The organism is Thalassospira sp. CH_XMU1448-2 (assembly GCF_037027285.1).
Classification (GTDB): domain Bacteria; phylum Pseudomonadota; class Alphaproteobacteria; order Rhodospirillales; family Thalassospiraceae; genus Thalassospira; species Thalassospira profundimaris_C.
The window spans coordinates 170,885-286,227 of the sequence record NZ_JAYMEA010000003.1 but is presented as its reverse complement, the minus strand read 5'-3'; the positions used below and the strand labels follow the sequence as shown (position 1 = coordinate 286,227).

The window sequence follows — 115,343 nt, the reverse complement described above, 5'->3', positions numbered from 1 at the left end:
TCTGTTCTGGATAAGGGTCTAATCGCGCAGAATTTCTCTCTTCGCGCGACCAATGGGGCACTCAACGCCGATTAGCGCAAGATTACTTTTCGTGCTCAGCACAAATTTTTTCAGCGTCCTTGTCTGACAACGGCACGTTCAAAAGCCCGCAACGATGTGACGCGCCAGCGTGTTCGGGGTTGTCCGTCCGCAGGAAAAAGCGGCAGCTTGCACAAATTCCAAAGCTTTTCGCATTGTTACGAAGGATTGCCTCATTCAGAACGTGTGAAAGGGCCTCTTGCAGGGACAAGCCGTTCCGGGTTGCTTCGATGCAGGAAGCGAGTTTTTGCCGCGGGTCATTTGTCAGGTGCTGTTGTCCCAGTGGGGTAAGGGCAATATCCACCGAGCGTTTGTCGCGAGCACTGGGCGTGCGCTTGATGCACTCTTTTTTCTCCAGTGAAATCAATGTTTGGGACACCGTCCCGCGCGTTGAGCCGAGATATTCTGCAAGTGCGGCTGGCGTTCTTGAAAAGCGGTTGGCTTTGGCAAGATAGCGTAATGCTTCCCATTGTGCCGGGTTTAGCTGGCCTTTTTGTTCTTCGGCCTGCATCAGGCGGGCGATCCGTTCGATCAGATCTGCCGCCTTATGTGCGTCGGTATTCATTTTGATAGCTACTCGATACTAAACAATTGACCTTCTCGCGGTCTGCGAATATAGATAATAGCGACTCGATACTATTATTACAAGGATCGCAAAATGACTGCACGTATTCTCCCCTTGGCTGGCGCCATCCTGATTTCAGGATTGATTGAAAGCTCAGCATATGCACACCAGATTGAAGCTCCCCTGACTGCGGATTACCCTGCATTTGATATTCATCATGCAGATATCGTTCGCAAAGATACAAGCCTTGAATTCACCATGTATTTCAAGGGGCGTCCAGGAACCAAAACACCAGATGCACACGGACAATTGGCAGGCGCCCCGGTGTGGTCATATGTGTGGCCAACCTCGATTGACACCTCTGTAATCGGTTTTGATGCAGATGCTGGTATTCTGTCGTTTGCGGTAACGTCCCATCCAGACTTTGATGACACGCCTCTTTTTGATGAAGACGGTGATGGAGATCCGGAAAATGACGGCCGCCGCTGGCATTCGCATTGGGTGGTTCTTGTGCCGGATGACGCCTGTGGGCCGAACGGGTTGAAGGTTCGCGATATTCCCGAGGGCGCAACACCCAACCTACCCAAAACCTGGCCGGGCCTTCCTATTCTGATCGACAGTCCCGGTTGGCATCCGCGCTTTACCCAGGACAGTCTGGTCGTGACGGTCCCATTTGATGCACAAGCTGATCTTGAAGGGGCCAATTTTGATGCGGTGACGGCTGCCTTGCAGGTGAATGCCAGCGTTCATGATCCACTTTTGTGTGTGACCGATGTCTTTGAAGCTGCCGGTGGTTTGAAAATGCCCGGCACGATAAACTAAGGGAGCCGCCGATGGGGAAAACAGCAATCGCCATTCGTCATGTCGGGTTTGAGAGCCTTGGTGCTTTTGCCCCGGCGATAAGGGCAGCGGGATATGAAATTCTCTATCATGATGTCGGTATCGATGACCGGGAACGATTGGCAACACTGGACCCCGATCTATTGATCGTCCTTGGGGGCCCCATCGGCGCGCATGATGAACGCAACTATCCCTTTCTTACGGATTATATCCGTTTTATTGCCAAGCGACTGGAACGTGGCTGGCCGATGATGGGAATCTGCCTTGGCGCACAACTGATTGCGCGGGCAGCCGGAAGCCGTGTGTATCCCGGGACAGTGAAGGAAATCGGTTTTTCTCCGATCACACTCACCGAAGCCGGGCAGAAATCATGTTTGGCGGTTTTTCAGGAAAGCCCGACAACTTTGCACTGGCACGGAGATACTTTTGATTTGCCACGAGGTGCGCAGCTTCTGGCAAGCAGTCAGCTATATGAAAACCAGGCCTTTTCCCTGGGTGAGAACATTATTGCGTTCCAATTCCATCCAGAGGCAACATCAACTGGTTTTGAGCAATGGCTGATTGGTCACACAGCAGAACTGGCGGGTGCTGGTATAAATATCCCCCGGCTTCGCGCTGATGCGAAGATGCTTGGGGAGTCACTGGACAAAAAGGCCAGCATTGTCTGCAGGTCCTGGCTCAATCAAATTCAGGTTTGATTGGCGAGCCATCTGCGTTGCTATTGCCAGGTTCAATGCCATAGCCGCGCAGAAACATATCGACCGCGGCGATGACATGGGCATGCAAATCTTTGGCCTGAGGTTCCCATCCCACATAGGTCATTTGCCGGAAGTCATAGTCGGCCTTAAGCAGGCTGGTGAAAAAGACAGCGGCCTGTTTCGGATCGTTCTTTGGAAACTTGCCTTCTTCCATCTGGCGTTCGAAATAGGATGTAATGATACGGCGACCGGTCATAAGGCCGCTTTCATAAAACACCTTCCCAAGGTGCGGGAAGCGGGGCACTTCGGCCAGAAACAGCCGCATATAGCGAATGGTGTCTGGCGTGGTCAAAAGCGTCATCAAGGTTTCGCCAAAATGAATAAGCGCCTGCCGCAACGGCAATTGCGACAGTTCAAGATCGGCCATGATTGATGTGATCCGGCCGGTGCAATCGCGAATGACCGCCTCGAAGACACCATCCTTGTTGCCAAACAGCTCATAGATCGTTCGGCGTGATCCGCCAGCCTCGGCCGTGATCATTTCCAGTGTCGTGCCCGCAAGTCCATGTTCGCAAAACAGTTCTCGCGCCGCCTCGATCATGGCTTCGCGGCGTTTCAGCGTTCTGGGGTCGATCTTTTTTGCGTCAGACAAATGATTTGTTCCAATTCGGTACTTGACGGTTGGTACTGATTGGTACCATAAATGCGTAAATGGTACTGATCAATACCAAAAGGATTTAGCAGGACAATGAGTGTGAAGAAAATCATCCTGCCCCTGATCGCTGTGGCGGTTATCGGTGGCGGTGGATATTACGGGTTCTACTGGGTGACCGAGGGTCAGTACTTTGAAAGTACCGACAATGCCTATTTGCAGGCAGACGAGGTTGCCATCTCACCCAAGGTATCTGGCTATGTTGGCGAGCTTGCAGTTGAAGAAAACCAGTCGGTTCGCAAGGGGGATCTTCTGATGTCGATCAAGGATGAGGATTATCGTCTTGAAGTCGCGCAGGCGACCGCAACCCTTGAAGCGCGCCAGTCTGCTGTGACTACCATGGACGAACAGATCACCTTGCAGGAAGCCGCAATCGAGCAGGCTGGTGCTAATGTTCGTATTGCCAGGGTCGAACTGGATCGTACGACCGAGGATTTCCAGCGCTATCAGGATCTGGTCAAAAAGGGTGCGGCAAGCCGTCAGAAATTCGACTATGCCAAGGCCGACCGTCAGAAAGCGCAGGCACAGGTTGCTGCGGCCAATGCGACGCTGGCTGTTGAAAAGGGCCGTCTGGGTGTTTTGCGCGCCCAGAAGATCGAAGCCGAGCGTGCCGTAAGTCAGGCTCAGGCAGCCCGCAACCTGGCGATGCAGGCACTTGATGACACCAAAATCTATGCCCCGTTTGATGGCGTGGTCGGGAACCGTTCGGTTCAGACCGGCGCGCTGGTCCAGCCGGGCGAGCAGCTTCTGGTTCTGGTGCCGTTGTCGGGCGTTTATGTTGTGGCCAATTTCAAGGAAACCCAGATCGAACACATGGCCCATGGCCAGAAGGTCCGGATTGAAATAGATGCATTCCCGAATGCAGATATCACTGGTCAGGTCGAAAGCTTTGCCCCGGCAACCGGCGCACAATTCAGCCTGTTGCCGCCGGAGAATGCGACCGGCAATTTCACCAAAATCACCCAGCGTGTGCCGATCCGTATCTCGCTTGACGATAGTAAGTGGGCGGCTGCCTTGCGTCCGGGACTTTCGGTTGTGGTTGATGTCGATACCCGCGATGCTGACGGATCCCGGCATATTGCAGGATCGGGACTTGCCGAAAATATCATTCCGTCCACGGAAGTCTCGGAGCTTAACTGATGAGCGGTTCGGCAACCAGCGCAGGCCCGTCCGCACCGCAAGCCATTCCCGATGCAGGCCAGCACGTGGACAATGCCCAGTTCATTGGCTGGGTGGCGATGGTTGTGGGGATGTTTCTGGCGATCCTTGATATTCAGATCGTGGCGAGCTCGCTTGAAAACATTCAGGCAGGCCTGTCTGCCAGCCCCGATGAAATCGGCTGGGTTCAGACCAGTTACCTGATTGCCGAGGTCGTGATGATCCCGCTTTCGGGGTTCCTGTCGCGGCTGTTTTCTACACGCTGGCTGTTTGTGATGTCGGCAATCGGTTTCACCGTCATGTCGATTGCATCGGCCTTTGCCTGGTCGATTGAAAGCATGATCTGGTTCCGTGCGGCCCAGGGGTTCCTTGGCGGGGCGATGATCCCGACCGTCTTTGCCACGACCTATATCATTTTCCCGCCCGAAAAGCGCAATGGCGCATCGGTGATGATCGGCCTGATTGCGACCATGGCACCGACCATTGGACCGACGCTGGGCGGATTCCTGACGCAATCGCTGTCCTGGCACTGGCTGTTTCTGATCAATGTTGTGCCGGGTCTTTTGATCGCAGCTGTGGTTGCCCTGACGCTCAGGATCGACAAGGGTGACAGATCGCTTCTCAAGGGGTTTGACCTTACCGGTCTTCTGGCGATGGCAGTGTTTCTTGGCAGCCTGGAATATGTTCTGGACGAAGGGCCCAAGGATGACTGGTTTGATGAAACCGCAATTATCTATGGCACGATTACCTGTGTGATTGCGGGCGTCTTTTTCTTTTGGCGCATGTTCAGTTACGACAAGCCGATAGTTGATCTGAAGTCCTTTTCCGATCGCAATTTTACCATGGGCTGCATTTTCAGCTTTACGCTTGGCATCGGGCTTTATGGCAGTGTCTATATCATGCCGCTGATGCTTAGCCGCGTGCGAGGCTATGACAGTCTTGAGATCGGTATGATCATGGCCGTCACCGGTGTTGCCCAGTTCCTTTCAGCCCCGATTGCCGGTCGGTTGACCGCGAAATTCCCGCCGCGTGTGGTGCTGGGGATCGGGCTTGTGCTTTTTGCAACCGGTCTTGCCATGCACGGCTTTAATACCAGCGAAGTTTCGTTTAACGAGCTGATTTTCCCGCAGATCGTGCGCGGTGCCGCCTTGATGTTTTGTATGCTGCCGATCACCAACCTTGCGCTCGGCACCTTGCCGCCCGAAAAGATCAAGAATGCCAGCGGGCTTTATAACCTGATGCGCAACCTTGGCGGCGCGATCGGCATGGCGGCAATCAACACGCTTCTCGATAAGCGCATTGACTATCATTTCTCGCTTCTGTCCGAGCATATCAATCCGGCAAGCAACGCCTTCAAGGAATATCTGGCAACCGTGATCGCACGCTATTCCGAGATGGGCATTGCCGATCCGCATGCCGCGGCTATGAAGTTCATTGTCAATCTGGTCAATCGCGAGGCATCGATCATTTCGTTTAATGATGTCTATCTTGCGATGGCCGTAACCTTCTTTATCGCCTTCTTGTTGCTACCATTTGCCAAACCACCGCGCGCGCAGGCCGCTGGTGGCGGTGGCGGACATTAACAAACAGGAATACGCATCAGAAACGGGCCGCACATTTATTCCCCGACCCCGCGAGCTTTTCCCGCTCGAGTGCGGCCTGGCCGGCCCCCGTTTTACGGGGGTCGGCATTTTTTTATTTGTTGCGGATTTGTGTATTAGTTGGGTTTTTGGATTATCTTATTCAATTTCAGGTGGTTGTGCGGTATCATGGACGAAATATAAGAAAAGCCCCACAGGATACGGATACAACTCGGAGGCATCTGTTCCGTTGGCGACACATCGTCTTGGTCCCGCATCTACCAAAACCTGAACGTGATGGTCGTTCCTGTCCTGAAGGAAACACGTTGCCGCTCTCAATACCACCGACTGGTATGGATGCGGTCATTTGTGTGCACATCACACATGCCCTGTTTCAAGGAGCAGACGATGAAGCGATTTCTATTTACAGCAATGCTGACATGTTCGGTTATCGGAACGACAAGTGTCGTATCCGCGCAAGATAACTCGGGACAGAACAAACCCAATATCCTTGTGATCTGGGGCGATGATATCGGCTGGCAGAACGTGTCCGCCTATGGTCTTGGTACCATGGGCTACACGACACCCAATATTGACCGTGTTGCCAATGAAGGTATCAAGTTTACCGACCATTATGCACAGCCCAGCTGTACTGCTGGGCGCGCTGCCTTTATCACCGGTCAATATCCGATCCGTTCGGGCATGACAACGGTTGGGCAGCCCGGTGCAACACTTGGTCTGCAAAAAGAATCTCCGACGCTTGCCGAACTTCTCAAGGAAGAAGGCTATCGCACCGGTCAGTTCGGCAAGAACCATCTTGGTGATCGCAATGAACATTTGCCGACGGTTCACGGATTTGACGAATTCTTTGGCAATCTTTATCACCTGAACACGCAGGAAGAGTCCGAACAGCGTGACTACCAGCGTTTCGCCAAGGACTTTGCAGGTTCGGTCGAAGAATATGACAAGCGTTTTGGCACGCGCGGCGTTCTTCACAGCTTTGCCACCGACCAAGATAACAGCACCGTTGATCCACGTTTTGGCCGTGTCGGCAAACAGATGATTCAGGATACCGGCCCGCTGACACAGGAACGCATGAAGGAATTTGACAGCGCCGAGGTGATCCCGGCTGCCCTGAGCTTCATGACCGCTGCGAAGGACGCCAATGAACCGTTCTTTGTCTGGCTTAATACCAGCCGCATGCATCTATACACCCGCCTTGATGACAAGTGGCGTTATGCCGCCGAGGAATACACGTCCGAGGCCGATTATCACGGCAGTGGCATGCTTCAGCATGACCACGATATCGGCACTGTACTGGACTGGCTGGAACAGCAGGGTCTGGCTGACAATACCATCATCTGGTATTCGACCGATAACGGTCCGGAACATGCATCATGGCCCCACGGGGCAACCACGCCGTTCCGCGGTGAAAAAATGACGACCTACGAAGGCGGTGTGCGCGTTCCTTCCATGATCCGCTGGCCGGGTAATCTGCAACCGGGCCGGACCCTGAATGGTATTCAGGGCCATCAGGACATGTTCACATCCCTTGCCGCGGCGGCAGGCATCGACGATGCAGCCAAAAAGGTGATGGATGAACAGAGCCAGTATATCGATGGTGTGAACAACCTGCCGTACTGGCAAGGTGAAACGGACAAATCAGCCCGTGATCACATCTTCTATTACTTTGAAAGTCAGCTGACGGCTGTGCGCATGGGGCCATGGAAATGGCACTTTGCCACCAAGGAAGACTATTACGACAACATGACACCGCGTAACTTCCCCATGGTGTTCAACCTTCGGATGGATCCGTTCGAAAGTTATGACAGCATCGATTCCTATGGGCATCTCGCCCAAAAGGTATCCTGGCAGGTCCAGCCGATGAATGTCCTGATTGCCGATCACCTGCAAACATTGGCGAAATATCCGCCGGTACAGGGCGGGGCCACATTTGACATGTCGCGTCTTGTGGAAGATTTCCTTGCCAAAGGACGACAGTAACGTGGGAATGCGTTTGATACCTGATCAGCCCGGCCGTTTGGGCCGGGCTGTCCCGATCTTGCTGGCAGTGCTTTTTTCTTCTGCTGGCGCACTGGCCGAAGAAAAGCCGATGCCCGAATTTGTCGAAATCAAAGGCGGGACTTTCATGATGGGGGATACCCGTCATTACCGCGAGGAAACGCCGGTGCATCGGGTGACTGTTTCATCCTTTGCCATCAGTCGAACTGAAATTACCAATGCCCAGTTTGCCGCCTTTGTTGCGGAAACCGGATATGTGACCTCGGTCGAACGGCCGCTCGACCCGGCTAAATATCCGGGCGTTCCAGACGAACTCCTTAAGGCGGGGTCCATGGTTTTTGCCCAGCCGACCGATGATGTGGATATGGGCGATCTGCGCAACTGGTGGCGCTATATCGCCGGGGCAGACTGGCGTCATCCGGCCGGACCGGGAAGCACGATCGAAGGACTGGAAGATCATCCGGTGGTGCAGGTCTCCGTCGAAGATGCCCGTGCCTATGCCAAGTGGGCTGGCGGGCGGCTTCCGACCGAGGCCGAATGGGAATTCGCCGCGCGCGGTGGTCTTGATGGTATGGATTACAGCTGGGGTGACAGCTATAGCCCGCTTGAAGGATGGAAAGCAAACAGCTGGCAGGGAACCTTTCCGAAAACCGATCTGGCAGATGACGGACATCACGGCACGGCCCCGGTCGGCAGTTTTGACCCGAACGGGTACGGGCTTTCGGATATGGCGGGCAATGTCTGGGAACATGTGTCGGACTGGTGGGTGCCCGGGCATCCCCAAACCGATCAAACCGATCCCGATGGCCCACCTTTAAAGCTTGCGGCGCGCTTTGCCAGTCCTGCGGTCGGTCCGATGACCGTGGTCAAGGGCGGATCGTGGCTTTGTGCACCGAATTTTTGTCTGCGCTATCGTCCGGCTGCCCGACAGCCCGCCGAAAGCCATATCGGGTCAAACCATATCGGATTCCGGATTGCACGTGATGTGAATTGAAACAGGGATCGAAGAGGTTTCTGCCGCTTGTGAAGAACGAAGGAGACAGTGATGTCCAATCTGTTGAGAAGACTGTCGATCACTTTTTTGGGCGCATTGACCTGTGTTTGCGGGTTCTCGTCCCTGACATTGGCGCAGGAAGGCGATGCCGATCTTGCCAAGAAACTGTCAAATCCGGTGGCCAATCTGATCAGTTTGCCATTTCAGGCCAACTATGATCATGGCTATGGTTCCGAAGACGGCAGCAAGTTCTATGTCAATGTGCAGCCGGTCATGCCTGTCAGTCTTAATGAAGACTGGAACCTGATTTCGCGGACGATTTTGCCGGTCGTTTATCAGAATGACATCAATGGCAATAGCGGTACGGATACCGGCATCGGCGATACGGTACAAAGTTTGTTTTTATCGCCAACTGAACCGGGCCCCGGCGGGCTGGTTTGGGGTGCCGGGCCTGTTTTCCTGTTGCCCACTGCGTCGGAAAGCAGCCTTGGTCTTGATCAATGGGGTGCAGGACCGACGGCAGTCGGATTGTTCATGAAGGATGCCTGGACCGTTGGTGTTCTGAGTAATCATATCTGGGGCACCGATGACGGATCAGCTGCATCGGCAACCAATGCCACATTCCTGCAGCCTTTCATCAATTACACGACGCCCGATGCATGGACCTTCGCACTTAATACCGAAAGTACCTATGACTGGAACGCCGAAAAATGGTCGGTTCCGGTTAACGGTATTGTGTCGAAACTGGTCGATGTTGGCGGGCAGAAAGTCAGTCTGGGTGCTGGCGTTCGCTATTGGGTCGATGGCCCGGATGCTGGTCCTGACGGATGGGGGGCACGGTTCATCCTGACGTTCCTGTTCCCGAAATAGCTGCCATTCAGGGGGCAGGAAGCGGCCGAACGGGGCTTGGTCGATGAACCCTGAACGAACAGAAACTCGTTCGGGGTTCTGATTGTCACTGTAAATTGTCTGCATGCAGATGCTTTTCCTGACGCAAATTTGCGCTAGACTGAACAATAAAAGAACCGGGTGGTTGGGGTTGGTTAAAAGTAGACGGCGTTCCGTTATCGGGGCGTGAGAAGGATTGCGATCAAAATAGTGCCATGGTGAGAAGCCGGTAAATGGCCATTGCAATCAAAGCGGGGAGCTGGGCGTGCGGCGATCAAAAGTGTATCAGTATGCGATGTGCGGGGTGGGCGCATTGCTGGTAAGTGCATCAATGTCCGCGGCGCGCGCAGCCAGTTGCTCGGCCGAAGGCGGGTTGATTTTCCTTGGCAAGACCTCGGATAAGGCAAATTCCTTGTGGTTGTCAGGCACAAGTTCAGGCGCTTTTCGTCTTGATGCCGCCGGGACAACCAAGGATACCTGGAGCCAGACACGTGGCGGATTGCATCTGACGCTTTCGGACGTTGTTTCGCCGGGAAATGGTGGTGTTCATCACCTTTATGACAATAGTGGTTCGGGCTGTTTGCTTGACAGTCAGAACCAGCGTGGCGGATTTAACCTGCCGCCGATCGGCAAGCTGTTTCCCGATTTCCTGACACCCGAAATTCCCGTGGCGACCAAACCGCCAATCTGGATCGTACCGCCGGTCGGGATTACCCCGGAAATTCCGGTCCTGAGACCGCCGGGGATCGGTATCACGCCTGAAATCCCGATTATCGTCGCGCCACCGGTTGATGTCCTTCCGCCAATCGGTGTATTGCCCCCGACAGGGATTACCCCGGAAATTCCGGTGATCACACCGCCGCCGGTTGGTATTACGCCGGAAGTGCCGATTGCAACCAGACCACCGATTGGGGTGTTACCCCCGACAGGGATCACGCCGGAAATTCCGGTGATCACCCCGCCACCGGTCGGTATTACGCCGGAAGTGCCGGTGATTACATCCCCGGACCCCGAAATACCAACGGTTCCGCCGACGATCAGTGTTCCCGAAACCGTTGCGAATGCCGAACTTTCAAAGCGGCCGGAGGACTTCCTTTCCGGTGATACCTGCGCCATTCTTGAAGGTGGCGGGCAGCTTTATCGCAACGAAGAGGGTCTTGTTTTTACCGCCCCCTGTACGCTTGTCCGGCAGGGCGGATATCAGGGAATTACGGTTGCCTCCTTGCTTGAGCAATCAGATGTGCCTTTGACATCCGGGCGGCAGTTCGTGGCCGAACCCCTTTGGAATTTCTGGACAGAAACGCGCGGCGTCTATGCCCGGGACCGTCGTCACAATCTGGATATCGAAGGGTATAGCGGATCAGTTATTGCGGGATTTGATCGCAATTTTGATAACGAAACGGTTGTTGGCGTTTCCGGATCGTTTGAAAGCAGTGGCTCTGACGGTTATGACGGTGGGCTTGTCAACGAGGCCTATGGCATTTCCGTCGGGCCCTATTTTGCCCATCGTCTGTCACGGGAATGGGCGGTTCAGGGATCGCTTGGCTATATGCTGCGCCATAACGATCTTGATGTTGTGGTGCTTGAGGGCGACTATTTTTCCCATCAGCTGTCGGCTGCCACCGCCCTTCACGGGCAGTATAATTATAAGGACTGGACGCTGCGTCCGCGCGTCGGCCTTTCCTATGCCGAGACCTTTACCGAGGCCTATGATCTCAGTGGTACTGTGTCCAATACCCCGGTCAAGGTCGATATCGGTTCGGATCATTTCAGCTTTGGCGAGGCCGAAATTGCCGGTGAGGCCAGCACCTATGTCGAGCTTGAGGGCAATCTTCTGGGCATACCCTATGGCGAGCTCGGCCTGCGTTATGCCTTTGACCGGCCCAATGACGGCAAGATCCTTTCGGGGAACCTGACGCTTGAGGAAACATCAGACGTGACCGGTACACTGCGTGGCGGGATGCGGTTTATTTATGATGACCGGATCTATTTTGATGTCGGGGCGGGCTATCTCAGTCTCGGGCAGAACGGCCTTGATATCTGGGAAGCCAAGGCACGTGTTTCATTTGCCTTCTGATCGCTTGCCCGGACAGTTGCACGCCAAAAAAAACGCCCGGGTGGGGGCCCGGGCGTTTTGACCTTTCGGGGGAGACTCCGAAAGGGGCAAGATGCAATGGGAACATAACGACCGGGGAAGTCGTACGGTATCTCCTTGGGACAAGGGGATACGCATCTTGCAGGGATCGACATTACGCCGGTTACTGGTCGAATACCGGGACGGGGTCAAAGGCGCCCGGTAGTCCAATCAGGTGGCCTTGCCCGGTGTCGGGGCAGGTGCCGCGATTTTTGCCAGTGCCTTGAGTTTCGCAGCATGGCGGTGTTTCGATACTGTTATCTGAATAATCCCGATCATCACCAAAAGGGAAGAGATCCAGAACACACTGTCATGGGTCGGTGGTGGCGTGAGGTCGAACCGCGATGCCAGCATCTCAAGAGCCAGAAGGACAAAGGGCAGGATCGTGGTCGACAGGATGTATTTCTCGATCCCTGCGACCTTGACAGAACGAAGTGACAAAACCATCGCAGGCCCGCGAAACAGAACCCCGATCAAAAGCCCTGCCAACAATGTTTCGGTGCCAAACAATCCGGCGGTGGAAATGTACGGGATCGGAACCGGACTGATCAGTTCGATAAAGGACGGCACGATTAGGAAAACTGACGCGGTAATCAGCAACAGGACGCCGGTGAAGCGCAGATGTGCCCATGTATCCTTGATCTGGTTATCAGGATGAAGTTCGGCCAGAACAGTTGATGCAATGGCGGTGACTTCGGATGCCAGCATCAGCAACACGGCCGGGTTGGAAAAGCCATCCGGTAAATGCCATGCCATCCACACCGCCCCCGAAATCAGGATCGCATGGCCCAGCCATTCCGACCGTCCCGGCGTGCGCCCAAGGATAAAGGTCGCGGCAAGGGCGGCCATCGGCATGCCGGTCTGCGACAGAATGCCGCTTTCCGGGGCGCTGATGTAAAGAAGCGACGCTGTCCAGGTTACGCCGGTCAGAACCCGCAAAACCCCATAGGCCCAGTTGATCGGAAGCGTGAATTGCCGCCAGGGGATCCTGCGACCGGGTGCAAGAAGCACCAGCGACACCCCGCCAAACACCAGTTGCCAGCATGTCATGGCATAAGGATCAATATCAAAGCTGGTCAATGCAATCCGGTTGCTCACCAAAAGCAGCGACCAGATCAGTGTGGTGCCAAACAGCAGGATTAATACAGGCATATGAAGAAATCACAAAAGTTATGACGGTTTGATATGTTGCGTCATATCCCTCTGTTTGGCGACCAGAATATGTGCGTAAACAACTGAATTTAATTCATGAAAAGGACAACCCCGCCACGTAGAAACTGTGGCGAGGTGCGGAAGATCTGATTGTTTGGTGATTAACGAATACCAGCGCGCAGGAAGGCCTGAATGAATTGGCGCTGGAAAATCAGGAAGGCCACCAGAAGCGGGGCCACGGTCATAATGGTTGCGGCACTGATGACCGAAATATCCACCCCGGTTTCCGGTGCTCCGAACAGCGACAAGCCAACGGTTAGCGGGCGGGTGTCGGGCGAGTTGGTGACAATCAGCGGCCACAGGAAATTGTTCCAGTGGGTCGCAATCGACACCAGCGCATAGGCCAGATAGACCGGCTTGGCCGCGGGCACATAGACCTTCCACAAAACCCCCATCCAGCTGCATCCCTCAATCCGGGCGGCTTCTTCAAGTTCGACCGGCACCGATTTGAAAGCCTGACGCAACAGGAAAATGCCAAAGGCACTGGCCATATAGGGAAGCCCGATGCCAAGCGCGGTGTCAAACAGGCCAAGCTTGGAAACGATGGCATAGTTTTCGACAATCAGAACTTCGGGCAGAATGAAGAGCTGCAGCAGAACAAGGATAAAGATCGTATCGCGGCCCCTGAATTCAAACCGGGCAAAGGCAAATCCCGCCAGTGTGCAAAGAACCAGCTGACCGGCAAGGATCAGGGTGACAAGAACCACCGTATTGGCAAAATAACCCGCCCATGGCACCGCGTTCCAGACATAGACAAAATTCTCGATTGTCAGCGGGCTTGAAAAATCAAGACCAAGGGCGGTGCCCGATGGCTGTAATGCAGCCCATGTCGCAAACAGAAGCGGCGAGATCCAGACAATCGCCAGAACCCATGCGCCGATGGCATCAAGGATCTTGTCGAAATCAGGCAGGGTGCGTTTGGCCGGATGCGAGGCAAATGCAGTATTCATCTGTAATGGGTCCGTTTTTCAACCAGTCGGAACTGAATGACCGCAACAAGGCCAAGCGTCAGAAGAACAAGAATGGTCATGGCCGCCGCATGCGGGCTGTCGAAATAGGAAAATGCCATTTCCCAAATCCAGTACAGGATCAGCTTTGACGCGTTATTCGGCCCGCCCTTGGTCAGGATGAACAGATGGTCGATCAGTTTGACCGAATTGATCATCGCATTCACAAAGACAAAGATCGTGGTTGGCATCAAAAGCGGCAGCAATACCCGGCGCGTATAGGTCCATCGACCTGCCCCCTCGATGCGGGCGGCTTCGCGCAAATCAGGCGGAATTGTCTGAAGGGCAGCAAGGTAGAAGATCATGAAAAATCCGGCTTCTTTCCAGATTGTCACCATGATGACGGATGCCAGTGCCGTTTCAGGCTGTCCCAGCCAGTTGGTGGGTGACGCGCCAAAGAACCCGGTAATCTGGTCAATCACGCCAAGGTCGGGTGTATAGAAAAACAGCCACAAATTGGCCGCAGCAATCATCGGCAGGATCGTCGGCGTGAAATAGGCGCTGCGCACGAATGACCGTGCCGGAATATGGGCATTGGCCCAAAGCGCCATGATCAGGGCAAAGATGATCGAAACCGGAATGGTGATCCCGGCATAAATGATGTTGTTCCAGGCCACGGTCCAGAATGTCGGGTCGGCAAACAGGTCGCCGTAATTGTCAAATCCGGCAAAGACCGACGGGCGGCGCGTGGTGCCGCGGGTAAACAGGCTGTGCCACAAAGTTGCAATGGCCGGGTAAAAGGCAAACAGGCTCATCAGCGCCAAAGCCGGTGCCACAAGCATCCAGCCATAAAGTGCCAGCCTTTGTTTCTGAAGTCGGGCCATGTCATTCATGGTCGGCACGTCCGTATAAGATAATGAATTAAACAAGTCACAAACAAGGGTGCCGAAGCGGGCGTGAAACCCGCTTCGGCGTGCAGATCGGGTTAGTGGAACGCCCGAAGAAGACGGGTTGCTTCGGCCTGTGCACCTTCAAGGGCTTCTTTCGGTGACTTTTCACCGGTCAGAGCAGCCTGAATGGCGTTGTTCAGACCTTCGCGGACACGCGCGGTGTCATAGGTGGAGAATTCCGGGATCGCGACTTCAAGCTGATCACGGGCAACAACCGCCTGCGGGAATTCAGCCGCATAGGATTTCAGCGCGTCGGTTTCATAGGCTTCTGGCGTGACGCCAACATAACCGGTCGCAATCGACCATTCAGCAGCGCGTTCCGGTGCGGTCATGTATTTGATCAGCGCAAGCGATGCTGCTTTCTGTTCGTCGCTGGAGTTTTTGAACAGATAGAAGTTCCCGCCACCGGTCGGTGAGCCCGGCTTTTTATGTTTCGGCAGCATGGCGACGCCGAAATCAAACTTGGCTTCGCGTTTGACAGCCGACAGGTTGCCAGTCGAATGCCACATCATGGCCGTCTGACCCTGAACGAAGGCCTGACGAAGCGTGCCCCATTCAATCGTGCCTTCGGGCATGATCTTTTCGTCGGTGGCAAGGCCACGCCAGAATTCAAGCGCCTCGACAACAGCCGGATCATCGAAATAGGTTTCGGTACCATCCTTGCTCATCAGTTCCTTGCCATTCTGGATGGCAAAGCACTGGAACATCCAGTACGGGTAACCGGTCGACGGAACCATCAGGCCCCATTTGCCGTCCTTGGCAAGGACCTTGCCCGCCGAAACCAGTTCTTCCCAGGTGGCCGGTGCGTGTTCCGGATCAAGACCGGCTTCGCGGAACATGTCCTTGTTATAGTACATGACAATGGTTGAACGCTGGAACGGGATGCCCCAGGTTTTGCCATCGACTTCGCCATTGGCCATCAGCGCCGGATAGAAGCCCTTGAGCCATTCCTTGTCTTCTGCGGTTTTGACGACATCGTCAAACGGAACAATCAGGTCCTGTTCGATCAGGTCATAAACATCGATAGAGAACATGACAGACAGCTGTGCCGGATCGCCGCTTTTAAGCGCGGATACGGCACGCAGACGGGTATCGTCATAATTGCCAGCATAGATGGCATTGACTTTGACATCGGGGTGTTCGGCTTCAAAACCTTCGATCATGCCGTCAATCACGTTGGTCAGCGGGCCGCCAACAGCAATCGGATAATACATGGTCAGCTCGGTCGCAGCAAAAGCAGGTGATGCTGCCGTTGCCATCAGTCCGGCCGCAAAGGCGGCACTGGTTACGATGTTCCGCATGGATTTGTTTTCCCTGTTACAAACTCGGAATTGCAGTGTCAGTTTCGATGGAGGTATTTGGTTCCTGCGCTGTTTGACGGGGCATCGCCGGTTCAAGACGATGGCCGTCCTCGCCATCAAACCAGTGGGCCGCAGCGCCAGCCCAACTGAGCGAAACTTTTGTCCCCGGCGCGATATGGACCTGACCGGGCAGGCGGGCTGTTGCGCCCTCTGTTCCCGGGATCGCAACGGAAACAAAGGTTTCCGCGCCAAGGAACTCACTTCCGGTGACCGTGGCGGCAATGCTCCATGCCGATTGATCTGCACTGGTGGTCAAAACCAGATCTTCGGGGCGAATGCCAAAGGTCAGTTTGGTCATATCCAAACCAGCCGGGATCACGTCACCCGGCAAGGCCGATGCCGGCATCAGTGCCATGGGCGGGCTTCCGACAAATCCGGCAGCAAAGGATGTCGCGGGTTTGAGATAAAGATCGGCCGGGTTGCCCGCCTGCTCGATGCGGCCATCCTTCATCAGGATGACGATATCGGCCATGCTCATGGCTTCGGTCTGATCATGGGTGACATAGACAACCGTGATACCAAGGCGCTGTTGCAGGTCGCGGATATCGCGGCGGACGGAATGGCGCAATTTGGCATCAAGGTTCGAGAGCGGCTCGTCCATCAGACACAGCGGATGACCGGCGACAATGGCACGCGCAAGGGCAACGCGCTGACGCTGACCGCCTGAAAGTTCGGCAGGTTTGCGATCTTCATATCCGGCAAGACCGGTGACACTAAGCGCATCATCAAGGCGGGTTCTGATTTCTTCCTTGCCGGTTTTGCGGACCTTAAGGCCAAAGATGATGTTTTCGGCAACGCTGAGATGAGGGAACAGGGCATAGGACTGAAACACCATCGACAGGCCGCGTCTGGAGGGCGGCATATTGGTCACATCCTTGCCATCAATGGCAATTGTGCCCTGATCGGCGGTTTCAAGACCGGCAATCAGTCGAAGGGTTGTTGACTTGCCACAGCCCGATGGTCCCAAAAGGACGACAAAGCTTCCGCGTGGAATGTCGATGGACAGATCATGCACGCCATTGCCGCCGTTAAAGACGCGCGATACCGATTTGATCTGGATGAAAGGCGATTGGGCACTCATTTGGAATTTTCGCTTTTTGCAATTTGCAGACGTGCGCGGACGTCCTGACGATTAAACAGCGGGGCGAACGGTCCGCCGGGCACGCCATCCACCACAATCAGGTCAGGGTCCGTGATATGACCGCCCTTGGCCGGGGCCGGGCGGCCGAATTTCGATTGATCGGCCACAAGGATCGAATTGCGGCAATTGGCGGCAATCGCCTGACGCAATGACACTTCACGATGATCAAAGTCGGTAAGCGTGCCGTCGGGCTCGATCCCGCCAACCCCGAACAGGCCGTAATCAACCTTGTAATTGTTAAACATCGCCTCGGCATCGGGGCTGATGACATCGCGATCAGGCAGGCGCAAGGTGCCACCGGGAATGACGATCCGGTTGCTGGTATTGTTGCCAAGGGCCATGGCGGCATTGAGATTGTTGGTCACCACCGTCAGATGCCGGTGTTCGACAAGGTTCAGCGCAATCAGTTCCAGCGTGCTGCCGATCCCGATCAGGATTGATGCCCCGTCCGGGATCAGGTTTGCGACATGCAATGAAATGGCGTGCTTGGCGGCAATATTGGTGACCTGCCGACTTTCATAGGACAGGTTCATGCCCGGTTCGCCAGCATATTCAACGCCGCCGTGACGCCGACGCACAAGATTGGCGTCGCTTAGCATATTGACGTCGCGCCGCACGGTTTGCGGGGTAACGTCAAAATGTTCGGCCAGTTTGTCAATCGAGGCAAAGCTGTCGCGGCGCAGAATGTCGATGATGTCGCGTTGTCGTGTCGAAATATTCATTTGATCGTTCAATTTGTTGCTTTGAACATGAAACGATCATACGCGGCTTCGTTGTCACTAAGATTTCAGAAGCATGACATTCATATGAATATTCAGGCGGTTATAAGAGCCGCGGAAAACCTTGGTTTCGTGGAAATGATCAAATGAAAGTCCGGTGATCAGAGATTGCGGGCGGTCACATTGTGACAAAAACGCCGCCCGAAAAATCGGGCGGCGTTCGGGCCATCAGACAAGATGACAATGTCAATTTTGATCGATTAATACAGACAAATCATAAGGTTGTCTGTTTCGCAGCGCGATCAGAAAAGCTTTTCGCGCGGGTCGAATTTCGGTGCCGGTTCTGCCGCAAGCTGTTCGAATACTTCTTCAAGCGTATCGGCAACCGTATAGAGGTTCTTGTGGCTTTCGCGTGCAAAGCCTTCCTCGATGATACCGTCGATCATGTCAAAGCACTTGTCCCAATAACCAAGCGCATTGAGGAACACCATCGGCTTGTCATGAATGCCCAGCTGACGCAGTGTCATGGCTTCAAAGGCTTCATCCAGACTGCCAAGGCCACCGGCAAGGGTAACGAAGGCGTCGGACCGCTTGAACATCTCGACCTTGCGCTGATGCATGGATTTGCAGACGATCAGCTCGGAAAGGCCTTTATGGCCAACTTCGATATCATGCAGGTGTTCGGGGATAATTCCGATAACCTCGCCGCCATTCTGCATGACGCCATCCGCGACCGCGCCCATCAGGCCAATGCGACCCCCGCCATAAACCAGTGCGATGCCCCGTTCGGCCATCATTTTGCCAAACGCGACGGCATTTTCCATATGCTGTGGATTTTTGCCATTCGAAGCGCCGCAGAATACACAGATTGATTTTACTTTTGTCATGGCGACCTGCCTTTTGTTTCTTGTTTCGCAGGTAGCGGGGCAACATTTTTCAATGATGCCCCGTACTCGAAACGAACATAGCCGATCAAATCAGCGATGGGGCAGGAATTTGTGCATGGCAGCAGTTTAAATTTAAATGACGTGTTTGCGCCGCATTTTCGTTGCTTTTATTTGCCAGAACGGTGATGCCCACGGACAGTCACCGCAAAGGGCTCCTGTTCTGATTAATCCGTGCTGCTGTGGCGCAGGGTTAACAAGTTATGAACCTGATTGTGGGATGGGTAATGCTGCGCACGGATTTGTGTCAGGCATAAAGAAGTACATCGCGAAGCAACGAAAAGATGGCAGGACCGCCCAACGTGTTTGTCGACAATCCCTTTATACTCGCCCTTCTGGTATCGGGCATCATCGCTGCGGTTTTGATGCTGGCGCTTTGGCTGGGACTTGAACGTGCCCTGGCCCGGCGTCTGGTGCTGGCAGCGATCATTCCCGCTGTGGCCGTTGCGGTTCCGGCAGCCATCGGCTTGCCTGATACGGCGCGCGGTGGTGTTGGTGCTGCATTATTGATGCTGGTGCTGGGCGGTGTTTGCGGGGCGATCCTTGATTTTGCAAGGCTGTCTGAACGTGTTTGCCTGATAGTCTCGGGCGTTCTTTTGTTGCTTGGCGGCTGGCTTGTTCTGGCGGCACCGGTCAACGGATTGTCCTATCATCCGGGCGGGATCAAGTTTCTGGCCTGGCTGGCATTTCTGGTGATTGGCGGCTGTTTCCTGTGGGTGACGCGTCCCGACTTTACCGAGGATGACGCACCTGATGGCAAAGCAGCCAAAGGCAAAAAGACCAAGATCGCCAAAACCAGATCGTCTAAATCGACGGCCACTGAAAGTGGGGGCGATGTGGCAAATGCGGCAAAGCCCGGCCCGGTTGCCGTTCTGATGACACTGGCACTGGGGCAGGGGATCATTGCCCATCAGTTCGCCCTTGATCAGCATGTTGTCTTTCAGGCTGCACTTTGGATCGCGCTGATGGTGGCGCTGGTCTCGGAAAAGGCAGCCCCGCAATATCGTGCGGCAGTATGGCTGGGTGTGGTCGGGGCCCTGATGGCAAGTGCAGCGGTGATGATGATTGCCATACCCGCATCGGCCGTTTCATTTGCGGTATTGCTTCTGGTGGTGTCTTCGGGGCGTGGGGCGGCAAAGCTTGGCGCGCTTGTCCCCGAAGCCAATCCGGCACAGGCGGTTGTGATTGGCAGCGTGATCCGGTTCGGAGTTTTGGCACTACCATTGATCATGGCGGCATTGGTCGCCTATGTCGGTGCTCAGATGGCAGGGACGGTTTCGTAACATCGCGCTTCTGATGGATAGATGAGCTTCCTGTTAATTAAGCAAAGAGACTGATTCTATTCATCTTTACCTAACGCTTCCGCGGTATCGTTTGTTCGTTACGTTATGGAAACTGTGATCTGAAAGTAGTACAAGTTTCTAATTAACGTGCCCAAAGGAATTGGTTGAGGGGAATATGGCAAGCAATTCCAGTGTTTTGGGTGCGACCATGGGGGCAAACCCCGATAACATAAACATCGTTCAAGGATATTTCCGGTGAAACGACCCTATATCCTCGTCATTGTCGGCGTTGTACTGATCATTGCGGCGATTGCGCTGAATTACATGTTGACCAAAAGTGCGGACGAAGAGACTGCACCGGTCACTCAGGCGCCCGCGGTTACGACCACTGATACCTCCGAGGTCAAAACCCCCGAGCCGGCGACAACGCCGGAATCCGACGCCCCGGAAATCACCAATCCAAGCTTTGATGTCGTGCGCATCGGACCGGACGGTAATGCCGTGATTGCCGGTCGTGCAGCCCCCAACAGCAAGGTTCGCATTCGCGAAGGTGAAGAAGTTATCGGCGAGGCAACCGCAGACGAGCGCGGCGAGTGGGTGGTCCTTCCGGGCAAGCCGCTGGCAAGTGGTGATCGCGAATTGTCGCTTGAATCCGAAGACGCAACCGGTGCTGTGGCCAAGGCCGAAGACAAGGTTGTCGTTCTGATCCCCGATGCCAAGCCGGAAGACCGCGCCGCATCCGAGGCAACGGAAAATGGCGAAGCCACGGAAAGCAAAGAAGAATCCCAGCCGATCATCGCCCTTAAGGTCCCGACCGAAGGCGAGGGTGCCGCAACCGTCCTGCAGGGACCGGCCAAGATGGACGATGCGGGGGATGCCGATGATGCCGCCTCCGACGAAACCGCACCGGGTCTGCCGCGTCTTTCCATCGATGTTGTCGATTATGACCAGCAGGGTCGTGTCGCGATGTCGGGCAAGGCGGATATGGACCACACCGTTCAGGTCTATCTTGATAACAAACATGTCGGAACTGCCCCGGCCGATGAAAATGGCAACTGGGCGCTGACGATTGGCGAGCCGATCGAACCGGGCAATTACACGATGCGCGCCGATCAGCTTGATGATGGCGGCAAGGTAACCGCGCGTGTTGAAATTCCGTTTGAGCGTGCAAAGCCGGATGAAATTCTGGAACCGGGTTCGCGCTATGTGGTTCAGCCGGGCAACAGCCTGTGGCGGATTGCGCGCCGGACCTATGGTGACGGCCTGAAATACTGGGTCATTTACAACCAGAACCGTAAACAGATCCGTGATCCGGACCTGATTTATCCGGGGCAGATCTTTGCACTGCCCAACGAAGAAAAAGCGCAGTAAGCACTGCTTTTCTTTCCCGGGGGCAAAACACATGGTAAGTGTGTTTTGCCCCTTTTGAATTTTGGGTGAACAGTTTTACACGGGTTGCGTTGCCCTTTGTCATCACTAGATGCTAAGAACGCCCCCGCATGGTACCAATCGTACCAATTTGATATGCCCAATCGATGGCAACCAGGGAATTAAGACTTTGAAATCCGTTCTTGTACCGATCAATCCTGAAGGCTGGAAATTCGTTGCGATCTTCGCGGCGATCACTGTGGGTTTGTTCCTGATTGCGGAACCGCTGGGCTGGATCGGTGTGATCCTGACACTTTGGTGCGCGTATTTCTTCCGCGACCCGGACCGTATCACCCCGACCGATGAAAATCTGGTGATTTCGCCGGCAGATGGCCGCGTATGCATGATTTCGCAGGCGCCGCTGCCCAAGGAACTGGAACTTGACGACAAGACCCCGCGCACCCGCGTTTCGATCTTCATGAACGTTTTCAACGTCCATGTGAACCGTTGCCCGGTCAATGGCGAGATCGTTGGCGAAGCCTATGTTCCGGGCAAGTTTGTTAATGCCGAGCTTGATAAGGCATCGGAAAACAACGAACGTCAGATCCTTCTGGTCCGCGACAAGGAAGGCCGTGAATTTGGTGTGGTCCAGATTGCTGGTCTGGTTGCGCGTCGTATTCTGTGTGATGTCGGTACCGGTTCGCAGCTTAAGGCAGGTGAACGTTTCGGTCTGATCCGCTTTGGTTCGCGTGTTGATGTGTATCTGCCCGAAGGCGTGTCACCCAATGTGATTGTCGGTCAGACCACGATTGCCGGTGAAACTGTTCTTGCCGATGTTTCGGTCAAGGGCAAGGAAGCCGCAGTTGGGGAGATCCGCTAATGAGTGGCGGCATCGATCCCATTCGTCGTCCGCGTCGCTTCAAGGCGATGTCGCTTACGCGGCTGGTGCCTAATGTCGCAACGATAATGGGCATGTGTGCCGGTCTGACCTCGATCCGCTTTGCAATGCAGGATCGTTGGGAAGCCGCCGTTGCCGCCATTCTGATTGCCGGGATTATTGACGGTCTTGATGGCCGTCTGGCCCGTATGTTGAACGCATCCAGCCGCTTTGGCGGCGAGCTTGACAGTCTGTCGGACTTTGTGTGCTTTGGCGTTGCACCGGCGATGATGCTGTATTTCTGGTCGCTCCATGAATTTGGCGGCATTGGCTGGGCATTGTCATTGCTGTTTGCAGTTTGCATGATGCTGCGTCTGGCGCGCTTTAATACCCAGATGCTGGGCGAACCGGAATTGCCAACCTGGGCATACCGGTTCTTTACCGGGGTTCCGGCCCCGGCGGCAGCGGCCCTTGCGATGTGGCCGATTGTTCTGACCTTCCAGTTTGGCGAAGGCATTTTTGACAGCCCCTATATCGTTGCGCCCTATGGCGTGATTATCGCGGGTTTGATGGTGTCGCGTTTGCCGACATTCAGCTTCAAGAAGGTCAAGGTGCCGCGTGCCTGGGTGTTGCCATTGATGCTGGCATTCGGGGCGTCTGTGGCGTTTCTGGTATCCTCGCCCTGGCTGACGCTGTCTGCCATCGCTGCGATCTATTTCATCACCTTCCCGCTGTCTTATCGGTCCTATCGTCGTATGGGGGTCGAGCACCAGCAGGAAGAGGACACAGCCGATGAAGAAGATGATGATGGCGAACCCGATGACGACCCCGAAGAGGGACTGAACCGCGTCCATCAGAACTGATCTGATTTCCGGTCTGAATTGAAAAAGCCGACGCATGCGTCGGCTTTTTTGTTGTTTTCGCAGATGACTGAAACCGGCCTACTGATCAACCGCCAAGTTCAGTACGGGTGGACCATTACGGATATAGGCTTGCAGTTTTTGTTCGTAATGCTGCTTGTCCTGACGGGACAGGGCGGATGCATAAAACCTTGTCCAGGGCATGTTAGGATTGTCTTTGGCAAGCCTGTTGATCGCAGCAACGATGGCATCGCCGGTTGCTGTCTTGCTACATGAAATTGATGCAGGCATTAAGTGGTCGTTCCCGGCAATATGCCAGCTTGCAAACATTTCTGCGGGAAGTTTGGCGCGACGATAAAATTCGGCCTCGGCGGGCAGATAAAGCGTCCAGTCCAGACGCCCCAGAGAAATCAGTTGCAGGAAATTGGCGTCATTGCCAATAAAACTCAGTCCCGGATTATTGATGTTGCGTCGAAGAATGGCGTCAATGACCGGGCCATAGGAACGCTGTGAACGCAGGGCGCCATTCATTTTGCCAAAGGCGATCATGCGTTCAAGATCGACTTCGCCATCCTTGTTGATGAATGGCTTGAACTGCTCATTGCGTTCGGCTTTGGTTATCAGGCTGACGGGCAAATGGGGAAGAACCGCGTTGGAAAAATGCAGGAATTCCCTGCGTTCCGGCGTGGAGTTCATGCCGATATTGCAAAAGGTCCCCGGTCCGGTAATGGTTTTAAGCAACCGTGGAAGCGGTACGATTTCCCTGATGTGATTGTATTGTGGCAGGCGACTGGAAAACCAGTTGAGGATATCAACCCCGTAACCAACAATCTGCCCGTCCTTTTCAAGCATTGCAGGCGGCAAAGGGGTAAGCGTCCATGTCACAGACTGCTTTTCACCCGTTTGCGCAGAGGCAGTCGAGGTCAAGGGGATCAGGCATCCCAGCCCGATCAGAAAAGCAAACATGCTGCGCGCCAATAGGCGACGGGAACAGTGGCCTGCAGGCCGCATCCGGATCATCTCCCCATTCAGGCAGGCTATAAGAGCTGCCTATTTAATAAGGGTATTTGTATCCATAAATGCAAATAAATCGTTATGTAATTCTATTTTGGGGTGTCTTGTCGATATTGCAGGCGTGCTTCGAACTGGTCGGAATTGATGAATTGCTCGCGGGCGGCCTTGAACCATTCCCGGTCTTGCGGGCTCAGCCAGTCGGCATAGAAATCTGTCCAGGGCATGGATGGATATTCATCGACAATCTTGCTGATTTCAGCAACCGCCTGTTTCCCTTCCGGGGTGTCGGCACAGCCGATCGTTGCTGTCAGCAAGGAGGTGTTTCCGGCAATCGGGATGGCCATGATATCAAGATCGGGCGCATGGCGACGGCGGTAAAATTCCGCCTCGGACGGGAAATAAAGGGTCCAGTCAATCCGGTTGAGTTCAAGCATGCGCAAAAACTTGGTGTCATCGGCGACCTGCATGACATTGGCGTCTTCGCGATGCATGTCGAGATATTTGTCAACCTGTGTACCATAGGCCCGCCCGATGCGAATTGCGGTTGTCATGTCCTTGTTTGCGATCAGCTGTGCAAGATCGATGTGGCCCGCTTGGTTCACATAGGGGGCAAACATCGCCTTGTCCTTGACGCGAATGACAACCGAGATCGGCAGATGCAAAAGGATTGTCTTGGCAAAGGTAATATATTCGCGGCGTTCTTCTGTCGGGATCAGGGTTGTCGAACAGCGTAATTCGCTGTTTCCGTTTTTCATTTCGGCCAGAAGTCTGGCCAGCGGAACCTGAAGGATTTCGTGCTGATATTGCGGAAGTTTTTCAACAAACCAGTTCTGGGTGTCGGCGGCATAACCACGGAGTTCATCACCATCCGTAATAAAGGCTGGTGCAAATGGCGGGACCGCCCAGCTCAACGTGGTTTGCGAAGATTGTGCATTCGCATTTTCACCGGCAAGTGACGCAAAAAGCCATGCGGCGATATACAAGCCCGACCTTGCAGAACATTTCATGCGCAACACCAATCCATTCCGCTGCTCCTCGCATTCACTTTTTTTGTTTTGCTTTATCGCAAGGATACAGGTCAGTTTGTTAGTAAAGTATGTATTTGAATGCCGCGACGTCTTGATCCGAACAATATAAGCAATATCTACCTTAAAAGAGTATTTTAGCGAGGTTGGGTGATGTCGGTTAATCAATCAAGGGTAGTGGCCGGAAGATGGCTTGGCTGGTTTGTCGGCGGTCTTGCGGCTGTTTTCCCTGTCCTGACCTTTGCGGCCGACCTGCGCGTGATGACAACATCCTTTCCGCCTTATGTGATTTTTGATGAAGCAACCAACGAGGCGCACGGCCCAGCAGTGGATGTGATCAACAGGATCTGCGTGCTGAGCCAGACCAAATGTGAAATCCATGTCGAACCCTGGGCGCGGGCCTATGCGACGGCGCTTGAACAGCCGAACACCCTGATTTTCAGTATCGCCCGTCGACCGGATCGCGAAACGAAATTCAAATGGATTGGCACCGTGGCCCCCTATCAGGTGCGTTTGTTTGCGCTAGACAGAAACGGCGTGCAGGCTACGGACAACTGGCGGGAACTAAGCGATTTTCACGTGGCCGGACAGCTGGGTGACGTAAAGGCGCAATATTTGCAGAAGTCGGGCTTCGATGTGGAAATGGTCCCGTCCGCAGAAGCCACCATTCGCATGTTATATGCCGGAAGGGCCGATCTGATTGCTGGTGATGCCCTGTCATTGCCCTATCGGGTGCGCATGCTTGATGTCGATAGCAATCGGCTTAAGGTTGTTGCCCGGATACCCGAACTTTCAAGCGATCTTTATCTGGCGGCCAGCCTTGCGACCGATGATGATGCGGTAGAAGTTCTGCGTGCAGCACTTGATCAGCTCAAAAACAGCGGCAGCTATGATCAGATCTGGGCGATGACGACATCTTCCCCATCCAACTGATCAATACAATTTCCCGGAAATAAATCACCGGCCCCCTCGGGGGAGGGGGCCGGTGTAACCGCGCGGCGGGGTCGGGGGAAAAGTCGCGCGGCTATTCTGTTCTAGGCGTTCGGATCGTGCTGGGTCTTGTTGGCACGTCCCGTCCAGACGCTGACAAGCGACCTGATCCATGGGCCAAAGCCGCGGAACTTGCCGCCAAGCTTGTGACGCATCATCAAGGCGCAGGGCGTAAAGATCAGTGTCAGTGCCGTGGCAAAGGCCAGACCGAATGCGATGGATGTCGAAAGCTGTACCCACCACTGGGTCGACGGTGCGCCAACCGAAACCGCACGGGCAGCGAAGTCGATATTGATCTGAAGTACCATCGGCACCAGACCAAGAATGGTCGTCACCGTCGTCAGCATCACCGGGCGCAAACGTTGTGCGCCGGTTTGAAGAATGGCGGCTTCGATGCTGCCTGCTGTGTGTTTAAGCCGGTCAAAGGTATCGATCAGAACGATATTGTTGTTCACAACGATACCGGCCAGCGCAACCACCCCGATCCCGTTCATCACAATCGAGAAAGCTTGTCCTGTAATCATCAGACCAAGGAACACGCCCGCCGTTGACATGATAATCGCGATCATGATCAGAAGCGAACTTGTGATGCTGTTGAACTGGGTGACCAGAATGATGAACATGATGAAAAGTGCGACAGTAAAGGCATTCACAAGGAATTCTGCTGACTTCTTCTGTTCTTCATCCTGACCTTTGAATTCGACCGACACGCGCGGATCAATTTCAAGGGTGCTCATCCATGCCTTGACCTCGCCAAGCTTGGTATCGACCAGAATCCCATCCTGAACGTCTGCCTTGACGGTGAGCGCGCGGCGGCTGTCAACGCGGGTCAGTGTTCCGGTTTTGGGTTTCGGGGTCCGCGAGATGAAGTTTGCAAGCGGCACCAGACCCTTTTCGGTAACGATCTGAAGGTTTTCAAGCTCGTCAAGCGACCGGTAACGCGCCGGATAACGGCCGACAATATCGATTTCCTCGGTCGAATCATCCGGGCGATAGGTCGAGAAATTGATCCCGTTGGTCACCAGTTTGACGACATTGCCGATCTGGTTGATATCAGCCCCGAATTTAAGCGCCTGGGCACGGTCGACTGTGTATTCCCAGTCAATGCCCGGGGGCGACTTGCCGTCTTCGAAGTTATACATACCCCCCATGTCCTGCAGGCCGGTCAACAGCATGGTTGCTGTTTGATCAAGCAGTTCGGGATAGAAGGATCGCAGCTGGATCTGGATATCCTTGCCTTGTGGCGGACCTGCTTCCTGGGCACGTACTTCGATCTGAATACCGGCAAGATCGGCCGTATCTTCGAGAATGCGTTTTTCAATCTCGGTTGCCTTCGGGCGGGTCTGCCAGTCAGCATATTCAAGTTGAACCACCCCGATGACATCCTCGGGGGCTTCGTTGCCACCGGCACTTTTGCCCGACCGGGCATAGACCGTGTCAAACCAGTTCTCGCCTTCATGATGGGTATCAAGGGCAAGAATACGGTCTTCGACTTCCTTAAGCAGCGCATCCTGTTCGTAATAGGACAGGTTGCCGCGTGCGCGGACCTGAACAACAGCGACCTCAGGTTCTACTGCCGGGAAGAATTCAACACCCTTGCCAAGTTTGCCAAAGGCACCCCAGACAACGATCAGTACGATAAAGGCCAGTGGTACAATCAGCCAATAGAAACGAAGCGACCCCTTAAGGATGCGAACATAAAGGCCGGTACCGCCCGTGACCTTGTCAATGTCATCGGCATGATCTGCGGCGATGGCTTCAAGGCTTGCATTGTTTTCGCTGCCCGGTTTGCCAAACCATGCACCCACAGTTGGTACAAAGATCAGGGCCATGGCAAGCGACGCACTAAGCGTAAACAGTACCGTAATCGGCAGGAATTTCATGAATTCGCCGACGATATCGGGCCAGAAAGCCAGTGGCAGGAAGGCTGCAAGGGTGGTTGCGGTCGATGCGATGATCGGCAAAGCCATGCGTTTGGCCGCCAGCGGATAGGCTTTCTTGCGGTGCATGCCCTCGATCATTTTGCGATCGGCATATTCGGTGACAACAATCGCGCCATCAACCAGCATCCCGACCGCAAGGATCAGACTGAACAGAACAACGATATTGACCGTCATGCCCAGCGCCCAAAGGATCAGGATCGCTGTCAGGAAGGAGCCCGGAATGGACAAACCAACCAGCAGTCCCGACCGCCATCCAAGCGACCAGATGACAACCACCATCACCAGAAGGATCGCAAGGATCACGCTGTTCTGAAGATCAGACAGCATGGTGCGGATATCAGATGATTTATCCTGCGAATAACTGATTGTCAGGTTCGGCGGGAAAGCCTGCTGAGCCTCGGCTGTGGTGGCCTTGATCGCATCAATCACCTCGATGATGTTTTCGCCAACACGTTTTGAAACCTCGATCGCAATCGCCGGTTCGCCATTAAGGCGCGCAAAGCTTGTTGCATCCTTGAATGTCCGGCGGACATCGCCGATATCGCGGAACCGGATGACAGAATCCCCGTCCACAATCAGCGGCATATCAAGAATGTCATTCACGCTTTCAAAAAGGCCGGGGACCTTGATGTTAAAGCGCCCGGTACCGGTATCAACAGCACCTGCTGCAACCAGCGAGTTTGAGCTGCGCACCAGTGATACAATATCGATCCCGTTCAGGCGATAGGTCTCGACCTTCATCGGATCAATAACGAATTCGACAAGTTCCTCGCGGTCACCGGCCAGTTTGGCTTCCAGAACCGCCGGGATGCCTTCGATTGAATCCTTAAGATCACGCGCCATACGCAAGAGCGCACGTTCGGGCACGTCCCCGGACAGGGTGACAACCAGAACCGGGAACAGCGACAGGTTGACTTCGTGAACTTCGGGATCGTCGGTTTCTTCGGGCAGTTCGGACTTGGCAATGTCAACGCGTTCGCGAACATCTGCCAATGCCTCGTCGATCTCGACATCTGAATAGAATTCAAGCGTTACCGATGCCCCGTCCTGATAGGACTGCGAGCTCATTTCCTTGACACCCTCGATGGAGCGCAATTCCTGTTCCATCGGACGCAAAAGAAGGCGTTCAGCGTCTTCGGGCGATATGCCATCATGATGCATGGTGACATACAGTACCGGGATCTGAACATCCGGATCGGCTTCCTTGGGGATGGTGTTATAGCCAACCCAGCCAGCTGCAAGCAGCAGGACCAGAACCAGAATGACGGTGCGCGACCTGTGTAACGCGTGATCAATCAGGGACATTTTCTATCTCCTCATGCACGCGCTTATTGCGCGGTCCGTTCCGAAATTGTCGTACCGTTTTCCCCATCGATTGATGCGGGATCGGGTGCTATCGGAAGACCGGCCTCGTCGGTTTCAAGATGGACAACATTCACAAGTGCCCCTTCCTTGACCCAGTCATGACCGACCACGATCAGTTCGAATTCCTGTGGCAGGCCGCCAATCCAGACGCGTTCACGCGAGCCGCCCTGAAGTTCGACCGGAAGGAAGTCAACCTTGTTGCCATCGGTGATGGCGCGCACGCCCAGCTCACCGTCATCATTAAGGGTCAGAACAGATGGCAGAACCTGATGGGCACGCTTGGTGCCAACCGGAATTTCAAGTTCGGCCGTCATGCCATCGGGGATTTTCAGATCGGCATTGTTGATTTCGACCTCAACCCGGAAGGTACGGGTATTGTTGTCAGATACCCGCGCGGTGTAACGCACAATCCCGTCATAGCGGGTGCCGTCATAAAGCGATACGGATGCCAGCTGACCAAGTTCGATGGCGCTGATCGAATGTTCGGGGACCTGGGCTACAACCAGCATCGGGTCAGCTTGGATCATGGTTGCAACCGGATCACCAATCGACAGAAGATCACCGATCTCGGCCGGGCGATTTTCGACAATGCCATCAAACGGAGCGCGAATTTCGGTATTGTTCAGTTCGGTCCGGGCAATGGTCAGATCTGCCTTGGCTTCTTCAAGCAGCGCAAGTGTCTGGGCAACGCCGGTTTTGGAACGATAATTTTTCGCGGCCAGACTTTTGGCTGCCGAATGTTCAAGTTCACGCTGGGCAACAAGGGCACGGGCCTTTTCCACACGTGCCTGACGATCATCGACGGACAGCTTGGCAATCAGATCGCCTTTCTTGACGGTCTGCCCCTTGGTCGCGCCGATTTCGGTTACGCGGGCCTCTGTCTCGGCGCGGATTTCAACAGAAATCACCGCTTCGGTACGGCCCGAAATGCGCAGATAATCAACGTGATCAACCGCCTTGCTGGTGATGGTGCGGACACTCGCACGCGGCTTGGCTGTCTGTTCGTCAGCTTGCGCTGCCTGTTGTTCGGACGTGTTCGCGGCCTCTGCGGGATCATCCCCGAGATAGGCGCTGCCGACCCAAACAACGGTCCCCAAGACCAGAAGGATTGCGATCAGGCGTGAAGCGTTCATGTTCTTTCCCTCAAATATTCCGTCGGCGGAATGTGTTTTTGGCGCTTTTGCAGGCACGTCTTTTTGCGTGTTTATTCAAGACAATTCAGGGCTTCCCGATCACGGTTTGCGTGCCTTGAAATCTCGCAGTTCATCAAGCAGACCCTGTTTGTTTTCACGGATGAATTTCAGGGTTGCCTCGCACATGGCCTGTCCCAGACCGGCGACAAAACAACATCCCGGTTTCGGGGCCCCGTTTTCATCGCGGCCATAGGTCGACATGGTTCCGGGCTTGTCGTCATTTTCCGGGTCGATCTGATGGCTCATCAATTCATGACGGGCGGCAAATTCATCAATCAGGGCTTCGGTCAGTTCTATCGGCATCTCTTCGGCGAAGGTCAGCATGAACAGAATGTCGGAACGGTAACGGTCCTCGGCCGGGCGCGTTTGCAAAAGCGTGCGCAGGAATGTGCGCCGTCCCTCGGAGGTCAGTTGATAGACCTTTTTATCGGGACGGTTTTCCTGCTCATGCTCGACAAAGGTCACAAGACCGTCTTGCGTCAGTTTGGTCAGTGCCGGGTAAATCGAGCCAAGCGATGCAATCTGAAAATGGCTGAAGGTGCCATCTTCGAACATCTTCCGGATTTCATATCCCGTTGCCTCGCCGCCCATTAGAGCGCCCAGACAAAGTGTGCGTACGTCCATCTTCTGTTCTGTGTCCTTGTTTCTTCCCCCGAACTGAATGCGAACTGGCGGGGGAAGCTGCCAGTTTCGCTATATCAGTTCGATATATGTCGGAATATCATATATCAATTCGATACAGTCAATCGATTATGATAGAAATTTTTATGACGCTGCCTCTACCGGGACGATTATGGAACCCGATTTGTTACGGATCGGATCATCCAGTTTTGGTGACAGGCGTCTGGTAACCAATCTGGCGAAAAGTGCGGATGGTTGCGTCCGTTTGTGCATAGTCGGACGCCTTTTATGTCCGACTGTGTCTATTGAAACGGTATAGTTGGTTCGGACAGGCAAAGTCCGGGCAAGATGTAGCCAGAAAAAGCAGGTGGTGATTTAAGATGGTGGTCGGGTTTCCCGAAATTTTTGACATGACGATTTCCGTGATCGGCGTGATGCAGGGCATTTTCCTGTGTCTGTTGCTACGGTCCGAAGGTGTAGGGGCCTTCGCGGCAAACCGCTGGATGATGCTTTTTCTGGCCGCAGTCATGGTCAATCTGCTCGAAGATATCGGTGAAGTTTTCCTGAACGGTGCAAGCAAGGATGTGTTGCTGGTATTCTTTTTTCCCGCCAATTTCCTGATTGCTCCGGCGATTTATCTGTATTTCCGGGAAATTTCGGGCACGCCATCGCAGCGGCCATGGGGGCATTTCCTGTTGGCCGGGCTGATCTTCAATCTGATGTTATGGTTGCTGACGGTCGGGGGGCTGGACAGTCTTGAAGACGCAGATGCGGCGGCAGGACAGTTGTCGACAGGTTATCTGAGTATTCTGATTGCCGGGATCAGGGTGTTTTGCTGGCTTGCGATTCTGACGCAGTCATCGCTCTATATCTGGCTGATCTGGCGTGTGTCGCGGCGTTATTTCCGGAAGACCCAGGAACAGCTGGGTGCAGACCGGCAGGCAATGCAACGCTGGATCACGGTGATCCTTGGCGGGGTGAGCCTGATGTTCGTTACCGTATTGATCGGCAAGATCGCGGGTCTTTATCTGCCCGACAGGATGGAAATGACCGGGGTCGGGATTGCAATTGTGCTGGTGCTGTTTGCCATGAGTTATGTGATCGCGACGCAGCCCACACTATTTGTCCTGCCGGACTGGCCGGGCGATATGGCTGATGCTGACTCCGATGCCATTGCGACGGGAACATCAACCCCGGTATCGAACAGAAGTTCGGATAGTCTGTCGAACAGCATGTCGGGCGAAGAAAATACGCTATCTGATCGGGAAAACCCGGGCGACATGCGCGGGAGTGTCGCACGCCCGCTTCTGGATGAAGACGGGGTGAGGGCGGCTGTCGCACGGCTTTCGGCCATATACAAGCAGCGGGAAATATTGCTCGACCCGCTGGTCTCGCTTCCGAAACTGGCAAAGGCGGTTGGGATTACCCCCAACCAGCTATCCTATGTGCTCAACCGGCATGTCGGGCAAAGTTTCTTTGATTTCGTCAATAGTGCCCGGATCGAGGAGGCCCATGCGGTACTGTTGCTTGAACCTGATCGGACGATCCTTGATATCGCGCTCAGTGTCGGCTTCAATTCGAAATCGACCTTTAATCTGGCTTTCAAAAAGATCACGGGCGAAACGCCCAGTGCCGTGCGCGAAGCCGCCAGAGACAAGTATCTGTCAAATCGGGAAAGCAACAGGGGCGATGCATCGGGCACTGCGTCCGAAGCTGCATCCGAACGACCGGATGCGCAGCACAGGACGTCAGACGCGGTCTGACAGGAATAGGGTTCCTGTATCACAACCAGATACAGGGTGCCCTGAATGTCCGAACCGAATATCTCCCGTCTTCCTGACAGTTCCGAACCGGCTATCAGGATTGGTTACGACGATCTGCAAAATGTCCAGCGCCGCCGAAAGCGGGTCATTCGTCTTGGCGTGCTGGTCCTTTTGGTTTTGGTCGGTGGAAGCGGGTCTGTTCTGGCACCTGACAGCCCGCTTCATGATTTGATCGAGGGGGCTGGCGTCGGGGCAATTGCCATTTGCATTTTCGGTCGCGGCTGGTGTTCGCTTTATATTGGCGGGCGCAAGAAAACCGAACTGGTAACAAGCGGACCCTATTCCCTATGTCGCAACCCGCTTTATGTCTTTAGCATCATCGGGGCGTTTGGCGCGGGACTGCAAACCGGAAGCCTGAGTATCGGGTTTATTTTTGCGGTGGCTGGCTGGCTTGTGTTTCGCGGTGTTGTCATCCGCGAAGAAAGACTTCTGGCTGAACGGTTCGGTGTTATGTACGCGCGCTATCGCAACTATACGCCGCGTTTCCGTCCTGCATGGTATCGCTGGCGTGATGAGGTTGACCTTGTCTGCAAACCGGCCCTGTTTTTAACGACCACACGCGATGCATTGTGGTTCTTGATGGCAATACCGGTGTTTGAAGCGGTGAAAATGATGCAGTCCATGGGGTGGCTGACACCGGTGATCCGGCTGCCTTGAATGCCGGAAACACCCGATCAGGCGGAAGGGATGCGCTGGGACGCTTACCTGTTGTTCAGGCGGCTGTGTCTTCTGATACGCCGCCAAAGGATTTGATCATCCGGTTACGTTCATCTTCGCGTAGTGGATCGGAATCAAGGGCAAGGGCTGCTTCGAGTTCCTGGGGCATGACTGTCAGGCTTTTGATCCCCTGTGCCAGATCTTCCTCGGACCAGAGATGAAGCTGGCATTCCAGTTTGATATAGCTGCGCGTTGCGGCTTCGATATCAAGCTTTTCAAGTGTATCGACTTCATATTCACCCGCGCGAAGCAGTCCGTCGTGGCAAGACAGGTGGAACGGATGAAAGAACGTCACCGTGCGATGGGTTGTGCGGGTAATGCTCATGATCATGGCTCCTTCGAGCATCCGGAAGATGATCGTTCTCGGGGCTGATCTGGTTTTTATTGTGATATCGCACCCGTCGGGCGATCAATCCGGCCATGGGCCGAACTTTCCGGCTGTTAAACCAGGCGCTTCTGCCCCGGATTTGCTCATCACCACGGGGGTATATGGCGAAGCGCCATAGCCGTTTTGCGATCCTTCGTTGAAACGGCTGATGTCTTATATATGGGATGGTTGCAGGCAAAGGGCAAATTGCCCCCGAAAAGCGGCCTGTATGCAGGTCGATGACGGATTAGTGGATATCAGGACCCGCTTCCTGTTCACCATCCTTTGAAAGTGCCAGATCAAGATCAATCGGATTGACGTTCAGGATACGGTCAACCAGCATCCCGTTCAGCTTTGCCTTAAGGTGAAGTTCCGTCGATACCCGGCGATAGACGGTAAATGAAATGCCTTCGACCAGTTCTTCGGTGGTTTCAACAACATAGCTGCCGGACGGGAACAGATCGTTAAACCCCTTGAGATGAAACGGATGGTCAAAGGTTACTGTTTTTTGTGAGGTGCGCTCATGGGACATCGGACAGGCTCTTTTTGATGGTGGAATATGCCCTGCGATGGTGTCTTGCCCCTGGCAAGGTCAGCGTAACAATGCCGCTGCACGAAACAGGGCAGGACGGAGGGTATGACCCCTCCGCGATGCAGGTCAGTCGTTCGCGCCCTGATGGGGGACTGCTGTCGGGGCTTCTGGCCCGGCCGGCTCGGGATCAGGTGCTGGCTCGGCGGTTTTGGCCGGGGATGTCGGGGCGGCTGTAGCAGATAGGGCTTCGGTCTTGTTAGCCGCGTTCGCATGGTCTTTAGAGAAACTGCGAAATGACATGATAAATACTTTCCATATGGCGGCGCAAAATACGCCCGCTTCTTGGAAGTGGTTGTTTTCACGGCAATAGCAAATGCAGGGACACGCATCCATGGATGGCAAAACCCTGATGCCCATGAAAAGGATCAGCTATTTCGCATAAAATATATTTTTCCCGATCCCGCTTTAAATCCCGACATTTGGCGGATTTGAACGCTACCCGGATCTGGAGCTGATCCGGGGTGCGGCATTATCGGTATTGCCGGGAATGGACGGGGATCAAACCCCGCGCAAATTGCCCCAGACATGGACATGCCATTGCGGCAGGACGCGCACGTCAAACCATTTACGTTTGGCAACCTCATCCACCAGCCAGCGATAACGGGCAGTCAGGCCGTCGATATCAACACCGTTCACACCATCGGGATGAGGTTCGGCGGGGGTAGTATTGACCGGCTGCAAACAGACCGGAATGCTAATGTGAAGGTTCCTCACATAATCGGCAAACATCAGATCGGCCTCGTCACGGACCGGGAATTTAAGGGTAATGGCCGGGCCATCCAGCATCCCGCGCGCCTGTGCGGCATCAATGCAGGCGCGAAGGGCGTCGGCCTCAAAGCTGGTCGATGAGCTTGGCGGTTTTGGACTAAGTGTCAGGTAGTCAAGGTCCGCAAACCAGTCCCTGGCGATGCTGCCCTGGGTTTCAATCGCAAAGGTGAACCCTTCCTGTTTGCCCATGGCAATCAGGGTGCCCAGCGGCTGGATCGCCGGATTGCCGCCCGAAAGCGTGATCAGGATCGGCTTGCCACCCGAAAGCCTTTTGACCTCGTCCAGAACCTCGGTCGCAGACATTGGCTTCCAGTCGGCCCGAAAGGCCGGATCGACCGCATAAAGCGTATCGCACCAGGAACAGCGAAAATCACAACCACCGGTGCGCACAAACACGGTCGGCACCCCGATCAGTGCGCCTTCGCCCTGAACGGTGGGACCGAAAATCTCGGAAATGCGGATTTTTCCCCGCTGTTCGGAGATTTCGGCAATCTGGGGATCAAGGGCGGTCATGGACGATATTCCGCCCAGGTTTTCGGCGTTTCGGATACGCGCACCGCCGATACTTCTTCCCAGCGATCATGCGCCCATTCGTAAAAGAACAGGGCAAGCTGTTCTGCGGTCGGATGATCATGGCCCAGAACATCATTGAGGTGCCGGTGATCAAATTCGTCATCAATCAGGCGTTTAAGCGGGCCAAGTTCGCGGTAATCGCGCACAAAACCGCGCGCATCAAGGTTGGCCCCCTTAAGTTCGACCTCGACGATATAGTTGTGGCCATGCAGACGCGAACAGGGATGGTCTTCTTCAAGACCGGCCAGCTGGTGGCTGGCGGAAAAGGCGAATTGTTTGGTGATGGTAAACATCGGTTTTCTTTCGGTGTCTTCATGCCTTGCAGTATGAGCACGCGGATCGAGGTCCGCGCCTTTGCGGGGATGACGGTGCCAGACCAGACAGGTTCACCGCTTATCCGTCACGCCCGCAAAGGCAGGCATCCATGCTGCAAGGAAGTTATAGGGATTACTCGGCCGCGCTGGTGACGCTGGTGGCGCTTTCGCTATTTGCCAGCTGACGTGCACGATGTTCGGCACGGGCCTGTTTCCAGTAATCGCGATCGACATAAACGGTCGGGTCCTTGACGCGCGCCAGTTCAAGCGCCTCGCGCCGCTCGACACAGGTGCCGCACCGTCCGCAATGGGTTTCCCCGCCCTTGTAGCATGACCAGGTCAGATCAACCGGCACGCCAAGGCGACCGGCCTCAAGCGCGATGTCGGCCTTGGAGACATTCACAAACGGGGTATAAAGCTTGACGTCCCTGACCCCTTGAAGCGCATGGTCCTGCATGGCCTGAAACGATTTGATGAAATCGGGGCGGCAATCGGGATAGATGAAATGATCCCCGCCATGAACGGCTGCTGCAACCGCGTCGGCACCGGCACTGGCGGCCGCGCCAAAGGCAACCGCAAGCATGATGGCATTGCGGTTGGGCACCACAGTCACGCGCATGGTTTCTTCGGCGTAATGACCATCGGGCACATCGATATCATCAGAAGTCAGCGACGATCCGGTCAAAAGTGCCCCCACCGGGGTCAGATCAACAATGTGATGTTTGACGCCAAGATCGCGTGCCGTGCGCGCAGCGAAATCGAGTTCCTTTTTATGGCGCTGGCCATAATCGAACGAAATCAGGGAATGGAGCTTGTGCTCGGCTGCAACCTTATAGGCCAGCGTGACGGAATCGAGCCCGCCAGAGCAGACGACAATCGTCTTCATAATCATATGTCTTTCGTGTTTTTAACCTGGTGCTACGACAGGGAAGCGAACATCGCTTCAGGGCGGGCATTTGCCACGCTGTGCTTCAAAAGGCAAGCAAAAATCCACGCATGCAACCATGCGTTACGCGCAGGAATGCTGTGATTTTTATACAATCAGGCGGTAACGGGAATGCGCGTCTCAGGCCCGCTTGGCGCTAAGCACATGAAAACAAATCGGAACCTGAAAATGACCGTCTTCGATATAGGGTGAAAGTGTTTCAAACATCGCCGCATCAATCGCCCCGCGATCCATATCCGATGCGGTGCGCAACACATTGCCAAACAGCATATCCATCTGCGGCTTCCAGAAGGCCACCTTTTCGGGGATGCGCCCGGCCGGGCTATGGGTGGTGGCAGCAATATCGGTAAAGCCCGCATCCTCAAGGCGCATCATCGATTTATCCGGATGGCCAAAGGCAAAGGGATCAAGTCCGGCGCTTTCAAACCCGACGCCAAGGATGTTGCCCAGAACCGCATCCATGGCGGCAAAAAGCGGGTTATCAACCATCGGTGCCCAGACCATATAAACCGCCCGCCCGCCAGAGCGCAAAACCCGGTGGGCCTCGCACAATGCCTGGTCGGGATCCGTGCAAAACATCACGCCAAACCGGCACGACACCACATCAAAGCTTTGATCGGAAAATGGAAGCTTTTCCATATCCGCCGGGATCACCGAAATATTGGTAATGCCTTCCTCGACCGCGCGGGCCGACAGGCCATCACACATTTCCGGCACGATATCGGATGCGGTGACATGACCGCCCGCGTCGCCCAATGCACGGGCAAAGGAAAAGGCAGGCTCGCCAACCCCGGATGCCAGATCAAGCACATCAAGCGGCGCACCAGCGCGCAGTCGCGCCAGACCATCCAGATCAGCCGCCTCAATCATATGACGGTTGATCTTCTCGGCTGCCGGGGCCAGCCGGTCCGCCCAGTTGATCCAGTCTGAGGAGAGGTGGTGCCAGGTGGTTTGTGTCTGTGCGGTCATGGTGTCTCGTTTCTTTGATCTGCTGGCTTTGACAATAGGAGAAATGTCATTTGAAACAAAGGCTGAGTTGATCCTTTGTTGCCCTCACATGCGCAGAGCTTGTCCGTCGATATAAAGTGTCGATGGAGAACATGATGCATGGTCGAAGCACCTGAACAACGCATTACCTTACGGAAAGTTGCCGGATCAGGCATTCTGGTTGCCCTGACCTGTGTTCTCTATGTCGGGTTCGTGGCGATCCTGTTCGCCGGATTTACCGCCGATATCCAGCGGGATTTTCTGGGGCGGGAGCTTGGGGCGTCAACGCCCGGCAAGCTCGAGCGGATTGTTCTTCAAAGTTATCTTGAGGCCGAGTTGCGCCAGGATTTGCGGCGCTCAAAGCGTGATTTGCGTATGCTTGAGGCCGGTTCGGCCGAGGAGATGCGGATCGGGCTTCTGGTGCGCAAGGAGGCGATTGCGGGCTGGTGGGCGGCCTATGACAAATATGCCGGTTTGCGCGATATCGTGATGCGTAACCGCGCGGCCTTTGATCCGGGATTTGTCGCGGGTTTAAGTGATGCGGTCAACCGGGCCTTTGCACTTGTCACGGATCTGGAGGCCTCTGGCTTTGCCAGCGAGGCGGGTGGTGACCCATGGGAAAATACGGTTCCGCTGGGGTTGCTTGATGTGCCGGTCGGCGAGGCAGGCGATGATGCGGAACGCCGGGCGGCTGGTGTTCAGGTCATGGTCGAGTTGCGCAGGGTTCTGGAAGGCCTGCAATTTGGTGCTGATGCCGACCCGGCCTTTGAGGAACAGATCGCGCGCGAGGTCGAAGCTGTGCGTGCGGCGGCCAAGGCGTTTGATGCCAAAAGCGTGCGGGCGCAGATCGAATGGGCCAATATCCGGTCCGGGCAGGACCATGAGGACCGGTTGCGATCCAACCTGACAGCCGAAATTGCCGAGACCAGTCGCGAGATCGAACGCCTTGAGCGCGAAGGCGGGCCGGAATATAGGGCGCTGGTTGCACTTTTTGCCCATCCGGTCGGCAATGCGCTTTTTTACCTTATTCAGTTACCGACCATCATGTTGACCCTTTTGGTGACAATCGCCGCAGGTGGGCTTGGCGCAGTGGTGGCCTTTACCCGCGATAATTTCGCAGCACGCACACAGCCGACTGCCAAGGCCAGCCGCGAGGGCCATGCGAATGAGGATGCGGATCTGGATGTTATTGCACCGGCAGCGATCAGGGACGGGCGGCAGGCACCGGCAAATGGCTGGGCGGCGGTGGCAAGGTTGCTGGTTCTGACCGGCGAGGGGATAGCGGCCGCCATGGCGATATTCCTGTTTACCGAGGCCGGGATGCTGATGTTAACCCAAGGCGGGCCCGATGGCACGGGGCAGGTCGATATCAGCCCCTATCTTGTGACCTTCATGGCCTTTGTTTCGGGCTTTATGGCCGAGGATGCCTTTGCCCGCATCCAGTTTGCCGGAAAGAAAATCTTTCGCGTTACGGTCGATGAGAACGGGGGAAAGGGCCCCGATAATCCAACGGTTTAGGCATCGCATTCAGGCAAAAGAAAACCGGCGAAACAGCGCGCCGGTTTTCCTTTCGTTGGGACTTTTTGGTAGTGGGGTTTTACCCCTGCAGAAGTCGCAAAAGGTTTTGCGGCATCTGATTGGCCTGGGCCAGCATGGCGACGCCTGATTGAACCAGAATTTGCTTTGAGGTGAAGTTGGTCATCTCGGCAGCGACATCAAGATCAAGCAGGGTCGAGCGGGCTTCTTCGACATTTTCAAGCATGGTCGCAAGGTTTTGCCCTGCGAAATCCAGCCGGTTCTGATAGGTGCCGACATTGGCGCGCGCGCGTTGCAAATCATCAATCGCACGCGTGACAACCTCGACCGCGTTCTGGGCATTGGCCGCCGTTGAAATGGCGTTGGCTCCCAGATCATCAAGCCCGTCTTCGGTGCCGGTTGCCCCCGATCCCAGCGCGCTGCTGTCAACGGACTGGAAGGAGATGGCAAGACGGTCATTGGATGTATTTCCCGCCCCGATCTGGAACGAGATATTGTCCGAAAGTTTTTGACCATTATCGGCCAGCATCTGAACAGTGCTGTTGTCGCCGACCGTTGCACCACCGCCGATCACCTGTGCGGTGGCATAACCATCGGCCCCGGCACCATCAGAACCAAGGGTGATGGCATTGGCAATGATCGTGCTGATATTGTGGTTGAGATCAAAGGTCAGCCCAAGTTCGTCAAAATTGACAGTCGTCTTTTCGCCTGCCGTCAGGGCCCTTGTCCCGCCGGTGGCAAAATCGGTGACATCAATGCTTTGTTCGCGGTCGGTGGCACCGTCAATGGTCGTAAACACATTGAGCATGACGGTATTGCCGACCTTGACGAAATGCAGCTTGAACTGGTTGTCGGTCACACCGTTATTATTGGCATCTGTTGCCCAGTAATTATTATCGGTGATGCCGATGCTATCAAAACCGTTGGCAGGCGAAAGGTCTTCGGCAAGGCCAGCGGAATTGAGGTTGGCATAGTTGATCGACACATCGCCGCCATCGCCCAGCAGCTGAATGCCGTTGAAGTTGGTCGAGGATGAAATACGGTCAATCTCGTCACGGAGCTGGGTGAATTCATCATTGAGAAAACCGCGTTCGGTATCGGACAGGTTGCCCGACGATGCCTGTACGGCAAGCGTCTTCATCCGAACAAGGATATCGTCAATCGTTGCCATGCCGCCATCGGCGATCTGCAGCATGGAATTGGCCTGCCCGACGTTAACGGTGGCAGTTTTAAGTGCCTGGGCCGTGGCATTCAGCCGCGCCCCGATGGCCATCGAGGCCGCATCGTCACGCGCAGAAACCACACGCGTACCCGATGAAAGTTTGGCAAGCGAACGCGTTGCCGATGCATCGGACGCCAAAAGGTTCCGATGGGCAAGATTCGCCGCATAGTTGGAAATGATGTTCAAAGCCATGTCGCAGTTCCTACCTGAACAAGCAAGGCGTTTCGAAAGTCACAGAATGTGATCTGCTCTACATGAGCAGTTTATTATTTGTCAAAATAGACCAGCCAACCGGATAGTACAAGTGTATAGGGAAAGAATTGATTCACATTAAATTATTGAAATTAAACGATTTAATTTCAGGCTACCCTTAAGTGTGGGCAGTTTTTTTGTCCGTTTCTCATGAGAAAACCGGCAGCCAAGGCCGCCGGTTTTGTGAATCTCTGTATAGGGGAGGCTGTTAGCCGGTGGTGCCGTAGCGCGGCGCATTGCGCTGGGCGTTGCTGCCTGCTTCGGCATAGGCCTGACTTGCCTGTGCGGTCTGGGTGATCTGCGATTGCAGGACCTGCTCGTCACGAACCGGGGTTGATGCCTCGGCGGCTTCCTCGGATGCGCTGCTGTTAAACAGCTCGGTCAGGCGCTGCTCGATCGATTTAAGGCCTTCGTTCAGGCGATCTTCGGTTTCGGTGATATTGCCGTTGATTTCCTCATTGAGCGCACCAAGGCCTTCAAGGAATTCACGGGCATTATCAAGGCCCTTCTGGATGCCTTCGCTCGCCTTGTCGAAAATGTCGCGGGCTTCGGATTCCGAGCTGGCATTGGCGGCAATCAGATCGCCAACACGGGCAAGAATACGGTCGGCAACAGCTTCGGGGGTGTAATCGCCCGGATCAACATTGCCGATTGAAATACCGGTCGAGGACAGGCTTTCATTGATTGCCGAGACAACCTGATCAGCGGTCAGACGATTGGCAGAACCCGATGACAGCGACACAGAGGTCGCCGCCGCAAAGGCCGAAGTGCCGTTATTGCCGGTCTTTTCAGAGTCACTCTGTCCGGGCAAATAGGACTGGGCCGAACGCGAGGACGCGCCAGACTGCTGGGACGTGAGGCCACCAATGGTGATATCCATAATCGTCCTCCCTGGACGAGATCTTTGAGAGCTGTGCCACACACAAATCGTTTGCGATCAGCACTTTCGCCAGACAAAAGCCGCGTGGCATTTTCATGCGCGACCCGTTGCCTGATAAATCCGTGACCCTAATATGGCATGGTGCAGGTGAAAAATCCAGTCTTGTCACGCAAGCGCGGGTTGATGGGGCTGCAATGCCGCCTTGCAAATTGCGGATGGGAGATTGCGAAAATCGTCTGTATTTCCGCTGATTCCAGTCGATCTGATGTTGCACGCGGGCCAAAGCCCGCTTATGAACACTGCTTAAGATTATTTTTGAACCCGGTTGGGTATGGCAGGCGCGGTTTTGGACCGGCGCCCGATGCCGACCACGGGCCCCGACATGCAGGAGTTGAGAGAGCGTGGCGAACTATCAGGAAAGTGCGCGGGAATTTGAAAAGCGCTGGCAGGATTACTGGCGGGAAAACGATACCTATCGTACCCCGAACCCGGGCGATGCCGATTTTGACGCGTCCAAAAAGAAAAGCGTCATCCTTGATATGTTCCCGTATCCAAGTGGGGTTGGCCTGCATATCGGTCACCCGCTTGGCTATATCGCGACCGACGTAAAGGCACGGTTCGAACGCATGCGTGGCTATAACGTTCTGCATTCCATGGGCTTTGATGCCTTTGGCCTGCCCGCAGAACAGTTCGCGATCCAGACCGGTCAGCATCCGCGCATCACGACCGAAGCCAATATCGACAATATGCTGCGCCAGTTGCAGGTGATCGGCCTTGGCCATGATCCGCATCGTCGTTTTGCCACCACCGATGTCGACTATTACAAATGGACGCAGTGGATTTTCCTGCAGCTGTTTAACAGCTTCTATGACCCGACTGTTGAATGGAAAGGCCCGCAGGGTCAGACCATCACTGGTCGTGCCCGCCCGATTGCCGAGCTGCGCCCGTTGCTTGAAAGTGGTGCGTGGTTGCTGGACGAAGATGGCGTGCCGCAGCCCAAAGCCGTGATCGGCGAAGGTGTTAAGGCCGAAGGCAAGGAAATCGACCGTGCGATTGATCGCGGGCGTCTGGCCTATGTCGATGAAGTTCCGGTCAACTGGTGCCCGATGCTGGGCACGGTTCTGTCGAACGAGGAAGTCACCAACGAAGGCAAGTCCGAACGTGGCGATTACCCGGTTTACAAGCGCCCGCTGAAACAGTGGATGTTGCGCATTACCGATTATGCCGATCGTCTGGTGGCCGATCTTGAAGGGCTGGATTGGCCAAACGGTGTTGTTGAAATGCAGAAGGGCTGGATTGGCCGTTCTGTTGGCGCGCGTGTCAATTTCCCGGTCAAACTTTCGAACGGTTCTGAAGACAAGATTGCCGTTTACACCACCCGCCCGGACACGATTTTTGGTGCGACCTATATGGTTCTGGCACCCGAACATCCGCTGGTCGATGTGCTGTGCGCTGACGACAAAAAGGCCGATGTTGCTGCCTATCGTGCGCAGGCGTCCGAGCTTAAGGCTGTTTCGGCCAAGGATGATGCCGAACGCGAAAAGACCGGTGTGTTCATTGGTGCCCATGCGACCAACCCGGTCACCGGTGAAGAAATCCCGGTCTGGATTGCCGATTATGTCCTGATGGGCTATGGCACCGGCGCGATCATGGCGGTTCCGGCCGGCGATCAGCGCGACTTTGAATTTGCCCATAAATTCGGCCTGCCGATCAAGGCAACCACCAAGCCGTCTGATAGCTGGCTTAAGGACAATGCGCCAGCGGATGCGGGTGAATTGGATGCGCAAGCGTTGCTTGCTCGCTATGAAGCAGAGCCGGGCAGCTTCAAGGTTGCCCAGACCGAAATTGGCGAGACGATCAATTCCGCCAATGACGAGGTTTCGATCAACGGTCTTTCAACCCCGGATGCCAAGGCCAAAATCATCGACTGGATGGAAGGCAAGGGCATTGGTCGTGGTCGTGTGCAGTATAAACTGCGCGACTGGCTGTTCTCGCGTCAGCGGTACTGGGGCGAGCCGTTCCCTGTTCTGTTTGATAAGGAAACCGATCAGGTTCACGGCATTGCGCAGGCGGCCTTGCCGGTTGTTCTGCCCGAAATGACCGATTTCAAACCGCAATCGAACGAAGACCCCAATTCCGAGCCGGAACCGCCATTGGCGCGCGCCAAGGAATGGATGGAAGTCACCGGGATTGTTCTTTCGGACGGATCTGTTCTGCCGGTCGATGCTGCGGTCGGCTCAAAATACGCCCATGATGCTGCAGATTACGAAGTACGCGCGTTCAAACGTGATGCCAACTCCATGCCGAACTGGGCGGGGTCTTGCTGGTATTATCTGCGCTATTTCGATGCCAGAAATGATGTGAAATTTGCCTCCGACGATGCGGCGGCCTATTGGGCAAATAGTACGGACAAGGATGGCAAGGCGCTTCCGGGCGCGGTTGACCTTTATGTTGGCGGGGCGGAACACGCGGTTCTTCACCTGCTGTATTCGCGCTTCTGGCACAAGGTACTGTTTGATCTTGGCTATGTCGGAACCCCTGAACCGTTCCAGAAACTGTTTAACCAGGGCATGATTACGGCCGATGCCTATACCGACGCGCGTGGCGTTTATGTCGACATCCATGATGTTGAAATGCGCGATGTCGACGGCAAAAAGGCACCGTTTAACGCCAAAACCAGCGAGGCCCTGATTACGGTTCCGGGCAAGATGGGCAAGCGTTACAAGAACGGTATCCCGCCCGAGGAAATCTGCGACCAGTACACCATCGATACGTTCAGAACGTACGAGATGTATATGGGGCCGCTTGACAGCTCCAAGCCATGGCAGTCCGATGCCATTGTTGGCATGATGCGTTTCCTGTCCAACGTCTGGAAAGTCACGACCCAGATGGAACGGACCGATAACGTTGATGGCAAGATCGAAACGCTTCTGCACAAGACCATTGCCAAGGTTACCGGCGATATTGCCGATCTTCGCCTTAACACGGCAATTGCGGCATTGATCGAACTGACCAATGCGCTGACCAAGCAGAATGCGGTTCATGATGACCATGCCAAGGCATTGGCCCTGATGGTGGCCCCGTTTGCCCCGCATCTGGGCGAGGAGCTGATGAGCCGGATGGCAGCCGATGAATTCGGTACCAGAAAATCGGTGATCAGGTTCGACTGGCCGGAATTCGATGCCGAAAAGGCCAAGGATGACGAGTTCGAAGTCCCGGTTCAGGTCAATGGCAAGAAACGCGGTTCCGTTATGGTGGCAGCCGATGCCGATCAGGCAACGGTTGAAGCCCTTGCCAAGGCAGACGAAAACGTTGCCCGTCATATTGAAGGCAAAGAGATCGTCAAGGTGATCTACATCGCCAAGCCGACCCCGAAGCTGGTCAATATTGTTGTGAAGGGCTAAGGCCCGTCGCACATTGATTTTTCAGACAGGGCACCAAAAACTTTGGTGCCCTGTTTCTATTTGATCTCGATTATTGACGGTTGGACGGGGGCTGGCTAGAAGTCAGTTCAGCATATCTTGTAAGGGTTGAGCAATGAGCCACGGGCGTAAGGTTTCAGTTATCGGTTTGGGCTATGTCGGATTGCCGGTTGCAGTTGCATTCGGGACCGCGACAGGGCGAACTGTTGCCTTTGACATTAACAAGGCACGCATTGCGCAGCTCAAAGCCGGACATGATGCGACGGGCGAAGTCGATGATCATGAGCTTGCCGCTGCGGACCTGTTGTTGACTGCAGATCCGCAGGATCTGCGTGCGGCAGACTTCCATATCGTGACGGTTCCGACCCCGATTGACAGCTCAAACCGTCCGGACCTTTCCCCGCTTCGTTCCGCATCAAAAACCGTTGGCACCATCCTTAAAAAGGGCGACATCGTTGTCTATGAAAGCACGGTCTATCCCGGTGCGACCGAGGAAGAATGCGTTCCGATCCTTGAAGAACTTTCTGGTCTGAAAGCCGGATCTGATTTTACGGTCGGTTATTCGCCAGAACGTATCAATCCGGGTGATCGCGAACATCGCTTCACCACGATTACCAAGGTCGTATCGGGTCAGGATCAGGCGACCCTTGATATTGTTGCCGATGTGTATGGCAGTGTTGTCACCGCCGGTATTCACAAGGCACCGACGATTAAGGCTGCCGAAGCTGCGAAGGTGATTGAAAACACCCAGCGTGATTTGAATATTGCGCTGATGAACGAATTGTCGCTGATCTTTGATCGCGCGGGCATTGATACCCGTGATGTGCTTGAAGCCGCCGGGACCAAGTGGAACTTCCTGAAATTCACCCCGGGTCTGGTCGGCGGTCATTGCATCGGTGTCGATCCCTATTACCTGACCCACAAGTCCGAAGAACTTGGCTATTACCCGCAGGTGGTTCTGGCCGGTCGTCGTGTGAATGACGGGATGGGTGAAGTTGTTGCCAATAAAGTGATCCGAGCATTGCTGCGTGAAGGGGCAACCAAGAACCCGACGGTGACGGTCCTTGGCCTCACCTTCAAGGAAGATGTTCCTGACATCCGCAATACGCGTGTGATTGATATCATCCGTTCACTTGAAGATGCCGGTATCACGGTACAGGTTCATGATGTTCATGCCGATGCCGGGGAAGTCATCCATGAGTTCGATGGCCTCAAGCTGTGTGGTGATGCTGATCTGAAACCGGCGGATGCGCTTATTCTTGCGGTATCGCACAAGGAATATGTCGCCAAGGGCTGGCCTTTGGTTCAGGGTCTTCTGAAAGATGGCAAGGGCTTTGTTGCCGACGTTCGGGCGGTTCTGCCGCGCGATGCGGTTCCGGCCGGTATTGATCTTTGGCGTTTGTAAGCCTGTTCAAGACCTTCGCTTATTCATCCTGATAAAGATCAAGCGCGCGCTGCAGCTTTTTCGTCAAACCCTTGGCGACGATGCGGTGCGCGCTTTTGATATGATCACGAAGATCATCATCCCCAAGACCCGGTTCGTCATAATGCTGGATCCATTTCATCCCGCGTGATGCCAGATAGGGGGCAGGGCGCAGACCCGGCATTTCCTTTAGAACCTCATAGCCGATTTCAGATGTCTTGAAAGTGATGCCAAGCGTCTCGTTTTTGGTCCATCCGGCAATGGCAAAGACCTTGCCACCGACTTTCCAGACATCGGCACCACCCCACTGAACCACATGGGTGGTTTGGGGCAGGGATTTGCAAAAGGCATTGAACTCATCGCGGGTCATGTGTTTGTGCTCGATCTACTGAATTAGCGTCATTGTGGGATGGTTTGATCACCCTGTGAAGAGGTCAGGTGACTTATTTCATCTCACCTCATCGCATTCCGAATGGTGGATATGATTTCCTTTGTAAAGCGGTCGCGCGTGAAACGGGTTTCGCAGACTGAGCGCGCATTTACCCGTACCTGATGGGTTGTATCTGCTGAACGGGTCACATCGATGATGGTTTGGGCAAGCTTTTCAGGGCCATTTGGCCTGCAAAGCCAACCGGTTTGGCCATGGATGACAAATTCCGGAAGGGTTGCGATGGCACTTGTAATCACCGGAATACCCGAGGCCATGGCTTCGAGCACGACAAGCGGCTGTGCTTCGTTTGCGTAGTTGGTGGGAAAGACGAACAGATCGGTGCTTCTGAACAAAATCTTCCGTTCATGCGCCGTTGCAGGGCCGATATATCGGGTATTGGCATCAATGCCATAGCTGTGCAGTAACTCACGCAGCATCGGCGGATTGATGTCGCCAGACGCCCCGGCAATGGTGAGTTCAAAAGCGATGTTCTGATTATCAAGAAGAGCACATGCTGCAAGCAGGGTTTCAAGGCCCTTGGCGCGAAACAGGTTGGACAGCCACAATAACCGCAAGGGTGTTTGGGGCTTCCAGTGCTCGGATACGGGCTTGGCGAAGGCATCATCATCAAGGCAATTGGCAATGATGGTGCTTGCGCAATTCAGACCGGTGATTTCTGAACGCAGTGTTTCGCCAAGAAGGATGACGGTTTGGTCGGAGAAGACCCCTTTCTGGAACCATGCGGAGAAACGCGTTTGTCGCATTGCGGGTAACCCGCGCCCATGCAGGTGGATGATGGCCGGAACCCGAAACAGTTTGGCAATCAGGACATAAAGGCTGTCGCGGTAATAGGCCGCACCACGTGGTGCAAAGCATATGTAAAATGCACGGCTGGCAGGCAGGGTGCAGATCAGGCGAAGCGCTAGCCATATGGCATGAAAAACTTTGCCAAAGGTCGGGCGACCGATATCGGACAGATCCTTTGAAAAATGCATCTCGATGACATGAAGGTCGAACACCCGTGACAGGGCGTCGATGGCATGCCGGTTCATTTTCGCAGCCCCATGCATGGGGGGCGGGAGTTGTACCATGGCGATAATCTTGGCGCGCTTGCTCATGCGTTTGTTCCGCCCCGTCTTTCGCGAAAACGTTCAAGCAGCAACCACAGAGAGCTGGCTATTTCCGGGCGATATTGATCAAGAACCTTGCGTCGCGTGGTGTCATAGACATCCGGTTCAATGGTGGCGAAATAGCGCCCTGTCGGATCGAGGTTGCGACTGATCAGGGGCGCAGTTAATTGCCGCAAGGTCGCACCGGCATGGATGCTTGCGCGCAGATAGAAATCAAGGTCAATGCAACAGGGAAGATCGGTGGCGTAGCCGCCTGCCCTGGCCCAGACGCGACGGTGAAAGGCGAGGGACGAATGATGCAGGCGATTGCCAAGATACAAGCGCGCTGGATTAATCTTGCGGAGGCGCGCGTTGAACAGGGTGTTTCGATCCGTCAGAGAGCGCGCAAAAACAAGGTCTTCAGGATATTTGGCAAGAATGGCTGCCTGTCGTGCAAATCTGTCGGGAAGAGAAATGTCATCAATATCCTGAATGGTGATCAGGTCGGTCGAGCTGTTTTCAATGGCAAGGTTAAGCGCCGCTCCCCGCCCGATCCGAGCAGAGGTGATCAGCTTGAAACGATGATCCTTTGCAAGGTCCTCAGGCAGTGCTACAGGGCAATCTGATCCATCATCAACAAGAATGGCACGATCAATCGGTTGAAGGACAGATTGCAGGTTATTGGCCCAGGATCGCAGAAAGCCCTCGCCATTATAAACCGTTGTGACGACGGTGATTGCGTCAGACATGGCCCGTCCCCCAACGGATCGAAAGTTTTGCGTGATTGCAGCCCGGTGCCGTTATGCGCTGCGCAGGTCCGGCAGTCGTGTAGGTATCGTTTTGATCAATCGAAATGGGGTGATCGCAGTGAATTCGGACACCCAGCCTTTCAACATAAAGCTCATGATCTGAAATACGGGCAAGGCCCAGCTCGCCGTTGAATAACAATCGAAACAGGTCGGGTTTCCCGAAAACAGGGTCGGGACAGTGATCCGTGATGCAGATTTCGTCATCGGCAAAGGTGAGGGTTCGGGACCCCTGTTTTCCGGCAAGGGAGAATTGTATTCGGACTTCCGTTTTGGAAACGCGTTGGGCCTTCTGGAATAGGCCGACCTGTCCGTCGGAGGCCATCGGTAACGGGGTGGACGTGGGGGTATAAAGGCTTTGCTGATCCGTCTCGCCACCGGTCGGGGGCAGAAGCAATATCGCATCCTGCCCATGCCCTGCGGTAATGACGGGCGATGAAGAAACGTCGAAGGACTGCTTGCCAACAAGGGCCATTTGGGCGTGATAGGATTGGGTGATTTTCAGAAAGATCAGAGGTGACTGAATGGATTGCCCGGCTGGCGTATCAGCGGGTTTGAGGGTCGCTGCCCGGTGTAACCAGTATCCCGCAAAGGCCAGATAGTCATCATGGCGGTTATAGCTGTACCAGCCCGGTGTTTGCGGGTTCGTCGGGCCCGGATTTTCAGGTAATGGCCTTGCCGCCAGAGGATTGAGCGGCATTGTGGCAGCATTGAGGATGGCTTCTTCAAGTCGATAGAGGACGGCTTCCGCCTGTGGATGGAACCCGTGTTTCATCAGAACATAAAGCGCGCAAACAGCGCCAAAGCTTTGTCCTGCGCCACGCCCCAGCAGATTGGCATAACCATGATCCCCAACCAGTGCGGCGATCAATCCGGTTGCCTTTGACGCAATGACCCGATCAGAAGGGTTCGGGCTGTCCGAAAGCAGGGCTGCGCAAAATGCATGATATTGCGCTGAAAAGCATCCGGGGCGGTCAAGGAAAACGGGTGAACGCCAGTAACGATAACGAATGAAACCCGTATGCAGAAGTCCAAGCAATTTGTTGAAAAAGCTGGAAGATTTTGCCTGATGGTTCCTCAGCCCAAGGATTTGCCAGTTCGCGACGTCAGGGGCCAGATTGCGCGTGTTTTTAAGGATGCTGTTGCGGGTGTCGTTGCTTAAGCCGGGAATGGCGAGCAGGGCATATTCGATGAATTCGCGATGATATGTCCGATCTGGAACTTCGGCGATCAGGGCATCAAGTGCGCGGTTTACGTTTTCCTTGAAGTTATGCGGATCAAGCTTCGTCCAAAGGGCACATGCAAAACCCTTTGCGTAAAACTCCGGGAGCGGGAAATTGCCGTCGCGGGTCTGGCGGTCTGCAAGGTCATCGGCGATGATCCGCGCCAGTCTGTTGCACCGCCGGGTGATATCATCGGGGGTTAGCGAAAGTGACATGTGACCTCCAGCGACAGGGACTGGCCTTGCCTGATTTTATTAAGCGGTATGGCCTGAAATTCGGGCCAGTTTCGCCCCACCCGTTCGCGAAGACGCCACAGGAAATGGCGTGTCGGACCGAAATGCCAAAGCAGCCGGGCAAGGCAATCGGGGGCTGAGAGGGTGAAAAAACGATTGGCCCAGCGCAGCCAGACATGGTCAACCGGTTCCAGTGGTAGCAACCGGGCATGAATGATCCAGTGATCATCGCGATCCCGCAGGTAAAGATACGGCGCAAATCGTTCCGCGCCATCGGCAGTTTTGAGGGTGACCAACACGTGCTTGCCTGATGTGCTGATCAGTTGAGCGTGATCAACGGAATGAAGACGGTATTTATCACTATTGGTGTGCCGGAATTTTTTGTCGGCGATCACGCCATGGTCGATACCCTGCCTGTCAAAGACAAGGCGGACGACAGCATCCTGAAGGGCGATGTCATCAAGTGCGGTAAATCGGGCCTGAATGCTGAGGCCGTCAGGTTCAATCAGCCTTGTTTCCAGATCAATCTTGAGGCGTCCGCCTGAAAGATGCCAGATGCCGTCCGTCTGGTGTGCATTGCGCGCAATATCCGTCAGGGTGACAAAGGAATGGCGGTCAGAGCATTCAACGCCCCAATTCGAAAACCTGACATCACCAAATTGTCCGGTGACCAGTCGATTATTTGCGATCCTGACATCGAGTTTGGTCATAAGCGGGCCTCACGACCTTTGGACCAAAACGGGAAAGCAGAAAGGACGATATAGATCGCGGCAAGGCGAAGTTGGCAGGTGATGATCAGCTCAATTGCGTCCTGATGGTTCGGCAGAATGGCCGCTGAACCCACAAGCATGAAAAGAAGAAACCATCCCACCCAGGCAGCACGAGCTGTTTCCTGCAAGATCAGGCATTGCCGGGTGACAAGTGCCAGAAGCAACGGCCAGAACGCGCCGTTTTGAAGAACTGAAATCAGCGTGGCCTCAGATGATCCATAGATCAGGTTTGCAATCTGATCCGGGCCGACAAGCAATGCCAGTGAGACCAGCGACATCGGAACAAAAAACCATAAATCACGTGCCAGTCCGCCATGTTGTTTGGCAAAGAATGTCGCGGAAATGGCCGCAACCAAGCCGCCACAAAACAGGAAAATGCGTTGAGCAAGGAACAGGCTGTGTTCACCATTGCCAAGCAAAACGAAATCAAGATTGGGCAAGAACCCCGCAAGCAGGGTGAAGCCGATCAGGCCAATACTTTGTCGAATATCCAGCGCATCTGCATTGACGGGTTTTCGTCGCGATGTGGTGGGCCTAAGGGCCAGAAATATGGCTGATAGAAATGCCGTAAAAGAGATTACGGGGGCGATGGTAAACAACAGAAAATCGTTGGTTTGTTCCGCTGCAATGACGGCGAAGGTGATGCCGGTTGCCTGCGCGATCAGCGCAATTTTTCCAAGATGGCCAAACTCCGTTCGTGCTGCGATCACCCAGTCCGGGGACAGGGCCGCGGCAACCGGCATGATCAGAAACGGCCAATGCATATTGAGTTCGAATTCAGGTCTGCTGACAAGGATCGATACAGCCAGCCCGGCAATCAGCAATCTGATCGCAACAACAAACAAGGCTTTGGGCAATGCGCCACCTTGCATAAGGCGGATCAGGAGCGGGCCACTTCCGGCCTGGGTTGCGGTGACGGCAAGCCCGGCCGTTGCCAGCATCGTAAAATAGCTGCCCAAGATTTCCGGGGAAAAGCTGTGCCCGATCAATAGAAGGATGATCATCCCGCCCAGCCGCGCAATCAGGTTTGCTCCGACCAGCCACAGTGGAAAAAGATTGCCTGCAACGATGCTGATGACTTTATCCATGACGCGATAAAACGGCGTCATAGGCCGCATCCACCCGGTTGCCATAGCCGGTCTTTGTATCTTCCGAAATCTGATCGCGGGCAGACTGCGCCAGACTTTTGCGCATCTGCGGATTTTCGATCACTGCAGAAACGGCGCTGGTGATTGCATCGGAATTTCGCGGCGGGATGATCAGCCCGGTTATGTGATTAACTACCGGACTTCCGGCATCAAAGGTGGTGATGACACAACAACCTGCTGCCATGGCCTCCATCACGGCCAGACTGCTGCCTTCCGACAGGCTGGGGAACACGAAAATGTCCGAGCCCAGCATCAACTCTGCGACCTTGTCTTGCGACAAGGGACCAAGCCATTCACATCCATCGGGAAGATTTTCGATCAGTGATCGGGCGCATGGCTGAACCCGCCCGACCAAAGTCAGTTTGATGCGCACCCGGTATGTCGTACGCAAGAAGGACCAAGCGTCAAGCAGATGGGCGATCCCCTTGGCAAGCGACAGATTGCCGACATAGAGAACACGGATGACGGTTTCCTGTCGCTCAGGACGTGCGCGGGCGAGCAGTGCCTGGCAATGCGGTGAAAGAAAGGGAACCAGAAAAATCTTCTGCGGTGCGACGCCGCAATCAAGAAGGCCGCCCGCAACCGTATCGGATGGCGCAAATACGGCATCAGCAAAAAGGGCTTCCCTGGTTCTTCGACGGGCGAGAAAACCGGAAATTTCGCGATAGGTCCGGTTATGGGATGCATATTCCTCGCCCAACTGCTTGTGACGGGTTTCGGCGAGTTGGCCGGTAATATCCGCGATGGTTATCATGCCCCGGGCCTTGGCGCGCTGCATGGCGGGTAGACTGTAATTGCCCTGACCATGAAAAATATCGGCTCTCGGGGCGTGCAGGGCTGTGAGCATCGAAAGGGGAACATCCGAATAAAGATTATAGGCAGGCAGACGAATTTTGCGCGCGACCTTGGCCAGAAGATCGGGGACCAGATGTCGACCGGAAACCTTGGCCAATACCGGATCGGTCAGACGGTTGGCCGGGGTAAGGGGGCCGGTTCCGTCATGCCGCCAGAAACTGTCCCAACGGATCAGCCGGTTGTGACGGGCAAGATGTGATGCGAGAATGGCTGCCTGATCAACCCGGCTGACCATCCATACGGTCGGGGCCGATTTTTGTGGTCGGGATACAGGCCGGATCAGTTCCATTGCCTTACCCCTGCGGGTTTCTGTACTGCCTGATTGATCGCCTGCCACAGGGTTTCGGCATGATGTGTCGGGGTGTTTTGCGTTATTCGAGACGCCTGATTTTGTCGGGTTTGCTGCCAAATGGCGGGATTGTCGAGCAGTCTTTGACAGGCGCGAACCCAGTCCGCCAACCCGTTCGAGGACAGGATTTCATCGGGATCAAGCATGTCAGGTGCGCAACCAACCGCATCACTTGCCAGTGCAACAGCCCCACAAGAAATCGCCTCGATCACACCAAGGCCATAGGCATCATTCTGGCTTGGAAACAGGCAAAGTTTGCTGTTGGCAAGAAATGCCGGAAGCTGATCCGGGTGCAGTTGAGGATAAAGATCGATCTGATCAGGAAGGCCGAAATTTTGCAGCTCGGATTTGGTTCGATCCATATCGATGCAGCCAATGATGCCGATCTTGCTGATGGTCCCGGAAGTAATCAGAGCACTGGCAATCTCAAGAAAACATCCAAATCCCTTGCGCGTTGTCGTCCGCCCGCACCACAGAAGATCATATTCGCGGTCGTCAAATCTGCGATGTGATTGAAGTTCTGCATCCCCGTTGACGGAGAAAGATATCGGGATTGGCGAGATCAGGATGCGGTTATCTGAAACGCCCTGCAGTTCAAACCAGTGCCTGCCCAACATACTGGCGGCGATAAATCCATCGGCCTTTTGCAGCATGTGACGGCGGATATAGCGGCGAATGGGATTGCTATAGATATCGTCCGATCCGGACCAGCCATCAAACTGCACGATAACCGGAATACCGGCCTTGGCGGCCCAATTGCATGCCCGCCACTGGGCGATGCCAAATCCGACAAGAACCAACACATCCGGGGCAGTTGATCGAACTGCATCAGAGATCCCGGACGGGATGGTCAGCAGACGATTTTCACCAAGATGAACATGCAGTCCGCGCAGATGTTGCTGTGAGAAAGGGGGCGTGCGTTCCGGCCAGTTGCGCTGGGGTTCTGTGTTGCTGGTACAGATAACCGTCAACGCGCCACCGGCATTACAGGCGCGCTGATGCAGGGCGCAATAACTGGCAAACCGGTAAGGGGCAACAAGGTTTGTCAGCAATGTTACTTTCACCGGAACAATCACCCCAAGATGCTATTGTTGCTGTTAACTCAATCATAAGTTACCATCGATATCAATGAATTAAGTGACGCCTGTTCTTCGGCACAAGTATCGAGGGACACACAATAAAAAAGCAATCTGGTTGGATATCCGGGCGGTCAGAACGGGGCTGGCGGGGATGATGAATGCGACAGGGGAAAGCGGCTTTATTTGGACTGCGCCTTGATCTGCGGCGGCGTGACCAACTCTGTACTGATATCTGCGAACGGTTGGTGCATCGCCATCGAACCGGGCATGTTTCGTGTTTCCGGCAACATTCCCTGAATGCTTTGAAATTGCCGCAGTCAATTGCGGACAGGCAGCTGTTTGACGCACTTGCCAATGCCGATAGCCTGAATGCCGATGGCATGGGCATTGTCTGGACGGCAAGGCTTTTGGGTATCACGGTGCCCGAGCGTGTTGCGGGCATTGACGTCATGACGGATTTGCTGCCACGCTTTGCAAAACAAGGTCTGCGTGTCTTCCTTCTTGGCGCGCGACAAGATGTCCTGGTCGCGCTTAAGGACAAACTGATTGCCGGTCACCCGGATCTTTTAATTGCCGGAATGCATCATGGCTATGAACAAGATGATGCAAAGCTTGCGCAAATTGTCAGGCAAAGCGGTGCTGATGTCTTGTTTGTCGCATTGCCATCCCCGCGCAAGGAGCTGTTTATCGAACGCTATGCCGATCTGACCGGGTGCGGCTTTGCCATGGGTGTTGGTGGAGCATTTGATGTTCTGGCCGGTCGGATCAGGCGTGCACCGGCTATCTGGCAAAGGACCGGGATGGAATTTCTTTGGCGTATCCTGTGTCAGCCGGGATACATGCTGCCACGTTATGCTTGCGGGTTGACTGCCTTTGCCAGGCTGGTTGTTCCCGCCGTCATAAAGTTTCAGGCAACCAGGTTCAGAAACTGGGCCGTAAAGATGGCTTTTGCCGTATTGGCAATTCTGATCCTGATGGGGGGTACGGACGGGCGTTCTGAAATTGTCGTTCCGGATAATCTGACAACATCAGATACCAAGGCAACGCAGGCATGGATCGAAAGCCGTATCGCGGCGATATCCGATCCCGAAGATATACAGGTCATCATCAATCAGCTGGTCGATCTGGTTTTGTTTGGGAAGGTCGAAGATGTGCCTGTCGATCCCGAAAAGACGGAAATTGACTGGCAGACAGCAGATGCCGCGATCCTGACTTTGCTTAAAGTGATCGAGGTTGTCCTGACAGCGGCAGGTGGAAACAGCTTTCTGGTCGAAACGGTTCTGGGCGGGACATTGAAACAGTTGCTGGGCCTGCATCCCGAACCAAGCCGCCTTAGCCGAATGATTGCCGATAGTACCCCGGAATTTGCAGCACGCGTTTTCCATGATCGTGCCTTCAGGAATGATGACTTTGACACAAGGCCGACCTTGCCGGTCTCGTATGCAGTCCCGTCTCAGTCTGTCGATCAACCGGAAACTTACGTTCAGAATGTCGATCGCCGGGTCATCCGGGTTTTTGATCTTGTCTATGGTCAGGGCCCGACAAGCACTCCGGAACAAGGTGGTTGGGGTGCCCTGATTGATGAGCGCGATGCTGATGTTGCAATTGTCGGGGATGCAAGCCCGCGATGACACAAAAACTGGCAAACAGCTTTGACCCGAGTTTGCGTGATCTGGTTGCCATTCTTTGGCAACGGCGCGGAGTGGCGGCTTTGACCTTTGTTCTTGTGCTGGTTGGATCAATTGGTGTGATTGCCAACTGGCGATTTGACTATCGTGCAAGTGCCGAGATCGGGTTGGCATCATCAATGCCCCCGACCCGGGGGGAGCTCAAGGATGGCGGGCCGACAGGACAGGGACAATTGACCGCGCAGGATATTGAAACGGTCATTGCCGAGATCGGAAGTGAAGAAACGCTTTCGACCGCCTTGTCGGTTTTGCGCGGGGAGCCTGTCATGTTTTCCAGACTGGTTTCGGGGCAGGCGAACAGGGGATTGTTCAAGGATGTGGTGGCCAGACAATCACAGACCTCGCCACACCCAGATGAAACAGGTCTGATCAATCAGCTGCATGCCGGGTTGAAGGCCGAGCGCATCGGTCATTCCGCCGTAATTTCGGTCAGCTTTGCATCCGGTGATCCGGCGCTTAGCCAGTCGGTTCTGCGCGCCATTGTCGAAAGTTATGTCTGGCAACGCGAGGACCGGCAAAAGCGGTCCCTTAGGATCGAACTTGCCGAAATAACGGGTCAGTTTGATCGTGCGCAGACAGAACTTGAAGCCAGCGAGAGCGACTTGTCGGAATGGCAACAACGTGCCGGTGTCCTTGATCCTGACGAAAGCAAACTGATGCTTGACCGCATCTATGCCCTTGATGAGCAGGCCGAGAAAATCGGGCAGGATGTGGCGGCACTCAAACTGGCGGCAATTCAGCGTGACGGTGCAAACCGTCTTGAGGATCTTCTGACCATTCCCGATATCGCGACCCATCCGATGGTGGCGCAACTTGCCACACGGTATGACGCACAAAGGAAGGAATTCCTTGCACTTGATCAGCGTTACGGTCCCAAACATCCGCTTATGCAAGGCAAGCAGCGTGAACTTGATGATCTGCGCGCGGAACTGATGACCGTGGCAACATCGGTTGCCGATCAAATGGGAAGTGCCCTGATCAATGCGCAGGAAAAACTCTACCTGATCGAACGTCAACGTGATCAATGGCAGGCGCGCATGAGTGACCGCCATACCAGCATGCAGGGACAGGCTGCCTTGGTGCGCGCAGTCGCCATGGCGCGTGATAACCTTCAGGATTTGGGGCAGCGGGTTCAGGGGCTGCGTCGCGAACTGGCATCCTTTAAGGGCGATGCCGAAATCCTGCGATCACCAACATTGCCGGTTTCGGCAGAATTTCCGGCAAGACGCGACCTGTTGTTGCTTGCGGTTATGGTCGCCCTGTTTGCAGCGATGATTGCCGCCCTGCTTCGGCATTATTTTGATCAAACCATCGGTGATGATTTCGAACCGGAAACCATGCTGGGTATTCCGCTTTATGCCCGGATCCCGGATACAGGACCATCCGTGCGCACCGAACAATCATCAGGTGCGAGTGACGAGGCAACAGGCCATCTTGCAGTGTTGATGCGTCTCCTTGATCAGAAATCAGATAACCGTTCGGAACGGTCTGGCCGGGGACAGGTCATTGCCATTGCATCGGCCCAGACCGGGGAAGGCAAATCGCATATCGCGCAGGCATTGGCTGCCAAGCTTGCCGCCCTTGGTGGCAAGACGGTGCTGGTTGATGCGGACCTTCATGATCCGGCGATGATGCGGGGGCATGCGGGTGTGTTTGCCGATCTGATGCCAATATTATCGGGGGATATCGCACCTGAGGATGTGTTTGGCGCGATGAAGGATGCGCCGGGCTACTGTCATCTGGGGGTGCGACTAGCGGTGCCGGGCAATATTGCCACGGGGCTGATCGAAAACCGCCTGCCCGCGATTATCAAGGCGCTTTGTTTTCCGTTTGATCACATCATCATTGATACGCCGCCGGTCCTGTCAGTTGCCGACGGGCTTGTTGCCTTGCGTTTGGCTGATGTCAGGCTGCTGGTCCTGCGCAAAGGGCAAAGCAAACGTCGCGATAGTGCCGAGGCGCTTGATCAGCTTCGAACAGTCGATGTGATCCCGGAGGGGATTGTTTTGAACGGAGTGGTGCCGCGCCCGGCCTATGGCAAGGCAAATACCACGGCAATCAAAAGCAGGCAGGTATCATGAAGTCTTTCCTTGTTCTGGTCGCGGGGCTTCTGATCGGTGTCGGTCTTTTCCGGATGGGATCGGAAATCGCCGCGTTTCAGACGCTGGATCAGGTTACCGCAGGATGGCGCAACGGCGATGGCATGGGGGCGGCTGCCCGCGCACAAGATATGCGTTACGCGGTTGCGTCGGGTGATCCGCGCCAGATGGAACGCATGACACAGGATCAGCTGCAATCCGCACCATTTGAGCCGGTATTGCTGTCACTTTTGGCGGTGGCCAGAATGTCAGGAAAGACGCCTGATCTTGTCACTGGCGCAGGGTTTCTTGATCAGGCAGTGGCGATTGCGCCGCGTGATCGGCGCGTTCGGGAAATTCGAAAGGCGATACAAGACGGCCTTCAAGGCCCGCCACCCACATTGCCACCATTGGCAGAATAAGGGCGGGAAGCGAGATGACCCAGTCCGAGAATGATCCGATCAGCGCAATGGAAATCAAAGCCGTCCCAAATGCCCGGTTTGGCAGGTTTGCGGCATGGCGGAGAATGAAAACAATTGCTGTAATCAGCGATAAAGCAACGGCCATAGTTACCGGAATCCCGAACATAATTGCCCCGTCAAGCCACAGATTGTGGCTGCTAAACCAGTGGGCATTGGTATTTAAATCCGGTGTCGCGACATGAGCCATCACAAGGGGGATACTGTTTGCGCCATATCCGGTGATCGGGCGTTCGGCGATGGCATGTATGGCCGTCAGCCAGGCATCATCGCGCTGGATCAGATCAAGCCGGCCAAGATCGGCAAAGCGGATAAACAATTCTGGTTCGGCAGAAGCAACAAGGGCAAGAACAATTACGGCACCGGCTGTTGCAGCGAAAAAGCGTCGAAGGCGGGCAAGACCGGATTGTCTGGAACTGCACAGGGTAACGAAAAGGATGGTTGCGATAATGATCGCAAAAATCGCACTGCGCGAATGGCTCTGGATCAGGGCGGCGGTGAACAGGATGGCCAGTGCCAGATAACTGCCCGACTGATCAAGCCGCTTGCCCGTCGATTGATCCGGATACCGGACAAAGAACCACAAACAGGTCATCGATCCGCTTGCCATCAATATGCCAAAGGCATTGCGATTGGCAAAGCTTCCGGTCCAGTCCCCGATATGGGCGGTTTTGACAAACCAGAAGGTGGTCTGCCAGTCAAAAGCTGCATTGCCTGTGGCAAGGATCAGTTGCAGGCAGCAGGATGCAATAACAGCCTTGCCAACAATAATCTGCCAGTGACCGGGATGGAGTTGCGTGATCAGCGATCCAAGCGTGATCGTTCCGGCAAGCCAGATCAAACGGGCCGACAGGTCAATCCAGCCACCCGGGTAAAGCGCGATATAAGGTGCCTCGAACGGGAAGGGTTGAATGGGCCAGACTGGCATGGATTGCAGGACAGACCAGCCGATCAGTCCTGCCACAAGTATCCAGACATAAAGCACATAACGGCGCAGGATCAGATTGCGCGCCGCCGCGATCATGGCAAGCGATCCAATGCCGGTCAGGATCGACAGGATCGCCATCGCCCATGGCCGTGCCCCGCCCAGCATTACCGGGGCGAGGATAATCTGTGCGATCAGGCAAAATTGCGCCAGACGATGCATCAGGCCGTGCCAATCTGCTTTGAAAACAAGGGGTTCAGTCTAGCGAAGATTTGCTTGCCTGTCGCGCGCCAATCAACAGAAGCAGGGACTGTGTGCCGAGGTGCAATATGACAGGCAGGCCTTATGCCCTGGCCGGGCGCGGGGATGGAGAAACACGTCTTGTTGACTTCGTTGCATCGCAGGTCTTGCCACTGTGGCTGGTGATTGCTGGCAACGCTGTGATGATCGCATCGCTGTGGCTGCTGGGCGCGGGCGGAATGATGGCCAAGCTGATCCTGCTGGTCTTCTGGGTCATGATGCTGGCGGCGTATGGTCGCAATCTGCATTTCAAACCGGCCGGGCTGGTGGGTGGTTTGATCCTTTGTGCCCTGATCGGTTTGATCGGGTTGGGGGATGGCAGTCCGGGTGAGAAAATCCGTCTTGCTGGCAATCTGATGATGTTGCCGGTCGGGCTTGCTGCTGGATATGTGATCGGGCGTGATTGTTTGCGTATTCTTGTGCCATCACTCGCACTTTATCTTGTTCTTTCAAGCTCCTTTTATCTGACCCATGAAGGGTTTCGGCTTAATCACGCATTCCTGCTTCTGGGGTTCTTTGCGCTTTGTTCGGTCATGGCGTTGCCGGGCGGCCGATGGGCAGGCGGGGTTGCGGCCATCGCCATTTTGCTGAGCCAGACGCGGATCGCGGTGATTGCGATGCTGATCAATCTGGTCGGCGGGATAAGGTTCGGACGGGCCGTGACCGTGCTGGTCGGGGTCACAGGTCTTGGGATCATGGCGGTATTGATCGCGCGGTATCTGCCACGTCTTTTGATGACCCATGACAGTGGAAGGCTGGTTTTCTGGCAGGAGTTTGCCGATCTCTGGCGTGATGGTCCGCCATCGCGGCAATGGCTTGGTTTCGGGGCCGGATCGGTTGAGGAAATCCTGTCGGGATCATCGTCATTTGCCTCATTTGGCGCACTTCATAATGATCATTTCCGTATCCTGTTTGAAACCGGGATGGTTGGGGCCATTTTGTGGTTTTGGGCATGGGGGATGATGATCTGGTCGGTGCGTCAGGTGCGGTTATCGGTCTGTATCCTGATTTCGGTATTTGTGACGATGGTGACCGATAACAGTCTGAATTACGGGCACTATCTGATGTGTACGGCAATTGCGTCGGGGATTGCCGCACGCACAGGAGGACCGCGTGAATAGGGCCGTTCTGATCAATGTTCGGGACAGGGTTCTGGCACGCATGCGGCAAGCGGATTTTGCCGGTGCCGATCCGTTTGACGGGCTTGAAAGTCGATTGTTCCAGGCATCGGGTCTTGGGCGGTTTCGAATTGCCCGTCTGATCTGGTTGCAGGCGATCAAGCGCGGACCGGGTGCCGTGCGACGGTTTGCCATGATCCCGCCGATGATAAGTCCCAAAACGCTGGCGCTGCTGAATGGTGGTGCGGGTGGTGTCCGGCTTGGTGATTTTTCCGGGCAATTGATCGCGATGCAAAATGCCGATGGCGGGTGGGGATATCCGTTTGAATGGCAAGCGCGGGCCTTTTACGCCAGACGTCATCAAAGCAATGCGATTGTCACAAGTTTTGTGATTGATGGATTGCTGGCAGGCGGCATGACACCAGACCATGCATCCCTGATCCGGGCGGGGGAATTCATTGCACGTGATCTTTGGCGCGATGGCTATTTCGCCTATTTTGATCATGATGCGAGCGAAATTCACAATGCCAGCCTATGGGCGGCCTTTGCGTTAAATCGCATTCTGCCCGGAAATGAAAAATCCCGGCGCGCCTTGGTGCGCGTCATCAACGCGCAACGCGATGATGGCAGCTGGGCCTATGGCACGCGCGGGCATCATGGTTTTGTCGATGGCTTTCATACCGGTTATATCCTTGATCTGCTTGACCGGTTTCGGACGACTGGCGTTGAAGGGGCGGAGATTGGCAGGCTGGATGGCGTGATCGCACGTGGCTGGCAGTTTTATCGTACCAACTGCTTTGATCCGGACGGTATTCCCAGAAGCTTTGCCAGAAAGGATGGTTATCTTGATGCACATGCGGTGGCGCAGGCGATGGCAAGCCTGTGCCGGTTTGGTGAGGTGGTCGATGCGGTCAGGCTGGCAGATTGGGCGGTGCAGATGCTTTTTGATCCGGCGCGCGATATCTTTCATGCCGGGATCGGACGGTTTGGGGTTGATCGGCAAAACTATCTGCGCTGGACGCAAGCCTGGATGGTCTGGGCCCTTTCGATCGTGATAGAAAGAATGGCATCGAAACAGCAAGACACGCCCATGCCAACGCTTGATCCAAACGCAGCACTTTCATTTCCCCATCCCGATCCGGACAGGGCGGACAAGGAAGCGGCATTGCGCAACCTGTCCGAAGACGCCTTTCGCACGCTTTATGCCATTACGCGGGCCGAAGCCGCGCGTATGAAAGCCGCGGGGGAAATGGAGGCGCTTTATGGCCTGACGCGCGGGATGAAAACCCTGCAACGGATTGGCGGAGAACGCGGGATCATTCTTCGGATTGCGCGTTCAGGCGCATAAAGCGGGGCAGTGTGTGGACTGTCAGCGTTGCGACATCTCGTCACTGGTCAACTGACCATCACCATTGGCATCAAAATGTTTGAACATCCGGGCATGGATGGCCTGAAATTCTTCGAGTGACAGGCTGCCATCACCGTTGGTGTCCATCATGACGATCATCATGTCGGGTCCATGCATCCTGCCCGCCATCATGCCAGATCCCATCATGCCAGATCCCATCATCATTCCGGCACCCGGCATGCCGTTACAGGAATAGGCCATATTGCCATAACCTTGTCCTTGCATCATTCCCTGGCCCTGCATCATTCCCTGACCCTGCATAGGACCCTGACCACCTTGCATCATGCCCTGTCCGGGCTGTTTCATCATCGGCGAGCCTTGTTGTGCATTTGCCAGACCAATAGAGCCTGCAAGTGCCAAACTAAATACGGTTACTGCGAGAATGTTCTTCATCGATCGTCTCCGGTTTCTGGGCTGGGGTGTTTTCCTGCAAGCTGCCTGAGCACTGATATGGAAATGGGAGAACAGGCATCTGCATAACCAACAAGGGGAGCCTATCACGGTATGACATCGGGCCGCATTGAGGCCGATCAAAGGGCAAGGATCAGGGATCTGGTGAAATATCGATGTAACTGAGCGCTTGCGCCAAACAATAGCACAGGGATATTGCTAGGCAGAGCAACGATGTCGTCCGTTCAATATCGAAAGATCACATGACCTCTGCATTCCCGGCCCTTCCGATTGATGCCGTCCTGCCCGAATTTTGCGCGGCGCTGGAAACGGGAACCAATGCGGTTTTGCAGGCTCCGCCGGGCGCAGGCAAGACGACCAAGGTGCCCTTGGCTTTGCTGGATGCAGGGTGGCGTGGCGATCAGAAGATCATCATGCTTGAACCCCGCAGGCTCGCCGCCCGGGCGGCTGCGCGCCGCATGGCGCAGCTTCTGGGCGAGGGGGTTGGCGAGCGGGTGGGCTATCGCGTTCGCTTTGACAGCAAGATATCGGCCAGGACCAAAATCGAGGTCGTGACCGAGGGCATTCTGGTCCGGATGATTCAGGATGACCCGGAACTTTCGGGCATTGGCGCGATCCTGTTTGACGAGTTTCACGAACGATCCCTTGATGCCGATCTTGGATTAGCTTTGGCGCTGGAAACCCAGGGGGCACTGCGCGATGATTTGCGCATTGTCGTGATGTCGGCAACCCTTGATGGCGGGCCGATTGCAACGCTTATGGGTGACTGCCCGGTGATCACATCCGAAGGCCGTGCCTTCCCGGTCGACACCCGGTATTTCCCGCCAAAGCACGATAATTGGGGCAATATCCGCATTGACGCGGAAATGACGGCGGCGATCAAAACCGCCCTTCGCGAAGAAAACGGATCGATCCTTGCCTTCCTGCCCGGACAGGGCGAAATCACAAGGGTCGAGGCGGCATTAAAAGAAGTGGTTGGCAGCGATACCATCATCGCCCCGCTTTATGGCGCAATGGATGCCAAGGCACAGGATATCGCGATCCAGCCAGCATCCGATGGCAAGCGCAAGGTGGTGCTGGCAACCGCGATTGCCGAAACGTCGCTGACCATTGATGGCATTCGCGTCGTGGTCGATAGCGGGTTGCAACGCCTGCCGCGTTTTGATCCGGCATCGGGCATGACCCGGCTGATCACGGTGAAATCATCACAGGCGAGCGCCGAACAGCGCCGCGGGCGTGCCGGACGACTGGAGCCCGGTATTTGTTATCGCCTGTGGGCGGAAAATGAACAGCGGGCCCGTGCGCCCTTTACCGCGCCCGAAATTGCCGAGGCCGATCTGGCCCCGCTGACCCTTGAACTTGCGCGCTGGGGTGTAACAGACCCCAAAAGCCTGCCCTGGCTTGATGTGCCGGAAGCTGCCAAGATTGATCAGGCGCGCGATATCCTGCGCGGGCTTGAGGCGATTGATACTGACAACCGCATCACCGCCATGGGAACGGCAATGGCGGGGATCCCGGTTCATCCCAGACTGGCGCATATGATGTTGCGCGGCGCGGCCTTGGGGCTTGATCAGATTGCCTGTGCCTTGGCGGCACTGCTTTCGGATCGGGATTTCATGCGCGGGCGCGGGGCGGATTTGCGCTTGCGGATTGAGGCCATCCTGCGCGGTCATGCCCCCAAAATGATCAGCGAGGCCGCCAAGCAACTAGCACGCAGGCTGTCTGATGTGGTGCGTCAGGCAAACCTTCCCAAAGGTGAAGGCACAAAGGTTGATCGCGCGGATGAGGTCGGGTTGCTTCTGGCCTTTGCCTATCCCGACCGGATTGGCGAACGGCGTAAGGGGGCCGATGCGCGCTATCGCCTGTCAGGTGGGCGCGGCGGCGTTTTGCCCAATGAAGACAGCCTTGCGAATGAGGCCTATATCGCGGTGGCCGAACTGGACGGGCAGGCGCGCGAGGCCAGAATTTACCTTGCCGCCCCGGTGGCGCGGGCAACGCTTGAAACACATTTCGCCGATCAGATTTCCGAAGGCACAGAGGTTTTCTGGGATACCCAATCAGATGCGGTTCAGGCCCGCTGGCAGCGCCGGATCGGGGCATTGGTGCTTGATGAAAAAGCCACCCATGACGAAGCCGATCCCGATGCCATTGCAACGGCGATGATCGAAGGTATCCGCAAGATCGGTCTGCATTGCCTGCCTTGGGACAAGGCATCAGAAGGTCTGCGTGAACGGTTATCCTTCCTGCATCGGGTGGATGGCGATCACTGGCCTGATGTGTCTGATGACGGGTTGCTGGGATCGCTTGAAACGTGGATTGCACCCTATTTGACCGGCATTACCAAGCGCGGGCAGCTTAAACAGATAAATCTGTCCGAGGCCTTGCTGGCCGGGATTGACTGGAACCAGCGACAGGAACTGGACCGCCTTGCGCCCACCCATTGGCAAGTGCCGACCGGATCAAACATCCGCATTGATTATAGCGGTGAAAAACCGGCCCTGCCGGTGCGCATACAGGAAATGTTTGGCGCGACCGAAACGCCAAAGGTCGCCGGGGGCAAGGTTGCCGTAACCCTGCATCTGCTATCCCCGGCCCAGCGCCCGATACAGGTGACCAGCGACCTTGTGGGTTTCTGGAACGGATCCTATGCGCAGGTCAAAGCCGAGATGAAGGGACGCTATCCCAAACATTACTGGCCCGATGATCCGCTTCAGGCGGAACCCACACGCCGGGTTAAAAGCCGGATGTAGGTTCCTGTCCGAAATCAAAGATGACGGGAAATCCAGTCGGCTGCCTTGAGCATGCGGGCATCATCACCAAAGCGACCAATCACCTGCAAGCCAACCGGCATATTGTTCGGGCCAGACAGACCCGGAACGTTGATGCAAGGCACGCCCGAGAACGTCCAGATACGGTTAAACACCGGATCACCCGTGGCGTTGAGGCCAACCGGTGCTTCGCCCGGGGCGCTTGGGCAGATCAGGATATCATAATCCCCCATGGCGTCGGAAAGGGCGGTGCGGCTTAGTTTTGCCTGATCAAGTGCCTTGTCATAATCAGATGTCAGAACATTCATCCCGGCATCAAATCGTTCGCGGAACTTTGCGCTGACCTGATCCGGGTGGCTTGAAACATCATAAAGGCCGGTAAAGCTGACCTCATAATCCATCGCAATGCCATGGGCGTTGGCAAGCGTTGCAAAGATGTCGGGCAGGGTGAAGTTCGAAACCTTCGCACCGGCTTTGCCAAGTCTGGTTGCAGCATCTTCGATCAGTGACTGGGTGGTTGCGTCGGCCGCATCCCATTGCGGCGTCTGGCAAAACCCGATTGTCGGAACGAAGTCGCCGGACAGGTTGCTGATATCAAGTTCGGGGCGTCGTCCAAGAACAGAGGCAAGGAAACCGGCATCCTTCACCGTGCGGGTCATAACCCCGAGGTGATCCATCGATGGCGCGAGGGGACGGATGCCGGTTAACGGCAGGAACCCGTAACTGGGTTTATAGCCAACAACCCCGCAATAGGATGCAGGACGGATAATCGAACCGGCGGTCTGGGTGCCGAGTGCTGCCGGAACATGATAATCGGCAACTGCGGCCGCCGAACCGCTTGATGATCCGCCCGGAGTTCTGGTCAGATCGTTGGGATTGGCGGTTTTACCCGGCTGGAAATAGGCAAATTCCGTCGAGACGGTTTTACCAAGGACAATGCCACCGGCATTGCGGATGGTTGCAACGCAGGCTGCGTCCTGTGCCGGTTGATGACCTTCATAGATCGGTGATCCATACCCGGTCGGCATGTCGACGGTATCAATCAGATCCTTGATCCCGATCGGAAGACCCGAAAGCGGGCCAGTGGTGGTCTTGGCGGCAGGGGCGCTTGCCTGTGCCTTGGCGCTGTCGGCATTGATATGCATCCAGGCACCAACATCCCCTTCACGTTCGGAAATGCGTTCAAGGCAGGATGCCAAAAGCGTTTCAGCGGTCAGTTTACCGTCCGAAAGTGCGCTGGCGGCTTCAAGAAGCGACAGTCTGTTTGGCTGTGACATCATTGATTGTTCCAGTTTTCAGCCAGCGCACGATAGATACCGACGGCTTCTTCGATCCGCGAGACATAGCAAAACTCGTCGGTCTGGTGGGCCATGGCAGCTTCGCCCGGGCCAAGAATGACGGTTGGGGCAAAGTCATAGGCACGGGTGAAAATCGAGGCATCGGTGAAATAGGCCGCAGTCCTGTTTTCAATCGGGCCGTCATGAAGCGGTGCGACCACCTCGAACACCGACTGCATCCACGGATCATCCGGCGATGTCCAGACCGGTTCAAGATTGACCGTCGGGGTCAATGTCACCTCGTCGCCCAGATAGGAGGCCAGCTGTTCAAGAATGACCTCGTTATCCTGACCGGGGATGGTGCGCACATCGATGCCGATTTCCGCACGGTTGGGGACGGAGTTGACGTTAATGCCGCCATCAACCGTCCCGACATTCAAGGTCGCGGGCCCCATCACCGGATGACGGGCGACGTTGAAGTCATAGTCTTCGAGCTTGGTGATCGCGCGCGATGCCTTGTAAATGGCATTGACGCCAAGTTCGGGCATCGAACCGTGTGCGGTGACACCGTCGGTCGTGGCTTTCATCCAAAGCGCACCCTTGTGCCCGACATAGGGGTAGTTTGATGTCGGTTCGGCAACGACGATGGCACCGGACTTGCCAATCACATCGCCAAGTCCGGCAATATAGGCAGCACCCTCGCAGCCGGTTTCTTCGCCCGCCGTAATCAGAAGAACCACACCGGGACCCTTGGCAAGATCAGGCGCAATTTCGATCACGGCGGCGACAAAGGCGGCGACGCCTGATTTCATGTCGCTTGATCCGCGACCATAAAGTTTGCCATCGGCAATGTCGGCACCAAACGGCGCCATGGACCATTCGGTATGACCAAGCGGGACGGTATCAAGATGACCGGTAAAGCATATCGGGGGACAGGTTTCTGACCCGCCGATCCGCGCAATCAGGTTGGTTCGACCCGGTGCAAAGTCATGATAGGAAATGTCAAAACCGTTTTCTGCCAGTAGCTTACCGACATATTCGACGCAATCCTTCTCAGGATTGACCGGATTGACGGTTTCAAACCGGATGAGTTGACGGGTCAGTTCGACCGCATCAATTTTGGTGTTGGGCACGTTTTATCCCCTGTGTTCCTGATATTTTCAGAAGCGTGTTTCGGTGACTAGCCGAAATAGGCCTCGTGGACTTCCTTGTTTTCGGACAGTTCCTGTGCCGTTCCTTCGGCGACAACACGTCCCTGCGACATCACGTAGCCGTAATGGGCAATGGCCAGTGTTTGATGCACATTCTGTTCGACAAGGAACACTGTGATGCCCTGATCGTTGATCCGCTTGATGATGTTGAAGTTTTCTTTGACAAACAGCGGCGACAAGCCCAGAGACGGCTCGTCAATTAACAGGACCTTGGGGGCCGCCATCAGGCCGCGCCCGATGGACACCATTGCCTGTTCACCACCCGACATCGTTCCGGCCAGCTGATTGCGGCGTTCCTTAAGGCGCGGGAAAATTTCGAACACCTGATCCATGCGATCTTTCAGGACGGCTTCGGTATTTTCCTGATATCCGCCAAGACGGAGGTTATCGACAACCGTCATTTTCGGGAAAACCTTGCGGCCTTCGGGGATACAGGCAATGCCCGCTGAAATGATCTTGTGGGTCGGAAGCCCGACCAGACTTTGACCATCAATCAGAATGTCGCCGGCACGCGGCGGCGTCAGGCCAAGAATGGCACGAATGATGGTGGATTTCCCGGCACCGTTTGATCCCAGCAGGCAGGTGATTTTGCCTGCCGGGACCTTAAGCGATACGCCTTCGAGAACATCGGCGGAATCATAGGCCGCGTAGATGTCCCTGACTTCAAGTGCACTTGCAGTGGCCATGATTATTCTCCCCCCAGATAGGCTTCCTGGACAAGCTTGTCCGAGGCGACGTCACGATACGCACCTTCACAAATTTTCTGACCGAAATTCAGGACAATGCATTTGTCTGTCACGCGTTCGATCATGCCCATTTCATGTTCGACCAGAATGATGGACAGGCCATCGATCATTTCGCGGACTTCGAGAATGTCATCCATCAATTCGCGGGTTTCTTCGTGGGTCATGCCCGCCGAAGGTTCATCAAGAAGCAACAGACGCGGATGACTGATCAGGGCGCGGCAAATTTCGATACGGCGACGATCAATCATGCGCAGGCTTCCGACCGGATCGAACATCTTCTCGGCCAGTGCAGGATCAAAAATCTTCAGAAGCTTGCGGGCTTCTTCGTGATTTTCTTGGATCTGTTCCTTAAGGGCCTTGCGCTGGAAGATATTGAACAGCAGGCCCTGATTAAGGCGCTTGTGGTTGCCGATCATGATGTTGTCAAAGATCGACAATTCAAGACACAGGCGGGAACGCTGGAACGTGCGGGCAACCCCGGCTTCGTAGACTTTCTGGGCAGGCCAGCTTGTGATGTCCTGTCCGAGAAATTCGATGCTGCCGCCATTGGCTTCATAGATGCCGGTCAGCACGTTAAACGACGTTGTCTTGCCCGATCCGTTCGGCCCGATCAGGCCAAGGATTTGGCCATTGGTAAGTTCCATGTCGAACTTGTTAAGCGCAATCACGCCGCCGAAACGCCGGGTCAGTCCGCGAAAGGTCAGTACGGTTTCTTGTTGCTGGGCCATATCAACCTCTCCAGCCTGGAATATATGCGCGCAAACCACGCGGAAGGATGCCCTGCGGACGGAACAGCAGGATCAGGATCATCACGACCGCATAGATCAGGAACCGGTATTCCTGAATGACCTGAAGCTTTTCAGGCAGCAGAACGACAAGACCGGCGGCAAGGATCGTGCCCCACAGGCTTCCCATGCCGCCGAGCAACACGATGGAAACAAGGATCAGTGAGTCCGAGAACGCAAAGTTCGACGGCGCAATAAAGCCAAGCATCATGGCGTACAGCGCACCAGCCGTTCCGGCCAGGAAGTTGCCAAGGGTAAAGGCAACAATTTTCCAGCGTTTGATATCGATGCCAAAGCAGGCCGCAGCGGTTTCATCAAGACGGACCGCATCGAAATTCAACCCGATCCATGACCGTTCAATGCGACGCATCAGCACAAAGGTCAGAATGACCATAATCAGCGCCAAAACCACGTAGTTCATATAGAACGAGATTTCGAGGTTTTCGCTGATTTCGATGTTGTTGTTAAAGTCCCAGCCAAACAGGTTCATGCCCGAAACGCCCAGCCCTTGCGGGCCGCCAAGCGTGTCGTTGACCTCAAGGAAGGTACGGAACAAAAGACCAAAGGCGATGGTGACAACGGCGGCATAATGGCCGCGTGTACGCAGAACCGGAATAATCAGCACCGATCCGACAATGGCTGCAATGATGCCGCCAAGCAGGATGACAAGCAGCAGCGGCACGGATGTATCGCCAAGCACAGCTGCGGTATAGCAACCCACCCCAAAGAATGCCGCCCCGGCAAAGTTCACAACACCGGTGAAGCCGAACTGAATGTTCAGGCCGCAACAGGCAATCACATACAAAAGGACAGTCGCGATCATCAGAAGCGGGAAGTGATCTTCGCGGAACCAGAAAACAACGGCAATGGTTGCCGCGATGAAGGCAAAGTTCATCAGCCGTTCATTCCGCGCCAGGCTTTGCGCGATGGAGGCGGTGATGCCAAGTTTGGCACCGCCAAGAACCAGTGCAGCGGCAAATACCAGCAGGGCAAAGATTTCGACCTGTTCTTCGATGGCGATGAAGGTGATCGAAAAGGCAGCAATCACAGCGCCCAGAAGAATGATGACAAGTTTGTCTTTTAACGATTGCGTCATCGATCAGACCCTTTCGCTCGTTTTTTCGGCGATCAGGCCGGTTGGACGCCAGGCGATGATGGCAATAACAACTGCAAACGCGAAAACGTCTTTGTACGCACTGGCAAAGGGCAGGGCGACGGCACCAAGGGTCTGCAATCCGGCAAACAGGAAGCCGCCAAGAATGGCGCCATAGATGTTGCCAAGGCCGCCAACGATGGCCGCACTAAAGCCGATAACACCAAGCAACAGGCCCATGCCGAAGTTGATTTCATTGTAGTAAAGGCCGTTCATGACACCGGCAAAGGCCGCCACACCCGAACCCAGCGCAAAGGTCAGAAGCACAATCATTTTGAAATTGATGCCCATGCATTTGGCGGTTTCTTCGTCCTGGGCCACAGCACGGATTGCCAGACCAAGACGGGTACGGTTGATCAGCATATTGACGCCGACAATCACCAGAAGGCCACCGACCAGCAGGATGACGCTGTCGGAACGCAGGGTGAAGGACCCCAGTGACCATGAATCGGTCGGCAGAAGGGCCGGGAAATGTTTCGGGTTCGAGCCGTCCGGGTAAAACAGACGGATGGCTTCGCGCAGAACCGTGCCCAGCATCAGCGTAACCAGCAGGGTATTAAGTGGCGGTGCCGATTTCAGCGGAAGCACCAGATAGCGGGCAATGACAGCACCGAGAATGGCCATCGATCCGATGGAGATAACCAGAACACCGATCAACTGAATGAAAGCGTTGTCGATCCCGATCGCAGTCATGCCGAGATAGGTCGAGAAACCTGCGAAAGTACCGACCATCAAGACATCACCATGGGAGAACTTGATGACATCAAGCACACCGAAAAACAGTGTGAAGCCAACAGCGACAAGGGCATACATCATGCCAAGCATCATGCCGTTAACAACAAACTGACCGAGAAGGCCCACATCCATGGCCAACCTACCTTTTTGTTTTGATTGATTTAAATTGCTTGCGAGAAATGCAATGAGCCCCTTCCTGCCCGAAAAACCGGACAGGAAGGGCCGCATCAGACCGGCTTATTTGCCAGCAAGTTTACGGGCGCCGGTTGCGTATTCGCTGTCTTCCCAGACCACCCATTTGCCGTCCTGGACGACATATTTGGTGATGGCAGCAACGGTGTTCTGGCCGTGATCATCAAACGAGATTTTACCAACGATTGAGTCATGCCCCTGAATGTCGCCAAGGTATTTGGTCAGTTTTTTGCGGTTCGGACCGACTTCCTCGATACCATCAAGGATCAGGCTCATTGCAGCAAAGGCGAACGGGCCATAGGCTTCTTCGTCTTCGGCAAAACCGGCTGCTTTGTATTTCTCGGTGAAGTACTGGCCACCCGGAAGTTTGTCGACCGGTGCACCTTCAAGGAAGCTGACAACACCTTCGGAAAGTTCGGTGCCAACGCCTTCGATGAAGGCATCAGACTTGATACCCGATACGCCCTGGAACTGTGCGGTGATGCCAAGCTTTTCCATCTGCGAACGCACGCGGACGCCAAGCGGAACCAGACCACCGAAATAGATGACATCCGGGTTCAGCTGTTTGGCTTTGGTCAGCTCGGCAGTGAAGTCCTGCTGGTCGGCCGGAACGCCGAAATCAGCAAGGATTTCGCCGCCATTCTGGGTCAGATACTCGGAGAAGTATTTGTTGTGGCCTTTGCCGTAATCGGTCGTGTCGTGAATGATGACCCAGGTTTTATATCCCTGTTCGGCCATGAACTTTGCCGCGACATCGTTCTGGTTGATCATCGTGCCGTTGACGCGATGGATTTCTTTGTAATCGTTGCCATAGGTGACATCGGGAAGAACAGCACCCCACACCGACATCGGCAGGTTGAATTTGTGATAGATGTCAACAGCGCCCATCGCCACAGCCGAGCAATAGTGGCCAACAAGGCCGATAATCGATCTGTCAGCGGCAACTTTGGTCGCAACCTGAACGCCAACGTTCGGTTTGCATTCGGAATCCATCGCAACCAGTTCATATTCGTACTTGGCATCCGGGTCTGCGTTACGGAGCTGAACAGCAAGCTCTGCCGAGTTACGACCACCAACACCGATTGCCGATACGCCACCGGTCAGCGGGCCAATGAAGGCAACTTTTACTTTGTCTTTTGCATCGGCGATGCCGGCACCAACCGTCAGTGCCATCGTCAGTGCAATCGCAGAAACGGTCGATTTGCGTAGAATGTTCATCAAGATAAGCCCCCTGTTGGCTTTTTGGAAAACAACTCATACGGAGCCGAATTCGGACTCCGGAGGTTTCGCCAGCCATATCGATGCGAGATTTATGTTCCTTCCCGAACCTGGGTCTTATGACCCGGCCACCTTGTGTACGGTGGAATTCCGACTTAGCCAGCAGAGGCATACTGACCAAGTCTTTCTTATTGGTCAAGTGACTTGACCAATAAGAAAGTAGTTTTACTTAGAGCGTGAAAACTAGAAGGTTGGCGGGGTGTTCACCCACAAAACCCTGGTTTCCTTATCGGTCGGATTGCGATAGCCGTGCGGCATTCGTGACGGGAAAAAGAATGAATCGCCTGGCATCAGGTGATATTCGACACCATCGACATTCAGATCGAGCTCCCCTTCAAGCACATAACCAAGTTCTTCGCCTTCATGGACGATGGTGCCTGAACTGCCGCCACCGGCACGGACAATATGGATCGCGCCAAACAGCAAATGACCGGCGGATGGGGAAACCAGTGTTTCAAGGCCGACACCTTCGCCGGGCCGAATGTTACTGGTATGAAGAACTTGTCGTGTTCCAGCGCGCGACACAATGCTGTCGTTGCTTTCGCTAAACAGGTTGCTGATCGATGTTTCAAGGACAGCGACAATCCTGTGCAGAAGCTGGAGTGATGGTTTGACCCTGTCATTTTCCAGTTTGGACAGAAAGCCTTCCGAGCATTCTACCTGATCGGCGAGATCGCAAAGTCGCATGCCTTTGATCTTGCGTGCATGGCGCAGTTTCGTGCCAATCGAGAATGTAGGATCACTCATTTTTAAATTCCGGTCGTTTTTATATCGTACTGGCTCGCCAGAAATGAATTATTTCCGGGAAACGATCTGTTTTAAAATTTGAACTGTATGTCGCCAATCATGAGCGCGATTTGGATCATTGCGCAAGGCCTCTGACGATAAATTGTTTCTTGTCGTCTGTTCTTTCTGCCAGCTGGTGCGCTGTTTACCCCGCGAAATCAATTATCTGACTGCGCGGAGTTGCCGGGGGCAGCACAACTTTTGCAAGAAATCCCGTTGTTTCGCGTTTGACAGGCAGATTGCCGAGGTTCGATCCTGTCACAAACTAGCCCGGATAGCTGATTTCAAGGACTTCGAGTTCATCCTCGCCCGCCGGGGTGCGGAAGGTGACAACATCGCCGACCGTGGCCTTCATCAATGCGCGCGCGACCGGGGAAATCCAGCTGATCTTGCCATTGAGGCTGTCTGCCTCGTCCTCGCCGACGATGCGGATGGTTTTTTCCTCGTCGCGGGAATTTACATAGGTGACCGTGGCCCCAAAGAAGATGCGCGAATGATCGGGCTGTTCCTCGGGGCGGACAACAACGGCATCCTCGATCCGCTTGCGCAGATATCTTACGCGACGGTCAATCTCGCGCAGGCGTCGTTTGCCATAGATGTAATCGCCATTTTCCGAACGATCACCATTGCCCGCCGCCCAATGCACAACGGCAACCACTTCGGGGCGTTCCTTTTTCCAAAGGTGATCAAGTTCGGCGCGCAGCGTCGCAAGACCCTCGGGCGTGATGTAAATCGGTCTGTCCATGCGCGGGTTTTAACCCAACTTGCTCTCTTCGGAAAGATGCAATCAAACCCCGGCAAGTCAGGCCGGGCAATTGATGGACGATCGCAATGACCTAAAGACTTTGGCGGTAACGGGCTTCCATTTCCGATTGCGTTTCGTTGGGGCCTTCGCTGTTCATCTGGTCTTTAAGCATCTGTCCCATGGTGGGAAGTTCGGCACGGTCAATGCGGGCATCGGCTGACCAAAGTTCGGAGCGCATGAACGCCTTGGCACAATGCAAAAAGGCACAGGTGACGGTGATGGCAAGGACCGAACGCGGAGCTGTATCGCGTTCGGTAAATTCGGCGCAGAAGTCAGGGTCGGTGACGATCTTGACCGTTCCGCGAATGCGCAAGGTTTCATTGACGCCGGGGATCATAAAAAGCAGTGCAACCTGCGGGTTTTGGGCAAGGTTTCCCAGATTGTCCAACCGGTTGTTGCCGGGGCGATCAGGCAGGACCAGCGTATTGTCATCTTTGACATGGACAAAGCCCGGCAATCCGCCGCGTGGACTAAGATCAGGTTCGGCACTGGGTGTCGCGGTTGACAGGATGCAAAACGGCGACAGGGAAATGAACTTCTTGCAGTGGATGTCAAGCTTTTGAAGTTCTTTGGCCTTGGCCCGTGCTCCGACTTCGGGATAGTGCGCCAGGATTTCAGAACGGGGTGTGTCCGGTGACGACATCGTTGCTTCCTTTTTGCTTTTCAGATCGCAGAAAACCGGTCGCAACAGTGCCTAGCCAAAGCCACCCTGACAACAGACCAACCCTGAATTCATCCAGTAAAAGGTGAAAATATTTTGCCGGTGAGCAATGCGATGAACGCATAAAAAAGCAGCGACAAGAATGCCTTGTCGCTGCCCGTCAAAATCGTGATTGTTCGGAATGCCCGATCAGGCCGCCTTGGCCGTGCGCAGTTCCTTGTCATCAATGGGCATATGGACAAGGGCCGCAAAGATGCCAAGCCCGACTGAGGTCCACCAGACGGCATCGAAATTGCCGGTCAGGTCATAGACAATCCCGCCCATCCATGCGCCAAAGAACGCACCAACTTGATGGGACAGCATGACAATGCCAAACAGGGTGGCCATGTAGCGCGGCCCAAATACCTGTGCGATCAGGCCACTGGTCAGCGGGACGGTCGACAGCCAAAGGGCGCCCATCGATGCCGAAAACAGCAAGATGGTTTCCGATGTCTTTGGCGAGAAGATAAAGACAATAATGACCAGTGCCCGCATCCCGTAAATGAAGGACAGACCATTTTTCTTGCGCCACTTGCCGCCAGCCCAGCCCGCCGTCAGCGTGCCAAAGATGTTAAACAGGCCAACCAGTGCCAGACCCTCTGCCGCGACCGAACGCGGCAGGCCGCAAAGCTCGGTAAAGGTCGGAAGGTGGGTGGCAATCACGGCAATGTGGAAACCGCAGACAAAGAACCCTGCATTCAAAAGCAGGAAGCCGCGATGTTTGCGTGCCTCGTGAAAGGCCGCGGCAAGGCCCTGTGGACCCAGATCCGGGGTGGCGGTCGGGCTGTTGCCCTCGGCCTTGCCGGTCAGGGCAAAGGCAGCGGGCACAATCAGCATCGAAATGGCGGCAAGAATGCCAAGGGTTGCGACATAGCCAAGCGATCCGTTAAGGGCCTGTGTGGTCGGGGCCATGACAAACTGACCAACCGAACCGCCCGCCGATGCCAGACCAAGGGCAAAGCTGCGGCGTTCGGGGCTGAAAACACGGCTGATTGCGGCCAGAATAACCGGGAAGCTGGTCGCACCGACACCTGTGCCAATCAGGAAGCCAGCCGTCAGGTGCAACTCGCCGGGGGTTGATGATGTGCCCATCATGTAAAGGCCAAGACCATACAGGATGGAGCCACCGATCAGGGTCCGGGTGGTGCCAAACCGGTCGGCAAGCGCACCGGCGATCGGGGCGGATATCCCCCACATCAGGTTCTGGATGGCAAAGGCAAGACCAAAGGTCGCAGCCGTCCAGCCGGTATCATTGAGCATGTCGGGAATAAACAGGCCAAGTGACTGACGCACACCAAGGTTCAGCGACAGGACAAGGCAACCGCAAAGCAGAACCAGCCAGGGGAACCATTTGGTTGCCCGCAACAACGCCAAACGCGTCGGGCTGGGGGTGCCGGATGAGCTGCCGGCATTTTGGGTGGGGCTCATGAATGTTCCTCCGCAAGGGGAATGAGTATGTTGGTGGCGATAGTGGGCGCATTGCGGTCATGCGTCCAATTCATTCGAATTATGATGCTGATAACATTTGCGCATGATCAGGGTTTGACATTTCGCCAGCCCGGATCACGATATCCCCGATTTTATCAATGATATCATTAAGATCGCCGCTTGAGGTGCGCCGGATCAGGGTGATGGCCATATCCCAGTTCATGCCGGGAATATCAAGGATCCGGATGCGATCGCTGGCCGGGCTATGCATGCAAAAACGCCGTGCCATGATGCCGTATCCGGCCCCGGCCGCGACCATTTCGATCTGCAATTCAAGGGCGGAGACTTCAAGCACGGAATTGAATTCGACACCATTCTTGCGCGCCCAGGCATTGCCAAGGGCACGGAAAGTACAGCCTTCGGGCATCAGGACCATCGGATGTCTGGCAAGCTCGGCAATGCTTGTCGGGTGATGGCGGGCCGATTTCGGACCGATGGCAACAATATGATCATCCAGCAGCCTTTGAGGGACCAGACTTGCCGGAAGATCGCGGGTCTGAATGCCGCCGACAATGCCATTGGGGCCATCAAGCGAAAGCATGGCATCAATCTCGCCACGTCGCAGAAGCGGTAGAAGTTCACTTGACCAGCCGCTTTTGATGGACAGCGATATATCGGGAAAGGATTGATGAAGTTCGCGCAGTTCCGGTGCGGTCAGAAGCGGTGCCGAACCATGACTGACGCCAAGCCGGAAGGGGCCCTGTCGTCTGGTGTCGCCGGAAATGGCGTCGGTAAACCCGTCAAGGCGGCGCAAAAGATCTCGGGCCTCGGTAAGAGCACGGTGACCGGCAGGGGTTGGTTGCAACGGTTTGGTCGACCGGTCAAACAGCGATGTGCCAATACGGTCTTCAAGACGCTGAATGCGGCGTGTCACGGCGGGCTGTGTCAGGCCAAGCTTGTCGGCGGCACCGTGAAAGGATTGCGCATCTGCAACGGCAATCAGGGCTTCGAGTTCGCGGGTATCCATCATCCGTATCCTGATCTGTCAGGGATCAGGACAGTGTCAGACATTTCAAGACGTCATGCAATGAATCTATTGGTATCATGTCATTGATGCGTTTTGCGCATGTCAAGGCTATGTGGCTGGGGTTTGGTCCTGCCCGATTGCACCGATCTTGGCCTTGTAGGCAGCGGCGGCGGCGGTATAGCCGCCTTCGCCCCCATCAAGGAAATGGAAATGCGCGTCATTGGTGATCGAGGGCACGATACAGGTCATGATCGCACTGCGTTGATGATGGGTGCCAAACAGGATGTCGCCGCGCTGTTCTGCCGTATGCAAATATTCCTCGATCTCTGCGCTGCGATCCGCACTGCAATTAACCGTCATCCAGAGACCGTCACCGAACTTTCGAAAGTCGGTGTTATTGCCGGTGAAATCGCGATAGCGTTTGGGGTCAAAGTCGCCAAGCTTCCATCCGGTTTTCATCAGGACAAGCGCAATCAGCGAGATATAGAACGCCTTGAACCAGGCCTTGAAATATCCGCCTTCCTGATGTTCGGTGGCAATGGCTTCAAGTTTGAGCCCCGGCGGGGGAAAGGCAAAATCAGGCCCCTTGGCCGGGATCGGGCTGCTTTTGCGTGGAGCATCGTCAAGAAGTTCAAACAGATGTTTGACAACCGTATCAAATTTGGCGCGGTCATCGGTCGGCTGAACAATGATCGACAGGATATGATCATCGCCTTTGGCCTTGATCGGCGACCAGCGGCACGAGAGCCCGGTCAGATCCGGACGCGCCCCGGCCGGGGCCGGGGCCACGATATTGTCGCCTGCCTTCATGCGATCTTCGGCCCATTTAAGGCCCCGACCACTGAACATCGCATAGGAAACCGGGTGCGAGACGGCATAGCGCGCAACCCGGATATCGCGACCGGTGGCACGAATATCGGAAATCCGGGCCAGCGCAACGCGCAAATCAAAATCAAGGGTTTCGCGCGCCCAGGTGGCGGTCGCAGCCAGGGCCGCCCGCACATCCTCGATCCGGTCAGGCGGGCAGGCAAAGCTTGCGCCATCACCGCCAAAGATAAAGGGATAATCGGAATGGCCCAATGCGTTGCTGACCGCACAGATCACGGATGCGCCAACCATATTCACATCCTTGAACCGCCCGGCGGCAATCGCCCTGGTTGATCCGACGATATCGGATGTGCCTACCCACCAGTCGTCAGGCAGTCGATGATATACATCGCCATCGAGTACTCTGGCGAAGTCGTCAAATACCGGAATATCAAGATACAGGTTGGTCACGTCCTACTCGCAATCTGGTGCTGGTGCCGCAGGTCTTTACGGACCTTTCAGACGATCAGTAGTGCGGAGGCGGAGCATCGTCTTCTGGTGCTGTACGCAGAAAATCGATCATCCGTTTAATATCAGCAGACATTAATTTGTTCTGGCGTTCCAGAAGATCAATACGATCCCACTGGGATTTGATCATGTCTGAAAGGTCGCTTACCACGGAATCCATGTGTGCGAGCTGGGTTTCAAGTTCAGTGATGCGGGTTTCCGTGTCTTCGTTATGCATGCTGGTATCTTCTGGATTTGGGGGCCACCGTGTGGCAGGACTAAAGACTGAATTCACCCGGACACTAACATATTTAGCGGGCTTATGACTGATTTATCGGTACTTGTTTTCGTCGTTATCATTCTGGGGCTGATTGCGGCTTATGCCGTTTGGCTGCACTCGGTTCCCATGCCGACATTGTCCGCGGCGGCTGATGAAATCATTGCCTATATCCCGGCTGACGTCACAACCGTCACAGATTTCGGATCGGGGTGGGGGGATTTGATCTTTGCCATTGCCCGTGCGCGTCCCGGGATCAGTGTAACCGGGATCGAACTGTCCCCGGTGCCCTATGCGATCAGCCGGATGCGGGCGGTCTTGGCTGCCAAGCCGAACCTGACGCTGATCCGGGGGGACTTTCGCAAGCTTGATCGTGATCCGGGCGATGTTGTGATCTGTTTTCTGGATCCGCGCGTCATGGCCGATGTCGGCGATGTCCTGTCAGAACGGATGCGCGATGGCGCGATTGTCATTTCACGCGCCTTTTCCATTCCCGGCTGGCAGGCCTTTGGCGAAGTGCCGATGAAATCCGGTCCGGACCGGTTGTATCTATACCGGTTTGGAAAGCACAAGCCGGGCTGACCGTTAGGGGATTTCCGCCTGGTCCGACTTCGTGGTGCCATTGCCGCCACAACAGGAAGCATTCTTGCCATCAATCTGAACCGGCGGGCAGGGGACCGTGCCGTAAGAACAAAATACACAGCAATCCCCGGCAAGCGGGCGCAGTACCGCCCCGCATCCCTTACAGTCATAAAAATACTGGCAGGCATCGGTTGGCATGGTTTCGGTTTCAACATGGCCGCATTCCGGGCATGTCAGAACCGATGTCAGTTCGACATTTTGCGGGTCAGTCTTCTTCATAGACTTTGATCAGTGCGGAATGGTCAAGTTCGCCACCGCCCATGGCGATGACTTCGTCATAAAGCTCCAGCGCGAGCCGTGAGAAGGGCAGTTCAAGGCCAAGTTCACCTTCGGAAAATTCAAGTGCCTGATAGAGGTCCTTGCGCTGGGTAACAACCTTGCCGCCCGGTTCGAAATTGCGCTCGATCATGCGTTCGCCATGCTTTTGCAAGATTGCAGAATCTGCAAATCCGCCGGTCAGGGCCGAGCGCAGCTTGTCAAGATCAACACCTGCCTCATCGGCCATCGAGAAGGCTTCGGCAACCGCACCGATGGTGATGCCGACAATCATCTGGTTGGCGGCCTTGGCGATCTGGCCTGACGTTACATCGCCGACATGGGTGACGCGTGCGCCCAGAACATCAAACACCCGATGCGCGCGTTCGAAATCCTGCTTGTCGGCGCCGACCATGATCGAAAGCGTGCCGTTTTCAGCTCCATGCGTGCCACCCGAAACCGGGGCATCAATCCAGCGGCCACCGGCATCCTCGACCGCATCGGCAAAGCGGCGTGTCGCATCAACGGCGGTGGTGCCCATATCAATGACAATGGTGCCTTCTTCCATGCCGTCAATGACGCCGTCCTCGCCGAGCAGCACATTTTCAAGGGCGGGCGTATTGGCAACGCAGATGATGACAATATCGGCCTCGGCGGCAGCGTCTGCGGGGGTGCCTGCCGTTGCAATGCCAAGATCTTCAAAGGCATTGAGCGTTTCGGGATTGCGGGTATTGACCGTCAGGATCGCACCGGCCTTTTCAAGATTGAGCGCCATCGGGCGTCCCATCAGTCCAAGTCCGATAAAGGCGATATTTTCCCCGGAAAGAGCAGTCATGACAGCGGTCCCTTTTGTGGCGGTGAACGACAACGGATCGGTCGATACGCAACCCCACGCGCGCCGAATGGCACGTATGCGGTGATTCTTGTGGCTAGGCCATATCACATTGTGGCGTTGATGAAAGCTGCGATTTCAAGGGGAACTTGCCCGAAATGCGCTTGGTACACCACAATTTGTGTCAGACACGGCCTCGTTGTTTCGGGTTTTGCTGATGAATTCTGCTTTGTTTCGTCATGCCAGACATATGTCGTCTGACGCGTGTTGCCACAATGCCCGACCCCTAGAAATCACCGGGGCGAACATAGCGGGCAGCCATGGCACGTTCAATTGCCGCGCCGACAAGACGGTCGATATCAAGCCGGTGGCGCAGAAGTTCAAGGATACGAAGTTCTTCCTGACTGATTTCACTGTCAGACAGAACAATTTCGCAGGCAAAGACATAGGCGGTTTCACGCAATTTGCGCGGCAGGGCATCGCGGATCATGGTCAGTGCGCGGTCCATGCCGTCTTCTTCGCCAAGCAGGCTTGCACAATCGCGGGCCACACTGGTGACACCGTCATTGTCAAATCCGGCAAAAATCGGAAGATACCGTACCCGGCGTCCCATAGCGGAAAGCTCGGCATCCGTAATGTCATTATCGGCGGCCGAAACCATAACCATTGTGTAGATCAAGGCGTCCTGATGCGAAATCACGTTGGTTACTCCTTTCCAGTATGATTATCAGAATCGTGTCTGTGCAGACCGTTGACGTTCGTCGCATTACACTGTGACAACCATTAGGCGGAGGAATGGTATTCTGATAACAATCAGCGGGCAACAGTTAACCGATTAAATTTTTTGGATTTTAATGATTACGTAGGGAAATCTGACACAATCTGTTCAAGTCGGTCACGCGGGGTAAAAAAATGCATCGAAAGATGTGCGTGATTCAGGCAATCTAAAAAAAATTAAGCCGGTTCAAAATAATAGCGACATAAAGTGGCTGCTTACTCTCTTTGGGGAAAAATAGCCTTTGCAGTGCATGGGGTAGCAGTTATGGTCTCGCAGCGATAACGAAAATGACGATTAAAGCGGATATGGGAGACATCAACGCAATCAATTCCGCCAACACACTGGCGGCATTGATCAGCCACCTGCGTATGCCGGCTGGATTGTTTGATCCTGTCCGAAAGTGTCTGCTTGTCAATGCGTTATGGGTTCCCTGGTTTGATCAGGACATCGAAGAGTCCCGGTGGTACGAGATTGATGATCTCGGCAGCTTGTCGGATCTGCTACCGGAACTTGCGGACGAAATTCTTCAGAATAGCGGATATCACAGCCGTACTCTTGCAGTTGGCGGCGCAGACCATGTGCTGTTTGGCTGGAAGCTGAGCATTCGTGGAGTTGACTATATCCGCCTGATGGTGATGGATGACGATGTGTCATCCGGCATGGGCAGCCTGATATCGCCACAACCGGTTCTGATATTCGAACGCGATGGCGCAATGCGATGTGCCAACCGCGCGGCCGAACAGCTGGCCCTTGAGATGGGCTTTGCAAGCCCGTTCGCACTGGCCCATCCGGTGGATCAGCGTTCCCTTGTTGATCAGAATGGTCCGCAATTTGACGAAGAAAATTCACGCACGGTTCATTACGGACAGCGTTTCTTCCAGTGGCAATGCATGCCGCTTTTCGGTGCCGAATTTGTCGTCCTGTTTGCACAGGAACGCACGCGCGAGGAAAGTTATCGCCGCGCGCTTGAACATGCGGTGCACGGGATTATTGAACTGAGTGCCGATGGCACGATCACCCATGTAAACGAAGAAACCGCAGCCCTGTTTAATTATGACAGTGTGCGCGAAGTCATGCAGGCCTATCTGCGCCATCCCGAGACATTCTATGCCCAGGACAGCGATCGTGTGCAGCTGCGCCGTGATCTGGCAACAGGTATTGGTGTCCATGCGCGCGATATCGAAATGCGCCGTTCGGACGGCAGCCAGATCTGGGTTCGCCTGAATGCGACCGAAATCCGTGGCGAAGGCGGGGGGTTGCTTGGCTATAGCGTCACGATGACCGACATCACCAAAAGCCGTCAGGCGGAATATGACCTGCGCCGGCGTCAGGAACGCTATCGCGCACTGGTTCAGACCGCAGGCAGCGTGATCATGTTCCTCGATGCCGAGGGACGCATTCTTGAATATAACCGTGAATGCGAATGGACCTTTGGCTATTCCTGGATGGAGGCGGCCGGTCAGAACTTTTTTGATTTCCTGCTGATTGAAAGTGACCGTGCGCGGGTGCGTATGGCGGTACGTCGTCTGCTTTCCGGTGAAATCATCAAGGATGAGGTTTTCTCGTTCAAGCGCCGTGATGGTGAAGTCCGCCTGTTGCAATGGAATGCCCGCGCGCATTTCGGTGAAGATGGCGACGTGGCCGGTGTGATCTGTATCGGCCAGGACGTAACCGAGAAACTGGCGGTCGAGCGTGCGCTTCGCCACGCCGAAGAGAAATTCCGCGGTATCTTTGAAAACTCTGCCGAGGGGCTTTATCAAAGCAGGCCTATGGGGCCGGTTCTGTCCGCCAATCCGGCATTCGTTTCGATTTTGGGCTATGAGTCCGTTGATGAGTTGATGTTGCAAAATGACGAACTTCAACATCATTACCTGAACCCCGTAAGCCGCCTGCGCCTAACGGGGCGTTTGTTGCGCGATGGAATTGTGCAGGGCTTTGAAACAGAGCTGCGCCGCAGTGATGGCAAGATCATCTGGGTCGAGGAAAATGCCCGTCTGGTCCGCGACGAGAAGGGGCGTCCCCACCTGATCGAAGGATCGATTACCGACATTACCGACCGCAAGCGCAGCGAAGCCCGCATTCAGTTCCTTGCCCATCATGACGGCTTGACCGGTCTTCCCAATCGCACGCTGTTTCAGGAGCGACTGGCTGCCGCGGTCGAACGATCCAAACGCGAACGCCGCAATTTTGTCCTGATGATGTTTGATCTGGATAACTTTAAAGACATCAACGACACACTCGGCCACCCCATCGGTGACCTACTCTTACAGGGGGTAGGGGAACGCATGCGCGTTTGTCTGCGCAACGAGGATGTGGTCGCCCGTCTGGGCGGGGATGAATTTGCCGTTCTGATCCATGAACCCGGATCGGTCGAGGAAGTCACATTCGTTGCCCAGCGCCTGATTGAACGCGTTTCCGAACGCTTCATGCTTGATGGCAACGAGGTTCAGGCATCGACCTCGGTCGGGATTTGCATGTATCCGCAGGATGGTCGCGATGAAAAGGACCTTCTGCGCAATGCCGATCTTGCGCTTTATTGTTCCAAGGCCGAAGGCCGCAACCGGTATCATTTCTTTGAGCCGAAATTGCAGGTCGAGGTTCAGGAACGCAAGGCGATGGAACGCGATCTTAGCCACGCGATTGAAAATGACGAGCTGGAACTGTTCTATCAGCCGATCATTGAAATGGGTGGGCATCGCATCATCGGCATGGAGGCCCTTGTTCGCTGGTTCAGTCCGTCACGCGGCCCGGTCAGTCCGGTTGATTTCATCCCGGTTGCCGAACGCATGGGCATCATTGGCGATATCGGCAAATGGGTTTTGAACCGTGCCTGCGAACAAACCAAGATCTGGCGTGATGAGGGGTTCGGGGAGCTGACGATTTCGGTCAACCTGTCGCCGCTTGAACTGGCGCGCCACGAAGACCTGATTGAAAGTGTCGGCGAAGTTCTGGCGCGTTCGGGCCTTAATCCGCGCCAATTGCAGTTCGAGGTCACCGAAGGTGCGGTGATGGACAACCCGCGCGAGGCGGCCATTACCCTTGGCATTCTGCGTAATCAGGGCATCCGGATTGCGATTGACGATTTCGGCACCGGCTATTCGTCGCTGGCCTATCTGAAACGCTTCCCGGTCGACAAGATCAAGATCGACCGGTCCTTTATCATTGATATCGACAGTTCCGACGGCAATGCCGCGATTGTCCGTGCGGTGGTGTTCCTGGCGCGTTCGTTCGGGATGGCTGTGAATGTCGAGGGTATTGAAACCGAAACCCAGCTTGAACATATCGCGTCCGAGGGCGTGGACGAGGTGCAGGGCTTCTATTTCAGCAAACCTGTCTCGGCGAGCGACATGGAAGCCTTGCTGAAATCCAACAAAACTGCGCCAACGCATTTCCCGCTGACCGGGAATGCCGTGCATTAAGCAGCGCGCGCGTGACCGCAGAATATCGAAATTGAAAAAGGTGCATGGGGATAACCGCCACGCACCTTTTTTCATGTTTGCACCGATCTTTGATCAGGCGGCGGATTGTTGCCGGGCTTCGCCAGCCCCGGCACAGAGCTTTGCCCGGTTGATCTGCATGACCGTGGGCAGGGCCGGACTTTTGGAAATGGCTCCTTCACGTTTAAGATTGGCAATCATGCGACTGGCCGTTTCGGTCGTGGTTGCAATGATATTGCCAAGCTTTTCACGGTTGGGCAGGGCCACCTGGTCCTTGTGCGATGCCCAAAGCAGGAACCGGCAAATGCGGCGCATGGCCGATCCGGTGCCAAAGCTTATTTTAAGCTGCTGGGCATCCATGACTTCGGTCGCAAGCAGGCTCATGACCGCCATTTGAGTCTGGCGATCGTGCTGCTGGGTTTCTTGCAACCGTTTGATCGGGATCCTCTTGATGATCGAAGGCGCAATGGTTTCGATCACCAGGGTCGGATCACAGACCGCAAGCATTTCAAGTCCGATCACATCGCCGGGGCGGTAAACCCGGCAGACCTGTCTTTCGCCGTCTTCGGTATATTTGCAGCGAAGGGCAAGGCCGTTTGCCAGAAGATAGATATAGCTCTGATCTTCGGCATGATGACCGATGCTGGCATCGGCCGGCAGGTTAAGGGCCGATGGCTCGGCGAGTATTTCCATAATTTTCAAGGCGTCTTGTTTGTTCATGGGTTGTCCCCCATTGGCAAATTCAGGATACGCGGCAAATGCGGGGTCGCGTATCGACACCAGTCGTTAGGCCCGGCATGGCATCCGGGATGGCCCGATTGGATGGGCGCTGCACATTGTTTTCAGACGGATTCCGGGCGTGAAGATACAGTGATGGCGTAAAATGCCGAAAACCGCGGAAACAAAATCAGATCAAAGCGGGCGGTGCGCGCGGGGATGCTGCAATCGGGCAAAAGTCGTGCAGACGTGCCGTGATGTGAAGGGCTGTGACCTGATTGGAAAGCTTGACCCGCTGAACATCTGGAAGTTCCGGCTCGACCGGCATGCCGACAGCATGATTGCCAAGTCCGCAACTCGCACATTGAAAGCCCTCATAGGCGTTCGAACTGTGCGGGGCGGTGGCACCATCATTTGCGACCTCGGCCGGGACGGAAATGGTCTTGATGCCGTTGGCCGTACAGATAATCAGGGGAACATAGGTAACTTCGGATGCCGTCGTGCTGGTCGGAACCGCAGCAAGGGCAACAGGGGCGTGCATGAACCCGAACATCATGCCATTAACCAGCAACAGCCATCCGACAAGGAGTGACAGTGTGCGTCGAATGACCGGAATATGTTTTCGGGTAACTGACACGGCTTCTATCCAGATTGGAAAGATACGGGTTTTCAATAGCCCTTTGAAAGCGCCCTGTCAAAGCCTGCAATTGTGAACCAGTTATCAGAATTTCTTTATAATGATTCAAACAAATCCCGTGATCGCAGGTAACCCGTGGTTTGTGCGTTCGGGCCGATGGTTCGCGGGCAGATTTTTTGTCGGGATTTTTTTTAAAAGCGTCATGAAAAGGGCGCAAGAATATCTGTGATCTGATTGGGGATGATGGTCCAACATATTGCAACTCATAAACTTTTGTATTCAGTCGGAACAAAATGAACTATTTTGGGTTGAGATTTGTTGATGCCATCCGCACTCACACAGGAGCAAATCCATGACCCAGGTCGTAAATGACGGTACCCCGGAAATGCGCGGACTTCTCGACAAGGGCCGCAAGCGGCTGCGCAATGTTGGCGTGATCATGCTGATCCTTGGTGTTCTGGCTGTGGCTTTTCCATTGGCAACGACGATTGCGTTTAAAACCATCATTGGCTGGTTGTTCATTATCGGCGCGCTTGGTCATTTCTATGGCGCCTGGAATGCCGATACGCCCACCCGGCGATCTGTTGATGTTATTCAGGGCATCATTTTTGGTGTGATTGGTGGCTGGCTGGCATTCTTTCCGCTGGCCGGGATCGTGACCCTGACGGTGTTGCTTGCCATTGCCTTTATCCTGCAGGGCCTGCTTGAAATCGTGATGGCCTCACGGCTCAGCCAGTTTCCCGGCTGGAAATGGATGCTGTTTTCGGGCGGGGTTGCCATCCTTGCCGGTGTCCTGATTTTCGCCGAATTGCCAAGTTCTGCCAGCTGGGCAATTGGCCTGTTGTTGGGCATCAATTTGCTGTCATCGGGTTTCAGCTATCTGATGGTCTCGGTTGCGATGGGCAAGGTTTCGCGTCTTTGACACCCCAAAGGCCTGTGGTGACCGTATTGTTCAGACGGGGCTGCGTAGCGGCGTGCATTCATGGCATGATCGCAGAACCACATTCGGGATTTGACCATGGCAGCACAGGCTTTTGAAGATTTTCTTGCCCGGATAGATGACAGGCTTTCGACACCTGTCCTTAATCGTGTGATCCTGATTGCGACACTGGTCGCCATGGGGATACATTTTGTGCTGCTTTGGGCAGGGCCTTACAGGGTCGATGCGTATCAGGCCGCAGATATCCCGCTTTTGGCGCTGTTTGTGATCGGGGGCGTGCCGATCCTCGCCCAGCTTGCCATCAAGTTGCTCAGGCGCGAAATGGGTGCGGATTTTCTGGCTGCCATTGCCTTTGTGACCGGTGTGTGGCTGGGCGAATATCTGGCGGCCAGCCTGATCATCCTGATGCTGACCGGCGGGCAGGTTCTGGAAAGCTTTGCCATGCGCAAGGCATCCTCGGCACTCAATGCCCTTGCGCGTCGCATGCCCAGTGTCGCGCATCGCAAGGAAGCCGGGGGCGATATTACCGACATTGCCCTTGATGATGTTCAGATCAATGATCTGATCGCGGTCTTTCCCCATGAAACAGCCCCGGTCGATGGCACCGTTGTCGATGGTCATGGCTCGATGGATGAAAGCTATCTGACCGGGGAGCCCTATGTGGTGGCCAAGGCACCGGGAACGGCGGTGTTATCGGGTGCGATCAATGGCGAGGCGGTCCTGATCATCCGGGCGGAAAAACGCGCCCGCGATTCCCGTTATGCCCAGATCATGGATGTGATGGCCGAGGCCGAACAAAAACGTCCGCGCATCCGCCGTCTTGGTGATCAGATCGGCGCATGGTTTGCGCCCGCCGCCCTGATCTTTGCCATTCTTGTCGGGTATCTGAGCGAGGACTCATCACGCTTTCTGGCCGTGCTGGTGGTGGCAACACCCTGTCCGCTTCTGATTGCCATTCCGATCACGGTAATGAGTGCGATTTCCATTGCTGCCCGGCGCGGCATCGTCATTCGCGACCCGACGGTGCTGGAGCGCCTGCCGACCTGCCAGACCGCGATTTTTGACAAGACGGGGACACTGACCTATGGGCGGCCGGAGCTGGTCGATGTCGTGCCCGGTGCCGGGTTTGAGGGGGATTTTGTCCTGCGCCTGACAGCGGGGCTGGAACGCTATTCCAAGCATCCGCTGGCATCCGCCGTGCTTAAGGCGGCCAAGCTCCGCAAGCTGCCGCTTGATGAAGTTTCTCGCGCCTCGGAAAAACCCGGACAGGGATTAAGCGGGCAGGTTGATGGCCATGAAGTGGTGGTCACCCACCGCAACAAGCTTGTGAAATCCGATCCCGAGATGGCAAAGCTTCTGCCCGACACCACGGCGGGGCTTGAATGTGTGGTGCTGATCAATGGCCAATATGGCGCGACATTCCGGTTCCGCGACACGCCGCGCGCCGAAGGTGAAAGCTTCGTCGGGCATCTGGGCGACATACATCATTTCAAAAAGGTGATGTTGCTGTCAGGCGACCGCGAAAGCGAGGTCAGCTATCTTTCGGAACTGCTGGGTATTTCCGAAAGTCTGGCATCACAAAGCCCGGAACAGAAAGTCGCCATCGTCCGGGCCGAGGCCGCCAAGGCCCCGACACTGTTCATGGGCGATGGCATCAATGACGCCCCCGCACTCGCGGTTGCCACCGTCGGTATTGCCTTTGGCAAGGAAAGTGCGGTGACGGCGGATGCCGCCGGTGCCGTGATCCCCGAAGCATCGCTGGTCACGGTGGACGAGCTTCTTCACATCAGCATGGCGATGCGTCGCATCCTTTTGCAAAGCGTGATTGGTGGCATGGTGCTTTCCATCGTTGCCATGGGCTTTGCCGCGGCTGGCTATATTACGCCTGTTGCGGGTGCGCTGTTGCAGGAAGGCATCGATATCATCGCGATCCTCAATGCGCTCAGACTGGCAATCGCGCATGATATTGATGCCGATATTGTAGAGCAGCCAAACGCCTGAGACGCCAAGTTTGCGGTCCAGCTAACAGTATTCGGAAAGTGTTATTGGTTAGCCGCGCACGTGATTTCGGCAATGGCATTCGCGATGCCGTCTTCATCGGCGATCTTGCTTGCAACGCGTTCGGCGTTGTTGCGATAGGCCGGTGTTTCAAGGACCGTTTTGATCCGACGGGCCAGGATCGCGGCATCAAGTTTTGCAGGCTTGATCGGGCGTGGCGCAACGCCAAGCCCGTGCAGGTGCTTTGCCCAGAAAGGTTGATCACCGAAAAACGGAATGATGATCGACGGGCGACCGGCGCGCAGGGCTGCCGCACAGGTGCCAGCCCCGCCATGATGAATGACGATATCGACTTTCGGGAACAGCCAGTCATGGGGAACCTCAGACACCGCAAGGATGTTGGATGGCCAGTCAATGTCGCCCATCCCGCCCCAGCCGGTCGCCACAATCGCTGCGATGTCCGAGCCTGCTGATTGTGAAACGGCCTCGGCAATCATTTCTGCCATCGTGATCGGATCATTCCCGTGCATTGACCCGAAACCGATATAGATCAGGTTTTTATGGCGTTCGACGAAGTTTTGTACTGCCGGATCTGGCAGGTTTGTTTGTGCGCCCCCGTCCAGAAACCAGTATCCGGTGACAGTTGCGTGTTTCGGCCAGTCTGTGGGGCGATTGATCACAGCGTTGCCAAAGGCGTGGATGATGGGCAGCGTGCCGGATTTACAAGACTGAAGGATGTCCAAAGAGTTGGCATTGATCCCGTTTTGGCGTCGTGCTGCCCATCTGTGAACTTGCCGACGCAGTGTTGAGTTCAACAGCCTATAGATCAGCTTGCCGGTCACGCGGTTATACCAGCGGCCCAACACACCTCTTGGGCCAAGATTGGGAACGCCCATATGCGGATAATCGCCGGTCGGGATAAAGGACGGGATCAGTTGCGCCATCACAACCGGGATACCGAAATGCCTGCCAATCGGCAGCGCGCCAAAGGTTTTCGGATGAAAAACGATGACGTCCGGTTTGCCCTGATCTATCGCGCGGAAAATGCCATCAAGCAGCCTGTCCTGAAGACCACGCGCCTTTTTGCCGATGGCAAACAACGATCTCAGTTTTGCCAAGGCCGATGCCTTCGGATCAGACGCATCGGCAAATTGTGGATCATCCATAAGCGCAATCAGCGCATTACTCAGGGCTGCGAATTCTAGATCATGATCGGTGATAAAACCGGCAAAGCGTTCCGGGGCGGCGACGGTGACCCGATGCCCCTTTTGGATCAGTCCACGCCCCAACGCGACAAAGGGCTGCACATCGCCGCGCGTCCCATAGGTCATCAGCATGACATGCATGATCCATCCTTTTTGCAGTTCCAAGAACACCCTGCGCCTAAGAAGTTTAGCAGGTCTTGTCGCGGAAATTCGGCACGATAAAGGCTGGCAGGCAGCCGATCAGTTTTCGCTGCTCTGGTCGTTGCCAAGGAAGATCCGCGTCTGTTCAATCGCCTCGCGCAACCCAACCCGCTGGACTTCGACGTCTTCGGGGAAGGCGCCCAGAAGCCGGGATGGCATGCGGTTATCAAGCAGGACAAACACCCCGCGATCTTCGGCACGCCTGACAAGGCGGCCAAACGCCTGTTTCATCCGAAGGCGTGTGAGCATGTCGTCATAACGCGCACCGTGGAAGGCTGATTTGCGCGCACGGTGCAGGATGTCGGGCCGGGGCCATGGCACGCGGTCAAAGACGATCAGGCGCAAACTGTCGCCCGGCACATCGACCCCGTCACGCACCGCATCCGTACCCAGCAAACAGGCATCGCGTTCAACCCGGAAAATATCGATCAGCGTCGAGACATCCATGCCGTCAATATGCTGGGCGAGTAATTGCAAACCTGCGTCATCCATCGGCCCGGTCAGGCGTTCATAAATGGCGCGCAGACGCGTGATCGCGGTAAACAGGCCAAGTGCACCGCCACCGGACGCCAGAAACAGTTCGCGATAGGCCGCGGCAATATGGTCCGGGTTATCACGGCCCAGATCATTGACGATGAAAACACGGGTCTGTTCGCGGTAATTATAGGGGCTTTTCATCGCCGCCCGGATGGCCGGAAGCGGCATGTGGGCGGCCCCCGTGCGATCCTCGGCCACGGCCCAGTCAAAATCCTCGTCCCCGGTGCCATCGCGCAGGGTGGCGGACGTCACCACCATGCCATGGGCGGTGGGGGCCAATGCCGATGTCAGGGGCAAGGTCGGATCAAGGTAATGGCGATGCATGCCAACATCAAAATCCCGGCCAAATTGCCGTTCAATCGCAAACCAGTCGACAAAGGTTTTGGGTGTTTCCTCGACCAGGGATGCCAGCATTTCACGCCATGCCGCGACCTGCATGATCGCCCGGCGTTCAAGCGATCGGATCGCGGCATCAAGGCGCTGACGCTCCGCACTTTCAAGTTCATCAGCCTTTTCATCGAGCATATGGGCGATGATCTTGATCAGCGACTTGGCCGGTTTTTCCATGGCCTCAAGCGCGCGATCAAGATCGGCTGCACTGGCAAGGACTTCGTTAAGGGCCGGTTTGCAATCGGTCTCGATGGAATATCCGCGATCACCTTCGGCTGAGCGTGCCATGACCTGCGCACGCACATGGGCAAGGAAGGTTTCCGCCGGGCCCTTGGCATGTTGCGATCCGTCATGAATGCGCGAAAGCCATCCCTGTTCCGGAAGGCATTGGGCGGCAACAATCACCGCATTGACCGCATCGCGCAGTTCGTCGCGATCAAGGATCAGGGTTTCAAGCCGCTGCTTAAGACCGCGCGCACGCGATGATCCCTTTTGCTCGGCCCCAAGCAGCCAGCGGCGCAATTCCTGCCCCTCCATCCCGGTCAGGTGCGATGAAAATGCCTTATCGGCGGCATCAAACAAATGATGGCCTTCGTCAAAGACGTAGCGCGTCGGCATCGAACTGTCATCAAGCCCGCCAAGGGCTGCCTGCACCATGACAAGGGCATGGTTGGCCACAACGATCTCGGCCGAACGGGCGCGTCGTACGGTCTTTTCGATAAAGCATTTCGAATAATGCGGGCAGGCGGCATAAATGCATTCGCCGCGCTGATCGGCCAATGCGCCGGTAAAGCGATTGCCCAGAAGCTCGGTCAGCCAGGCGGGGAAATCACCGCCGACCATATCGCCATCGCGGGTATGGGATGCCCAACGCGCAATCAGGCCGAGCGGGGTGGCTTGGTGCGGTTGCTGGTTTAACGGGCGCTGCGCTTCTTCGAAATTCAGCAGGCAGAAATAGTTTTCGCGACCCTTGCGGACCACGGCCTTAAGGCGTTTGTCCTTGGGGTCATCATAAAGCCGGTCAAGTTCCTGATCGATCTGGCGTTGCAGGTTGCGGGTATAGGTCGAAATCCAGACCGCGCCGTCATTTTTCTGGGCCCAAAGCGATGCTGGTGCCACGTAGCCCAGCGTCTTGCCGGTGCCTGTTCCGGCCTCGGCCAAGACAATATTGGGCGCACCATCATGCAGACGCGGGCCAAAGGCCGAACAGACCGATGATGCATAATCGGCCTGTTGCGGGCGTTCCTCGGCCCCTTCGCCCAGAAGTTCTTTCAGGCGCTTGCGGGCATCCTTGGGATCAACCGGATAATTGGCGGGTGGCGGTGGCGGCGCATGTTCGGACCATTCGCCAAGCTTTTTCCAAACCTTAAGCCCTTCATAGACCGCATAGCGATGCGGTCCATCCCCATCTGCGCCAAGGGCGGCCAGAACCGAAACACCCCACGGCCAATGTCCGCGCGCCATCGGCCATGCAACCGAAAGAGCCGGTCCGCGCTTGTTACGATGAAGGGTGGCCAGTTCCTGCAAAAGGCGCTTCATGGCTTCTGCCAGTGCCTCGGCCTGACCGATCAGGTCATCGGCGGGCTTTTGGCCCGTCGCCAACGCAATGCCACGCGGGGTCGGCACGCAAAACTGTGCCGGGCGAACAAAGGCAAACAGTTCAAGCAGGTCATGGGCCGGAAACGGATCGGATTTCAGACGCCGCGCGCAGGCCGGGGTATGCACCAGAATGGGGCGGGTCGAACGTGCCTTTTTGGCCGCAGCCCCGTGCGGGAGTTCCTCGATCTCGCCATCTGGCGACAGAAACACAGCATGACGCAATCCAACGACCATGACTGGCGCATTGGGCGGCATAAAACGCGGTGTGGCTTCTTCGGAACGATCATCGAACATTTGGGGCACTATAAGCAGACAGCGACAGTGGCGCTACCGGGGAAATTGACCTATCTTTGAAATTATCAAGTTTGACAATCACCACAAGATGACCGTACCGAATGGCAGCCCCGAATACCCGCAACCAGCATTTCTGGCGTGACGACGCGTTGCCGTTTGTCGAGCTGCGGCGTGTGGCGGACGGGCATGCTGTCTGTTATGAGCGCCATAGCCACGATACCTTTTCGATTGGCACGGTGAATGGTGGTCACAGCACCTATTGGAACCGCGGCAAGACCCATGAAACGCAAGCCGGTTCGGTGGTGATCCTGAATCCTGAGGATGTGCATGGCTGCAACCCGGTCAAGGGGGCGGACTGGTGTTATGACATGCTGTTTGTCGATCCGGGCTGGCTTCTGGATCTGCAGATCGAAATTGATGCCGATGCGGCCGGAAAATTTGCGATGTTTTCCGATACGATCAGCCACAATCCAAGGCTTTATAACGGGCTGGCCGATCTTGCCGATACGCTGATCAATCCGGATATTGATGTGCTGGGCAAGGAAACCGCCATGGTGTCGTTCTTTGGCGATTTGCATGTGCAGCTTGATCTGCGCGGTGATCTCGATGGCGGGATCGGTTCGGTCAATGACCGGAAAATGATCCGGGTCGCCGATTATATCCGCACGCATTATGACGAGAATATCAGTCTTGATGCGCTGGCCGGACTGGTTGGTTATTCGCGGTCCTATCTGGTGCGGGCTTTCAAAAAGACCTTTGGCATGACGCCCTATGCCTATCTGATAAATTGTCGGGTCCAACGCGCCCGTCATGCATTGCGGCGCGGGGAAAAGATCGTTGATGTTGCGCTTGAAACCGGCTTTGCCGATCAGGCGCATTTTCAGCGCATCTTCAAACGCCTGATGGCGACGACGCCACGGCAATATGCACAGGGACGTGCTGCATAATTTTTTAGTCTTTAAGTAAAATCAATTCGGTTCCTTACTCATTCCAAGGAGAGCGCATTTGAAGCAACGGCCGGATGCAATGAGGCTCAAAACGATGGGCGGGTCTTTGGGAAATGTGGTCAAAGGCGTTTTAGCCCTCTTGGGATGTATCAGTTTTTGCCTAGGCACGTATCACGTTTATCTCGGTAAATTGGCAGAGGCAGGGACCGCGATTGGTGGTGGCGCTGTTATGCTGATTTTTGCCTTCTTGTCGCAGTTTAAGCGCTTTAAAGGGTTTGGAGTTGAAGCTGAGACGTGGGAGGAGACTATGGAAGAGGCGAGGGATTTGGTTGCAGAGCTGCGAGGGCTCTCAATTTTGACTTCCGAGTACTTGCTCTCTGTAGCCGTCCGTTTAGGTCGCTGGGACTCGCACCTTAGTCGCCGAGAACGTTTCGAACTACGACAGAAGATCGAGAAAATGTTAACTGAGGCAGGTGTCTCGACTGACGAAATCGAGCGAGTGACTTACGAGAGTAAGAAGTATGAACTCATTGATATGGCCAGCGATATCTGTTCACTGGTCCGAGGATATTTGGAGGAAGCTTATCCAAATCAGAAGAAGGAGAGTTCTTCGGAGGTGCGCGAGATCGAGGCGTTTGTTCGCGAACATATTAATACTCTTCCAGAGGATTTTGCTAAAAAGCTGGAGGCATCTGAAGCTTTCTCAGCAGAAGACAAGGCAGCACTAATGGCTCGCGTGAAAACGGAACTTCAGCGTATTAAGTTATTTCGCTCCAGTGGCAAGATACTCGACCAAGAGGTTTGGCTGTCGAGAGAAAGTTACTAGAATTTCGGGCTCATAGGTTCAACGACGGGCGGTCTAGACCGTTCAAAAAAGAAAGGCGGATACAATGATCCGCCTTGAAGTTCACACCTTGATATTTGCAGGTTTGCAGGGGGAGCAAGGTGTGGGGGTTATCCCAAAATCAGATAGATCGCACTGGCGGCCAGCAATATGGCCATCGCCCGGTTAAACATGCGGATGCGCGATGGTTCGCCCAGAAAACGCGATAAAAACGCCCCGGCATAGGCCCAGCATGCGATCGCCGCAAAACAGATGACGAAATAGATCGCAGTGAATTCCCAGATCAGGGTCGGTGCCCCGGATGAGGCATAGGCCCCCATCCCGGCGATCGAGGCCAGCCATGCCTTGGGGTTTAGCCATTGCATCACCGCCCCGGTCATGACGGAGGGGCCGGAACCGGCATCGCTTTTGCCAAGTTCACCATTTGATGAAAACAGCTTCCAGGCCATGAATAACAGAAAAGCAACACCGGCCCACTGGATGACGGTGGTCAGTTGCGGAAAGGTTTCAAGCAACTGATGCAGGCCAAGCCCGATCAACAACAAAAGCAGGCAAAATCCGGCAGTGGCCCCGAAAACAAGGCGGAGCGAGGGCCGGAAACCGAACTGAACGCCCGAGCTCAGGACAAGAATATTGACCGGGCCGGGGGTGATCGAGGCGGCAAGCGCAAAGCTTGCCATCGAAAGATACAGGCTCATGGTTGCGCTAAAGGGGAGCATGCGTTTGGTTTCCTCTGTGGGGCTTTTCCTTGCTCCAAACCTGCCATGACGGATGCGGGCTTTATTGAACAAAATTGACCTTCAGAGGAAGGCGGGGACGATTTTTACAAAAAAACCGCAACCGGATGTGATGCCGGTTGCGGTTTTTTGATTTGGTTCATTTGCCGTTTTGGCCAAAGGCCGTGACGGGCCCGGAGATGGACCAATCAGCTTTTGGTCATGTCCATCAGAAGCGATGCACAGCGCTGGGCAATGTCATTGCGCGGCTCTTCGCTGCCCGGCATGGTTGCCCAACCCTTGGCGATGACGAAATCATCACGCTTGTAAGAGCTTTCCTCTTTCAGGGCGGCAAGTTCCGCCATCTGATTGTTCGGGGTCAGCGTCTTGAACTGGGCAACGCAAACAGGCGCCATGGCGGCAATAACAGATTCCTTGCTGCTGGTTTCAGCCATCTTTTCGGCTGTGCTGCCAGATACGACCGAGCCGGTGCTGAAACCGACGATGGTGATCAGGACAGCACCGACAACGCCGCCCCAGATTGCGGGTTTAACCCATGTGGCGATTGTCATTGGCATAATAAAGATCCTTTTGGTCAGGCTATGAAATGCATTTTCCATAGCGCTGTTGTGCCAAAGGAAGACATTATCGGCGCACAATTACAATTGATTTATATTTTTATATTTAAATCATTGGTGGATTTTTTGACATTATTTTGAAACATGTCGCACTTTTATTATCAAACATGTTCAGATATTTGGCGTGATTTCGGGTGTTAAAATAATGATCCAAGCCAAGCTGTGCCACCGGCAATCATGGCATAGCGTGCGGCCTTGCCAATGGTGACAAGGATCAAAAACGGTATGAAGCGAACCCGCATGACGCCTGCAAAAAGGGTCAGCGGATCGCCAATAACCGGAAGCCATGCAAGCAAGAGTGACCAGAGCCCGTATTTGCCAAACCAGTGTGATGCACGGTCCAGTGCGTCGGGCGAAACCGGGAACCAGCGGCGATCCTTGAAGTGATCGACATAAAGACCAAGCCCCCAATTGATGATAGAGCCCAGCACATTGCCAAGGGTTGCGATGGCGACCAGAAGCCAGATGGCATGATCGCCCGCAGCAACCATTGCGCCAAGGGCCGCCTCGGACGTTCCGGGCAGAATGGTTGCCGATGTCAGGGCCGAAAGGAAAAGGGCAAACAGCACGGGTTTAAAGCCGATCCGGTCAGATGTTATGACTTGATCGTGAATTTGCGAATATCAAGCGGGCCGTCAAGGACTTCGTCCTTGGTATCGGCAAAGGCGCGCAGATAAGGCTGTTCAAAATGGCTGGCAAGGTCTTCTTCGGAGCGCCAGTTTTCATAGGCCAGCCAGACGGCCGGATCTTCCTGCGACTGGTGCATGTCATAGCTGATGCAGCCTTCTTCGGCGCGCGACGGTTCGACAAGGGCCAGAAGCCGCTTGCCCAGCTCTTCCTCCATGCCCGGTTTGGCGCGCGAATAGACAACAAGGGTAAGCTGCTTGGACATGATAAGTTCCCGATTTTCTGAATATTTATTGTGACGGGCTGGATCATCGGCGCCCACAACCCGATCGGCAACAGTTTAATGAACGACGATCTGAAAAACAAAGAAAAGGCCCGGTGCGGGGTGACACCGGGCCTTTGAATGCCGATCAGCAAATGGGGGCTGCTGACCAGCAGGGGGGAACTGATAAAATCAGGCAATCACCGAAGTTACTTCGACATTGCCGCGCGTTGCGTTCGAATACGGGCAGATCTTGTGCGCTTCTTCGACCAGTTTCTCGGCCTCGGCCTTGTCAAGGCCCGGAAGCGAGATGGTCAGGGTCACAGCAAGACCAAATCCACCGGCAGAACGCGGGCCGATACCGACATCGGCAGTGACAGAAACATCAGCCGGAACTTTTGGGCCACCCTGGGAAGAAACGAACTTCATCGCACCGATGAAACAGGCCGAGTAACCCATGGCAAACAACTGTTCGGGGTTGTTGCCGTCGCCACCTGCACCACCAAGTTCCTTTGGCGTGGTCAGCTTGACATCAAGCGAACCATCAGCGGTTTTGGCGCGACCATCGCGGCCACCGGTTGCAGAAGCTTGTGCGGTGTATTTGACATCAACAGACATGGTTTTCATCCTTTGTTTGATCAATGGTTTGGTTTCGGTGATTACCCGGCTGTCTTTTCCATATGTCGCCGGGGGTGGGCAGGCGCAACCGCGCCTACCCGAAAGAGAGTATGAAAGTTTTGTGATCATTCCCCGTGAAGGGCGTTGTGCAGATACTGACCGGCCTGGGCGATTGCTGCTTTGGCGGCCGGGGTGTCAGCAAGGGCATTGAGCATCACAAAATCATGGATCGTGCCGTTATAGCGGGTGACGGTGACATCAACGCCAGCCTGCGACAATTTACGGGCATAGTCTTCGCCTTCGTCACGCAGGACATCGTTTTCAGCCGTGATCACAAGGGCAGGGGCCTGACCGGCAAGCTGATCCTGTGTCGCATGGATCGGCGTTATTTTCGGATCAGTACGGTCAATGCCTTCGGGCAGATACTGGTTCCAGAACCATTCCATGGCGGGCCGGGTCAACCAGGGGCCATTGGCAAAGCTGGTGTAGGATCCGTTATCAAAGTTCGCGTCCGTCACCGGATAGAACAGGACCTGTGCGGTGATCGCCGGACCTTTGCGTTCCTGTGCCAGCAACGAGACCACGGCGGTCATGTTACCCCCGACACTGTCACCGGCAATCGCCAGACGGGTCGGATCGACATTCAGCTGTTCGGCATGTTCGGCGACATATTTGGTCACCGCATAATCCTGTTCGATGGCGACCGGGTAGCGGTGTTCGGGCGACCGTTCATAATCGACAAAGACCAGGGCGGCATTGGCGCGAACCGCAAGTTCGCGAACCAGTCGGTCGTGGGTTCCCTTGTCACCCATCACCCAGCCTGCGCCGTGGAAATACACGATCACCGGAAGACGTTCCTGATTACCCGCCGGACGGATGATGCGTACATTGGTCTGGCCGGTCGGGCCGACGGCAAAGACGGTGTCGGTGATATCAACAGCCGGTTTGGCAATTTCACCGGATTGTGCACCGGCCAGAACGTTGCGGGCTTCAGCTGGTGTCAGGGTGTAGATCGCCGGGCCGCCGGATGCTTCAAGGACATTGATGAAGTTCTGGGTGGCCGGTTCGAGAACCGGTTCAGCAAAGGCAGCCGAAGATGCAATCGCCGTCGAGAGTGCCAGTACGCCAGAAAATGCAGCGGCGGCAACTTTGGTTTTGAATGGGCTCATGGGTCTGTTCCTTTGATAAGGCCCGGTGACCGGGCGGTGTGTCGTTTCGGTGAATTATGTATCGCATACAATTAAATCGTGTGCGATATAAAAATGGAGATATCAGGAATGCAATTAAATCGCTTGTAATTAAATCGTGTGAGATATAATATCTCTGACCCTGATTCCAGAACTCCTGATTTTCTGCAAGGATGCAGGATCAGGGAGTGTGATGAAATATATATGAAATCAATGGGTTATGCGGATGTCGTGTTGAAAGTCGCCGCAGATATTTGACCCGACCCGCATGCCGATATATGTCAAGACAAGCCGTAATGATCCGGCATATGCCAGATCCCGCCCCGTTTCAGACAGGATGAACCGATGGAAAACACATCAAACCAAGACTTTTTGCAGCTTGAAAAGTTTCTGTGCTTTTCGGTTTATTCTGCAACCCATGCCTTTAACCGTATTTACAAGCCGCTGCTTGATGCGCTTGGCCTGACCTATCCGCAATATCTGGTGATGGTTACGCTTTGGCAGGAAGATGATCAGTCGGTCAGCAGTATCGGGGAAAAGATGTATCTGGAATCAAGTACGTTGACCCCGCTTTTGAAACGGCTGGAGGCCAATGGCCTTGTCATGCGCAAGCGCGATCCGAAAGACGAGCGGTCTGTGCGCATCAATCTGACCGACGCGGGCAAGGCGTTGCGGGAAAAGGCGCGTGAAGTCCCGCCCTGCATTCTTGAGGCGACCGGGCTTGATATCGAAACGGCCAAGCGCCTGAACAGTGATCTGCAGGCAATGCGTGATACGCTGGCGGCGGTTGCGAAATAGGCCCGCTTTCGATCAGGATGCCTTGCGATCCAGATGATATCGAAGTGCCCAGCCAAGTGCGGTTTTGATCGCGTCTTCCGGTAAGGGGCGGTCAAGGGGCAGGATGATCGCCCGGTTGCCTTCACAGGTCAGTTCGGATGATAGCAGGCTGCGCGTGCGGTCGATCAGATCGGTCTTGCAGTCAAAAAAGATCATGACCTGATCGGGGGTTTTTGCCTTCCAGTCCGCGCGAATGGTGGTGCCGGCCCCCGATTTCGGACGCCAGGCGGGCTCGCCCCATTTAAGGCTTTCATCAAGCGGCCCCACACCATCCATCCCTACGGCAAGGCTATGAACCCAGTTTCTGATCTGGGTCAGTATCTGACGCGCCGGGGCAGGGCAGGTTGCGATTTTGGCAGGAACGTCGGACATTTTGACCGGACCGGTCATCACATCATCCCGCCCATTACATTGTGAAAGCTTTGCACCAGTAGCCAGATTGCGCAAATCATCATGGTCACATGCTGGATCACCATGGCCGGGGCCACCAGACGCTTGTTGAGGCGCTTGAAGGTGCCGATGACATGCAGGACACGTGCTGCAATCAGCAGACCGGCCACAACCCAGACCATGTCCGATGTTGCCAGAATGGCTTCAACCGCAAGGACAACCAGCGCACAAAGCGGCGCATTCTCGATAAAGTTGCCATGGGTGCGGATGCGACGGCGCAAGATGCGATCATCGCCATCCCCGACCGCCAGATTAAGGTCACGCCGCCTGAACGATACCGCAAGGCTCAGCACAGTCAGCATCAGGGCAAATATCGCAACGGTCACAGTCGTCACAGGAAGTGGCAGCATCGGTATATTCCTTGAATAAGGGCGCAAGGTCTTTGTATCGAAAAGCAATTCAACCACCGAACGGGATTGCTATCAACAAAATGACGGCACCCGCGAGGAGTGCCGCCGTTTAATTTTGTGTGATGTCCGCCTGTCGTGCGCCTAGATGTTGCGCAGACGATCAAGGAAGTTTTTGACCTGTGCATCAAGATTGCGGGCTTCCTGTGCAAGCTGGGTTGCCCCGACCTGGACGTTTGATGCTGCTTCGCCGGTTTCTTGCGACGTATTGCGCACGATCCCGATTGAGGATGATACCTCGTTCGTGCCCGCCGCAGCTTGCTGAACATTGCCCGAAATCTCGGCTGTGGCGGCACCCTGCTGTTCGACGGCAGATGCAATGGCGGTGGCGATTTCATTGATGTTTGAAATCGTCTCGGTCACCCGTTCAATCGCGCCAACAGTGTTCTGGGTTTCGGACTGGATAGATCCGATCTGCTGGGCAATTTCATCAGTTGCCTTGGCGGTCTGGTTGGCAAGGTTTTTGACTTCCTGTGCAACAACGGCAAAGCCTTTGCCTGCTTCACCGGCACGCGCAGCCTCGATGGTGGCGTTCAGGGCCAGCAGGTTGGTCTGGGCTGCGATATCGTTGATCAGGCTGACGACTTCGCCAATGCGGTCCGCAGCCTCGGCAAGGCCGGTGACCATGGCATTGGCCCGCGATGCCTCTTCAACAGCGGTGCTGGAAATATCAGACGATTTTGCCACCTGCGAACTGATTTCCTGAATGGAGGCAGACAGTTCCTCGGTTGCGGATGCCACGGTCTGAACATTGGCACTGGCTTCGTCAGCGGCGGCGGCAACGACAACGGCCTGTTCAGCGCTTTGATCTGCAGCATTGCGCATCTGGCGGGAAACCCTTTCCATGTTTTCAGCGCTGTCAGACACATTGACGACAATCGAGCCGACCGACTTTTCAAACTCGTCAGCCATTTGCAGCCGGGTGCGATTGCGTTCCTCACTGGCGCGCTGTTCGGCTTCAAGCTTTTCGCGTTCGGCCTGCTGCATGCCAGCCGATGCTTCCTTGAAGGCCTCAAGTGCCTTGGCAATGGCACCGATTTCGTCATTGCGCTCAAGATAGGGCACGTCGATGGCGAAATTGCCCTTTTGCAGATGGTCAATCACCCCGGCAACAGATGTCATCGGGCGACGCACCATCGTGGTGGTCGAAAACAGCACAACTGCAATCACAATTGCCAAAAGGACCACACCGCCAATCAGGGTTGCATTGCGCAGATTGTCTGCCGGGGCAAAGACGGTGGCAAGCGGCACATTGACGACCACACCCCACTGATTGGGGTAACCTGAAATTTCCACCGGCACGATCATATGCATGTCTTTGTCATCGTCGATGCGCTGCGGTTCGCCACTTTTCATCACTTCGAGGATGGCGGCCTGAACCGGGTCATTGGCGTCAAGCTTGGTGCCGCGAATGGCCGGATCTTCGTGGGCAACCCAGGTGCCCTGTGCCGAAACCAGATTGACCGTTCCCGTTTCAAACGGTGTGAGTTCGGCAAAGCGTTCGGAAAGCGCATTCAGTTCAAGATCAACGCCCAGAACTCCAAGGAATTTTCCAGATTTGTCCTGCACCGGATAGACAAAGGATGTCAGAACAACATCACGGCCCTGAATGTCATAGGTGATGGCATCGGTGACATAGGGTTTATTGGTGTCACGCGGCGAGGTGTAATATTCATTGACCGACGGGTCATCAAGGCCGGTCAGATGATAGGGCGTAATGCCGTCACCGAAATTATAAAAATAGGTGACATAGCGTCCTGATCCTTCGCCAAACGGCTCACCTTCGTCCTTGTAGTCGGCATCCTTGCCATCAAGGGCATCGGGTTCAAACCCCGACCAGGCACCGGCAAGCGACGGGTAATCAATCAGGGTGCGGTTGAGAATTTCGTTATAGACCTTGCGGTCTGCGCCGCCCTGTTCACGGATGGCACGGAAACCGCCGGCAAGCTGTCTGGCAATCGACATGCCGCTATTGAGAACCTGACTGGCCTGTTCGGCATGGTGTTTGGCAACACCGCGCGCCTCACCCACCGTCAACTGTTCTGTTGTCTTGCTGGTTTGAATGGTTTGCAGGGTAATGCCCGCAATCAGGCAAACAGCAATGGCGAACGCACTGACAAGCGTGAGCTTTGCGCCAAGCGACAAGGAGGAGAGATTCATGCAGCCGTCCTTCCGACCTATGCTTTGGTGAGATTTATCGCATATGGCGACACCAGCCGTTAATTCAATAACTTGCAAGTGAATTTACATCGACAAGTTGCTGAAACCTGATCGGAAGTATTGGGAAAGGACAATGCTTTTGGGGGCGTTCGGCGGGGTCGGGCGATATGGGACGGATTTATGAAAACTTTGCCTTGGGGGTTTTGTCGGCAGTGATTTCTGACGCAGGGACAGGTTTGCCAAACAGATAGCCCTGCAACTCGATGCCTTCGATGGCACGAAGGAAGGTGTATTGTTCACGGGTTTCAACGCCTTCGGCCGTGACAAGCAGGCCAAGCGACCCGGCCATGGCAAGCATGGCCTCGACCAGTGCGACATCATCGGTCTTGTCGGGAATGCCCTTGATAAAGGCGCGGTCAATCTTGATGCGTTTGATCGGCAGGCTTTTGATCGACCGCAGACAGGAATAGCCGGTCCCGAAATCATCAATCGCAAGCAAGACGCCGACTTCGCGCAATTCATGCAGCGTCTTGATCATTGACGCTTCGTCCTGGATCATGCTTTCGGTGACTTCAATTTCAAGGAATTCGGCGGGCAAGCCCGACAGGGCAAGCTCGTGCTGGACAGCTTCGGCAAAGCCCTCTGATCGTAACTGCCGAACCGAAGCATTCACGGCAACGCGGATTTTCTTGTCAAACTCGTCCTGCCATTGGCGGGCCTGTGAGCAGGCTTCGCGAATGACCCAGTTCCCGATTTCAACAATCAGGCCACTTTGTTCGGCAATCGGGATGATTTCCGCCGGGCCAAGAAGACCGTGCTGGGGATGGTTCCAGCGCAGAAGCGCTTCGACACCGACCATCTGTTCGGTTCTTGCATCGATCTGTGGCTGGTAATGCAGGACCAGTTCATTGTTTTCAAGGCCGCGCCGCAATTCAAGCGATCTGGTCATGTAATGGGTGGCGTTCTCGGTCATTTCAGTTTCATAGAACGCATAGGTCCGTCTGCCACGATCCTTCGCTGCATACATCGCGGTATCGGCAAGCCGGATCAGGTCCTGTGAGGAGGACGCATGGTTAGGATAGAAAGATATGCCGATGCTGGCCGAAAGCGTCATTTCCTGACCGACAATGTAAAACGGGCGTTCGAGTTCCTGAATGATCTTGTTGGCAAGATTTGCCGCCGCGACCTCGCTTTTGAGATTTTCGCGAATGATCAGGAATTCATCCCCGCCAAGACGCGAAATGGTGTCGGTGCGCTCTGTCACTGCCCTGATACGGGTCGAGGCAATCAGGATCACCTGATCGCCTGCCGCATGACCCAGCGTGTCATTGATATTCTTGAAATCATCAATATCAAGAAACAGACAGGCGACAATCGAGCCGGTTTGTTCGGAACGCTCGATCGCCCGGTTCAGGCGGTCGGTGGCCAGCAGACGGTTGGGCAGGCTGGTCAGGCCGTCATACTGGGCAAGGTAATGCAATTCCTGTTCGGCTTGCCGGATGGCGGTGCGATCCGAAACGATGGCAACGAAATGGGTCAGTTTACCGTCATCATCCTCGACCCCGATGATCTGGATCGCCAGCGATATCGGACCGCCGCCCGTATTCTGGGTATCAATATCCTGATGCCAGTGTTTGCGATTTTGCAAGGCCAGAAGCAGTTCCTTGTACTGTTCTGCGGGCAGCTTTTCAGGGGTTATGAAATAGGGCGGATGATGCAGCGTGTTTTTGGCATTGGCCCCGGTAATCCGGTAATAGGCCTTGTTGGCATTGGTGACATTCAGTTTGGGATCAAGAATAAGGATGCCATCCTGCGTGGTCTCATAGACCGCCATGGCTTCGCGCAATTTATCCTGGGTATGGCGTTGATCGGTGATGTCCTGGGTCATGCCGATGATGCGCATCGCGCTGGTGCGATCCGCGGGAAACAGTTTGCCGCGTGCACGCAGCCAGCGATATCCGCGTTCTTCATCAATGGTGCGAAAAACGATGTCGTAGAACTCGCCATTGTGAATGGCAAAGGTAAAGGCCTTGCGGACCATGGCGCGATCTTCGGGGGCCACCCGTTCAAGGAAATCATCCCAGCTTTCGGTGATGGTTTCGGTTTCCTGAAGGTGGCTGAAACTGCCAAGGCCGGTGCGCTGGACCTGACGGGTGGCAACATCAATTTCCCAGCAACTCATCTGGGCGGCTGTCATTGCCAGTGACAGACGTTGCTGCGTATCGCGAAGGGCCAGTTCGGCAACGCGACGTTCAAGGGCCATCTGAATGGTGGCATGCAGTTCGCGTTCGGAAAACGGCTTGATCAGAAAACCATAGGGACGGGTTTTCTGCGCACGGACAAGGGTGGCGTCTTCGGAATGGGCAGACAGATAGATCACCGGGATCAACAGGTGCGGTGGAATGCCCGCAGCCGTTTCAATACCGTCAATATCGCCATCAATGCGGATATCCATCAGGATGATGTCGGGCGGATCGCGCTCGATTGCCTTGAGTGCATCATAGCCGGCGTTATGAACGCTTGTGCGCTCATAGCCCAGTCGTTCGAGTTGCTTGCGCAAATGCAGGGCAATTACACGTTCATCCTCGACAATCATGACATGGACCGGATGATGCATCCCCGATCAGTTCCTTTTCAGTTTCCCAGAGTAAACCGGATGATGAAGGTGGTGTCCCTTGAAGTATCAACGACCAGATTTCCGCCAATCTGATCGACCAGCAATTCAATCAGCTGCAAGCCAAGGCCGCTATTTGTCGACATGTTGAAATCCTTGGGCATGCCGCGCCCGGTATCTGAAACGCAAAGTTCCACGACATTTTCGGTCTCCATGCGTGTGGAGACCCGGATTTCGCCACTGTAACCGTCAGAAAAGCCGTGTTTCAGTGCATTGGAAATCAATTCATTGGCAATCAGCCCACATGGAACAGCCTGATCAATGGCCAGCTCGACTTCCGTCAGGTCGGTAATGACGCGGATGCGTTCGATGTCGATATTATAGGCGGCAAAAAGCGATGAAATAAGGCCTTCGCAGAAATTGGCGAAATTGACCTTGGCGATGTCTTCGCTTTGATACAGTGACTGGTGGATTTGCGCCATTGATCGCACACGGTTGCAACTGTCAATCAGCGCCTGACGGGCCTGGCTGTCCATGACAGAGCTGGTTTGCATATCCAGAAGACTATGCACGATCTGCAGGTTGTTTTTGACCCGGTGATGGACCTCGGAAAGCAGGGTTTCCTTTTCACGGAGGGATCGCGCGATCTGTTCTTCGCGATGCTTGCGTTCGGAAATGTCGGAAATCGCCGCAAGGATCTGGTGGCGGTCGCCGCTGGTGATCGGGTTCAGGCCGATTTCGACCGGGAACTCGCTGCCATCCTTGCGCAAGGCATATAAATCCCGTCCCGGGCCCATCGGACGCGGGTTCGGGTTTTTTGAAAACGACCCGCGCAGGGCCGGGTGGCGCGCGCGAAACCGTTCGGGCACCAGCATTTCAATCGGTTGGCCAAGCAATTCGGATCGCGCATAACCAAAAATGATTTCGGTCTGGGCGTTGACCATTTCCATAAGGCCTCCTGCGCTGATCAGGATCATGGCATTTGGTGCGTATTCGACCACGCGTTCAAATCTCTGATCGGCACTGTCTGGCGAAAGCTCGTCGCTTCCTTGTTGGACGACCTGATCGTGCGTCACCTTGTTGTGGCTCCCCATAACAACACGAAAACATCAAACTGAATCCGGTCGTGGCTTTATCTTTCCGTATGGTTTTTGATCAGTTCTTATCTGCGTTATTGTGTGCGGATATTGTGCGAAAAATTTAAATTCTTTTCCGCGTGCGCGCTTGGGTTGGATATCTGGACGGTATGGCCGGAATTCAACTACACTTACGCATAGGGGGGCATGGGGCCTCTGTTTAGGTTTTTCCCATGCCTGTTTTATGTGGAGAAGGGCTGCAAAAATTATGATGCGTTCCGCGATTATTTGGCAGCCATGCGTAACAGAGGCTTGATCTTGGGACAAAGTGAGGTATAGCTTCGCGCACGCACGCGATCCGGGTGATCGGGCGTGCATAAGATTTCCATGTGATTTCAACGATACAACTGACAAACAAGGTTTCAAAAATGACAGCCGATCTTCGAGATACCGCACTTAACAGCAACGTCTGGGCCTTTCAGGAAGCCAGCAAGCTGGTCAAGCGGTATAAACAGAAGGCGCCTGAAAAGGGCTATGTCCTTTTTGAAACCGGTTATGGTCCGTCGGGGCTTCCGCATATCGGGACCTTTGGTGAAGTTGCGCGTACGACCTATGTCCGTCGTGCATTTGAAACCATGTGCGATATCCCGACCAAGCTTTTCTGCTTCTCGGACGATATGGACGGCCTGCGCAAGGTGCCGGACAATATCCCGAACAAGGAAATGGTTGCCGAGCATCTTGGCAAGGCGCTGACCAGTGTTCCGGACCCGTTTGGCACCCACGAAAGCTTTGCGCATCATAACAATGCCAAGCTGCGTGAATTCCTTGACGGTTTCGGCTTTGAATATGAATTCAAATCTTCGACCGAATGTTACCGTTCGGGCATGTTTGATACCGCTCTTTTGCGTCTTCTGGAACGCTATGACGCGATCCAGAAAATCATGCTGCCGACCCTTGGTGAAGAACGCCGCGCGACCTATAGCCCGTTCATGCCGGTTGAACCGGAAACCAACAAGGTTCTGATGGCCAAGGTGACCGAGCTTAATGTCGAAGCCGGGACCATCGTTTACGAACATCCGGAAACCGGAAAGCTTGTCGAAACCCCGGTTACTGGCGGGAACTGCAAATTGCAGTGGAAACCCGACTGGGCGATGCGCTGGTATGCGCTGGGTGTTGATTACGAAATGGCTGGCAAGGACCTTATTCCGTCGGTTGAGCTTGGCAACAAGATCGTCAAGGCCCTTGGCGGTACGCCGCCAGAAGGCTTTAACTACGAGCTGTTCCTTGACGAGAACGCCCAGAAGATTTCGAAATCCAAGGGCAATGGTCTTTCGATGGAAGACTGGCTGAAATATGCGCCGGAAGACAGCCTGTCGCTGTTCATGTTCCAGAAACCGAAAACCGCAAAGCGTCTGTATTTCGATGTCATCCCGAAAACCGTGGATGAATATCTGACCTTTGCCGAAAAGCTGAAAACCGAAACCGACCCGGAAAAAATCCTTCAGAACCCGGCCTGGCACATCCATGCCGGTACGGCGCCGGATCGCGAAATTCCGCTGTCCTTCGGGATTTTGCTGAACCTTGTTTCGGTCTGCAACACCGATGACAGTGCGCTTCTGTGGAAGTTCATTTCGCGCTATGCCAAGGGTGCCACCCCGGAAAGCTCGCCGTATCTCGACAAGCTGGTTGGCTATGCCATCAACTATTACAGCGATTTCGTCAAACCGACGAAGAAATACCGTGCCGCAACCGAGGCCGAACAGGCCGCCCTGCGCGAACTGCGCGATACGCTTGCCAAAGTCGCACCGGGCACCGATCCGTCTGACATCCAGACCGAAGTCTTCACGGTTGGCAAAAACCACAATTACGAGAACCTGCGCGACTGGTTCAAAACGCTTTATGAAATCCTGCTCGGTCAGGAACAGGGCCCGCGTATGGGTTCCTTCATTGCCCTGTATGGCATTGATGAAAGCGTTGCCCTGATCGACCGCGCGCTTGCCGGTGAAGATCTGAGCGCCTGATTAGCAATCAGAACGTAAAATGACAAAGGCCCGCATCGTCATGATGCGGGCCTTTTGTTTGTGTGGCTGGTTGTGACCTAGCTTGGCGGCAGGTAACGCCGCCAGGGCTGGTCGGCAAATGGTGCAAGCAGGACATGACGGGCTTTTTGCCAGCCAACCCCGAATGCCATGACGAGGCCGCCAATGATAAAGCAGACCAGAACAATGGTCACAGACGGGTCGATGGCGACACCTTCAAAGCCCGATTGCAGCAGATAGCCGACATAGATCAGCGAACTGATGATCGGTGATCTGCGATCCACGACCAGCGAGAACAGCATGGCAAGGGCAATCAGCGGAACCATCACCCAGGCCGATGCCTCATAGGCGATGGCAACCGAATGGATGGTCATCGGTGCGCCCATCACATAAAGCCAGAACGCGCATTCCGCCCAGCCATTGATGCGTTCGGGATCGCGGCTGTCGATAAAGACGCCAAGGACAAGCAACAGCAACCCGGTCGCGGTAATCAGGTAATTCAGATAGTCGGCAATCGCCGGGCCGATGGCGGCCGTCAGTGCCGCCCAGGCCACACCAAGGATCCCCGCCGCAATCAGTGCGAAGGATACCGGCAATCTGTATCGCAGGAAAAAGCCCACCTGAAAGGCAAAGCCGATCACGGTCACAAGCACAAGAATATTGGCAGATTCCTCGCCAAATTCGATGATGCTTTCAAGGGTCGAAAGGCCGCTTCCTGTGCCGTAAAACGGCATGAACAGCGCCAAGGCGTACAGCATGATGGTCGCGCCAAGGGCAGCCATGATCGCGATTGATGGCAGGGTCGCCTTGAGTTTGCCCGCGATATATTCAGCCAATGCGACATAACCGGCAATCGCCAGAAGCGGCGCAACCCAGAAGGCCGGACTATCGGTCAGCATGCCCCACAGGATGAACCAGCCAACACTTAATGCCACGACGCCCAGCGCGATGAAGATGTCATTCATACCGCGAAACAGGGTGAATTTTTCGGTTTCGGCGGCTTCATGCGATTGCGCGACAAGGAAGCTTTCAAGCCTTGTAAAAGACTCTTCGCTGATGACACCGGCCGAGATGGCATTACGAATGTCAGCAAGCGTGAATTGACGGTTTTTCAAGGGGGCTCCCGTTTTATTTTTTCTGAAATCGTGTCAGACGTGACTGTGATACACCGCAATGACAAAGGGTTCAATTTTCGCAGTAAATCGTCAAAATTTGTCCGGTCTGTGGCGCATATCGTTCAATAAGCAATATCGGCTTTCATGTTACCTGCATATTCGCCACCACGAAGGAGTAATCAATGGGTATCTGGCAGAAATGCATGATCGCTGTTGCCTGCAACAAGCCGATACGTCGCACCGGTGAGGCCATTGGACGCAAGACCGGTCTTGCCGATCAGTTTGTCAGTGCGAGCAATATTGAAGGACATGTTGCACGCGCCATCCGGTTGCACGAACAGGGCATCGGAATATCAAGCTTTTATCTTGGCGAATATGTCACCGACATTGCCCAGGTCCATGAAACAGCAGCACAGCTGGGGGCGCTTGTGCCCAAGCTCGATCAGGCGGGCGGGGATATTCATATTTCCATCGATCCGTCGCAGCTTGGCTATATGCAGGGCAAGGAAGTCCTTGATCAAAATGTCGATGACATTGCCCGACTGATCCGAACGGCTGCAAACGGAACCGCGCAGCGCAAAAATAACCGCACTATCCGATTGATGATCGATATGGAAGATTTCGACATGATCGATGATACGCTTGCCCTGCATCATCGTCTTGCCGATGCGGGCATTCCGGTCGCCCAGACGTTACAGGCCCGTCTGTTCAGAACAGAAACCGATCTTGAGAGCATGATTGCGCGCGGGGCGATGGTACGGCTGGTCAAGGGCGCCATGGCCCCGCCTGATACGGTGGCCTTTACCAAGCGTCCCGATATCGATGCCAATTATCTGAAGCTTGCAGGCAGGATGTTGTCGGATGCTGCGCGCAATGCCGGGTTCTTTCCGGTGTTTGGTACCCATCATCGCGATCTTGCGATCCGGATCGGGCAAATTGCCGATCAGAATGGTTGGACGCGCGACCGGTTTGAATTTGAAATGCTGTATGGCGTGAACCAGCCCTTGCAACGTGAATTGCGTGATGCCGGATACCGGTTGCGGCTTTATGCGCCGTTCGGGCATGACTGGTGGGCTTATGCCTGGCGTCGGGTCGGGGAAAATCCCCGCAATCTTGGTTTGTTGTTACGATCCGGGCTGAACCGATAGACATCTTAACTACCTGCATATGCCGCCAGATCCGTCTGGCGGCATTTTTACGAGGTCCGGTGTATCGGGAACGGCTGCGAAGAGGTGATGTCACATTGACAATATCTGGAGTTTCACATATCAAGTTAGTTAACTTACTTAATTGATCAGAATAAGGATCTGTGATGGCGGGCAAACTCAGTTCCGAGGAAAAACGGACAAAGCTTGCCCGTGCGGCAATGAATGTGATCTGGCGCGACGGATATCACGCGGCCACCATTCAGGCCGTCGCCAACGAAGCCGGATTGCCCGCAGGCGGGGTATTTTACCGGTTCCCCAGGAAACATGATCTGGCGCGCGCCGCACTTGAAACCATTCAGGGTGAATTCGCACCGCTTCTGGCCAGTATTGCGCCAGATGGTTCGGTCCGCGAACGCGTTGCCAAATTCTTTGATTATCTTGATGCCATGACCCCGCGTCGGGTGCGCCATGGCTGCCCGTTAGCGCGCCTGATGATTGATCTGCCGCCGGATGCGGATTTTGATGATGCGCGCGCAATCGGACAATCGGTGTTTGATGACCTTGTTGACTGGCTGGCCATGCAGTTCGTGGCAGCGGGCATGGTATCGACAAAGGCCGAAACCGAAGGCCGACGGATTATTGTGCGCTGGCAAGGGGCGATCATTCTGGCCCATGCGATGAATGACCGTGCCATCCTTGATGACGAAATCGAGGATTTGCGTCAGACGGCGCAGCAATTGCTGTGATGCAATTTATGATTGCCATCATGAAACCAATTTCTGGTGATGGTATTGTCGGGTTCAAACGTCATATATTAAAGACAGTTCTGTACTGAACAAAAAGGGGCCGACATTATGCAAAGATTGAAACTGGCGGTTGCGGGGCTTCTGGCTGGAATGCTTGCGGCCTGTGCAAGCGGCCCGCGCGTCTATACCGATGTTGATCCGGCGGCCGATTTCGGCCAGTTCCAGACCTTTGCCTTTATTGAATCCGCAGGCAAGGATACCGAGGCCCGGTATCAGACCCTGTCAGGGCAGCGGATCGAGGATGCCATAAGTAGCGCCCTTGAAGCGCGCGGCTATCGCGTTGATATTCGCAATCCCGATATCCTGATCAATTTCCATCTCAAGACCGAGGAAAAAACGCGAACAGCCCCGCCGGTCTATGTTGGCGGCTATTACGGATATCGCAGCGGAATGTATGTTGGCTGGCCGGGCTATGTCGAACCCGGTTATGTCGATACCTATACCGAGGGGACCCTGACGGTTGATATGGTCAACCGCGTGACCAGACAGATGGTCTGGGAAGGAACGGCGGTTGCGCGTGTGACAAGTGCGGTGCGCGAGGCGCCTAATGAAACAGTCAGATCAGCAGTGGCATCGATCTTTGCCAAATATCCCTTTGTTGCCGGAAGTAACGTTGCCGTGCCGCTGGCACAGTAACTTCCCCAGTGGCATCAAGGCCGCGATACAAGGCGGGCAATAAAAAAGGGCCGGATAACCGGCCCTTTTGTCTGGAATACGCAGGCTGTCAGTCTTCGCTGGCCGCGGTGAAGGCCATATAGAGTTCCTGTGCGCGGCGTGTGATCGGGCCGGGCTGCAGGTTGCGGTCATCAAGTTTGACGCAGGGTGCAACCTTGTAATAGTTGCCGGTGCCAAAGATTTCGTCGGCAGCTTCGAGTTCCTCGTATTTGCAGGTTTTCTCGACAACCTCGACGCCGTTTTCACGCAGAAGGGCAATGACGCGCTGACGGGTCAGACCATTAAGGAACGTGCCATTGATGGCCGGGGTATAGACCGTGCCATCCTTGGCAAAGAACAGGTTGGCATAGGAAAACTCGGCCACATTGCCAATCGGATCAAGCATCACACCGGTATCAAAACCGGACTCGGTCGCCTCGGTCACGGCACGGCCGACATTCGGATAGAGGCAGGCTGCCTTGGCCTCGGTCGGGGCACTTTCCGGTGACGGGCGGCGGAAACTTGATTTGCGTGCCGTAAAGCCGGTCTCGATGGCGTCGGGAATGTCAGAGACCGAAAGACACAGCACGAACTGCGCGCTGTCGGGGTTCGGGGCAAGGAAGCCTTCACCACCATAGACAATCGGCTTGATATAAAGGGCAAGTGCCGGATCGAATTTCTGAACACCTTCCTTGACCAGGGCAACAATTTCCTCGGTCGTGATTTTGGGTGTCAGACCCATCAACTTGGCGGAGCGCAGCACACGCGCGCAATGCGGATAAAGGTCGGGCATCTTGCCATTCATACGGCGCGCACCGTCAAACACGGTCGATGCCATCCAGACACCATGGGTTTGCGGACCCATGATGTTCGGGTTACCCTCATGCCATTCGCCCTTGTACCAGGTCCAGGTGGTGGGGGTGCTATCAGTGGCGGCGTGGCCCATTCTTGTACTCCTGATCAGTCTTGTGCGCGTCCGCTTGGCGCGGCGCTGCCGGTGGGGCGGTCAATTCCGGGGGTGAGAATAGGATTTTTGCCCAAGGATGGTCAAAGAAAAGATCGCATTTGGCGCTGCCTGAAAATTGTCATGAAAAGTTGCGATATCTGCGGGCCGCAGATTTTGTATATCTGTTTGATTATGAACAAAATTTACCGATCAGAACCATTACCCGAAAGGAAGCCATCATGGGCAGTGACATCAAACTTGATATCAACGCGCGCTTTGATCATGCACGGGATGTGATCAAGGCCGCGGGCAAGCGCGCGATGTCCTATTACGATGGCACCGCCGGTGACCTTGAGATCGAGGCAAAGACCAACGCCCTTGATATGGTCAGTATTGCCGACAAGAACGTCGAGGCAATCATTCGTGACCGCATTCATGATGCCTTTCCCGAAGACGGATTTCTTGGCGAGGAAATGGGGATCGAGCAGGGCAGCAATGACTGCCTTTGGGTGATTGACCCGATTGACGGCACGGCCTGTTTTGTCAACCAGATGCCAAGCTGGTGCATTTCCATTGCACTGGTTGTGGCCGGTGA

102 protein-coding genes (1 of these 102 cut by a window edge) are annotated in these 115,343 nt (G+C 54.9%); 35 read left to right on the top strand and 67 right to left on the bottom strand.

The features are described 5' to 3' along the window. Positions 1 to 82: 82 nt before the first annotated feature. Entirely contained in the window at positions 83 to 643 is a 561-nt protein-coding gene (locus WA318_RS13805) for a MarR family winged helix-turn-helix transcriptional regulator (protein ID WP_336081976.1), read from the bottom strand. Positions 644 to 736: 93 nt separating this feature from the next. On the opposite strand from WA318_RS13805, the gene WA318_RS13800 reads away from it, so the two are divergent. Further along, complete coding sequence (locus WA318_RS13800) at positions 737 to 1,465, top strand: hypothetical protein (RefSeq protein WP_336081974.1); 729 nt, start codon at positions 737 to 739, stop codon at positions 1,463 to 1,465. Between the two features lie 11 nt (positions 1,466 to 1,476). Beyond that, entirely contained in the window at positions 1,477 to 2,181 is a 705-nt protein-coding gene (locus WA318_RS13795; RefSeq protein ID WP_336081972.1) for a glutamine amidotransferase, read from the top strand. Here WA318_RS13795 and WA318_RS13790 read toward each other — a convergent pair. Continuing rightward, positions 2,162 to 2,833: a TetR/AcrR family transcriptional regulator gene (locus tag WA318_RS13790; RefSeq protein WP_336081970.1), complete on the bottom strand. Its 672-nt coding sequence runs from the start codon at positions 2,831 to 2,833 to the stop codon at positions 2,162 to 2,164. The genes WA318_RS13795 and WA318_RS13790 overlap by 20 nt on opposite strands. A gap of 96 nt (positions 2,834 to 2,929) precedes the next feature. On the opposite strand from WA318_RS13790, the gene WA318_RS13785 reads away from it, so the two are divergent. From WA318_RS13785 to WA318_RS13760, 6 genes are all read left to right on the top strand, one after another. Then, positions 2,930 to 4,033, top strand: coding sequence for an HlyD family secretion protein (locus WA318_RS13785; RefSeq protein WP_336081968.1), 1,104 nt, complete (start codon positions 2,930 to 2,932; stop codon positions 4,031 to 4,033). After that, positions 4,033 to 5,634 carry a DHA2 family efflux MFS transporter permease subunit gene (locus WA318_RS13780; RefSeq protein WP_336081966.1) on the top strand — a complete coding sequence of 534 codons (1,602 nt, stop codon included), beginning with the start codon at positions 4,033 to 4,035 and terminating at the stop codon, positions 5,632 to 5,634. Before WA318_RS13785 ends, WA318_RS13780 begins: the two co-directional genes overlap by 1 nt. A 405-nt stretch (positions 5,635 to 6,039) precedes the next feature. After that, the gene (locus tag WA318_RS13775) at positions 6,040 to 7,635 is read left to right on the top strand and encodes an arylsulfatase (RefSeq protein WP_336081964.1); all 1,596 of its coding nucleotides are present in this window, start codon (positions 6,040 to 6,042) and stop codon (positions 7,633 to 7,635) included. A 7-nt stretch (positions 7,636 to 7,642) separates the two neighbouring features. Continuing rightward, positions 7,643 to 8,647: a formylglycine-generating enzyme family protein gene (locus tag WA318_RS13770; RefSeq protein ID WP_336081962.1), complete on the top strand. Its 1,005-nt coding sequence runs from the start codon at positions 7,643 to 7,645 to the stop codon at positions 8,645 to 8,647. Between the two features lie 51 nt (positions 8,648 to 8,698). Further along, complete coding sequence (locus WA318_RS13765; protein WP_336081960.1) at positions 8,699 to 9,517, top strand: transporter; 819 nt, start codon at positions 8,699 to 8,701, stop codon at positions 9,515 to 9,517. 283 nt (positions 9,518 to 9,800) lie between these two features. Continuing rightward, complete coding sequence (locus tag WA318_RS13760; RefSeq protein WP_336081958.1) at positions 9,801 to 11,612, top strand: autotransporter outer membrane beta-barrel domain-containing protein; 1,812 nt, start codon at positions 9,801 to 9,803, stop codon at positions 11,610 to 11,612. 228 nt (positions 11,613 to 11,840) lie between these two features. Here WA318_RS13760 and WA318_RS13755 read toward each other — a convergent pair whose 3' ends face one another. The 7 genes from WA318_RS13755 to WA318_RS13725 all read right to left on the bottom strand — a co-directional run bounded on the left by WA318_RS13755 (position 11,841) and on the right by WA318_RS13725 (position 18,886). Then, a complete protein-coding gene (locus WA318_RS13755; RefSeq protein ID WP_336081956.1) occupies positions 11,841 to 12,821 on the bottom strand; it encodes an EamA family transporter in 981 nt (326 codons plus the stop codon). Between the two features lie 161 nt (positions 12,822 to 12,982). Beyond that, the gene (locus tag WA318_RS13750) at positions 12,983 to 13,831 is read right to left on the bottom strand and encodes a carbohydrate ABC transporter permease (RefSeq protein ID WP_336081954.1); all 849 of its coding nucleotides are present in this window, start codon (positions 13,829 to 13,831) and stop codon (positions 12,983 to 12,985) included. After that, on the bottom strand, positions 13,828 to 14,721 hold the full coding sequence (locus WA318_RS13745) for a carbohydrate ABC transporter permease (protein ID WP_114098566.1): 894 nt from the start codon (positions 14,719 to 14,721) through the stop codon (positions 13,828 to 13,830). Before WA318_RS13745 ends, WA318_RS13750 begins: the two co-directional genes overlap by 4 nt. A 92-nt stretch (positions 14,722 to 14,813) precedes the next feature. Then, entirely contained in the window at positions 14,814 to 16,079 is a 1,266-nt protein-coding gene (locus WA318_RS13740) for an ABC transporter substrate-binding protein (RefSeq protein ID WP_336081951.1), read from the bottom strand. A 16-nt stretch (positions 16,080 to 16,095) separates the two neighbouring features. After that, the gene (locus WA318_RS13735) at positions 16,096 to 17,220 is read right to left on the bottom strand and encodes an ABC transporter ATP-binding protein (RefSeq protein ID WP_336081949.1); all 1,125 of its coding nucleotides are present in this window, start codon (positions 17,218 to 17,220) and stop codon (positions 16,096 to 16,098) included. Next, the gene (locus tag WA318_RS13730; RefSeq protein WP_336081947.1) at positions 17,217 to 18,002 is read right to left on the bottom strand and encodes a DeoR/GlpR family DNA-binding transcription regulator; all 786 of its coding nucleotides are present in this window, start codon (positions 18,000 to 18,002) and stop codon (positions 17,217 to 17,219) included. Before WA318_RS13730 ends, WA318_RS13735 begins: the two co-directional genes overlap by 4 nt. A 299-nt stretch (positions 18,003 to 18,301) precedes the next feature. Beyond that, complete coding sequence (locus WA318_RS13725) at positions 18,302 to 18,886, bottom strand: TIGR00730 family Rossman fold protein (protein WP_114098570.1); 585 nt, start codon at positions 18,884 to 18,886, stop codon at positions 18,302 to 18,304. 341 nt (positions 18,887 to 19,227) lie between these two features. Here WA318_RS13725 and WA318_RS13720 point away from each other — a divergent pair, with 341 nt between their 5' ends. The 4 genes from WA318_RS13720 to pssA all read left to right on the top strand — a co-directional run bounded on the left by WA318_RS13720 (position 19,228) and on the right by pssA (position 23,334). Further along, the gene (locus tag WA318_RS13720) at positions 19,228 to 20,226 is read left to right on the top strand and encodes a hypothetical protein (protein WP_336081943.1); all 999 of its coding nucleotides are present in this window, start codon (positions 19,228 to 19,230) and stop codon (positions 20,224 to 20,226) included. Positions 20,227 to 20,481: 255 nt separating this feature from the next. Beyond that, positions 20,482 to 21,597, top strand: coding sequence for an Ig-like domain-containing protein (locus WA318_RS13715; protein WP_114098572.1), 1,116 nt, complete (start codon positions 20,482 to 20,484; stop codon positions 21,595 to 21,597). Between the two features lie 187 nt (positions 21,598 to 21,784). Further along, positions 21,785 to 22,474, top strand: a complete 690-nt coding sequence (locus WA318_RS13710; RefSeq protein WP_404969465.1) for a phosphatidylserine decarboxylase — start codon at positions 21,785 to 21,787, stop codon at positions 22,472 to 22,474. Next, positions 22,474 to 23,334, top strand: a complete 861-nt coding sequence (pssA, locus tag WA318_RS13705) for a CDP-diacylglycerol--serine O-phosphatidyltransferase (protein ID WP_114098573.1) — start codon at positions 22,474 to 22,476, stop codon at positions 23,332 to 23,334. The genes WA318_RS13710 and pssA overlap by 1 nt, the downstream gene beginning before the upstream one ends. 78 nt (positions 23,335 to 23,412) lie before the next feature. Here the strand turns inward: pssA and WA318_RS13700 are convergent, their stop codons facing one another. Next, positions 23,413 to 24,297: a hypothetical protein gene (locus tag WA318_RS13700; RefSeq protein ID WP_336081939.1), complete on the bottom strand. Its 885-nt coding sequence runs from the start codon at positions 24,295 to 24,297 to the stop codon at positions 23,413 to 23,415. A 137-nt stretch (positions 24,298 to 24,434) separates the two neighbouring features. Then, on the bottom strand, positions 24,435 to 25,352 hold the full coding sequence (locus tag WA318_RS13695; RefSeq protein WP_336081936.1) for a TIGR02285 family protein: 918 nt from the start codon (positions 25,350 to 25,352) through the stop codon (positions 24,435 to 24,437). A gap of 171 nt (positions 25,353 to 25,523) precedes the next feature. Between WA318_RS13695 and WA318_RS13690 the strand changes: the two genes are divergently transcribed. Then, positions 25,524 to 26,303 (top strand): substrate-binding periplasmic protein, encoded by a 780-nt coding sequence (locus WA318_RS13690; protein ID WP_114098576.1) that lies wholly within the window; start codon positions 25,524 to 25,526, stop codon positions 26,301 to 26,303. Between the two features lie 101 nt (positions 26,304 to 26,404). On the opposite strand, the gene WA318_RS13685 is transcribed toward WA318_RS13690, so the two are convergent. The 3 genes from WA318_RS13685 to WA318_RS13675 all read right to left on the bottom strand — a co-directional run bounded on the left by WA318_RS13685 (position 26,405) and on the right by WA318_RS13675 (position 31,485). Then, positions 26,405 to 29,608 (bottom strand): efflux RND transporter permease subunit, encoded by a 3,204-nt coding sequence (locus WA318_RS13685; protein ID WP_336081933.1) that lies wholly within the window; start codon positions 29,606 to 29,608, stop codon positions 26,405 to 26,407. Between the two features lie 23 nt (positions 29,609 to 29,631). Beyond that, positions 29,632 to 30,801: an efflux RND transporter periplasmic adaptor subunit gene (locus tag WA318_RS13680; protein WP_114098577.1), complete on the bottom strand. Its 1,170-nt coding sequence runs from the start codon at positions 30,799 to 30,801 to the stop codon at positions 29,632 to 29,634. Between the two features lie 99 nt (positions 30,802 to 30,900). Then, on the bottom strand, positions 30,901 to 31,485 hold the full coding sequence (locus WA318_RS13675) for a PadR family transcriptional regulator (RefSeq protein WP_114098578.1): 585 nt from the start codon (positions 31,483 to 31,485) through the stop codon (positions 30,901 to 30,903). Positions 31,486 to 31,892: 407 nt separating this feature from the next. Between WA318_RS13675 and WA318_RS13670 the strand changes: the two genes are divergently transcribed. Together WA318_RS13670 and WA318_RS13665 are read left to right on the top strand one after the other, a co-directional pair. After that, on the top strand, positions 31,893 to 33,245 hold the full coding sequence (locus tag WA318_RS13670; protein WP_336081929.1) for a helix-turn-helix domain-containing protein: 1,353 nt from the start codon (positions 31,893 to 31,895) through the stop codon (positions 33,243 to 33,245). A 45-nt stretch (positions 33,246 to 33,290) separates the two neighbouring features. Then, positions 33,291 to 33,962: a methyltransferase family protein gene (locus WA318_RS13665; RefSeq protein ID WP_336081927.1), complete on the top strand. Its 672-nt coding sequence runs from the start codon at positions 33,291 to 33,293 to the stop codon at positions 33,960 to 33,962. Positions 33,963 to 34,017: 55 nt separating this feature from the next. On the opposite strand, the gene WA318_RS13660 is transcribed toward WA318_RS13665, so the two are convergent. From WA318_RS13660 to WA318_RS13630, 7 genes are all read right to left on the bottom strand, one after another. Next, positions 34,018 to 34,347 carry a hypothetical protein gene (locus tag WA318_RS13660; RefSeq protein ID WP_114098676.1) on the bottom strand — a complete coding sequence of 110 codons (330 nt, stop codon included), beginning with the start codon at positions 34,345 to 34,347 and terminating at the stop codon, positions 34,018 to 34,020. 289 nt (positions 34,348 to 34,636) lie between these two features. Continuing rightward, positions 34,637 to 34,921 (bottom strand): hypothetical protein, encoded by a 285-nt coding sequence (locus WA318_RS13655; protein WP_114098581.1) that lies wholly within the window; start codon positions 34,919 to 34,921, stop codon positions 34,637 to 34,639. A gap of 126 nt (positions 34,922 to 35,047) precedes the next feature. Further along, positions 35,048 to 35,221: a hypothetical protein gene (locus WA318_RS13650; RefSeq protein ID WP_336081924.1), complete on the bottom strand. Its 174-nt coding sequence runs from the start codon at positions 35,219 to 35,221 to the stop codon at positions 35,048 to 35,050. 258 nt (positions 35,222 to 35,479) lie between these two features. Further along, entirely contained in the window at positions 35,480 to 36,262 is a 783-nt protein-coding gene (queE, locus tag WA318_RS13645; protein ID WP_336081922.1) for a 7-carboxy-7-deazaguanine synthase QueE, read from the bottom strand. After that, positions 36,259 to 36,615, bottom strand: coding sequence for a 6-carboxytetrahydropterin synthase QueD (queD, locus tag WA318_RS13640; RefSeq protein ID WP_114098584.1), 357 nt, complete (start codon positions 36,613 to 36,615; stop codon positions 36,259 to 36,261). The genes queE and queD overlap by 4 nt, the downstream gene beginning before the upstream one ends. Positions 36,616 to 36,769: 154 nt before the next feature. Next, positions 36,770 to 37,522 (bottom strand): 7-cyano-7-deazaguanine synthase QueC, encoded by a 753-nt coding sequence (gene queC, locus WA318_RS13635; protein WP_336081918.1) that lies wholly within the window; start codon positions 37,520 to 37,522, stop codon positions 36,770 to 36,772. A 180-nt stretch (positions 37,523 to 37,702) separates the two neighbouring features. Beyond that, on the bottom strand, positions 37,703 to 38,551 hold the full coding sequence (locus WA318_RS13630) for a class I SAM-dependent methyltransferase (protein WP_336081916.1): 849 nt from the start codon (positions 38,549 to 38,551) through the stop codon (positions 37,703 to 37,705). 138 nt (positions 38,552 to 38,689) lie between these two features. Here WA318_RS13630 and WA318_RS13625 point away from each other — a divergent pair, with 138 nt between their 5' ends. Beyond that, positions 38,690 to 40,087 carry a hypothetical protein gene (locus WA318_RS13625; RefSeq protein WP_336081914.1) on the top strand — a complete coding sequence of 466 codons (1,398 nt, stop codon included), beginning with the start codon at positions 38,690 to 38,692 and terminating at the stop codon, positions 40,085 to 40,087. A gap of 79 nt (positions 40,088 to 40,166) precedes the next feature. Here the strand turns inward: WA318_RS13625 and WA318_RS13620 are convergent, their stop codons facing one another. After that, complete coding sequence (locus tag WA318_RS13620; protein ID WP_336081912.1) at positions 40,167 to 41,519, bottom strand: flagellin N-terminal helical domain-containing protein; 1,353 nt, start codon at positions 41,517 to 41,519, stop codon at positions 40,167 to 40,169. A 268-nt stretch (positions 41,520 to 41,787) separates the two neighbouring features. Beyond that, positions 41,788 to 42,459: a DUF5610 domain-containing protein gene (locus tag WA318_RS13615; RefSeq protein WP_336081909.1), complete on the bottom strand. Its 672-nt coding sequence runs from the start codon at positions 42,457 to 42,459 to the stop codon at positions 41,788 to 41,790. A 401-nt stretch (positions 42,460 to 42,860) separates the two neighbouring features. Between WA318_RS13615 and WA318_RS13610 the strand changes: the two genes are divergently transcribed. Both WA318_RS13610 and WA318_RS13605 read left to right on the top strand, forming a co-directional pair. Further along, a complete protein-coding gene (locus WA318_RS13610; RefSeq protein WP_336081907.1) occupies positions 42,861 to 45,863 on the top strand; it encodes a leucine--tRNA ligase in 3,003 nt (1,000 codons plus the stop codon). A gap of 133 nt (positions 45,864 to 45,996) precedes the next feature. After that, positions 45,997 to 47,286, top strand: coding sequence for a nucleotide sugar dehydrogenase (locus WA318_RS13605; protein WP_336081903.1), 1,290 nt, complete (start codon positions 45,997 to 45,999; stop codon positions 47,284 to 47,286). 19 nt (positions 47,287 to 47,305) lie between these two features. Here WA318_RS13605 and WA318_RS13600 read toward each other — a convergent pair whose 3' ends face one another. From WA318_RS13600 to WA318_RS13565, 8 genes are all read right to left on the bottom strand, one after another. Beyond that, complete coding sequence (locus WA318_RS13600) at positions 47,306 to 47,674, bottom strand: MmcQ/YjbR family DNA-binding protein (RefSeq protein WP_336081901.1); 369 nt, start codon at positions 47,672 to 47,674, stop codon at positions 47,306 to 47,308. Between the two features lie 83 nt (positions 47,675 to 47,757). Continuing rightward, positions 47,758 to 48,852, bottom strand: a complete 1,095-nt coding sequence (locus WA318_RS13595; protein ID WP_336081897.1) for a glycosyltransferase family 4 protein — start codon at positions 48,850 to 48,852, stop codon at positions 47,758 to 47,760. Further along, a complete protein-coding gene (locus tag WA318_RS13590; protein ID WP_336081895.1) occupies positions 48,849 to 49,592 on the bottom strand; it encodes a glycosyltransferase family 2 protein in 744 nt (247 codons plus the stop codon). Before WA318_RS13590 ends, WA318_RS13595 begins: the two co-directional genes overlap by 4 nt. Next, entirely contained in the window at positions 49,585 to 51,087 is a 1,503-nt protein-coding gene (locus tag WA318_RS13585; protein WP_336081892.1) for a hypothetical protein, read from the bottom strand. The genes WA318_RS13590 and WA318_RS13585 overlap by 8 nt, the downstream gene beginning before the upstream one ends. Then, positions 51,072 to 51,815 (bottom strand): hypothetical protein, encoded by a 744-nt coding sequence (locus WA318_RS13580; RefSeq protein WP_336081890.1) that lies wholly within the window; start codon positions 51,813 to 51,815, stop codon positions 51,072 to 51,074. The genes WA318_RS13585 and WA318_RS13580 overlap by 16 nt, the downstream gene beginning before the upstream one ends. Beyond that, a complete protein-coding gene (locus WA318_RS13575; RefSeq protein WP_336081888.1) occupies positions 51,812 to 52,984 on the bottom strand; it encodes a hypothetical protein in 1,173 nt (390 codons plus the stop codon). The genes WA318_RS13580 and WA318_RS13575 overlap by 4 nt, the downstream gene beginning before the upstream one ends. After that, a complete protein-coding gene (locus tag WA318_RS13570) occupies positions 52,956 to 54,167 on the bottom strand; it encodes a glycosyltransferase family 4 protein (protein ID WP_336081887.1) in 1,212 nt (403 codons plus the stop codon). Before WA318_RS13570 ends, WA318_RS13575 begins: the two co-directional genes overlap by 29 nt. Continuing rightward, complete coding sequence (locus tag WA318_RS13565) at positions 54,158 to 55,291, bottom strand: glycosyltransferase family 4 protein (RefSeq protein ID WP_336081886.1); 1,134 nt, start codon at positions 55,289 to 55,291, stop codon at positions 54,158 to 54,160. Before WA318_RS13565 ends, WA318_RS13570 begins: the two co-directional genes overlap by 10 nt. A gap of 323 nt (positions 55,292 to 55,614) precedes the next feature. Here WA318_RS13565 and WA318_RS13560 point away from each other — a divergent pair, with 323 nt between their 5' ends. Both WA318_RS13560 and WA318_RS13555 read left to right on the top strand, forming a co-directional pair. Further along, complete coding sequence (locus tag WA318_RS13560) at positions 55,615 to 56,937, top strand: WecB/TagA/CpsF family glycosyltransferase (protein ID WP_336081885.1); 1,323 nt, start codon at positions 55,615 to 55,617, stop codon at positions 56,935 to 56,937. Then, positions 56,934 to 59,075 (top strand): GumC family protein, encoded by a 2,142-nt coding sequence (locus WA318_RS13555; RefSeq protein ID WP_336081884.1) that lies wholly within the window; start codon positions 56,934 to 56,936, stop codon positions 59,073 to 59,075. The genes WA318_RS13560 and WA318_RS13555 overlap by 4 nt, the downstream gene beginning before the upstream one ends. A gap of 288 nt (positions 59,076 to 59,363) precedes the next feature. Here the strand turns inward: WA318_RS13555 and WA318_RS13550 are convergent, their stop codons facing one another. After that, the gene (locus tag WA318_RS13550) at positions 59,364 to 60,698 is read right to left on the bottom strand and encodes an O-antigen ligase family protein (RefSeq protein WP_336081883.1); all 1,335 of its coding nucleotides are present in this window, start codon (positions 60,696 to 60,698) and stop codon (positions 59,364 to 59,366) included. A 107-nt stretch (positions 60,699 to 60,805) separates the two neighbouring features. On the opposite strand from WA318_RS13550, the gene WA318_RS13545 reads away from it, so the two are divergent. Continuing rightward, positions 60,806 to 61,897: an O-antigen ligase domain-containing protein gene (locus WA318_RS13545; protein ID WP_336081881.1), complete on the top strand. Its 1,092-nt coding sequence runs from the start codon at positions 60,806 to 60,808 to the stop codon at positions 61,895 to 61,897. Then, on the top strand, positions 61,890 to 63,242 hold the full coding sequence (locus tag WA318_RS13540; RefSeq protein WP_336081879.1) for a hypothetical protein: 1,353 nt from the start codon (positions 61,890 to 61,892) through the stop codon (positions 63,240 to 63,242). The genes WA318_RS13545 and WA318_RS13540 overlap by 8 nt, the downstream gene beginning before the upstream one ends. A gap of 21 nt (positions 63,243 to 63,263) precedes the next feature. On the opposite strand, the gene WA318_RS13535 is transcribed toward WA318_RS13540, so the two are convergent. Further along, positions 63,264 to 63,695 carry a hypothetical protein gene (locus WA318_RS13535; protein WP_336081877.1) on the bottom strand — a complete coding sequence of 144 codons (432 nt, stop codon included), beginning with the start codon at positions 63,693 to 63,695 and terminating at the stop codon, positions 63,264 to 63,266. Between the two features lie 260 nt (positions 63,696 to 63,955). Here WA318_RS13535 and hrpB point away from each other — a divergent pair, with 260 nt between their 5' ends. Beyond that, a complete protein-coding gene (gene hrpB / locus WA318_RS13530) occupies positions 63,956 to 66,463 on the top strand; it encodes an ATP-dependent helicase HrpB (protein ID WP_336081875.1) in 2,508 nt (835 codons plus the stop codon). A gap of 14 nt (positions 66,464 to 66,477) precedes the next feature. Here the strand turns inward: hrpB and WA318_RS13525 are convergent, their stop codons facing one another. The 14 genes from WA318_RS13525 to WA318_RS13460 form a co-directional block, all read right to left on the bottom strand. Then, on the bottom strand, positions 66,478 to 67,761 hold the full coding sequence (locus WA318_RS13525) for an amidase (protein WP_336081873.1): 1,284 nt from the start codon (positions 67,759 to 67,761) through the stop codon (positions 66,478 to 66,480). Next, on the bottom strand, positions 67,758 to 68,891 hold the full coding sequence (locus WA318_RS13520; RefSeq protein ID WP_220150317.1) for a M20 family metallopeptidase: 1,134 nt from the start codon (positions 68,889 to 68,891) through the stop codon (positions 67,758 to 67,760). The genes WA318_RS13525 and WA318_RS13520 overlap by 4 nt, the downstream gene beginning before the upstream one ends. A gap of 47 nt (positions 68,892 to 68,938) precedes the next feature. Further along, a complete protein-coding gene (locus WA318_RS13515; protein ID WP_114098612.1) occupies positions 68,939 to 69,655 on the bottom strand; it encodes an ABC transporter ATP-binding protein in 717 nt (238 codons plus the stop codon). Positions 69,656 to 69,657: 2 nt separating this feature from the next. After that, the gene (locus tag WA318_RS13510; RefSeq protein WP_114098613.1) at positions 69,658 to 70,443 is read right to left on the bottom strand and encodes an ABC transporter ATP-binding protein; all 786 of its coding nucleotides are present in this window, start codon (positions 70,441 to 70,443) and stop codon (positions 69,658 to 69,660) included. Position 70,444: 1 nt separating this feature from the next. After that, the gene (locus tag WA318_RS13505; protein WP_336081868.1) at positions 70,445 to 71,596 is read right to left on the bottom strand and encodes a branched-chain amino acid ABC transporter permease; all 1,152 of its coding nucleotides are present in this window, start codon (positions 71,594 to 71,596) and stop codon (positions 70,445 to 70,447) included. A gap of 3 nt (positions 71,597 to 71,599) precedes the next feature. Further along, positions 71,600 to 72,520 carry a branched-chain amino acid ABC transporter permease gene (locus tag WA318_RS13500; protein ID WP_220150318.1) on the bottom strand — a complete coding sequence of 307 codons (921 nt, stop codon included), beginning with the start codon at positions 72,518 to 72,520 and terminating at the stop codon, positions 71,600 to 71,602. 105 nt (positions 72,521 to 72,625) lie between these two features. Continuing rightward, a complete protein-coding gene (locus WA318_RS13495) occupies positions 72,626 to 73,798 on the bottom strand; it encodes a branched-chain amino acid ABC transporter substrate-binding protein (RefSeq protein WP_336081864.1) in 1,173 nt (390 codons plus the stop codon). Between the two features lie 243 nt (positions 73,799 to 74,041). Next, complete coding sequence (locus tag WA318_RS13490) at positions 74,042 to 74,605, bottom strand: cupin domain-containing protein (RefSeq protein ID WP_114098616.1); 564 nt, start codon at positions 74,603 to 74,605, stop codon at positions 74,042 to 74,044. 304 nt (positions 74,606 to 74,909) lie between these two features. Next, on the bottom strand, positions 74,910 to 75,389 hold the full coding sequence (gene greB / locus WA318_RS13485) for a transcription elongation factor GreB (protein WP_114098617.1): 480 nt from the start codon (positions 75,387 to 75,389) through the stop codon (positions 74,910 to 74,912). 91 nt (positions 75,390 to 75,480) lie between these two features. Then, entirely contained in the window at positions 75,481 to 76,092 is a 612-nt protein-coding gene (locus WA318_RS13480) for a pyridoxamine 5'-phosphate oxidase family protein (RefSeq protein ID WP_336081860.1), read from the bottom strand. 207 nt (positions 76,093 to 76,299) lie between these two features. Then, on the bottom strand, positions 76,300 to 77,577 hold the full coding sequence (locus WA318_RS13475) for an MFS transporter (RefSeq protein ID WP_336081858.1): 1,278 nt from the start codon (positions 77,575 to 77,577) through the stop codon (positions 76,300 to 76,302). A gap of 79 nt (positions 77,578 to 77,656) precedes the next feature. Further along, the gene (locus tag WA318_RS13470) at positions 77,657 to 78,607 is read right to left on the bottom strand and encodes a LysR family transcriptional regulator (RefSeq protein WP_336081856.1); all 951 of its coding nucleotides are present in this window, start codon (positions 78,605 to 78,607) and stop codon (positions 77,657 to 77,659) included. Positions 78,608 to 78,712: 105 nt separating this feature from the next. Continuing rightward, the gene (locus WA318_RS13465) at positions 78,713 to 79,882 is read right to left on the bottom strand and encodes a DUF3095 domain-containing protein (RefSeq protein ID WP_336081854.1); all 1,170 of its coding nucleotides are present in this window, start codon (positions 79,880 to 79,882) and stop codon (positions 78,713 to 78,715) included. 55 nt (positions 79,883 to 79,937) lie between these two features. After that, a complete protein-coding gene (locus WA318_RS13460) occupies positions 79,938 to 80,156 on the bottom strand; it encodes a SlyX family protein (RefSeq protein WP_114098620.1) in 219 nt (72 codons plus the stop codon). An 84-nt stretch (positions 80,157 to 80,240) separates the two neighbouring features. Here WA318_RS13460 and WA318_RS13455 point away from each other — a divergent pair, with 84 nt between their 5' ends. Continuing rightward, a complete protein-coding gene (locus tag WA318_RS13455) occupies positions 80,241 to 80,777 on the top strand; it encodes a class I SAM-dependent methyltransferase (protein WP_336081850.1) in 537 nt (178 codons plus the stop codon). 3 nt (positions 80,778 to 80,780) lie between these two features. On the opposite strand, the gene WA318_RS13450 is transcribed toward WA318_RS13455, so the two are convergent. The 3 genes from WA318_RS13450 to WA318_RS13440 form a co-directional block, all read right to left on the bottom strand. Then, positions 80,781 to 81,056 (bottom strand): GDCCVxC domain-containing (seleno)protein, encoded by a 276-nt coding sequence (locus tag WA318_RS13450; protein ID WP_336081848.1) that lies wholly within the window; start codon positions 81,054 to 81,056, stop codon positions 80,781 to 80,783. Further along, positions 81,043 to 81,927 carry an NAD(P)-dependent oxidoreductase gene (locus tag WA318_RS13445; protein WP_114098682.1) on the bottom strand — a complete coding sequence of 295 codons (885 nt, stop codon included), beginning with the start codon at positions 81,925 to 81,927 and terminating at the stop codon, positions 81,043 to 81,045. The genes WA318_RS13450 and WA318_RS13445 overlap by 14 nt, the downstream gene beginning before the upstream one ends. Before the next feature lie 283 nt (positions 81,928 to 82,210). Next, a complete protein-coding gene (locus WA318_RS13440; RefSeq protein ID WP_114098623.1) occupies positions 82,211 to 82,624 on the bottom strand; it encodes a tellurite resistance TerB family protein in 414 nt (137 codons plus the stop codon). A 365-nt stretch (positions 82,625 to 82,989) separates the two neighbouring features. Here WA318_RS13440 and WA318_RS13435 point away from each other — a divergent pair, with 365 nt between their 5' ends. Further along, positions 82,990 to 86,121: a sensor domain-containing protein gene (locus WA318_RS13435; RefSeq protein WP_258548726.1), complete on the top strand. Its 3,132-nt coding sequence runs from the start codon at positions 82,990 to 82,992 to the stop codon at positions 86,119 to 86,121. Between the two features lie 93 nt (positions 86,122 to 86,214). Here the strand turns inward: WA318_RS13435 and WA318_RS13430 are convergent, their stop codons facing one another. Beyond that, positions 86,215 to 86,859 carry a Crp/Fnr family transcriptional regulator gene (locus tag WA318_RS13430; RefSeq protein WP_114098624.1) on the bottom strand — a complete coding sequence of 215 codons (645 nt, stop codon included), beginning with the start codon at positions 86,857 to 86,859 and terminating at the stop codon, positions 86,215 to 86,217. A 187-nt stretch (positions 86,860 to 87,046) separates the two neighbouring features. Next, positions 87,047 to 87,493 (bottom strand): DUF2946 family protein, encoded by a 447-nt coding sequence (locus WA318_RS13425; RefSeq protein WP_258548727.1) that lies wholly within the window; start codon positions 87,491 to 87,493, stop codon positions 87,047 to 87,049. A gap of 352 nt (positions 87,494 to 87,845) precedes the next feature. Between WA318_RS13425 and WA318_RS13420 the strand changes: the two genes are divergently transcribed. Next, positions 87,846 to 88,415 carry an HdeD family acid-resistance protein gene (locus WA318_RS13420; protein ID WP_336081843.1) on the top strand — a complete coding sequence of 190 codons (570 nt, stop codon included), beginning with the start codon at positions 87,846 to 87,848 and terminating at the stop codon, positions 88,413 to 88,415. A gap of 96 nt (positions 88,416 to 88,511) precedes the next feature. Next, a complete protein-coding gene (locus WA318_RS13415; protein WP_336081842.1) occupies positions 88,512 to 90,434 on the top strand; it encodes a heavy metal translocating P-type ATPase in 1,923 nt (640 codons plus the stop codon). Positions 90,435 to 90,475: 41 nt separating this feature from the next. On the opposite strand, the gene WA318_RS13410 is transcribed toward WA318_RS13415, so the two are convergent. Both WA318_RS13410 and WA318_RS13405 read right to left on the bottom strand, forming a co-directional pair. Next, entirely contained in the window at positions 90,476 to 91,777 is a 1,302-nt protein-coding gene (locus WA318_RS13410; RefSeq protein WP_336081840.1) for a glycosyltransferase, read from the bottom strand. Positions 91,778 to 91,876: 99 nt separating this feature from the next. After that, positions 91,877 to 94,657 carry an ATP-dependent DNA helicase gene (locus WA318_RS13405; RefSeq protein WP_336081838.1) on the bottom strand — a complete coding sequence of 927 codons (2,781 nt, stop codon included), beginning with the start codon at positions 94,655 to 94,657 and terminating at the stop codon, positions 91,877 to 91,879. Between the two features lie 101 nt (positions 94,658 to 94,758). Here WA318_RS13405 and WA318_RS13400 point away from each other — a divergent pair, with 101 nt between their 5' ends. Beyond that, complete coding sequence (locus WA318_RS13400; protein ID WP_336081836.1) at positions 94,759 to 95,604, top strand: AraC family transcriptional regulator; 846 nt, start codon at positions 94,759 to 94,761, stop codon at positions 95,602 to 95,604. A gap of 58 nt (positions 95,605 to 95,662) precedes the next feature. Then, positions 95,663 to 96,430 (top strand): hypothetical protein, encoded by a 768-nt coding sequence (locus WA318_RS13395; RefSeq protein WP_336081832.1) that lies wholly within the window; start codon positions 95,663 to 95,665, stop codon positions 96,428 to 96,430. Between the two features lie 128 nt (positions 96,431 to 96,558). Here WA318_RS13395 and WA318_RS13390 read toward each other — a convergent pair whose 3' ends face one another. The 6 genes from WA318_RS13390 to WA318_RS13365 form a co-directional block, all read right to left on the bottom strand. Continuing rightward, a complete protein-coding gene (locus WA318_RS13390; protein ID WP_336081830.1) occupies positions 96,559 to 97,167 on the bottom strand; it encodes a LysE family translocator in 609 nt (202 codons plus the stop codon). A 206-nt stretch (positions 97,168 to 97,373) separates the two neighbouring features. Continuing rightward, positions 97,374 to 97,742, bottom strand: coding sequence for a hypothetical protein (locus tag WA318_RS13385; protein ID WP_220150320.1), 369 nt, complete (start codon positions 97,740 to 97,742; stop codon positions 97,374 to 97,376). 197 nt (positions 97,743 to 97,939) lie between these two features. After that, on the bottom strand, positions 97,940 to 98,371 hold the full coding sequence (locus tag WA318_RS13380) for a YqaA family protein (RefSeq protein ID WP_336081826.1): 432 nt from the start codon (positions 98,369 to 98,371) through the stop codon (positions 97,940 to 97,942). A gap of 26 nt (positions 98,372 to 98,397) precedes the next feature. Further along, positions 98,398 to 98,694: a putative quinol monooxygenase gene (locus WA318_RS13375; RefSeq protein ID WP_114098632.1), complete on the bottom strand. Its 297-nt coding sequence runs from the start codon at positions 98,692 to 98,694 to the stop codon at positions 98,398 to 98,400. 189 nt (positions 98,695 to 98,883) lie between these two features. Then, the gene (locus WA318_RS13370; RefSeq protein ID WP_114098686.1) at positions 98,884 to 99,309 is read right to left on the bottom strand and encodes an organic hydroperoxide resistance protein; all 426 of its coding nucleotides are present in this window, start codon (positions 99,307 to 99,309) and stop codon (positions 98,884 to 98,886) included. 125 nt (positions 99,310 to 99,434) lie between these two features. Further along, positions 99,435 to 100,478 carry an alpha/beta hydrolase gene (locus WA318_RS13365; RefSeq protein ID WP_336081820.1) on the bottom strand — a complete coding sequence of 348 codons (1,044 nt, stop codon included), beginning with the start codon at positions 100,476 to 100,478 and terminating at the stop codon, positions 99,435 to 99,437. Positions 100,479 to 100,841: 363 nt separating this feature from the next. Between WA318_RS13365 and WA318_RS13360 the strand changes: the two genes are divergently transcribed. Beyond that, the gene (locus WA318_RS13360) at positions 100,842 to 101,294 is read left to right on the top strand and encodes a MarR family winged helix-turn-helix transcriptional regulator (RefSeq protein ID WP_336081818.1); all 453 of its coding nucleotides are present in this window, start codon (positions 100,842 to 100,844) and stop codon (positions 101,292 to 101,294) included. A 12-nt stretch (positions 101,295 to 101,306) separates the two neighbouring features. On the opposite strand, the gene WA318_RS13355 is transcribed toward WA318_RS13360, so the two are convergent. The 5 genes from WA318_RS13355 to WA318_RS13335 all read right to left on the bottom strand — a co-directional run bounded on the left by WA318_RS13355 (position 101,307) and on the right by WA318_RS13335 (position 108,040). Then, positions 101,307 to 101,723 carry a DUF1801 domain-containing protein gene (locus tag WA318_RS13355; RefSeq protein ID WP_336081816.1) on the bottom strand — a complete coding sequence of 139 codons (417 nt, stop codon included), beginning with the start codon at positions 101,721 to 101,723 and terminating at the stop codon, positions 101,307 to 101,309. Next, on the bottom strand, positions 101,723 to 102,133 hold the full coding sequence (locus tag WA318_RS13350) for an MAPEG family protein (RefSeq protein ID WP_114098636.1): 411 nt from the start codon (positions 102,131 to 102,133) through the stop codon (positions 101,723 to 101,725). Before WA318_RS13350 ends, WA318_RS13355 begins: the two co-directional genes overlap by 1 nt. A gap of 141 nt (positions 102,134 to 102,274) precedes the next feature. Next, positions 102,275 to 104,350: a methyl-accepting chemotaxis protein gene (locus tag WA318_RS13345; protein ID WP_336081813.1), complete on the bottom strand. Its 2,076-nt coding sequence runs from the start codon at positions 104,348 to 104,350 to the stop codon at positions 102,275 to 102,277. Positions 104,351 to 104,528: 178 nt separating this feature from the next. Then, a complete protein-coding gene (locus WA318_RS13340) occupies positions 104,529 to 106,967 on the bottom strand; it encodes a two-component system response regulator (protein WP_336081812.1) in 2,439 nt (812 codons plus the stop codon). Between the two features lie 17 nt (positions 106,968 to 106,984). Then, positions 106,985 to 108,040 carry a sensor histidine kinase gene (locus WA318_RS13335; protein ID WP_258548728.1) on the bottom strand — a complete coding sequence of 352 codons (1,056 nt, stop codon included), beginning with the start codon at positions 108,038 to 108,040 and terminating at the stop codon, positions 106,985 to 106,987. A gap of 428 nt (positions 108,041 to 108,468) precedes the next feature. On the opposite strand from WA318_RS13335, the gene WA318_RS13330 reads away from it, so the two are divergent. Continuing rightward, the gene (locus WA318_RS13330; RefSeq protein WP_336081808.1) at positions 108,469 to 110,061 is read left to right on the top strand and encodes a lysine--tRNA ligase; all 1,593 of its coding nucleotides are present in this window, start codon (positions 108,469 to 108,471) and stop codon (positions 110,059 to 110,061) included. Positions 110,062 to 110,138: 77 nt separating this feature from the next. Here the strand turns inward: WA318_RS13330 and WA318_RS13325 are convergent, their stop codons facing one another. Then, entirely contained in the window at positions 110,139 to 111,194 is a 1,056-nt protein-coding gene (locus WA318_RS13325; protein ID WP_336081806.1) for a hypothetical protein, read from the bottom strand. 182 nt (positions 111,195 to 111,376) lie between these two features. Here WA318_RS13325 and WA318_RS13320 point away from each other — a divergent pair, with 182 nt between their 5' ends. The 3 genes from WA318_RS13320 (at position 111,377) to WA318_RS13310 (ending at position 113,784) form a co-directional block, all read left to right on the top strand. After that, positions 111,377 to 112,342, top strand: a complete 966-nt coding sequence (locus tag WA318_RS13320) for a proline dehydrogenase family protein (RefSeq protein ID WP_336081804.1) — start codon at positions 111,377 to 111,379, stop codon at positions 112,340 to 112,342. Between the two features lie 164 nt (positions 112,343 to 112,506). Next, positions 112,507 to 113,088 carry a TetR/AcrR family transcriptional regulator gene (locus tag WA318_RS13315; RefSeq protein WP_336081802.1) on the top strand — a complete coding sequence of 194 codons (582 nt, stop codon included), beginning with the start codon at positions 112,507 to 112,509 and terminating at the stop codon, positions 113,086 to 113,088. A gap of 108 nt (positions 113,089 to 113,196) precedes the next feature. Next, positions 113,197 to 113,784 carry a DUF4136 domain-containing protein gene (locus WA318_RS13310; protein ID WP_336081799.1) on the top strand — a complete coding sequence of 196 codons (588 nt, stop codon included), beginning with the start codon at positions 113,197 to 113,199 and terminating at the stop codon, positions 113,782 to 113,784. 88 nt (positions 113,785 to 113,872) lie between these two features. On the opposite strand, the gene WA318_RS13305 is transcribed toward WA318_RS13310, so the two are convergent. Next, the gene (locus WA318_RS13305) at positions 113,873 to 114,748 is read right to left on the bottom strand and encodes a branched-chain amino acid aminotransferase (protein WP_114098647.1); all 876 of its coding nucleotides are present in this window, start codon (positions 114,746 to 114,748) and stop codon (positions 113,873 to 113,875) included. A 239-nt stretch (positions 114,749 to 114,987) separates the two neighbouring features. Between WA318_RS13305 and WA318_RS13300 the strand changes: the two genes are divergently transcribed. Further along, positions 114,988 to 115,343: the 5' end (the start) of an inositol monophosphatase family protein gene (locus WA318_RS13300; protein WP_114098687.1), read on the top strand. The gene runs 454 nt beyond the window's last position; the window shows 356 of its 810 coding nt (coding positions 1–356); it begins with the start codon at positions 114,988 to 114,990; the stop codon falls past the right edge of the window.

Coding starts and splice junctions, on each gene's coding strand:
- WA318_RS13445 (WP_114098682.1), bottom strand. CDS start 81,927: ATGACTGCTCTTTCCGGGGAAAATATCGCCTTTATCGGACTTGGACTG.
- WA318_RS13370 (WP_114098686.1), bottom strand. CDS start 99,309: ATGTCTGTTGATGTCAAATACACCGCACAAGCTTCTGCAACCGGTGGC.
- WA318_RS13575 (WP_336081888.1), bottom strand. CDS start 52,984: ATGACGCCGTTTTATCGCGTCATGGATAAAGTCATCAGCATCGTTGCA.
- WA318_RS13350 (WP_114098636.1), bottom strand. CDS start 102,133: ATGCTGCCACTTCCTGTGACGACTGTGACCGTTGCGATATTTGCCCTG.
- WA318_RS13595 (WP_336081897.1), bottom strand. CDS start 48,852: ATGAGCAAGCGCGCCAAGATTATCGCCATGGTACAACTCCCGCCCCCC.
- WA318_RS13305 (WP_114098647.1), bottom strand. CDS start 114,748: ATGGGCCACGCCGCCACTGATAGCACCCCCACCACCTGGACCTGGTAC.
- WA318_RS13800 (WP_336081974.1), top strand. CDS start 737: ATGACTGCACGTATTCTCCCCTTGGCTGGCGCCATCCTGATTTCAGGA.
- WA318_RS13570 (WP_336081887.1), bottom strand. CDS start 54,167: ATGGAACTGATCCGGCCTGTATCCCGACCACAAAAATCGGCCCCGACC.
- WA318_RS13480 (WP_336081860.1), bottom strand. CDS start 76,092: ATGTCGTCACCGGACACACCCCGTTCTGAAATCCTGGCGCACTATCCC.
- WA318_RS13435 (WP_258548726.1), top strand. CDS start 82,990: ATGACGATTAAAGCGGATATGGGAGACATCAACGCAATCAATTCCGCC.
- WA318_RS13655 (WP_114098581.1), bottom strand. CDS start 34,921: ATGTCCCATGAGCGCACCTCACAAAAAACAGTAACCTTTGACCATCCG.
- WA318_RS13475 (WP_336081858.1), bottom strand. CDS start 77,577: ATGAGCCCCACCCAAAATGCCGGCAGCTCATCCGGCACCCCCAGCCCG.
- WA318_RS13430 (WP_114098624.1), bottom strand. CDS start 86,859: ATGAACAAACAAGACGCCTTGAAAATTATGGAAATACTCGCCGAGCCA.
- WA318_RS13700 (WP_336081939.1), bottom strand. CDS start 24,297: ATGTTTGCTTTTCTGATCGGGCTGGGATGCCTGATCCCCTTGACCTCG.
- WA318_RS13345 (WP_336081813.1), bottom strand. CDS start 104,350: ATGAATCTCTCCTCCTTGTCGCTTGGCGCAAAGCTCACGCTTGTCAGT.
- WA318_RS13615 (WP_336081909.1), bottom strand. CDS start 42,459: ATGGATATCACCATTGGTGGCCTCACGTCCCAGCAGTCTGGCGCGTCC.
- hrpB (WP_336081875.1), top strand. CDS start 63,956: ATGACCTCTGCATTCCCGGCCCTTCCGATTGATGCCGTCCTGCCCGAA.
- WA318_RS13455 (WP_336081850.1), top strand. CDS start 80,241: ATGACTGATTTATCGGTACTTGTTTTCGTCGTTATCATTCTGGGGCTG.
- pssA (WP_114098573.1), top strand. CDS start 22,474: ATGAGTGGCGGCATCGATCCCATTCGTCGTCCGCGTCGCTTCAAGGCG.
- WA318_RS13415 (WP_336081842.1), top strand. CDS start 88,512: ATGGCAGCACAGGCTTTTGAAGATTTTCTTGCCCGGATAGATGACAGG.
- WA318_RS13585 (WP_336081892.1), bottom strand. CDS start 51,087: ATGTCACTTTCGCTAACCCCCGATGATATCACCCGGCGGTGCAACAGA.
- WA318_RS13375 (WP_114098632.1), bottom strand. CDS start 98,694: ATGTCCAAGCAGCTTACCCTTGTTGTCTATTCGCGCGCCAAACCGGGC.
- WA318_RS13470 (WP_336081856.1), bottom strand. CDS start 78,607: ATGATGGATACCCGCGAACTCGAAGCCCTGATTGCCGTTGCAGATGCG.
- WA318_RS13405 (WP_336081838.1), bottom strand. CDS start 94,657: ATGTTCGATGATCGTTCCGAAGAAGCCACACCGCGTTTTATGCCGCCC.
- WA318_RS13725 (WP_114098570.1), bottom strand. CDS start 18,886: ATGACAAAAGTAAAATCAATCTGTGTATTCTGCGGCGCTTCGAATGGC.
- WA318_RS13620 (WP_336081912.1), bottom strand. CDS start 41,519: ATGGCTTTGAACATCATTTCCAACTATGCGGCGAATCTTGCCCATCGG.
- WA318_RS13330 (WP_336081808.1), top strand. CDS start 108,469: ATGACAGCCGATCTTCGAGATACCGCACTTAACAGCAACGTCTGGGCC.
- WA318_RS13410 (WP_336081840.1), bottom strand. CDS start 91,777: ATGCATGTCATGCTGATGACCTATGGGACGCGCGGCGATGTGCAGCCC.
- WA318_RS13450 (WP_336081848.1), bottom strand. CDS start 81,056: ATGAAGAAGACTGACCCGCAAAATGTCGAACTGACATCGGTTCTGACA.
- WA318_RS13605 (WP_336081903.1), top strand. CDS start 45,997: ATGAGCCACGGGCGTAAGGTTTCAGTTATCGGTTTGGGCTATGTCGGA.
- WA318_RS13500 (WP_220150318.1), bottom strand. CDS start 72,520: ATGGATGTGGGCCTTCTCGGTCAGTTTGTTGTTAACGGCATGATGCTT.
- WA318_RS13590 (WP_336081895.1), bottom strand. CDS start 49,592: ATGTCTGACGCAATCACCGTCGTCACAACGGTTTATAATGGCGAGGGC.
- WA318_RS13690 (WP_114098576.1), top strand. CDS start 25,524: ATGTCGGTTAATCAATCAAGGGTAGTGGCCGGAAGATGGCTTGGCTGG.
- WA318_RS13670 (WP_336081929.1), top strand. CDS start 31,893: ATGACGATTTCCGTGATCGGCGTGATGCAGGGCATTTTCCTGTGTCTG.
- WA318_RS13625 (WP_336081914.1), top strand. CDS start 38,690: ATGGTCGAAGCACCTGAACAACGCATTACCTTACGGAAAGTTGCCGGA.
- WA318_RS13310 (WP_336081799.1), top strand. CDS start 113,197: ATGCAAAGATTGAAACTGGCGGTTGCGGGGCTTCTGGCTGGAATGCTT.
- WA318_RS13550 (WP_336081883.1), bottom strand. CDS start 60,698: ATGCATCGTCTGGCGCAATTTTGCCTGATCGCACAGATTATCCTCGCC.
- WA318_RS13770 (WP_336081962.1), top strand. CDS start 7,643: ATGCGTTTGATACCTGATCAGCCCGGCCGTTTGGGCCGGGCTGTCCCG.
- WA318_RS13505 (WP_336081868.1), bottom strand. CDS start 71,596: ATGACGCAATCGTTAAAAGACAAACTTGTCATCATTCTTCTGGGCGCT.
- WA318_RS13765 (WP_336081960.1), top strand. CDS start 8,699: ATGTCCAATCTGTTGAGAAGACTGTCGATCACTTTTTTGGGCGCATTG.
- WA318_RS13490 (WP_114098616.1), bottom strand. CDS start 74,605: ATGAGTGATCCTACATTCTCGATTGGCACGAAACTGCGCCATGCACGC.
- WA318_RS13320 (WP_336081804.1), top strand. CDS start 111,377: ATGGGTATCTGGCAGAAATGCATGATCGCTGTTGCCTGCAACAAGCCG.
- WA318_RS13495 (WP_336081864.1), bottom strand. CDS start 73,798: ATGAACATTCTACGCAAATCGACCGTTTCTGCGATTGCACTGACGATG.
- WA318_RS13665 (WP_336081927.1), top strand. CDS start 33,291: ATGTCCGAACCGAATATCTCCCGTCTTCCTGACAGTTCCGAACCGGCT.
- WA318_RS13340 (WP_336081812.1), bottom strand. CDS start 106,967: ATGCATCATCCGGTCCATGTCATGATTGTCGAGGATGAACGTGTAATT.
- WA318_RS13785 (WP_336081968.1), top strand. CDS start 2,930: ATGAGTGTGAAGAAAATCATCCTGCCCCTGATCGCTGTGGCGGTTATC.
- WA318_RS13660 (WP_114098676.1), bottom strand. CDS start 34,347: ATGAGCATTACCCGCACAACCCATCGCACGGTGACGTTCTTTCATCCG.
- WA318_RS13740 (WP_336081951.1), bottom strand. CDS start 16,079: ATGCGGAACATCGTAACCAGTGCCGCCTTTGCGGCCGGACTGATGGCA.
- queD (WP_114098584.1), bottom strand. CDS start 36,615: ATGTTTACCATCACCAAACAATTCGCCTTTTCCGCCAGCCACCAGCTG.
- WA318_RS13420 (WP_336081843.1), top strand. CDS start 87,846: ATGACCCAGGTCGTAAATGACGGTACCCCGGAAATGCGCGGACTTCTC.
- WA318_RS13755 (WP_336081956.1), bottom strand. CDS start 12,821: ATGCCTGTATTAATCCTGCTGTTTGGCACCACACTGATCTGGTCGCTG.
- queE (WP_336081922.1), bottom strand. CDS start 36,262: ATGACCGCCCTTGATCCCCAGATTGCCGAAATCTCCGAACAGCGGGGA.
- WA318_RS13675 (WP_114098578.1), bottom strand. CDS start 31,485: ATGGACGTACGCACACTTTGTCTGGGCGCTCTAATGGGCGGCGAGGCA.
- WA318_RS13750 (WP_336081954.1), bottom strand. CDS start 13,831: ATGAATACTGCATTTGCCTCGCATCCGGCCAAACGCACCCTGCCTGAT.
- WA318_RS13730 (WP_336081947.1), bottom strand. CDS start 18,002: ATGAATATTTCGACACGACAACGCGACATCATCGACATTCTGCGCCGC.
- WA318_RS13685 (WP_336081933.1), bottom strand. CDS start 29,608: ATGTCCCTGATTGATCACGCGTTACACAGGTCGCGCACCGTCATTCTG.
- WA318_RS13630 (WP_336081916.1), bottom strand. CDS start 38,551: ATGACCGCACAGACACAAACCACCTGGCACCACCTCTCCTCAGACTGG.
- WA318_RS13360 (WP_336081818.1), top strand. CDS start 100,842: ATGGAAAACACATCAAACCAAGACTTTTTGCAGCTTGAAAAGTTTCTG.
- WA318_RS13510 (WP_114098613.1), bottom strand. CDS start 70,443: ATGGCCCAGCAACAAGAAACCGTACTGACCTTTCGCGGACTGACCCGG.
- WA318_RS13515 (WP_114098612.1), bottom strand. CDS start 69,655: ATGGCCACTGCAAGTGCACTTGAAGTCAGGGACATCTACGCGGCCTAT.
- WA318_RS13315 (WP_336081802.1), top strand. CDS start 112,507: ATGGCGGGCAAACTCAGTTCCGAGGAAAAACGGACAAAGCTTGCCCGT.
- WA318_RS13390 (WP_336081830.1), bottom strand. CDS start 97,167: ATGCTCCCCTTTAGCGCAACCATGAGCCTGTATCTTTCGATGGCAAGC.
- greB (WP_114098617.1), bottom strand. CDS start 75,389: ATGGACAGACCGATTTACATCACGCCCGAGGGTCTTGCGACGCTGCGC.
- WA318_RS13385 (WP_220150320.1), bottom strand. CDS start 97,742: ATGCCAATGACAATCGCCACATGGGTTAAACCCGCAATCTGGGGCGGC.
- WA318_RS13775 (WP_336081964.1), top strand. CDS start 6,040: ATGAAGCGATTTCTATTTACAGCAATGCTGACATGTTCGGTTATCGGA.
- WA318_RS13525 (WP_336081873.1), bottom strand. CDS start 67,761: ATGATGTCACAGCCAAACAGACTGTCGCTTCTTGAAGCCGCCAGCGCA.
- WA318_RS13545 (WP_336081881.1), top strand. CDS start 60,806: ATGACAGGCAGGCCTTATGCCCTGGCCGGGCGCGGGGATGGAGAAACA.
- WA318_RS13745 (WP_114098566.1), bottom strand. CDS start 14,721: ATGAATGACATGGCCCGACTTCAGAAACAAAGGCTGGCACTTTATGGC.
- WA318_RS13680 (WP_114098577.1), bottom strand. CDS start 30,801: ATGAACGCTTCACGCCTGATCGCAATCCTTCTGGTCTTGGGGACCGTT.
- WA318_RS13780 (WP_336081966.1), top strand. CDS start 4,033: ATGAGCGGTTCGGCAACCAGCGCAGGCCCGTCCGCACCGCAAGCCATT.
- WA318_RS13600 (WP_336081901.1), bottom strand. CDS start 47,674: ATGACCCGCGATGAGTTCAATGCCTTTTGCAAATCCCTGCCCCAAACC.
- WA318_RS13460 (WP_114098620.1), bottom strand. CDS start 80,156: ATGCATAACGAAGACACGGAAACCCGCATCACTGAACTTGAAACCCAG.
- WA318_RS13555 (WP_336081884.1), top strand. CDS start 56,934: ATGACACAAAAACTGGCAAACAGCTTTGACCCGAGTTTGCGTGATCTG.
- WA318_RS13720 (WP_336081943.1), top strand. CDS start 19,228: ATGGCAGGACCGCCCAACGTGTTTGTCGACAATCCCTTTATACTCGCC.
- WA318_RS13580 (WP_336081890.1), bottom strand. CDS start 51,815: ATGACCAAACTCGATGTCAGGATCGCAAATAATCGACTGGTCACCGGA.
- WA318_RS13650 (WP_336081924.1), bottom strand. CDS start 35,221: ATGTCATTTCGCAGTTTCTCTAAAGACCATGCGAACGCGGCTAACAAG.
- WA318_RS13695 (WP_336081936.1), bottom strand. CDS start 25,352: ATGAAATGTTCTGCAAGGTCGGGCTTGTATATCGCCGCATGGCTTTTT.
- WA318_RS13805 (WP_336081976.1), bottom strand. CDS start 643: ATGAATACCGACGCACATAAGGCGGCAGATCTGATCGAACGGATCGCC.
- queC (WP_336081918.1), bottom strand. CDS start 37,522: ATGAAGACGATTGTCGTCTGCTCTGGCGGGCTCGATTCCGTCACGCTG.
- WA318_RS13355 (WP_336081816.1), bottom strand. CDS start 101,723: ATGACCGGTCCGGTCAAAATGTCCGACGTTCCTGCCAAAATCGCAACC.
- WA318_RS13400 (WP_336081836.1), top strand. CDS start 94,759: ATGGCAGCCCCGAATACCCGCAACCAGCATTTCTGGCGTGACGACGCG.
- WA318_RS13735 (WP_336081949.1), bottom strand. CDS start 17,220: ATGAGTGCCCAATCGCCTTTCATCCAGATCAAATCGGTATCGCGCGTC.
- WA318_RS13535 (WP_336081877.1), bottom strand. CDS start 63,695: ATGAAGAACATTCTCGCAGTAACCGTATTTAGTTTGGCACTTGCAGGC.
- WA318_RS13365 (WP_336081820.1), bottom strand. CDS start 100,478: ATGAGCCCATTCAAAACCAAAGTTGCCGCCGCTGCATTTTCTGGCGTA.
- WA318_RS13795 (WP_336081972.1), top strand. CDS start 1,477: ATGGGGAAAACAGCAATCGCCATTCGTCATGTCGGGTTTGAGAGCCTT.